At 69.2% G+C, this 108893-nt stretch carries 108 protein-coding genes, 1 tRNA gene and 1 pseudogene (1 of these 110 cut by a window edge); 39 read left to right on the forward strand and 71 right to left on the reverse strand.

The genetic code is table 11. The features are described 5' to 3' along the window. Together minC and ACSFA5_RS20430 are read right to left on the reverse strand one after the other, a co-directional pair. On the reverse strand, positions 1-667 hold the 5' portion of the coding sequence (gene minC, locus ACSFA5_RS20425) for a septum site-determining protein MinC (protein WP_435445853.1). It extends 104 nt beyond the left edge of the window; the window shows 667 of its 771 coding nt (coding positions 1-667); it begins with the start codon at positions 665-667; its stop codon lies beyond the left edge, outside the window. Between the two features lie 129 nt (positions 668-796). Then, positions 797-2080 (reverse strand): solute carrier family 23 protein, encoded by a 1284-nt coding sequence (locus ACSFA5_RS20430; RefSeq protein WP_435445854.1) that lies wholly within the window; start codon positions 2078-2080, stop codon positions 797-799. Between the two features lie 241 nt (positions 2081-2321). Here ACSFA5_RS20430 and ACSFA5_RS20435 point away from each other — a divergent pair, with 241 nt between their 5' ends. Together ACSFA5_RS20435 and ACSFA5_RS20440 are read left to right on the forward strand one after the other, a co-directional pair. Then, positions 2322-2822 (forward strand): lysozyme, encoded by a 501-nt coding sequence (locus ACSFA5_RS20435; protein WP_435445855.1) that lies wholly within the window; start codon positions 2322-2324, stop codon positions 2820-2822. Between the two features lie 17 nt (positions 2823-2839). After that, positions 2840-3292: a lysozyme inhibitor LprI family protein gene (locus ACSFA5_RS20440; RefSeq protein WP_435445856.1), complete on the forward strand. Its 453-nt coding sequence runs from the start codon at positions 2840-2842 to the stop codon at positions 3290-3292. A gap of 21 nt (positions 3293-3313) precedes the next feature. On the opposite strand, the gene ACSFA5_RS20445 is transcribed toward ACSFA5_RS20440, so the two are convergent. Further along, positions 3314-3736, reverse strand: coding sequence for a hotdog fold thioesterase (locus ACSFA5_RS20445; protein ID WP_435445857.1), 423 nt, complete (start codon positions 3734-3736; stop codon positions 3314-3316). A gap of 93 nt (positions 3737-3829) precedes the next feature. Here ACSFA5_RS20445 and ACSFA5_RS20450 point away from each other — a divergent pair, with 93 nt between their 5' ends. Beyond that, complete coding sequence (locus ACSFA5_RS20450; protein ID WP_435445858.1) at positions 3830-5173, forward strand: hypothetical protein; 1344 nt, start codon at positions 3830-3832, stop codon at positions 5171-5173. Here ACSFA5_RS20450 and ACSFA5_RS20455 read toward each other — a convergent pair. The 3 genes from ACSFA5_RS20455 to ACSFA5_RS20465 form a co-directional block, all read right to left on the reverse strand. After that, positions 5170-6558: a tripartite tricarboxylate transporter permease gene (locus ACSFA5_RS20455; protein WP_435445859.1), complete on the reverse strand. Its 1389-nt coding sequence runs from the start codon at positions 6556-6558 to the stop codon at positions 5170-5172. The two genes, ACSFA5_RS20450 and ACSFA5_RS20455, sit on opposite strands and share 4 nt — an antisense overlap. Next, positions 6555-7016: a hypothetical protein gene (locus tag ACSFA5_RS20460; RefSeq protein ID WP_435445860.1), complete on the reverse strand. Its 462-nt coding sequence runs from the start codon at positions 7014-7016 to the stop codon at positions 6555-6557. Before ACSFA5_RS20460 ends, ACSFA5_RS20455 begins: the two co-directional genes overlap by 4 nt. 81 nt (positions 7017-7097) lie before the next feature. Continuing rightward, positions 7098-8402, reverse strand: a complete 1305-nt coding sequence (locus ACSFA5_RS20465; protein ID WP_435445861.1) for a hydroxymethylglutaryl-CoA reductase, degradative — start codon at positions 8400-8402, stop codon at positions 7098-7100. A gap of 119 nt (positions 8403-8521) precedes the next feature. Between ACSFA5_RS20465 and ACSFA5_RS20470 the strand changes: the two genes are divergently transcribed. Continuing rightward, a complete protein-coding gene (locus ACSFA5_RS20470) occupies positions 8522-9910 on the forward strand; it encodes an aminotransferase-like domain-containing protein (RefSeq protein WP_435445862.1) in 1389 nt (462 codons plus the stop codon). Here ACSFA5_RS20470 and ACSFA5_RS20475 read toward each other — a convergent pair. The 4 genes from ACSFA5_RS20475 to ACSFA5_RS20490 all read right to left on the reverse strand — a co-directional run bounded on the left by ACSFA5_RS20475 (position 9900) and on the right by ACSFA5_RS20490 (position 13899). Further along, positions 9900-10688, reverse strand: coding sequence for a crotonase/enoyl-CoA hydratase family protein (locus ACSFA5_RS20475; protein ID WP_435445863.1), 789 nt, complete (start codon positions 10686-10688; stop codon positions 9900-9902). The genes ACSFA5_RS20470 and ACSFA5_RS20475 overlap by 11 nt on opposite strands. A 74-nt stretch (positions 10689-10762) precedes the next feature. After that, complete coding sequence (locus ACSFA5_RS20480; protein ID WP_435445864.1) at positions 10763-12010, reverse strand: metal-dependent hydrolase family protein; 1248 nt, start codon at positions 12008-12010, stop codon at positions 10763-10765. After that, positions 12007-12516, reverse strand: coding sequence for a GAF domain-containing protein (locus ACSFA5_RS20485; protein ID WP_435445865.1), 510 nt, complete (start codon positions 12514-12516; stop codon positions 12007-12009). Before ACSFA5_RS20485 ends, ACSFA5_RS20480 begins: the two co-directional genes overlap by 4 nt. Before the next feature lie 15 nt (positions 12517-12531). After that, positions 12532-13899, reverse strand: coding sequence for an MFS transporter (locus ACSFA5_RS20490; RefSeq protein WP_435445866.1), 1368 nt, complete (start codon positions 13897-13899; stop codon positions 12532-12534). 113 nt (positions 13900-14012) lie between these two features. On the opposite strand from ACSFA5_RS20490, the gene ACSFA5_RS20495 reads away from it, so the two are divergent. Then, positions 14013-14927 carry a LysR family transcriptional regulator gene (locus ACSFA5_RS20495; RefSeq protein ID WP_435445867.1) on the forward strand — a complete coding sequence of 305 codons (915 nt, stop codon included), beginning with the start codon at positions 14013-14015 and terminating at the stop codon, positions 14925-14927. A gap of 13 nt (positions 14928-14940) precedes the next feature. Here ACSFA5_RS20495 and ACSFA5_RS20500 read toward each other — a convergent pair whose 3' ends face one another. From ACSFA5_RS20500 to ACSFA5_RS20515, 4 genes are read right to left on the reverse strand one after another with little or no spacing between them, the layout of a single operon-like run. Then, positions 14941-16752: a feruloyl-CoA synthase gene (locus ACSFA5_RS20500; protein WP_435445868.1), complete on the reverse strand. Its 1812-nt coding sequence runs from the start codon at positions 16750-16752 to the stop codon at positions 14941-14943. A 1-nt stretch (position 16753) separates the two neighbouring features. Further along, entirely contained in the window at positions 16754-17740 is a 987-nt protein-coding gene (locus ACSFA5_RS20505; RefSeq protein ID WP_435445869.1) for a 3-hydroxyacyl-CoA dehydrogenase NAD-binding domain-containing protein, read from the reverse strand. Beyond that, positions 17695-18918 (reverse strand): ABC transporter substrate-binding protein, encoded by a 1224-nt coding sequence (locus ACSFA5_RS20510; RefSeq protein WP_435445870.1) that lies wholly within the window; start codon positions 18916-18918, stop codon positions 17695-17697. The genes ACSFA5_RS20505 and ACSFA5_RS20510 overlap by 46 nt, the downstream gene beginning before the upstream one ends. Positions 18919-18964: 46 nt before the next feature. After that, positions 18965-19885: a beta-keto acid cleavage family enzyme gene (locus tag ACSFA5_RS20515; RefSeq protein WP_435445871.1), complete on the reverse strand. Its 921-nt coding sequence runs from the start codon at positions 19883-19885 to the stop codon at positions 18965-18967. Positions 19886-20039: 154 nt separating this feature from the next. On the opposite strand from ACSFA5_RS20515, the gene ACSFA5_RS20520 reads away from it, so the two are divergent. Both ACSFA5_RS20520 and ACSFA5_RS20525 read left to right on the forward strand, forming a co-directional pair. Beyond that, the gene (locus ACSFA5_RS20520; RefSeq protein WP_435445872.1) at positions 20040-20429 is read left to right on the forward strand and encodes a DUF1090 domain-containing protein; all 390 of its coding nucleotides are present in this window, start codon (positions 20040-20042) and stop codon (positions 20427-20429) included. A gap of 8 nt (positions 20430-20437) precedes the next feature. Continuing rightward, positions 20438-21148 (forward strand): Crp/Fnr family transcriptional regulator, encoded by a 711-nt coding sequence (locus tag ACSFA5_RS20525; protein ID WP_435445873.1) that lies wholly within the window; start codon positions 20438-20440, stop codon positions 21146-21148. Positions 21149-21309: 161 nt separating this feature from the next. Here the strand turns inward: ACSFA5_RS20525 and ACSFA5_RS20530 are convergent, their stop codons facing one another. The 11 genes from ACSFA5_RS20530 to ACSFA5_RS20580 form a co-directional block, all read right to left on the reverse strand. Then, on the reverse strand, positions 21310-23112 hold the full coding sequence (locus tag ACSFA5_RS20530; RefSeq protein WP_435445874.1) for an NAD(P)-binding domain-containing protein: 1803 nt from the start codon (positions 23110-23112) through the stop codon (positions 21310-21312). 162 nt (positions 23113-23274) lie between these two features. Further along, on the reverse strand, positions 23275-25224 hold the full coding sequence (locus tag ACSFA5_RS20535) for a sigma-54-dependent Fis family transcriptional regulator (RefSeq protein WP_435445875.1): 1950 nt from the start codon (positions 25222-25224) through the stop codon (positions 23275-23277). A gap of 158 nt (positions 25225-25382) precedes the next feature. Beyond that, the gene (locus tag ACSFA5_RS20540; RefSeq protein ID WP_435445876.1) at positions 25383-26084 is read right to left on the reverse strand and encodes an ABC transporter ATP-binding protein; all 702 of its coding nucleotides are present in this window, start codon (positions 26082-26084) and stop codon (positions 25383-25385) included. A gap of 85 nt (positions 26085-26169) precedes the next feature. Beyond that, positions 26170-26919 carry an ABC transporter ATP-binding protein gene (locus ACSFA5_RS20545; RefSeq protein ID WP_435445877.1) on the reverse strand — a complete coding sequence of 250 codons (750 nt, stop codon included), beginning with the start codon at positions 26917-26919 and terminating at the stop codon, positions 26170-26172. Between the two features lie 286 nt (positions 26920-27205). Further along, positions 27206-28156: a branched-chain amino acid ABC transporter permease gene (locus tag ACSFA5_RS20550; protein ID WP_435445878.1), complete on the reverse strand. Its 951-nt coding sequence runs from the start codon at positions 28154-28156 to the stop codon at positions 27206-27208. A 5-nt stretch (positions 28157-28161) separates the two neighbouring features. Beyond that, positions 28162-29034, reverse strand: coding sequence for a branched-chain amino acid ABC transporter permease (locus ACSFA5_RS20555; protein ID WP_435445879.1), 873 nt, complete (start codon positions 29032-29034; stop codon positions 28162-28164). Between the two features lie 152 nt (positions 29035-29186). Further along, entirely contained in the window at positions 29187-30359 is a 1173-nt protein-coding gene (locus ACSFA5_RS20560; protein WP_435445880.1) for an ABC transporter substrate-binding protein, read from the reverse strand. After that, entirely contained in the window at positions 30356-31159 is an 804-nt protein-coding gene (locus tag ACSFA5_RS20565; protein WP_435445881.1) for an alpha/beta fold hydrolase, read from the reverse strand. Before ACSFA5_RS20565 ends, ACSFA5_RS20560 begins: the two co-directional genes overlap by 4 nt. Before the next feature lie 133 nt (positions 31160-31292). Next, complete coding sequence (locus ACSFA5_RS20570) at positions 31293-32840, reverse strand: benzoate-CoA ligase family protein (protein WP_435445882.1); 1548 nt, start codon at positions 32838-32840, stop codon at positions 31293-31295. Between the two features lie 42 nt (positions 32841-32882). After that, a complete protein-coding gene (locus ACSFA5_RS20575) occupies positions 32883-34433 on the reverse strand; it encodes a 3,4-dehydroadipyl-CoA semialdehyde dehydrogenase (RefSeq protein WP_435445883.1) in 1551 nt (516 codons plus the stop codon). Next, positions 34430-34927 (reverse strand): 4-hydroxylaminobenzoate lyase, encoded by a 498-nt coding sequence (locus tag ACSFA5_RS20580; RefSeq protein WP_435445884.1) that lies wholly within the window; start codon positions 34925-34927, stop codon positions 34430-34432. The genes ACSFA5_RS20575 and ACSFA5_RS20580 overlap by 4 nt, the downstream gene beginning before the upstream one ends. 162 nt (positions 34928-35089) lie before the next feature. On the opposite strand from ACSFA5_RS20580, the gene ACSFA5_RS20585 reads away from it, so the two are divergent. From ACSFA5_RS20585 to ACSFA5_RS20605, 5 genes are all read left to right on the forward strand, one after another. Next, positions 35090-36043 carry a helix-turn-helix transcriptional regulator gene (locus ACSFA5_RS20585; RefSeq protein WP_435445885.1) on the forward strand — a complete coding sequence of 318 codons (954 nt, stop codon included), beginning with the start codon at positions 35090-35092 and terminating at the stop codon, positions 36041-36043. Positions 36044-36178: 135 nt separating this feature from the next. After that, entirely contained in the window at positions 36179-37855 is a 1677-nt protein-coding gene (gene boxC / locus ACSFA5_RS20590; protein WP_435445886.1) for a 2,3-epoxybenzoyl-CoA dihydrolase, read from the forward strand. 34 nt (positions 37856-37889) lie between these two features. After that, complete coding sequence (gene boxB, locus ACSFA5_RS20595) at positions 37890-39317, forward strand: benzoyl-CoA 2,3-epoxidase subunit BoxB (RefSeq protein WP_435445887.1); 1428 nt, start codon at positions 37890-37892, stop codon at positions 39315-39317. Positions 39318-39453: 136 nt separating this feature from the next. Next, on the forward strand, positions 39454-40734 hold the full coding sequence (boxA, locus tag ACSFA5_RS20600) for a benzoyl-CoA 2,3-epoxidase subunit BoxA (RefSeq protein ID WP_435445888.1): 1281 nt from the start codon (positions 39454-39456) through the stop codon (positions 40732-40734). Between the two features lie 10 nt (positions 40735-40744). After that, entirely contained in the window at positions 40745-41188 is a 444-nt protein-coding gene (locus ACSFA5_RS20605) for a MaoC family dehydratase (protein WP_435445889.1), read from the forward strand. A gap of 62 nt (positions 41189-41250) precedes the next feature. Here the strand turns inward: ACSFA5_RS20605 and ACSFA5_RS20610 are convergent, their stop codons facing one another. Further along, positions 41251-41727: an adhesin gene (locus ACSFA5_RS20610; RefSeq protein ID WP_435445890.1), complete on the reverse strand. Its 477-nt coding sequence runs from the start codon at positions 41725-41727 to the stop codon at positions 41251-41253. Between the two features lie 248 nt (positions 41728-41975). Here ACSFA5_RS20610 and ACSFA5_RS20615 point away from each other — a divergent pair, with 248 nt between their 5' ends. The 3 genes from ACSFA5_RS20615 (at position 41976) to ACSFA5_RS20625 (ending at position 43477) form a co-directional block, all read left to right on the forward strand. After that, entirely contained in the window at positions 41976-42437 is a 462-nt protein-coding gene (locus tag ACSFA5_RS20615) for an RrF2 family transcriptional regulator (RefSeq protein ID WP_435445891.1), read from the forward strand. Further along, the gene (locus tag ACSFA5_RS20620) at positions 42427-43338 is read left to right on the forward strand and encodes an NAD(P)/FAD-dependent oxidoreductase (protein ID WP_435445892.1); all 912 of its coding nucleotides are present in this window, start codon (positions 42427-42429) and stop codon (positions 43336-43338) included. The genes ACSFA5_RS20615 and ACSFA5_RS20620 overlap by 11 nt, the downstream gene beginning before the upstream one ends. A 63-nt stretch (positions 43339-43401) precedes the next feature. Beyond that, a tRNA-Gly gene (locus ACSFA5_RS20625) sits at positions 43402-43477 on the forward strand. Between the two features lie 54 nt (positions 43478-43531). Here ACSFA5_RS20625 and fahA read toward each other — a convergent pair. From fahA to ACSFA5_RS20660, 7 genes are read right to left on the reverse strand one after another with little or no spacing between them, the layout of a single operon-like run. Beyond that, entirely contained in the window at positions 43532-44854 is a 1323-nt protein-coding gene (gene fahA / locus ACSFA5_RS20630; RefSeq protein WP_435445893.1) for a fumarylacetoacetase, read from the reverse strand. 12 nt (positions 44855-44866) lie between these two features. Beyond that, a complete protein-coding gene (locus ACSFA5_RS20635; protein ID WP_435445894.1) occupies positions 44867-45673 on the reverse strand; it encodes a cyclase family protein in 807 nt (268 codons plus the stop codon). A 47-nt stretch (positions 45674-45720) separates the two neighbouring features. Further along, complete coding sequence (locus ACSFA5_RS20640; RefSeq protein ID WP_435445895.1) at positions 45721-46530, reverse strand: ABC transporter permease; 810 nt, start codon at positions 46528-46530, stop codon at positions 45721-45723. After that, a complete protein-coding gene (locus ACSFA5_RS20645; protein WP_435445896.1) occupies positions 46527-47297 on the reverse strand; it encodes an ABC transporter permease in 771 nt (256 codons plus the stop codon). The genes ACSFA5_RS20640 and ACSFA5_RS20645 overlap by 4 nt, the downstream gene beginning before the upstream one ends. Continuing rightward, on the reverse strand, positions 47290-48147 hold the full coding sequence (locus tag ACSFA5_RS20650; protein ID WP_435445897.1) for an ABC transporter ATP-binding protein: 858 nt from the start codon (positions 48145-48147) through the stop codon (positions 47290-47292). Before ACSFA5_RS20650 ends, ACSFA5_RS20645 begins: the two co-directional genes overlap by 8 nt. Further along, positions 48144-49103, reverse strand: coding sequence for an ABC transporter substrate-binding protein (locus ACSFA5_RS20655; RefSeq protein WP_435445898.1), 960 nt, complete (start codon positions 49101-49103; stop codon positions 48144-48146). Before ACSFA5_RS20655 ends, ACSFA5_RS20650 begins: the two co-directional genes overlap by 4 nt. Next, positions 49100-49858 (reverse strand): TetR/AcrR family transcriptional regulator, encoded by a 759-nt coding sequence (locus ACSFA5_RS20660; protein ID WP_435445899.1) that lies wholly within the window; start codon positions 49856-49858, stop codon positions 49100-49102. Before ACSFA5_RS20660 ends, ACSFA5_RS20655 begins: the two co-directional genes overlap by 4 nt. Before the next feature lie 100 nt (positions 49859-49958). Here ACSFA5_RS20660 and ACSFA5_RS20665 point away from each other — a divergent pair, with 100 nt between their 5' ends. Further along, positions 49959-51974: an acetoacetate--CoA ligase gene (locus tag ACSFA5_RS20665; RefSeq protein ID WP_435445900.1), complete on the forward strand. Its 2016-nt coding sequence runs from the start codon at positions 49959-49961 to the stop codon at positions 51972-51974. Here the strand turns inward: ACSFA5_RS20665 and ACSFA5_RS20670 are convergent. The 5 genes from ACSFA5_RS20670 to ACSFA5_RS20690 all read right to left on the reverse strand — a co-directional run bounded on the left by ACSFA5_RS20670 (position 51971) and on the right by ACSFA5_RS20690 (position 56511). After that, positions 51971-53932 (reverse strand): adenylate/guanylate cyclase domain-containing protein, encoded by a 1962-nt coding sequence (locus ACSFA5_RS20670; RefSeq protein WP_435445901.1) that lies wholly within the window; start codon positions 53930-53932, stop codon positions 51971-51973. The genes ACSFA5_RS20665 and ACSFA5_RS20670 overlap by 4 nt on opposite strands. A 152-nt stretch (positions 53933-54084) precedes the next feature. Continuing rightward, positions 54085-54804, reverse strand: a complete 720-nt coding sequence (locus ACSFA5_RS20675; protein WP_435445902.1) for a 2OG-Fe(II) oxygenase — start codon at positions 54802-54804, stop codon at positions 54085-54087. 76 nt (positions 54805-54880) lie between these two features. Further along, positions 54881-55060 carry a hypothetical protein gene (locus ACSFA5_RS20680; protein WP_435445903.1) on the reverse strand — a complete coding sequence of 60 codons (180 nt, stop codon included), beginning with the start codon at positions 55058-55060 and terminating at the stop codon, positions 54881-54883. Beyond that, on the reverse strand, positions 55053-55547 hold the full coding sequence (locus ACSFA5_RS20685) for a helix-turn-helix domain-containing protein (protein ID WP_435445904.1): 495 nt from the start codon (positions 55545-55547) through the stop codon (positions 55053-55055). The genes ACSFA5_RS20680 and ACSFA5_RS20685 overlap by 8 nt, the downstream gene beginning before the upstream one ends. Positions 55548-55605: 58 nt before the next feature. Continuing rightward, a complete protein-coding gene (locus tag ACSFA5_RS20690; RefSeq protein ID WP_435445905.1) occupies positions 55606-56511 on the reverse strand; it encodes a LysR substrate-binding domain-containing protein in 906 nt (301 codons plus the stop codon). Positions 56512-56688: 177 nt separating this feature from the next. Here ACSFA5_RS20690 and ACSFA5_RS20695 point away from each other — a divergent pair, with 177 nt between their 5' ends. From ACSFA5_RS20695 to ACSFA5_RS20705, 3 genes are all read left to right on the forward strand, one after another. Continuing rightward, positions 56689-57888 (forward strand): acyl-CoA dehydrogenase, encoded by a 1200-nt coding sequence (locus ACSFA5_RS20695; protein ID WP_435445906.1) that lies wholly within the window; start codon positions 56689-56691, stop codon positions 57886-57888. 8 nt (positions 57889-57896) lie between these two features. Beyond that, entirely contained in the window at positions 57897-59135 is a 1239-nt protein-coding gene (locus tag ACSFA5_RS20700; RefSeq protein ID WP_435445907.1) for a CaiB/BaiF CoA transferase family protein, read from the forward strand. Positions 59136-59232: 97 nt separating this feature from the next. After that, positions 59233-59826, forward strand: a complete 594-nt coding sequence (locus ACSFA5_RS20705; protein WP_435445908.1) for a hypothetical protein — start codon at positions 59233-59235, stop codon at positions 59824-59826. 18 nt (positions 59827-59844) lie between these two features. Here ACSFA5_RS20705 and ACSFA5_RS20710 read toward each other — a convergent pair whose 3' ends face one another. Next, positions 59845-60303, reverse strand: coding sequence for a CopD family protein (locus ACSFA5_RS20710; RefSeq protein WP_435445909.1), 459 nt, complete (start codon positions 60301-60303; stop codon positions 59845-59847). A 47-nt stretch (positions 60304-60350) separates the two neighbouring features. After that, complete coding sequence (locus ACSFA5_RS20715) at positions 60351-61319, reverse strand: LysR family transcriptional regulator (RefSeq protein WP_435445910.1); 969 nt, start codon at positions 61317-61319, stop codon at positions 60351-60353. 129 nt (positions 61320-61448) lie between these two features. Between ACSFA5_RS20715 and ACSFA5_RS20720 the strand changes: the two genes are divergently transcribed. From ACSFA5_RS20720 to ACSFA5_RS20745, 6 genes are read left to right on the forward strand one after another with little or no spacing between them, the layout of a single operon-like run. After that, positions 61449-62801 carry a DUF3100 domain-containing protein gene (locus ACSFA5_RS20720; RefSeq protein WP_435445911.1) on the forward strand — a complete coding sequence of 451 codons (1353 nt, stop codon included), beginning with the start codon at positions 61449-61451 and terminating at the stop codon, positions 62799-62801. Between the two features lie 28 nt (positions 62802-62829). Further along, entirely contained in the window at positions 62830-63999 is a 1170-nt protein-coding gene (locus tag ACSFA5_RS20725) for a M20 aminoacylase family protein (RefSeq protein WP_435445912.1), read from the forward strand. 4 nt (positions 64000-64003) lie between these two features. After that, the gene (locus ACSFA5_RS20730; RefSeq protein ID WP_435445972.1) at positions 64004-65389 is read left to right on the forward strand and encodes an L-serine ammonia-lyase; all 1386 of its coding nucleotides are present in this window, start codon (positions 64004-64006) and stop codon (positions 65387-65389) included. A gap of 56 nt (positions 65390-65445) precedes the next feature. Then, the gene (locus ACSFA5_RS20735; RefSeq protein ID WP_435445913.1) at positions 65446-66276 is read left to right on the forward strand and encodes an isocitrate lyase/PEP mutase family protein; all 831 of its coding nucleotides are present in this window, start codon (positions 65446-65448) and stop codon (positions 66274-66276) included. 22 nt (positions 66277-66298) lie between these two features. Further along, positions 66299-66955 (forward strand): uracil-DNA glycosylase family protein, encoded by a 657-nt coding sequence (locus ACSFA5_RS20740; protein WP_435445914.1) that lies wholly within the window; start codon positions 66299-66301, stop codon positions 66953-66955. Continuing rightward, positions 66952-67350 carry a RidA family protein gene (locus tag ACSFA5_RS20745; protein ID WP_435445915.1) on the forward strand — a complete coding sequence of 133 codons (399 nt, stop codon included), beginning with the start codon at positions 66952-66954 and terminating at the stop codon, positions 67348-67350. Before ACSFA5_RS20740 ends, ACSFA5_RS20745 begins: the two co-directional genes overlap by 4 nt. Here ACSFA5_RS20745 and ACSFA5_RS20750 read toward each other — a convergent pair. The 7 genes from ACSFA5_RS20750 to ACSFA5_RS20780 all read right to left on the reverse strand — a co-directional run bounded on the left by ACSFA5_RS20750 (position 67347) and on the right by ACSFA5_RS20780 (position 74044). Beyond that, positions 67347-69032, reverse strand: a complete 1686-nt coding sequence (locus tag ACSFA5_RS20750) for an amidohydrolase (protein WP_435445916.1) — start codon at positions 69030-69032, stop codon at positions 67347-67349. The two genes, ACSFA5_RS20745 and ACSFA5_RS20750, sit on opposite strands and share 4 nt — an antisense overlap. A gap of 1 nt (position 69033) precedes the next feature. Continuing rightward, complete coding sequence (locus ACSFA5_RS20755) at positions 69034-70026, reverse strand: Bug family tripartite tricarboxylate transporter substrate binding protein (protein WP_435445917.1); 993 nt, start codon at positions 70024-70026, stop codon at positions 69034-69036. Between the two features lie 64 nt (positions 70027-70090). Then, a complete protein-coding gene (locus ACSFA5_RS20760; protein ID WP_435445918.1) occupies positions 70091-70447 on the reverse strand; it encodes a cupin domain-containing protein in 357 nt (118 codons plus the stop codon). Between the two features lie 20 nt (positions 70448-70467). After that, positions 70468-71484, reverse strand: coding sequence for a quinone oxidoreductase family protein (locus tag ACSFA5_RS20765; RefSeq protein WP_435445919.1), 1017 nt, complete (start codon positions 71482-71484; stop codon positions 70468-70470). After that, positions 71481-72389, reverse strand: a complete 909-nt coding sequence (locus ACSFA5_RS20770) for a beta-keto acid cleavage family enzyme (protein WP_435445920.1) — start codon at positions 72387-72389, stop codon at positions 71481-71483. Before ACSFA5_RS20770 ends, ACSFA5_RS20765 begins: the two co-directional genes overlap by 4 nt. Continuing rightward, positions 72386-73150, reverse strand: coding sequence for an SDR family NAD(P)-dependent oxidoreductase (locus ACSFA5_RS20775; RefSeq protein WP_435445921.1), 765 nt, complete (start codon positions 73148-73150; stop codon positions 72386-72388). Before ACSFA5_RS20775 ends, ACSFA5_RS20770 begins: the two co-directional genes overlap by 4 nt. Before the next feature lie 27 nt (positions 73151-73177). Next, positions 73178-74044: a dioxygenase family protein gene (locus ACSFA5_RS20780; RefSeq protein ID WP_435445922.1), complete on the reverse strand. Its 867-nt coding sequence runs from the start codon at positions 74042-74044 to the stop codon at positions 73178-73180. 130 nt (positions 74045-74174) lie between these two features. Here ACSFA5_RS20780 and ACSFA5_RS20785 point away from each other — a divergent pair, with 130 nt between their 5' ends. Beyond that, positions 74175-75251 carry a LacI family DNA-binding transcriptional regulator gene (locus ACSFA5_RS20785; RefSeq protein ID WP_435445923.1) on the forward strand — a complete coding sequence of 359 codons (1077 nt, stop codon included), beginning with the start codon at positions 74175-74177 and terminating at the stop codon, positions 75249-75251. Positions 75252-75275: 24 nt separating this feature from the next. Here ACSFA5_RS20785 and ACSFA5_RS20790 read toward each other — a convergent pair whose 3' ends face one another. Genes ACSFA5_RS20790 through ACSFA5_RS20800 form a run of 3 tightly spaced genes read right to left on the reverse strand, consistent with a single transcriptional unit; the run spans position 75276 to position 77619 of the window. After that, positions 75276-75677: a hypothetical protein gene (locus ACSFA5_RS20790; RefSeq protein WP_435445924.1), complete on the reverse strand. Its 402-nt coding sequence runs from the start codon at positions 75675-75677 to the stop codon at positions 75276-75278. 16 nt (positions 75678-75693) lie between these two features. Further along, on the reverse strand, positions 75694-77370 hold the full coding sequence (locus ACSFA5_RS20795) for a hypothetical protein (RefSeq protein WP_435445925.1): 1677 nt from the start codon (positions 77368-77370) through the stop codon (positions 75694-75696). Between the two features lie 54 nt (positions 77371-77424). Then, entirely contained in the window at positions 77425-77619 is a 195-nt protein-coding gene (locus ACSFA5_RS20800) for a YjiS-like domain-containing protein (RefSeq protein ID WP_435445926.1), read from the reverse strand. A gap of 111 nt (positions 77620-77730) precedes the next feature. Here ACSFA5_RS20800 and ACSFA5_RS20805 point away from each other — a divergent pair, with 111 nt between their 5' ends. Continuing rightward, positions 77731-78630, forward strand: coding sequence for a LysR family transcriptional regulator (locus ACSFA5_RS20805; RefSeq protein ID WP_435445927.1), 900 nt, complete (start codon positions 77731-77733; stop codon positions 78628-78630). Positions 78631-78648: 18 nt separating this feature from the next. Here the strand turns inward: ACSFA5_RS20805 and ACSFA5_RS20810 are convergent. The 4 genes and pseudogenes from ACSFA5_RS20810 to ACSFA5_RS20825 form a co-directional block, all read right to left on the reverse strand. Next, positions 78649-78921 (reverse strand): annotated as a pseudogene (locus ACSFA5_RS20810) (AAA family ATPase); the annotation flags it as partial. Next, entirely contained in the window at positions 78918-79955 is a 1038-nt protein-coding gene (locus tag ACSFA5_RS20815) for an aliphatic amidase (RefSeq protein ID WP_435445928.1), read from the reverse strand. The pseudogene ACSFA5_RS20810 and the gene ACSFA5_RS20815, both read right to left, overlap by 4 nt. A gap of 174 nt (positions 79956-80129) precedes the next feature. Further along, on the reverse strand, positions 80130-80630 hold the full coding sequence (locus ACSFA5_RS20820) for a hypothetical protein (protein WP_435445929.1): 501 nt from the start codon (positions 80628-80630) through the stop codon (positions 80130-80132). Next, on the reverse strand, positions 80627-81574 hold the full coding sequence (locus ACSFA5_RS20825; RefSeq protein WP_435445930.1) for a LysR family transcriptional regulator: 948 nt from the start codon (positions 81572-81574) through the stop codon (positions 80627-80629). The genes ACSFA5_RS20820 and ACSFA5_RS20825 overlap by 4 nt, the downstream gene beginning before the upstream one ends. Before the next feature lie 95 nt (positions 81575-81669). Between ACSFA5_RS20825 and ACSFA5_RS20830 the strand changes: the two genes are divergently transcribed. Then, a complete protein-coding gene (locus ACSFA5_RS20830) occupies positions 81670-82665 on the forward strand; it encodes an NAD-dependent epimerase/dehydratase family protein (protein WP_435445931.1) in 996 nt (331 codons plus the stop codon). On the opposite strand, the gene ACSFA5_RS20835 is transcribed toward ACSFA5_RS20830, so the two are convergent. The 3 genes from ACSFA5_RS20835 to ACSFA5_RS20845 form a co-directional block, all read right to left on the reverse strand. After that, positions 82666-83622, reverse strand: coding sequence for a glutaminase (locus tag ACSFA5_RS20835; protein ID WP_435445932.1), 957 nt, complete (start codon positions 83620-83622; stop codon positions 82666-82668). It lies immediately after the preceding gene. Further along, on the reverse strand, positions 83619-84527 hold the full coding sequence (locus tag ACSFA5_RS20840) for a DMT family transporter (protein ID WP_435445933.1): 909 nt from the start codon (positions 84525-84527) through the stop codon (positions 83619-83621). Before ACSFA5_RS20840 ends, ACSFA5_RS20835 begins: the two co-directional genes overlap by 4 nt. A gap of 88 nt (positions 84528-84615) precedes the next feature. Beyond that, positions 84616-85569, reverse strand: a complete 954-nt coding sequence (locus tag ACSFA5_RS20845) for a LysR family transcriptional regulator (protein ID WP_435445934.1) — start codon at positions 85567-85569, stop codon at positions 84616-84618. An 86-nt stretch (positions 85570-85655) separates the two neighbouring features. Here ACSFA5_RS20845 and ACSFA5_RS20850 point away from each other — a divergent pair, with 86 nt between their 5' ends. From ACSFA5_RS20850 to ACSFA5_RS20865, 4 genes are read left to right on the forward strand one after another with little or no spacing between them, the layout of a single operon-like run. Then, positions 85656-86786, forward strand: coding sequence for an aryl-sulfate sulfotransferase (locus tag ACSFA5_RS20850; RefSeq protein WP_435445935.1), 1131 nt, complete (start codon positions 85656-85658; stop codon positions 86784-86786). Then, positions 86783-87757 (forward strand): ABC transporter substrate-binding protein, encoded by a 975-nt coding sequence (locus ACSFA5_RS20855; RefSeq protein WP_435445936.1) that lies wholly within the window; start codon positions 86783-86785, stop codon positions 87755-87757. Before ACSFA5_RS20850 ends, ACSFA5_RS20855 begins: the two co-directional genes overlap by 4 nt. Next, complete coding sequence (locus ACSFA5_RS20860; protein ID WP_435445937.1) at positions 87754-88527, forward strand: ABC transporter ATP-binding protein; 774 nt, start codon at positions 87754-87756, stop codon at positions 88525-88527. Before ACSFA5_RS20855 ends, ACSFA5_RS20860 begins: the two co-directional genes overlap by 4 nt. Positions 88528-88538: 11 nt before the next feature. Then, positions 88539-89351 carry an ABC transporter permease gene (locus ACSFA5_RS20865; RefSeq protein WP_435445938.1) on the forward strand — a complete coding sequence of 271 codons (813 nt, stop codon included), beginning with the start codon at positions 88539-88541 and terminating at the stop codon, positions 89349-89351. A 156-nt stretch (positions 89352-89507) separates the two neighbouring features. On the opposite strand, the gene ACSFA5_RS20870 is transcribed toward ACSFA5_RS20865, so the two are convergent. Both ACSFA5_RS20870 and ACSFA5_RS20875 read right to left on the reverse strand, forming a co-directional pair. Further along, positions 89508-90017 (reverse strand): flavin reductase family protein, encoded by a 510-nt coding sequence (locus ACSFA5_RS20870; protein WP_435445939.1) that lies wholly within the window; start codon positions 90015-90017, stop codon positions 89508-89510. 92 nt (positions 90018-90109) lie between these two features. After that, positions 90110-91339 carry a nucleoside recognition domain-containing protein gene (locus tag ACSFA5_RS20875; RefSeq protein WP_435445940.1) on the reverse strand — a complete coding sequence of 410 codons (1230 nt, stop codon included), beginning with the start codon at positions 91337-91339 and terminating at the stop codon, positions 90110-90112. Positions 91340-91409: 70 nt separating this feature from the next. On the opposite strand from ACSFA5_RS20875, the gene ACSFA5_RS20880 reads away from it, so the two are divergent. The 3 genes from ACSFA5_RS20880 (at position 91410) to ACSFA5_RS20890 (ending at position 94717) form a co-directional block, all read left to right on the forward strand. Further along, positions 91410-92993: a phospholipase D family protein gene (locus ACSFA5_RS20880; RefSeq protein WP_435445941.1), complete on the forward strand. Its 1584-nt coding sequence runs from the start codon at positions 91410-91412 to the stop codon at positions 92991-92993. Between the two features lie 103 nt (positions 92994-93096). Next, complete coding sequence (locus tag ACSFA5_RS20885) at positions 93097-94263, forward strand: ABC transporter substrate-binding protein (protein WP_435445942.1); 1167 nt, start codon at positions 93097-93099, stop codon at positions 94261-94263. Between the two features lie 76 nt (positions 94264-94339). Continuing rightward, the gene (locus ACSFA5_RS20890) at positions 94340-94717 is read left to right on the forward strand and encodes a hypothetical protein (protein ID WP_435445943.1); all 378 of its coding nucleotides are present in this window, start codon (positions 94340-94342) and stop codon (positions 94715-94717) included. Between the two features lie 25 nt (positions 94718-94742). Here ACSFA5_RS20890 and ACSFA5_RS20895 read toward each other — a convergent pair whose 3' ends face one another. From ACSFA5_RS20895 to ACSFA5_RS20930, 8 genes are all read right to left on the reverse strand, one after another. Next, a complete protein-coding gene (locus ACSFA5_RS20895) occupies positions 94743-95489 on the reverse strand; it encodes an ABC transporter ATP-binding protein (RefSeq protein WP_435445944.1) in 747 nt (248 codons plus the stop codon). Then, positions 95482-96249 carry an ABC transporter ATP-binding protein gene (locus tag ACSFA5_RS20900; protein WP_435445945.1) on the reverse strand — a complete coding sequence of 256 codons (768 nt, stop codon included), beginning with the start codon at positions 96247-96249 and terminating at the stop codon, positions 95482-95484. Before ACSFA5_RS20900 ends, ACSFA5_RS20895 begins: the two co-directional genes overlap by 8 nt. Beyond that, positions 96246-97208 carry a branched-chain amino acid ABC transporter permease gene (locus tag ACSFA5_RS20905; protein WP_435445946.1) on the reverse strand — a complete coding sequence of 321 codons (963 nt, stop codon included), beginning with the start codon at positions 97206-97208 and terminating at the stop codon, positions 96246-96248. Before ACSFA5_RS20905 ends, ACSFA5_RS20900 begins: the two co-directional genes overlap by 4 nt. Continuing rightward, entirely contained in the window at positions 97205-98065 is an 861-nt protein-coding gene (locus tag ACSFA5_RS20910; RefSeq protein WP_435445947.1) for a branched-chain amino acid ABC transporter permease, read from the reverse strand. The genes ACSFA5_RS20905 and ACSFA5_RS20910 overlap by 4 nt, the downstream gene beginning before the upstream one ends. Positions 98066-98117: 52 nt before the next feature. Then, positions 98118-99314: an ABC transporter substrate-binding protein gene (locus ACSFA5_RS20915; protein ID WP_435445948.1), complete on the reverse strand. Its 1197-nt coding sequence runs from the start codon at positions 99312-99314 to the stop codon at positions 98118-98120. Positions 99315-99411: 97 nt separating this feature from the next. Continuing rightward, positions 99412-99735, reverse strand: a complete 324-nt coding sequence (locus ACSFA5_RS20920) for a 2Fe-2S iron-sulfur cluster-binding protein (RefSeq protein ID WP_435445949.1) — start codon at positions 99733-99735, stop codon at positions 99412-99414. Positions 99736-99743: 8 nt separating this feature from the next. Beyond that, the gene (locus tag ACSFA5_RS20925) at positions 99744-101192 is read right to left on the reverse strand and encodes a glutamine synthetase family protein (protein WP_435445950.1); all 1449 of its coding nucleotides are present in this window, start codon (positions 101190-101192) and stop codon (positions 99744-99746) included. 9 nt (positions 101193-101201) lie between these two features. After that, positions 101202-102536 carry an aromatic ring-hydroxylating dioxygenase subunit alpha gene (locus ACSFA5_RS20930; protein ID WP_435445951.1) on the reverse strand — a complete coding sequence of 445 codons (1335 nt, stop codon included), beginning with the start codon at positions 102534-102536 and terminating at the stop codon, positions 101202-101204. A gap of 264 nt (positions 102537-102800) precedes the next feature. On the opposite strand from ACSFA5_RS20930, the gene ACSFA5_RS20935 reads away from it, so the two are divergent. Both ACSFA5_RS20935 and ACSFA5_RS20940 read left to right on the forward strand, forming a co-directional pair. After that, positions 102801-103535 (forward strand): GntR family transcriptional regulator, encoded by a 735-nt coding sequence (locus tag ACSFA5_RS20935; RefSeq protein WP_435445952.1) that lies wholly within the window; start codon positions 102801-102803, stop codon positions 103533-103535. 95 nt (positions 103536-103630) lie between these two features. Continuing rightward, on the forward strand, positions 103631-104248 hold the full coding sequence (locus ACSFA5_RS20940) for a TetR/AcrR family transcriptional regulator (RefSeq protein ID WP_435445953.1): 618 nt from the start codon (positions 103631-103633) through the stop codon (positions 104246-104248). A gap of 15 nt (positions 104249-104263) precedes the next feature. Here ACSFA5_RS20940 and ACSFA5_RS20945 read toward each other — a convergent pair whose 3' ends face one another. Together ACSFA5_RS20945 and ACSFA5_RS20950 are read right to left on the reverse strand one after the other, a co-directional pair. Next, positions 104264-105763, reverse strand: coding sequence for an amidase (locus ACSFA5_RS20945; protein ID WP_435445954.1), 1500 nt, complete (start codon positions 105761-105763; stop codon positions 104264-104266). A 106-nt stretch (positions 105764-105869) separates the two neighbouring features. Then, positions 105870-106676, reverse strand: a complete 807-nt coding sequence (locus tag ACSFA5_RS20950) for a metallophosphoesterase (RefSeq protein ID WP_435445955.1) — start codon at positions 106674-106676, stop codon at positions 105870-105872. Positions 106677-106802: 126 nt separating this feature from the next. Here ACSFA5_RS20950 and ACSFA5_RS20955 point away from each other — a divergent pair, with 126 nt between their 5' ends. Continuing rightward, positions 106803-106976: a hypothetical protein gene (locus tag ACSFA5_RS20955; protein WP_435439980.1), complete on the forward strand. Its 174-nt coding sequence runs from the start codon at positions 106803-106805 to the stop codon at positions 106974-106976. Positions 106977-106988: 12 nt separating this feature from the next. On the opposite strand, the gene ACSFA5_RS20960 is transcribed toward ACSFA5_RS20955, so the two are convergent. Continuing rightward, on the reverse strand, positions 106989-107969 hold the full coding sequence (locus ACSFA5_RS20960; RefSeq protein WP_435445956.1) for a LysR family transcriptional regulator: 981 nt from the start codon (positions 107967-107969) through the stop codon (positions 106989-106991). Between the two features lie 123 nt (positions 107970-108092). Here ACSFA5_RS20960 and ACSFA5_RS20965 point away from each other — a divergent pair, with 123 nt between their 5' ends. After that, the gene (locus ACSFA5_RS20965; protein ID WP_435445957.1) at positions 108093-108635 is read left to right on the forward strand and encodes a hypothetical protein; all 543 of its coding nucleotides are present in this window, start codon (positions 108093-108095) and stop codon (positions 108633-108635) included. On the opposite strand, the gene ACSFA5_RS20970 is transcribed toward ACSFA5_RS20965, so the two are convergent. After that, positions 108632-108893: hypothetical protein (locus tag ACSFA5_RS20970; RefSeq protein WP_435445958.1), on the reverse strand; the 262-nt coding region annotated here is incomplete at its 5' end. The two genes, ACSFA5_RS20965 and ACSFA5_RS20970, sit on opposite strands and share 4 nt — an antisense overlap.

Genomic DNA, 108893 nt, shown 5'->3' on the forward strand with positions numbered 1-108893 from the left:
CGGCAATGGCCACCAGCTGCGCTTCCATGCAGGTCGAGAAGATCCGCGCCTCGGTGTTGCCCCGCGCGCCGGCAATGGCCTTGCCGCGCAGGGGGGCGTACACGTGCACGTTGCCGTCGGCAATGACCTCGGCGCCGAAGCTCACCACGGCCGTCACCACCACGTCGCCGCCGCGGGCGTAGATCTGCTGGCCCGAGCGCAGCGGCTTGTCGATCAGCAGCGTGCCGTTGGCCGGCACCGGCACCTCGCGCACGATCTGCGGGGCTTCCGACACCGGGGCCTCGGCCGGCGGCGCAGGGGCACGGGGTGCGGGGGCTGCCGGCATGGCGGCCACCGAGAGGCCGGCGGCGCGTGCCGCGGCGTTCTGCCCGGCGTTGCCGCCGCGCACCGCGATCGGCTGGGTCTGGTGGCGCGCCAGCAGGCTGCGCAGCGCGGCAAAGTCGATGTCGGCGGCGGCCTGGCCCTCACCCTGTGCGTCCTGCAGCAGGGAGAGATCGATGACAACCGGCTCCTGCTCGAAGAAATCGGGCGAATCCGCCAGCTGTGCGTCGAGCGCCTCGGCCAGCACGTCCAGGTCGGACGTCTTCAGGATCACTGCGATCAGCGGCAGCGTGGCGCTCTTGAATTCGAAAACCGCCTTGGTGCGCGCGGCGGAGACATCGGCCATTGGAAAACGTCGGTGCGAAAAGCGTTGGAGTCTAACGGGCGCGGGCCGAACCCCGGCCACCCGCCTTCGCTTCGAACCCCCCGGACAACACTTCTTTCATGAGGTTGCACTTTTCCGGCGCGGGCCGTGTCAGTTCTTCGAGCGCCCCAGCAGCGCGTAGAGAACGATCGCGCCGAAGGTGGCGGTACCGATGCCGCCGAGCGCGAAGTCGCCGAACTTCAGGGTGAAGTCGCCCGTGCCGATGATCAGCGTGATGGCCGCCACGATCAGGTTCCTGTTCTGCGAGAAGTCGACCTTGTTGTCGACCCAGATCTTGGCGCCCGCAATGGCGATCAGGCCGAACACCACGATGCTCACGCCACCCATCACCGGCAGCGGAATGGCCTGGATCAGCGCGCCGAACTTGGGGCTGAAGCCCAGCACCAGCGCGATCACGGCCGCCACCACGAACACCGCCGTCGAGTAGATGCGCGTGGCCGCCATCACGCCGATGTTCTCGGCATAGGTGGTCACGCCCGTGCCGCCCGCGGCGCCGCTCACCACCGTGGCGATGCCGTCGCCGATGAAGGCGCGGCCCATGTAGGCGTCCAGGTTGCGCCCGGTCATGGCCGTCACCGCCTTCAGGTGGCCGAGGTTCTCCGCCACCAGGATGATCGCCACCGGGGCGATCAGCAGCATCGCGTTGGCCGTGAACACCGGCGCCGTGAAGGTCGGCAGGCCGACCCAGGCCGCGTTGGCGATGCCGCTCAGGTCCACCGGCTTGCCCAGCCCCAAGCCGTTGGTCAGCACGGCATAGACCACCGTGGCCAGAATCAGCCCGATCAGGATCAGCAGGCGCTGCAGCATGCCGCGCGCGAACACCGCCACCAGGCCCACGCACAGGAAGGTCACCGCCTGCATCCACGCGTCGAAGTTGCTGGCCGCCATGTTCTTGATCGGCACGCTCGCCAGGTTGAGCCCGATCACGGCCACCACCGAACCGGTGACCACCGGCGGCATGAAGCGCTCGATCCAGCCGGTGCCGATGGCCTGCACCAGCGCCCCGATCAGGATGTACACCACCCCGCAGGCCACGATGCCCCCCAGCGCCACCGCGATGTTGGCGTTGGGCCCCTTGCCCGCGTAGCCGCTGGCCGCGATCACCACGCCGATGAAGGCGAAGCTCGAGCCCAGGTAGCTGGGCACCTTGCCGCCGGTGACGAAATAGAAGATGAGCGTGCCGATGCCGCTCATCAAAATGGCGATGTTGGGGCTGAAGCCCATCAGGATCGGCGCCAGCACCGTGGCGCCGAACATGGCGATGACGTGCTGCACGCCCATGGCCCCGGTCTGCAGCCAGGGCAGTCGCTCATCGGGCCCGATGACCGCGCCGTTGGCCAGCGCGGACGCGGGTCGTTCTGTCCAGTTGAACATTGCTTGTCTCCTCTTGTTGGTGGTGTGTGCTCGGTGGCCAGGACGCCCTGGCTTGCCCGGGGCGTGATTGTGGGTGAGGAAACGGGGGCTGAACATCCGGACGAGCCGCAAGGGGCCGGATCCCGACAGCGCCCGACCAACGTGAACCGGCAATTTGCGGCCGGACCGTGACGAATTGGTTTTGAGGACGCAGAGGATGTTCTTAGCCTTGCGTGCTCACACCATCAAAACAGGAGGAAAAATGGCCAACGAGACCATGAGGATGAGCGCTGCCGGCATGTCGGAACTGCGTCGGCGCGAGAGCGTGGTGCTGCACTACTACAACGACAGCGCAAACAACTGCACCTTTGGCGCCGGCACGCTGGCGCATCTGGGCGGCTGTACCGGCGAGGAGCTGGCCCGTACTGTCACGGTCGCCCAGGTGAATGCATCGCTGGCCGGCCGCGTGGCCTCTGCCGAGGAAACGGTGCGGCGCCGGGTAACCCGCCATTCACTGACGCAGGAGCAGTTCGATGCACTTGTGAGCTTTACCTTCAACGCGGGAGCCACCGTTGCCCGGCGAACGCTTGATGCAGCGGATCGCGGAAGCCACGCCGATGTGGCGACGAACATGACCCATCATGTGTTCGTTCACCCCAGGGACGGCCACGGTCGCCGAGGACCGGCGGTCAGATCGACCGGGCTCGTGAACCGCCGCCGTGAAGAGGTCGCGCCCTTTCAGCCGGCCGCGGCGCCCCGGTGAACGTGGCACGCTTCGCGATGTCCTTGTGGCTCGCGGCCCTGGGCTTTTGCGCGTCGACGCACGCACGGGCGCCCCATGGATTTGTCAAAACACCTACGGCGCGGGAGGCGTTTTTCGAACTGTCCCGGCGCAGCAAGCTGCCCGAAGAAGAACTGGTCCGCCTCACCGCAGATTGCGCCGCCAGCCAGCAGAGCATGTACTTCTGCGCCTACCGTGACCTCGTGTCGGCCGACCTGGCGCTGCGACGCGTCATGGCGGACAAGGGGCGGCAGTTTCCCGCCTGCCAGCCGGCAATGGACGCCGGCATCCACCGCTGGGAGGTCAAGCGCGACAAGACGTGCGCCCGGCGCGCCGCCAGGGAATGGCGCGGCGGTTCCATGGAACCCACGGCGCGCAATCTCTGCCTCGCCGCCAGCACCGGGACCATGGCGCGGCAGATGGAGCGAATGAGCGCTTGCCCGCGCCCGTAGGCATGTCGCCGTCGCCGCCGCTCAGCGCGGCTGCAGCACTGCCATCGTGATGCGCGACACGCAGGTCAGCTCGCCCGCCTCGTTCGTCAGGTCGATCTGCCAGACCTGCGTGCTGCGCCCGCGGTGCACCGGCCGCGCGGTGCCGATGACCCAGCCGCTGGTCACCGAGCGGATGTGGTTGGCGTTGATGTCCAGGCCCACGGCGCGGTCGCCTTCGGGGGCCGAGTAGTGGGCGCCGCAGGAGCCCAGCGTCTCGGCCAGCACCACCGACACGCCGCCGTGCAGGATGCCGTAGGGCTGGCGGGTGCGTTCGTCGACCGGGCAGCGCGCGCGGATGAAGTCGTCGCCCACCTCCAGGAATTCCATGCCCAGCGTGGAGACGGCGGTGCCGACGTGGTTGAGGGTGAGCGCCTCGACGGAGATGTCTTTTTTCCAGATACGCATTCGGTTCTTTCGTGCTGGGTGCCTGTGGGAGTGGCAAAACTATAGCGACGGCGGCTGACAAGGGCAGTCGCCTTTGCGTGTTAACTTGACCCGATGAAGCACCCCGTCCGCCGTTGGCTCCTCGGCATTGCCGCCGTTCTGGTGCTGGGTGTCGGCACGCTGGTGCTGGTGGTGCGCGCCAAGATGCCCACCGACGACGAGGTGGCCGCCATGATTTCCCAGGGCTTCGAAAAGCGCTTCGGCGTGGCGCTGAAGGTCGGCGCGGCCCACTGGGCGCTGCTGCCCACGCCCATGCTGGTGCTGACCGACGTGGCCACCGACCAGCCCCGCCCCATCACCCTGAAGCGCGCCAGCCTGCAGTTGCAGCTGGCGCCGCTGCTGCACCGCGTCGTTGCGCTGGACGATATCGAGGTCCAGAGCCTGGTGCTGCCGCGTGCCTCGGTGCAGGCGTTCAGGGGCAAGGGCCCCAAGCCGCAAGAGGGCGGCAGCCCCGTGGCGCTGCCCGCGCCCTGGAAGCTGGCCGCCGTTCCCCTGGAACAGGTGCGCTGGCGCGACGTGGTCTGGATCGACCGGCGCGACATCGCGCTGGCCTACGACGGCGAGGTCAGCTTCGATGCGCAATGGCGCCCGCGCCAGGCGCGCCTCGAACGCGCCGGCCTGACACCGCCTGCGCGCCTGCGGCTGGACCGCGAGTCCGGCCAGGACCGCTGGCGCACCCGCATCGACGCGGGCGGCGGCACGTGGAACGGCGTCGCCCGGCTGGAGGCGCTGCCCGGCGGCAAGCTGCGCGTGTCGGCTGAGCTGGAGCCGCGCCAGGTCGACATCGAAAGCTTGGTGCAGGCCTTCGACCGCCGCACCTCGCTGGCCGGCAAGGTGTCCGGGCAGACCACGCTGACGGCCGAGGCGGACGCGGTGCAGGACCTGAGCGCGCTGATGCGCAGCCTGCACACCCGCACCACCTTCACCGTGCAGCCCGCCACCCTCACCAAGCTGGACGTGGTCAAGGCCGTGAGCACCGCCGGCATCAGCCGGGGCGGGCGCACGTCGCTCGACCAGCTCACCGGCACGCTCGACACCCAGGGCACCGAAGACGGCGTGATGATGCAGTACACCAACCTGAAGGCCCGCTCGGGCGTGCTCACCGCCAGCGGCAACCTGAAGATGTTCAACCGCAAGCTCGACGGCGAGATCGCGGTCGACCTGGTCGACGGCGTGGTGGGCGTGCCGCTGAAGATCGGCGGCACCATGAGCGACCCCGAGCTGTCGCTGACCGGCGCCGCGCTCACCGGCGCGGCCATCGGGAGCGCGGTGTTGCCGGGCGTGGGCACCGCCATCGGTGCCCGGGTGGGGCAGCAGCTGGAGAAGATGTTCGGCGGGGACAAGAAGCCGGTGTCCAAAGCTGCGGCCAAGCCCGCGCCCCGTTCCGCCAGGCCCTAGCCGAACGCCTTGATCACCGCCGGCACCGTCAGCACGGCCGTGTAGTAGCCCATGAACTGCACGCCGGTGTTGAACCCGATGGCGCGCGACAGCAGGCCGCCCAGCAGACCCATCGTGAGGATCACCAGCAGCCCGAGCAGCTGGCCTTCCCACACGCTGATGACAACGATCAGCCCGACGAAGGTCGCGATGATCGCCTCGTGGCTCACCTTGCGCGACACGAACAGCGCGGCGCGGCGCGCGAAGTTCATCGTGAACGGGTAGGCCACCAGCGCCGCGAGCACCACGGCCAGCATGCCGTAGCCCAGGAACTCCCAGTGGCTCAGCAGGTTGTGCAGGTTGTGCGTCTGGCCCGTGGCCGCGTCGATGGTGTACACCGGCGGCGCATTGAACAGCGGCGCCGCAGGGCCGGCCGCCACGGGGCTCAGCGGCAGGCCGATGGCGATCAGCGGGATCAGCGCCTCGGCGATGTAGGTGGCCTCGGTCACGCCGTTGCGCGCGGCCAGCGTGGTGGTGAGCCGGTGGTACGCATGCTTGATGCGCGAGCCCACCAGCTCGCCCAGCACCACCGTCATCGCGACCGGGCTGAAGACGAAGGTGGCGCTGGAGATGGCCGCGGTCGCCACGGTCCACTTCACTTGCGTGCGGTCCAGCACCTTGAACGGATTGGGAAAGTAGCCCGACCAGCCCTTCACGTCCGGCGCCAGCGAAAAGGTGCGCACCGTGTCGCGCCTCATGCGCGCACGCGCCGCAGGCGAGATCACCGAGAACAGGTCGGCCACCAGCGGCCCGATGGCAATGCCCAGGAAGTAGCTGATGCTGAGCTTCACCCCGTACTTGCCGGTGAGCGCCTGCAGCGCGACGATCACCATCACGAACGGCACCAGCGTGGCCACCGAGGCCCAGCGCCCGCTGGAGAACCAGGCAATGGCCACGGCCGCCACCACGAAGATCCACGGCGCCGCCTTGGTGATGGCCGCGCCGTAGGGCGCCAGCAGCACCGCGAACAGCACGGCCAGCGGCACCGCGAGGAAGGCCGCGATGATCGCGCCCGACACCATCTTGCGCAGCGCGATGTGCGGCACGCCCAGGTTGCGCAGCACGTTGGCGTCCTGCAGCAGCGGCGTGGCCATGGTGTCGCCCGGAATGCCCAGCAGCGCGGTGGGCACCGCATGCGTCATGTGCTTGGCCACGGCGGCGGCCAGGAAGAAGGTGAACACGCCCTCCGGCGGCACGCCCAGCAGCACCACCAGCAAGGTGAGCGGCGCGAGCGTGGTGGTTTCGTCGGTGCCCGAGACGAGGCCGATGGCCGCGAACACGATGGCGCCCACCAGGCCCATGCCGGTGGCCACCAGGATCTGGTGGAGCAGTGCGGCGTCGATCATGGTGCGGCTCCTTCGGCACTTCGGGCGGCTTTGGCGCGGGGCTTGTAAGACGCGAACAGGTCGTAGATCTGCAGCTCCTTCATCTCGCGAACCACCGAGGGCGGCAGGTCGTCGACAGAGCCCAGGGTGCCGTGCTCGCCGGCCAGCTCGGCCAGCACCTCTTCGCGCCAGCGCGGATCGGCCTCGGCGCCTTCCACCACCTCGCGCTTGGGCGTGAAGAGCTTCGCGCAGATCACGCCCGAGACCACGCAGCCGCCGAGCCCCGCCAGCATGGCGTAGGCGCGCGCCAGCTCGGGCGTGCTCACCAGGCTCGCGAGCACGCGGCTGGCCACCAGGTAGCCCGTGAGGCTCACCGCGACGCCGATGACGATGGCCCACGCAAGGTGGCCCAGGTCGGCGGTGTCGCCCCATATCTCCACCAGCCGCCAGCGGGCGGGCGTTGCACTGTCTGCGTTCATTTGCGATGTCTCCGTCTGTTGTTATGTGACGCCCGCTGCTGTGGAGGCCGCGGTCCGTGGTGCGGGCTCTCCCGCGCGTGCTTACTTTGTGCGCAGCGCTTCGAGCAGCGCCACGGCGCGGTCGGTGCGCACGTCGTGCTCCGCGGCCATCTGTTTGGCGATGCTGTCGATCTCGTCGCCCGTGGCACCCGCCACCAGTGCGATGTTGCGTGCGTGCAGCGCCATGTGGCCGCGCTGGATGCCTTCGGTGGCCAGCGCACGCAGGGCGCCCAGGTTCTGCGCCAGGCCCACGACCACCGCCACCTCACCCAGTTCCTGCGCCGACTTCACGCCGAGGATCTTCAGCGCCAGCCGTGCGAGCGGGTGCGTCTTGGTGGCGCCGCCCACCAGCCCCACCGGCATCGGCATCTCGATGGTGCCGACCAGCGCGCCCGTGTGGTCCTTTTCCCAGGTGGTGAGCGAGGTGTAGCGGCCGCTGCGGCAGGCATACGCATGCGCGCCGGCTTCCACCGCGCGCCAGTCGTTGCCCGTGGCGACGATCACCGGATCGACGCCGTTCATGATGCCCTTGTTGTGCGTGGCCGCGCGGTAGGGGTCGACGGCCGCGAAGGTGTAAGCATCGAGCACGCCCTCGACGATTTCCTCGCCGCTGCGCTCCTGGGTCTTGAGCACTTCGGGCGTGAGCCGCACGCGCGCACGCGCCAGCCGCAGGTCCGCCAGGTTCGACAGGATGCGCAGGCGCACCGTGCCGCCCGTGAGTTTTTCCACCAGCGGCGACACCGCCTCGGCCATGGTGTTGACCGTGTTCGCGCCCATCGCGTCGCGCACGTCCACGATCAGGTGCATCACCACCATCGCGCCGCGCGGCGTGCTGTCGAACACATGCACCTCGATGTCGCGGCAGCCGCCGCCGAGATCGATCAGCACCTTGTCGCGGCTGTTCGCCACGGCCAGGATCTCGTCGCGTGCGCGCAGCAGCGCAAGCCGCGCGCCGTACGGATCGCCCAGGCCGATCACCTGCACCTGCGCGCGCATCAGCGGGCCGGTGCTCGAGGTTTCGAAGCCGCCGCCTTCGCGCGCCAGCTTGGCCATGAACGAGGCGGCGGCCACCACCGAAGGCTCTTCCACCGCCATCGGCACCAGGTACTCGCGGCCGTTCACCAGAAAGTTGCCGGCCACGCCCAGCGGCAGCTCGAAGGTGCCGATCACGTTCTCGACCATGCCGTTGGCGCGCTCCAGGCCGAGGGCGCCGGGCGCGGCCAGCAGCGCCACCTCTTCGCCGTTCAGCGATGCGGCGCGCGCGATGTGCGCCAGGCGCTGTGCGGGGGTGAGTGCGCGGAAGTTGGGAATGCGGGAGTCGGCGACCATCGTGGCGTGTCTCTTCAAAGGGTGAATTCGGGAGAAGGCAATTTAGGCCGGCTGTACCGCTGGGGGAAGGCACAGTTTGGCGGGACAGTGCGGACAGTGGACTGCCGTTGGCGCCCGCTGTGTCACAGTCCAAACCCATGACGACCATTGCAGATTCGCTCGCCAACGCCCTCGAACGCCAGATCGCGAGCGGCGCCTACAAGGCCGGCGACAAGCTCCCGTCGCTGCGCGAACTGGCGCAGCTGCACGGCTACGCGAAGAACACCGTGGTCGCCGCCTTCGAGCTGCTGGTGTCGCGCGGGCTGGTGGAGCCACGGCGCGGCTCCGGCTACTTCGTGCTCCCGCAACAGGCCGCCAAGCCGGTGGAGGAAGACGCCGGCAGCCTGGGCCGCGCCATGGACATCGTGTGGCTCATGCGCGAGCAGCTCAAGACGCAGCCCGACGCCGTGGCCGTGGGCGACGGCTTTCCGCCGGTCGAATGGCTGGCCGACGTGCGGCTCGACAAGTACCACCCCAAGGTGGTCCGAACGGGGCTCGGCGCGCTGTTCCGCTACGGCAGCCGCTTCGGCTACGCGCCGCTGCGCGACCATCTGGTGCGCAAGCTGGCGGACTTCGGCATCGGCGCGGAGCCCCGGCAGATCGTGCTCACGCACGGCGCCAACGAGGCGATGGACATCGTCATCCGCTACTTCGTGCCGCCCGGCGGCAAGGTGCTGGTGGACGACCCCGGCTACTACCCGCTGTTCGGCAAGCTCAAGCTCGCGGGCGCACAGATGCTGGCCGTGCCGCGCCTGGCCGACGGGCCCGACCTGGAGGCGCTGGAGCGCCTGCTCGTTGCCGAACGCCCGCGCCTGTTCTTCACGCAGTCGATCGCGCACAACCCCACGGGCTCCGACATCTCGCCGGCCAAGGCGTTTCGCGTGCTGCAGCTGGCGCAGAAGCACGACCTGCTGATCGTGGAAAACGATCCGCTGGCCGACTTCAAGCCCACGTCATTGCCGCGCCTGTCCGCGCTCGACCAGCTGGAGCGCACCATCTACATCGGCAGCTTCTCGAAGTCGTTCTCGGCCGCGCTGCGCGTAGGTTTCATCGCCTGCGGTGCCGGCCTGGCGAGCGATCTTGCGGACCTGAAGGCGCTGATCCACGTGAGCAGCTCGGAGTACTGCGAGCGCACGGTCGACGTCATCCTGAGCGAGGGCCACTACCAGCGTCACCTGAACCGCCTGCAGACGCGGCTGGGCGAGGCCACGCGCAACGCGATCAGGCTGTTCGAGTCGGTCGATGCGGAAGTGTTCGCGCGCACGCCGCAGTCGCTCTACGTGTGGGCCGCGCTGCCCGGCGTGGCCGACTCGCTGGCCTTCGCCAAGGAGCTGCTGCCGCGCAAGATCGTGATGGCGCCGGGACGCATCTTCAGCGTCGACTCCACGCAGGTGTCGCGCTGGTCGCGCTTCAACGTGGGTGCCATGGCCGACCCGCGCTTTGCGAAGGCGCTGCGCACCGCGCTGCGCCGGCGCGTCAGCGACTGACGCCGAAGTCACCGTGGCGCCCGGCGCCGCCCGCGAAGCGCGCGGCACCGCGTTCGCCTTCGGCAAAGACGATCGGCACGCCGTGCACGCCTTCGCTGCGCAGGGCGTCGGCCAGCGGCAGGTTCCACTGGGCGCAGGCCGAGGCGCGATCGGCCCGCATGCATTGCTGCGGAAACGCGGCAATCTCGCGCGCCAGTTGCTGCGCGGCGGCCAGCGCGCCGCCGGGCGGCGTGGTGCGGTTGACCAGGCCCATCGCCAGCGCTTCGGCCGCGCCGACCGGGCGGCCCGTGAGGATCATGTCGAGCGCGCGCGCCATGCCCACGGTGCGCGGCAGCCGCACCGTGCCGCCGTCGATCAGCGGCACGCCCCAGCGGCGGCAGAACACCCCCAGCACCGCGTCGTCGTCGGCCACGCGCAGGTCGGCGAGCAGCGCGAGCTCGAGCCCGCCGGCCACCGCATGGCCGTTGATGGCCGCGATCAGCGGCTTCGACAGGGCCATGCGCGTCGGCCCCATCGGCCCGCTGCCGCCGCCTTCGGGGTCGAGCTCGTTGCGCAGTGCCGGGTCGCTCACCGCGCCCAGGTCGGCGCCGGCGCAGAAGTGGCCGCCCGCGCCGGTCAGCACCGCCACGCGCAGGGCGTCGTCGGCCTCGAAACGCTCGAAGGCTTCATGCAACTCGGCGGCCATGGGGCCGTGCACCGCGTTGCGCTTGTCCGGGCGGTTGAGCGTGATGGTGCAGACGGTGCCGTCCGTGTCGAAGTTCACGTGGTGGGGGGCCATGCGCGTTTCCTTTCGCGGCCAGCCTACCTCGGGGATCGCCCGGCGTCATCGTGGGAAATGCCGGGGCTGATGCGTCACGCCAGCTCGTCGAACTGGACCACCCCTTCCTTCATCACCAGCGGAATGCGCTCGCCCTGTCCCAGCAGGCAGGCGACATCGCGCAGCGGATTGCCGTCGACCACCAGGATGTCGGCCAGTGCGCCCGGCACCAGGCGGCCCAGGCGCTCGGGCATGCCCAGCACCTCGGCGCCGATGGTGGTGGCGCTGGCAACGGCCTCGGCCGGCGACAGCACCTCGGCGCGCAGGCGGAACTCGTCGCTCTGCAGCCGCTGCGACTCGCCCAGCAGGTCGGAGCCGAAGCCCATCTTCACGCCCGCCGCCTTGTAGATTTCCAGCGAGCGCAAGCCGGCCTCGCGCACGTCGGCCACCTTGGCCACGCTGTCTTTCGGCAGGCCGAAGCGCTCGCCCTCGTTGGCCAGCGCGTCGTAGGTGACCAGCGTGGGCACCACGTAGGCGCCCAGTTGCGCCATCAGCGCGGCCGTGGGCGCGTCCACGAGGTTGCCGTGCTCGATGGTGCGCACGCCGCAGCGCACGGCCCGCGCAATGGCCTCGGCCGTGTAGGCGTGCGCCATCACGTAGGTGCCGCGCGCGCGGGCTTCCTCGACGATGGCGCGGATCTCGTCCTCGCTGTAGCCGAAGGCGCCGACCGGGTCGGTCGGCGAGGCCACGCCGCCGGAGGCCATGATCTTGATCTGGTCCGCGCCCATCTGCAGCTCTTCGCGCACTGCGCGGCGCACCGCGTCCACACCGTCGACCACGCGCGCCAGCGCACCCACGCGCACGCAGGTGGGGCAGGGTGCGTTGGGGTCGAGGAAGTCGGTGCGCGCGCGCATGTCGCCGTGCCCGCCGGTCTGGCTCAGCGCGCGGCCGGCAACGAACAGGCGCGGCCCTTGCGCCAGGCCCGACTCGACCGCCTGCTTGAACGCGAAGCCCGCGCCGCCCGCGTCGCGCACCGTGGTGAAGCCGCGGCGCAGCATGCCGCGCAGCATGGGCACGCTGCGCAGCGTGACGAGCACGTTGGGCATGTGCACCTGCCGCGCGAGGTTGAGCTCCACGGCGATCACGTGCACGTGCAGGTCGATCAGGCCCGGCATCACCGTCTTGCCCTTCACGTCGATGACGCGCGCGGTCTGGCTGTACAGCGGCGTGTCGGAAACCTCGCGCACCACGCCGTTTTCGACCAGGATGTCGCGGCCCTCCAGCAGCTCGTGGTGCTGCGGATCGAGCAGGTGGGCGTTCTTGAAAAGTACCGCGTTCGTCATGCCATGGTCTCCTTGGACTGCAGCGCCATCACGGCCGGCACCGCGAGTTGCGCGAACACGCGCGCGGGTTCGATGTGTTGCGTGCCGTACCAGTTTTCTTCATGCAGCAGGTTGAGCGTGCCCAGCGTTTGGCCCTGCCAGCGCAGCGGAATGTTCAGCACGCTGCGGCAGCCCAGCGAGTCGATGAGCGCGTGGTCGTAGAACACCTCGCGCAGGTCGTCGGCGTTGCGCCCGATGTAGGGCAGGCCGCGCTGCATCACCTGCTGCATCCACGGCGAATCGGTGACCGGCTTGCGCCCGCCCACCGGGTAGGCCTCGCGCATGTTGGTGTAGATGCGCTCGGACTCGCGCTGCGCGCGGTGGTGCACCAGCACGGTGAAGAGCCGATGGCCGATGGTGGCCGCCAGCGCCGCGTCGATCGCGTCGAAGGTAGCCTGCGGCTGGTGCGTGTCTGCGTGGGCGCGTGCCACGGCCCAGAGCGATGTGTCGAAGGAAGTCGGTTGCATGGATGTCGAATGTCTTCAGGAAAGTTCGGCCGCGGCAATGTCTTCGAGCGAGCGGCCGCGTGTCGGGATGCCCATGAACGTGACGGCCGCCGCGCCCAGCAGCAGCACCGCCGTCGTCATGCCGAACACGCCCGCGAAGCCCAGCGTCGGGTAAATCAAGCCGACCAGGATGGGCGACGTGATGCCGCCGATGCGCCCGATGGCCGATGCCAGGCCGGAACCGGTGGCGCGCACATGGGTCGGAAACACCTCGGGCGTATAGGCGTACACGCCCGCATAGGTGCCGTTCATGAAGAAGGACAGCAGCACGCCGGCCACCATGATCTGCGCGTCGCTGTGGGTGAAGGCCAGCCCCAGCGCAGAGAGCCCGCCCAGCAGCATGTAGCTCACGATGGTGGCCTGGCGGCCGATGCGCTCGTTGAACCACGCGGCCGAGAAGTAGCCCGGAATCTGCGCCACGTACATCACCAGCGAATAGCCGAAGCTCTTGGTGATCGTCATGCCGTTCTGGATCAGCAGGCTCGGGATCCATGTGAAGAACGAGTAGTAGCTGAAGGTGATCGACAGCCACATCAGCCAGGTCATGGTGCTGATGCGGATGAGCTTGTGCGACAGCAGCGTGGCGTAGTTCTTCAGCAGGCTGCCCCGGCTAGTGCTGGGCGGGGGCGCGGCCACGTCTTCGGCGTTGAGCACGGGCAGTGCATGGCCGCGGCGCACGTGGTCCGACTCCATCGCATCCATGATCGCCTCTGCTTCGAGCGTGCGCCCCTGGCTTTCGAGCCAGCGCGGCGACTCCGGCAGCGCCCGGCGCCACCACAGCAGCAGCACCACGGGCGTGGCGGTGATGAAGATCACGATGCGCCAGCCCTCGGCAAAGGCCGGCACGATGAAGTAGCCCAGCAAGGCCGCGGCCACGAAGCCGAACGAGAAGAAGCCGGCCAGCGCCCCCGTGAAGGTGCCCCGGTAGCGGCGCGCCACGAATTCCGACAGGTAGGGCGCGATGATCGCGCTCTCGGCACCGGCGCCGAAGCCGGCCACGATGCGCAAGCCCAGGAACACGGTCCAGTCGTTCACCATGCCGCTGAACAGCGACGCCACGCAGTAGATCGCCAGCGCCGACATCATCACCTTGCGCCGCCCGACGAGGTCGCCGAACGAGCCGGCGGCCAGCGCGCCGAAGAAGAAGCCGATGAAGTTCGCGCTGGCCAGCACGCCGACCTGCACGCTGCTCAGGCCCCAGGCCGTGCGCAGCACCGGCAGCACGAAGGCAATGACGGCGGCGTCCATCGCATCGAAGGTGTAGCCCAGTCCCCCCATCAGAAGCAGCCGGCGATGAAAGCCGGAGAAGGGCAGGCGCTCGATGCGGGCCGACAGCATGGTCATGGGAATCCCTCAGCTCGGGTGAGACGACGAAACGATGCAGAAGCGCCAAATCGTAGGATCGGAGGGATATAACGGCAAATTTATACGTGTGATTGTGTTTATAGAGCCCGTGAATGACCTACCGCACCGCCGACCTCAACCTGCTGAAGGTGTTCGAAGCCCTCATGACCGAGGGCAACGTCACGCGCGCCGCGCGCAAGCTGTCGCTGACCCAGCCCACGGTGAGCAATGCGTTGCGCCGGCTGCGCGAGACCTTCGACGACCCGCTGTTCGTGCGCAGCGGCGCGGGCGTCAACCCGACGCGGCGTGCCATCGACCTGTGGGAGCTGTTGTCGCAGTCGCTGCATGCCATTCGCGGCACGCTGGACGTCGAGCGCTTCGACGCCCTGCGCAGCACCGCCAGCCTGAGCATCGCCATGTCCGACTACGTGTCCAGCATCGTGGTGCCCCGGCTGGCCCGCACGCTGGGCGAGGCCGCGCCGTCGATGCAGATCCATGCCATTCCCAACATGCTGGTCGATTTCGGCAAGGTGCTGACCGACAACAAGGCCGACTTCGCGATCAGCGTCTACAACGAGGAGGTGCAGCGCCCGGCGTTCCTGAAGTCGCGGGCGCTGTGGTCGCCCGATTTCGTGTGCTTCATGCGCACCGGGCATCCGCTGGCGCGGCTGGAGAGGATTCCGCTGAAGAAATTCCTGGCCGCGCGCCATGTCGACGTGAGCCTGGTCGGCAAGACCGCGCCCACCTACGACCTGTTCCTGCGCAGCCGCGGCCTGCAGCGCAACCTGGTCTCGACCGTGAACCACTACGGCGCCGCCTACGAGGTGGTGCGCCGCTCCGACCTGATCGCCGTGCTGCCGTGGTCCGCGCGCTTCGAGCCGGCGCGCCTGGCCGGCCTGCGCAAGGTGCCCGTGCCGCTGGAGGCGCCGCCGCGCATCATCGAGCTGTTCTGGCACCAGCGCCACGAGACGTCGGCGCTGCACCTGTGGCTGAAGAACACGCTGCTCGACCTGTTCGAGCAGCGGTGATGCGCCGGCACGCTCAGCCGCGCAGTCGCACCACCTGCGGGTCGTCGTGCGTGGCGGCATGCAGCCGCGCCACCTCGGCCGCGCGCCGGTTCAGCACCGCGCGCTGGTTGATGTAGCCCTTGTCCGTGATCTCGCCTGCGTCCAGGTTCGGCGGCTCCGCCAGCACCAGCGCGCAGGTGGGGCACTGCGAGGAGCCCGCGCCCTCGTCGCGCAACGCGCGCAGCACGCCGGCAATGCGCTCGCCCAGGGCTTCGCCAGAGAGCGATGCGGCCTGCGGACTGGGAAACACCAGCATGCCGATTTCGTCGCGGTCATGCCCGGTGAGCACCACGTCCTGCACGTGCGGCGCCAGCAGCGACACCAGCTTCACGCGCAGCGTGCCCACCGACACCCAGGTGCCGCTGGAGAGCTTGAAGTCTTCCGCCACGCGGCCGTTGAAGATCACGCCGTGCGCGGGCTCGCCCGGGTTCGCGAGGAAGCCGGCGTCGCCGATGCGGTAGTAGCCCTCTTCGTCGAAGGCCTCGGCGGTTTCGCGCGGGGCGTCGCGGTAGCCCGGGAACACCGAGACGCCCTTGACGCGCATTTCCAGCTTCTCGCCGTTGGGCACGAACTTCAGCTCCAGCCCGGGCAGCGGCGCGCCGATGCAGCCGGCGCCATCGAGCTTCCAGTGCGCCGAGGTGATGGCGGGCGAGGTCTCCGTCGCGCCCCACGAGGTGGTGAGCCACAGCGGGCGCGCGGGCCGCACGCGCCGCGCCACGGCCTCCAGCCGCTGCCACGTGGAAGGCGCCAGCGCCGCCGCCGCATAGAAGGCCAGCCGCAGGCGCGAGAACACCTCGGCGGCCAGCGTGTCGTCGGCCTCCAGAGAGGGCAGCAGCATGTCGAAGCCGCGCGGCACGTTGAACAGCAGCGTGGGCTTCACCTCGCGCAGGTTGCGCACGGTCTTCTCGATCAGGCCCGGCGCGGGCCGGCCCTCGTCGATGTAGAGCGCGCCGCCGTGGCACAACACCATGTGCAGGTTGTGGTTGGCGCCGAAGGTGTGGCTCCAGGGCAGCCAGTCGACCAGCACCGGCTTTTCCTGCGACAGGAAGCGCCAGGTCTGCGCCACCATCTGCTGGTTGGCGCACAGCATGCGGTGTGTGTTGATGACCACCTTGGGCTTGCCGGTGGAGCCGGAGGTCAGCAGGTACTTGGCGTGGGTGTCGGGCAGCACTTGCGCAAAGGCGTCCATCACCGCGGGCGTTTCCCTTGTGGCCAGCAGCCGCTCGAACGCCATCGCATCCGGATGCGCGTCGGCGTTGCGGCTGAACACCGTCACCGCTTCCACGCCGCAGCCCGCGAGCGAGCCGCCGTAGACCCTGGCGTCGGATGCGTAGATCAACCCCGGCTTCAGCGCCTGCAGCATGCCGTGCAGCCGCGACGGGTCTTTCGCCATGCGCGAGTAGGCGCTGGACAGCGAGCACGCGGTGCGCCCGATGTGCATGGCCGCGAGCATCAGCACGGCATGGTCGATGGCGTTGTCCGAGAGGATCACGATGGGCTGGCCCGGCGGCAGCTTCAGGTCGAGCAGGCCCTGCGCGACCGCGCCCACGGCGTGCCGCAGCGCGCGGTAGTCGAGTTGGCGCCAGCCTTCGCCGGTCTCGTCGCGTTCGGCGAACGCCAGGGCATCGGGCGTCTCGCGTGCCCAGCGCTCGATCCATTCGCCGATGCAGCGCGCATAGGGCTTCAGCGCCATGGGAGAGCGCAGCGCGAAGGAGCCGTCGTCGAAGTCGATGCGCACCGTGCGGGGCGGGGCGATCAGGCTTTCGTCATTCAGGAAGTCGGTCATTTCAATCCAGCTTGCCGGTGTCGGCCTTCGCGCGAATCAGGTTCAGCAGCAGGGTGTCGCGCGCGGCTTCCAGATCGCTCGTGCGTCGGGTGCCCAATTCTTCGGCGACCCCTGCGGCCACCTTCTGCTTGAGCTCGGCCGTCATCGACGGCGCGCCCAGGTCCTTCCACCAGTCCTCGATGGGCCCGCCCAGGTGCGCGAGCACATGCGCGATGCCGCCCGCGCCGCCCGACAGGTGCAGGTTCATGAACGGCCCCATCACCGCCCAGCGCAAGCCGGGGCCATGCGCAATGGCCGTGTCGATGTCGGCCACGCTCGCCACGCCTTCGTTCACGAGGTGGAAGGCCTCGCGCCACAGCGCCGCCTGCAGCCGGTTCGCGATGTGGCCCTTGACTTCGCGCTTCACGTGGATCGGCCGCTTGCCGATGGCCGCGTAGAAAGCCATGGTGCGTTCGATGACCTCGGCCGAGGTCTGCTCGCCGCCGATCACTTCGACCAGCGGAATCAGGTGCGGCGGGTTGAACGGGTGCCCCAGCACCACGCGCTGCGGGTGCGCGCAGCCCGACTGCACGCCGCTGATCGCCAGCCCCGACGAACTCGACGCGAGGATGGTGGCGGGCGGTGCGGCCGCGTCCATGCGGCGGAACAGGTCGATCTTGAAGTCCATGCGCTCGGGGCCGTTCTCCTGCACGAAGTCGGCCACGGACACCGCGTCTTCCAGGCTGTCGTGAAAGCGCAGGCGGTCGACCGACGCACCCTCGGCCAGGCCGAAGCGCTGCAGCGTCGGCCAGTGCTGTGCCACCGCTTCGCGCAAGCGTTCTTCGGCACCGGGCGAAGGGTCGGTCGCGTTCACGTCCAGGCCGTGCGCCAGGAAGTACGCCGCCCAGCTCGCACCGATCACGCCGGTGCCGACCACCGCGACGCGCTTCACTGCGTTGTTGCTCATGATTTCCACCGCGCGCAGCGGCTCTCCGCCTTCGTCGTCCATGCGGCCTCGCCGCGAATCGGCTCGACCACCTTGTAGTAGTCCCACGGCTCCTTCGACTCGGCCGGGGTCTTCACCTGCATCAGGTGCATGTCGTGCACCATCAGCCCGTCGTCGCGCAGCCAGCCGCCCTTGACGAACATGTCATTGAACTTCGTCTTGCGCAACTGCGCCATCACCTTGTCGGCGTCGTCGCTGCCCGCGGCCTTCACGGCCTGCAGGTACTGCAGCGCGGCCGAGTAGTCGCCGGCATGGAACGAGGAGGGCATGCGCTTGTGCTTGTCGAAGAAGCGGCGCGCCCACTCGCGCGACTCGGGGCTCTGGTTCCAGTACCAGCTGTCGGTGAGGTACATGCCCTGCGAAGCCTTCAGGCCCAGCGCATGCACGTCGTTGATGGTGATGATCATCCCCGCGAGTTTCATGTTCTTGCCGAGGCCGAACTCCGCCGCCGACTTGATGGCGTTCACCGTGTCGCCGCCCGCGTTGGCCAGCGCCAGCACCTGCGCCTTGGAGCTTTGCGCCTGCAGCATGAACGACGAGAAGTCGCTCGCGCCCAACGGGTGCTTCACCGACCCGGCCACCGTGCCGCCGTTGGCCTGGACGATCCTGGCCGCATCCGCCTGCAGCGCCGCGCCGAAGGCGTAGTCGGCCGCCACGAAGTACCAGCTCTTGCCGCCGGCCTTGACCACCGCGCTGGCGGTGCCGCGCGCCATGGCCACCGTGTCGTAGGCGTAGTGCACGGTGTAGGGCGAGCAGTACTCGTTGGTGAGGCTCGATGCGCCCGAGCCGACCACGAAGTACGGCTTCTTCTTGTCGGCCGCCACGCCCGCCATGGCGATGGCCGCGCCGGAGTTCACCCCGCCGATCAGCATGTCGACCTTCTGCACGTCGAACCACTCGCGCGCCTTGGCCGCGGCGATGTCGGGCTTGTTCTGGTGGTCGGCCGTGAGCAGCTCGATCTTCTTGCCGCCGATGGCGCCGCCCATGTCGGCGATGGCCATGCGAATGGCCTCGGCGCCGGCCGGGCCGTCGTAGTCGCGGTAGATGCCCGACATGTCGCTGATGAAGCCGATGCGGATGGTGTCGTCGGACACCTGGGCCGATGCGCCCGATGCGAATGCGGTGCCGAGGGTGAGTGCGAGTGCGAGTGCTCGGGCCAGCGCGGTGCGTGAATTGGTCATGGGTCTTGTCTCGTTTCGTTGTTCTTGCCGTCGTGGGTGTCGGGCTTCAGCCCAGCGCGAACTCGGGCCGCGGACCGCCCACGCGCGGCAGCCCCAGGATCTGGCGCGCCTCGGCCGGCGTGGCCACCTCCATGTCGAGCTCGCGGATCACGCGCACGATGCGCTCGGTGAGCTGCACGTTGGTGGCCAGCTCGCCCTGGCGGAAGTACAGGTTGTCTTCCAGCCCCACGCGCGCATGGCCGCCCAGCAGCAGCGCCGCCACGTTGGCCTCGAGCTGCGACATGCCGATGCCGCTCACGCCGAAGATCGCGCCCTTGGGCAGGGTGTCGACCATCATCTGCAGGTTGCGCGGCGAGTACGGCATCGCGTTCTGGAAGTTGCGGTGCACGTTCATCACCAGGTTGATGAAGTAGGGCTCGTCGTCGTGGCCTTCCTCGATCAGCGTGGTCGTGTCCTGCAGGATGTGCGTGGGGCTGAACACCTCCCACTCGGGCTTGATGCCGCGCGCCTTCATGCCGGCGGCCAGCTCGCGGCCCTTGGTGATGGGCGTGTCCATCAGGATCTGCCGGCCCTCGAAGCTCAGGTTCAGCGTGGTCGCGTCGAGCGTGCACATCTCGGCGCCGGCGTCCATGCCCTTGATGCGCTCTTCCCACGCGATTTCCCAGCGGTCGCCAGCCAGCGGCTTGACCATGTCGCCGTGCACGCCGCCGCCGGTGGAGTTGTTGAGCACGATGTCGCTGCCGCCCGCGCGGATGCGGCTGTTGATGTCGCGGTACACGTCGGCGTTGCAGGTGGCGCCGTCGTCGGGGCGGCGTGCGTGGATGGCCACCACGCTGGCACCGGCGTTCCAGCAGCGCAGCACGTCGGCGGCGATCTCGCCGGGCTGCGTGGGCAGGTGGGGGTTCTGCGACTTGTGCGCCATGCCGCCGGTGGGGGCGATGGTCACGATCACTTTGCGCTTGGACATGCTCGGGGACTCCTGGTGTCTTTCATGGGGGCGCGCCATTATTTTTGGGGGCGCCTGCGCACGCAGTCATCGCGACGACATTTGGGGGCAGGGTTTACGCTGCGCCCCACGCTAAAGTCACGCCTGCGCGCGTTGCGCACCTCAAGGAGAACCCATGAAACTGCTGCCCATCCTCCTGGCCACCGCGGCCGCCTTGACCTCCACCTGGACGCTCGCGCAGTCCGCGGCCGGCGCCACGGGCACCACCTGCGAAGCCAAGCGCGAAGCCATCGGCCGCGACATCGATGAGGCCAAGGCCAAGGGCCAGAAGCAACGCGTGCGCGGGCTCGAAACGGCACTGGGCGAGGTGCGCCGCACGTGCAGCGACGCGAAGCTGGCGGCGGAGCACCAGCGCCGCATCAAGAGCCAGGAGCGCAAGGTCGCGGAACGCGAGCGCGACCTGCGCGAAGCACAACGCAAGGGTCGCGCCGACAAGATCGCGGACCGCGAAGGCAAGCTGCGCGAGGCGCAGGCGCAGCTGCAAACGCTCAAGGGCGCGCACTAAGCCGCCACATGCCCACGGCCAAGCCGCTCATCCAGGCCGCATCGCTGACGGTTGCGCAGCTGCTGCAAGGCTCGGCGTGGTTTCCGCTGCTCGACGTGAGCGCGGGCGAGCGCGTGCTCGACGAGATGCGCGAGGTCGATGTGGCCGCCGGTGCCGCGCTGTGCCGGCGCGGCGACACGCCGGCGCACTGGTACGGCACGCTCGAAGGCCTGCTCAAGTGGTCGATCACCTCCAGCGACGGGCGCTCGGTGACGCTGGGCGGCCTGTCGGTGGGCAGCTGGTTCGGCGAAGGCACGCTGCTGCGCGCGCTGCCGCGCTCGGCCGACATCATCGCGCTGCGCCCCAGCCGCGTGGCGCAGCTGCCGCTGGACACCTTCGAGTGGCTGCACCGCACGCAGCGCGGCTTCGATCACTTTCTGCTGCAGCAGATCAACGAGCGGCTGCACTGGTTCATGGGCAGCTACGCGGCGCACCGCCTGCTCGACGCCGACAGCCAGGTGGCGCGCGCGCTGGCGGGGCTGTTCCACCCGTGGCTGCACCCGGGGAGCGAGCCCCACCTGCAGACTTCGCAGGAGGAGATCGCGAATCTGTCGGGCGTGTCGCGGCAGAGGTGCAACGCGGCGTTGAACCGGTTGAAGGAGGCGGGGTTCCTGCGCATCGAGTACGGTGGGATCACCGTGGTCGATCTCGAAGGGCTGCGTCGGTTCATCAGCGAGTGACGGGGAGTTGCTCCCTCTCCCCTCGGGGAGAGGGCTGGGGTGAGGGTGCGGCCTCCAACTGAACGCCGCGCTTGGTCGAACGCACCTGCCCTCACCCCAGCCCTCTCCCGCAAGCGGGAGAGGGGGCAAAACCAGATGCCCCTTGCGTCACGCGTCACGCATCAGCGCGTATGGTGCGACGCAGCCCGCTCGTACACCGGCGTATCGATCCCCTCCATGCGCGCCTTCAGCTGCAGCGCCAGAAACTGCGAGTAGTGCCGCGACTGGTGCAGGTTGCCGCCGTGGAACCACAGGTTCTCCACCTGCGTGGGCTTCCACATGTTGCGCAGCTCGCCTTCCCACGGCCCCGGGTCCTTCGGTGTGTTCGAGCCCAGGCCCCAGCACTTGCCGACCTTGTCGGCGATCTCGGGCGAGATCAGGTCGGCGAGCCAGCCGTTCATGGAGCCGTAGCCGGTGGCGTACACCAGCAGGTCGGCGGGCAGCTCGGTGCCGTCCGTCAGCGTCACCGAGCGCTCGTTCACCCGCTCGATGTTCACGCCGCTCTTCAGGTGGATGCTGCCGTTGGCCACCAGTTCGGAGGCGCCCACGTCGATGTAGTAGCCCGAGCCGCGCCGCAGGTACTTCATGAAGAGCCCGGAGCCGTCCACGCCGAAGTCGAGCAGGAAGCCCGCCTTCTCCAGCCGCGCATACAGGTCGGCGTCGCGCTTCTTCATCTCGTCGTACACCGGGATGTGGAAGGTGTGCATGACCTTGTAGGGCACCGACGCGAAGATCAGATCGCCCTTGTGGTGGTCGATGCCGTTCTTCACCGCCTGCTCGGAGTAGAGCCCGCCCAGCGCCAGTTCCATCAGCGACTGCGAGGGCGCGATGTGCGTGGACGAGCGCTGCACCATCGTCACGTCCGCGCCGTGCTCCCACAGCGCCGCGCAGATGTCGTGCGCCGAGTTGTTCGAGCCCAGCACCACGCACTTCTTGCCCGCGTAGGCCTCGGGCCCGGGGTGCCGGCTGGAGTGGTGCTGGTCGCCCTTGAAGTTGTCGGCGCCGGCCACCTTCGGCACGTTCGGGTAGCCCGACACGCCCATCGCGAACACCAGCTGCCTGGGCCGCAGCACCACGGTCTGGCCCTCGCGCTCCACCGTCACCTCCCAGCGCTGCGTGGCCTCGTCGAAGCGCGCATTCTTCGCGTTCGTGGAACTCCAGTAGTTGAGCTCCATGACCTTGGTGTACATCTCGAGCCAGTCGCCGATCTTGTCCTTGGGCGCGAACACCGGCCAGTCGTCGGGGAAGGGCATGTAGGGCAGGTGGTCGTACCAGACCGGGTCGTGCAGGCACAGCGACTTGTAGCGCTTGCGCCAGGAGTCGCCGGCCTTGGCGTTGCGCTCCACGATGACCGTCGGCACGCCCAGCCGCCGCAGCCGCGCACCCAGCGCAATGCCACCCTGGCCGCCGCCGATGACCACCACCTCGGGCTGCTCGGTGTAGCCGAGCGCGGCTTCTTCGTCGCGGCGCTTCTCCAGCCAGTTCTTGCGGCCCTTGTGCACGCCGTGTTCGGCGCCCTTGACCCGGTTGTCGCCGGTCTTTTCCTCGAAGCCTTTCAGCTCCGTCATGGTGGTGAGCAGGGTCCAGGCCTTCTTGTTGCGCAGCCGCAGATGCCCGCGCCCGCGTGCCACGCGCGTCTCGAAGGTGAACCAGGCATCGACCACGCCGTCGGCCTCGCTCGCGTCGCCCTCCACCGCGAAGGCGGTGGGCTGCGTGTCGGCCAGCCGTGCCGCCAGCATCGCGCGGATGGCGTCGGGCCCTTCCTGCGTGCGGATGTTCCAGGTGAAGGCGACAAGGTCGCGCCAGTAGCTGTCGGGCTCGAACAGCGAAACGGCCGCGTCGATGTCGCTGCGCGCGAGCGCGGCGGCGAAGTCGGCGAGCCATTGGGCGGCGTCCCGCGCGGGGCCGGTGGTCGGGTCTGTCATTGCATGTCTCCGTAGCGTCGTTGATGAATGCGCGGCGCGGCGAGGCGCACGCGGTGTTCATCGCGCAGCTTTCGTGCCGCGCGGCGGGCGACGGGGAATCAAGGGCTTGGCGGTGGTTTTGTCGCATCTGTCGCAGCCGTTGCGCGACAGGCGTTGCATCTGCTACAGGCGCTGCGGCGGCGCGATGCCGTTGCGCTTCATGTGCCGGTAGAGCGTGGCGCGGCACACGCCGAGCTCATCGGCTGCACGCGACACATGCCAACGGTGGCGCTTCAACAGTTCGAGCAGGCGCGCCGCGTTGGCGACGTCTTCGACCATGGGCTTGTGGGGGGGCGGCATGGAGCCCGTGGCGTCGCCGGCAGGCAACTGAAGATCGTCCACGCCGACCGATCCGCCGGTGCACAACGCCAGCGCCAGCCGCAGCACATTGCGCAACTCCCGCAGGTTGCCCGGCCAGTCGTGCGCCAGCAGTGGCCCCATTGCTTCTTCGGACAACCGAGCCGACGACGCCATCGCCGCCGCTTCCTCGTGGAACATCCCCTCTATCAGGTAGCGCCTGTCGCTGCGCGCGCGCAGCGGCGGCAGCTTCAGCACCGCGCCGCACAGCCGGTAGTACAGGTCTTCGCGAAACTGTCCCGCGGCCACCAGCGCCGGCAGGTGCCGGTGCGTGGCCGCCACCACCGCGATGTCCACCCGCTGCGGCGACTCCGCCCCCAGCGGCAGCACCTCGCCCTCGGACAGCACGCGCAGCAGCCGCGTCTGCAGCGCCATCGGCATGTCGCCGATCTCGTCGAGGAACAGCGTGCCGCGGTCGGCCTGCGCGATCAGGCCCTTCATGCCCTTGGCGCGGCCGCCGGTGAAGCTGCCGGGCGTGTAGCCGAACAGCTCGCTCTCGATCAGCGAATCGGGAATGGCCGCGCAGTTCACCGCCACGAAGGGCAGGGCCGCGCGGCGGCTCGCGCCGTGCAGTGCGCGCGCCAGCACTTCCTTGCCGCTGCCGGTTTCGCCTTCCACCAGCACGTGGATGCCGCGGTCGACCAGGCGGCGCGCCTGGGCCAGCAGCTTCTGCATCGCGGGGTCGTCGCCGGCGATGCGCTCCAGCGGCGGCAGGCGGTCGGAAGGCCGCGCGTTCGGTGCCACTGCAGGCGCTGGTCCAGTCGACGATGCAGGCGCCGGGGCGCGACGCACGCGCGGCGCCAGCAGCGACGCGTGGTACTCGCCGCCCCCGGGCAGCAGCACCGTGTGCGCGAAGGGCATCGCCGACGCGCCGCCGCTGCCGATGCGCCAGACGGCGTCCATCGGCATGTGCAGCAGCTCCGACACCGCGCCGCTCAGCGCCCGCCCGGCCAACGCCTGCCGCGCGCCGCCGTTCGCGCCCGCCAGCGTGCCGCCCTCGTCGAAGGCCAGCATCACCTCGCCCGCCACGTCGACCAGCCCGTAGGCGCTGCCCAGCCGCAGGATCCAGTGGCCGCGAAAGTTGCGCAGGAAATCGGCGTCCTCGATCATCCGCGCATACATGCCCACCAGGTGCCGCACCAGGTGCTGGCTCTCCCTGGCCTCGGGCGAGCGCAGCGCCGACACATCGAGGATGGCCGTGAGCTTGCCGCTGTGGTCGAACAGCGGCGCGGTGGTGCAGCTGAGCGCGATGTGCGTGGCGTCGAAGTGCTCGGTCTGGTGGCAGGTCATGGCCTGCTGCTCGACCAGGCAGGTGCCCACGCCGCAGGTGCCGGCATGCGCTTCGTTCCAGTCGGCGCCCAGGTACAGGCCGGCCTTGCGCAGCTGGTCGTCCCATGCGGGGTTGCCGATGTAGTCCACCGTGATGCCTTCGGCATCGGTCAGCAGCACCATGTAGCCCAGGTCGGCCACGCGGCGGTAGATGTCTTCCATGCCCGCGCGTGCCGCGCGAAGGAAGTGCGCGAGCTGCTGCTGGTGCGCGCGCACCTCCTGCGCGGGCAGGATGCGCGCGGGGCTCGGCTTCGACGGGTCTAGCCCGTGCTCGCGCACGCAGCGCGCCCACGACCTGTGGACCAGGCTGCCTGCCGGATCGGCCAGCGCCGTACCCGTGGCGATCGAGAAGACGTTGTCGATGTGACGCGATTGCAGGGAGATCATGCGGAACCTCGCGGTGGCGCACGACCGCGCGAAGCGAAGCCAAGGCTGCCGTGCAGCCGGACATCATTCGGCCGCCGCAGGGTCGCGGGTGAGAGGTGAAACCCGGTGCAACCGAGGTGTTACGCCCTCACACAACCGAACGGGCCTGGCGCCAGGCGCTAGACGCCCAGCAGCTCTTCGAGCGCCTGCGGCTGCGCCAGCAAGTCGGCCGAGGCCCCGTGCCGAACGATCTGCCCCTTCTCCATCACCACCGCCAGGTCGGTGTGCGCCAGCACCTTGCGGTAGTCGCGGTCGACGATCAGCGTGGCGATGCCGGTGGCGCGAATCTCGCCGATCACGCGCCAGATCTCGGCCACGATCAGCGGGGCCAGGCCTTCGGTGGCTTCGTCGAGGATCAAGAGGCGCGGGTTGGTCATGAGCGCGCGGCCGATCGACAGCATCTGCTGCTCGCCGCCCGACAGCTGCTGGCCGCCGTGCGACAGCCGTTCCGACAGACGCGGAAAGGTGGCCATCACGCGCTCGAAGGTCCAGGCGCGCCGGCCGTCGATGCCGGCGCGTTCGCTCATCACGAGGTTCTCGCGCACCGACAGGTTGGGAAAGATGCCGCGGCCTTCGGGCACGTAGCCGATACCCAGGCGCGCCATCTTCTCGGGCGGCAGGCCGGTGACGGTGCGCCCGTCGACCTGCACTTCGCCGGAGGCCGGGCGCACGTAGCCCATCACCGTGCGGATCAGCGTGGTCTTGCCCATGCCGTTGCGCCCGAGCAGGCCGACCGAGGTGGCCGATGGAATGGCGGCGTGCACGCCGCGCAGGATGTGGCTGTTGCCGTAATAGGTGTTGAGGTCGCGAACGATCAGCATCCCAGGTCTCCCGACGGGCCGCCCCTAGGGAGGCCTGCGCCCCCTCGGGGGGCAGCGAATACACGAAGTGATGAGCGTGGGGGCATCAATGCTTCTCCTCGCCCAGGTAGGCGGTGCGGACCTCGGGGTTCTCGCGGATCGACTTCGGGTCGCCGGTGGCGATGACGGTGCCGTTCACCATCACCGTGATGCGGTCGGCAATGCGGAACACCGCGTCCATGTCGTGCTCCACCAGCAGGATGGCGTGCGTGGCCTTGAGCCGCGCGAGCAGCGTGAGCATGCGGTCGGTTTCTTCCGCGCCCATGCCGGCGAGCGGCTCGTCGAGCAGCAGCACGCGAGGCTTGGTGGCCAGGCACATCGCCACCTCGAGCTGGCGCTGCGCGCCGTGGCTCATGGTGCCGGCGATGCGCCGCGCCTCGTGCGCGAGGCCGGCCGCTTCGAGCGCGGCATCGGCCGATGCGTTGCTGGTGGCGCAGCGCTGCGACGACTGCCAGATCGCCCAGGGCTTGGCGGTGGCGGCCTGCGCGGCAAGGCGGCAGTTTTCGTGCACCGTGAACTCCGGGAAGATGGTCGTGCGCTGGTAGCTGCGGCCCACGCCGTCGCGTGCACGGCGCGATTGCGCGCGGCCGGTGATGTCCACCCCGTCGAGCGCGATGCGGCCTTCGGACGCCTCGATCTCGCCCGAGAGCATGTTGATGAGCGTGGACTTGCCGGCACCGTTGGTGCCGATCACCGCGTGGACCTCGCCGATGTGCAGGTCGAGCGTGACGGCGTTGACGGCGGTGAGGCCGCCGAAGCGGCGGGTGAGCTTGTCGACGGAAAGCAGTGCGTTCATGGTCTTGCTCCTTCCCCTTCCGGGGGAAGGTTGGGATGGGGGCAAGCGGCGCTGGTGGAGGCGGTGCTTCGACGAAGGCCGCGTGCCCCCACCCCAGCCCTCCCCCGGGAGGGGAGGGAGCAACTCGGAACGCCTGGGCGCGTCGTGATTGGCTTTGCTCCTTCCCCCTTTGGGGGAAGGCTGGGATGGGGGCAAGCGGCGTTGGAGGAGGCCGTGCTTTTGCGAAAGCCGCGTGCCCCCACTCCAGCCCTCCCCCGGGAGGGGAGGGAGCAATGCGGGAACGGGGTCATGCAGCCTCCTTCGGCGACAGCCGCTTCACCAGCCCGATCAGGCCCTTCGGCAGCAGCGCCACGAACACGATGATCGTCAGCCCCAGCGTCAGCTGCCAGTGGTCCGCCAGCGGCCCCATCACCGCATGCGTCGAGAAGATCTCTTTCAGCAGCGTGAACGCGATGGCGCCGATCACCGCGCCGCGCAAATGCCCGAGCCCGCCCAGGATCACCATCAGCAGCACCTCGCCCGAGTTGTGCCACGCCATCAGTTCCGGGTTGACCACGCCGTCGCGCGAGGCCAGCAGAAAGCCCGCGAGGCCGGCCAGCGCACCCGCCAGCACGAAGGCCGCGAGCTTGTAGCCGTACACCGCGAAGCCGGCCGCGCGCATGCGCTGCTCGTTCACGCGAATGCCCGCCAGCGCCGCGCCGAAGCGCGAGCGGCGCACCAGCGCCAGCAGCCCGTAGGTGAACACCAGCGACGCCAGCACCACATAGAACAGCACGGTGCGGTTCTCCAGGTCGAGCGCGCCGACGGCGGGGCGCACGTACATGTAGATGCCGTCGCTGCCGCCGCCCACCTTGGTGTCGTGGAACACGAAGAAGGCCATCTGCGCGAAGGCCAGCGTCACCATGATGAAGTACACGCCGCGCGTGCGCAGGCTCAACGCGCCCACGAACAGCGCATAGAGCGCCGCCGCACCCATGGCCAGCGGCAGCAGCAGCGCGAAGTTGCCGCCCTCGCTGCCCGAGGCCAGCACGGTGACGTAGGCGCCGATGCCGTAGAACGCCGCATGGCCCAGGCTCACCAGGCCGGTCATGCCGACCAGCAGTTCCAGGCTCAGCGCGAAGATCGACAGGATCATGATCTTCACGACGAAGTCGGACATGTAGTTGCCCATCAGCGGGCCGGCCACGCCAAGCGCGACGGCGCAGGCCACGGGCACCAGGAAAGCGCTTTTTTTCATGACCGTCATGACCGCTTCCCCATCAGCCCTTCGGGCTTCCAGATGAGCACGATGGCCATCAGCAGGTAGATGCCGATGCCGCTCAGGTCCGCGAAGAACACCTTGCCGAAGGTGTCGACGAAGCCCACCAGCAGCGAGGCCACCAGCGCCCCGGTGATCGAGCCGATGCCGCCGATCACCACCAGCACGAAGCAGATGATGAGCACGCTCGCGCCCATGTTCGGGTACACCGAGGACATGGGCGCGGCGATCATGCCGGCCAGCGCCGCCAGCGCCACGCCGGCCGCGAACACGATGCGGTACAGCCGCTTCACGTCGATGCCCAGCCCGCGCACCATGTCGCGGTTGCTCGCGCCGGCGCGGATCATCATGCCCAGCCGCGTGCGGTTCACCACCCAGTACAGGCCCACGGCCAGCACGATGCAGGCGGCCGAGGCGAACAGCCGATACCACGGGTAGCTCATGACGTTGCCCAGCGCGAAGCTGCCGTCCAGCCAGGCGGGCACCTTCACGCCGTGCACGTCGTTGCCCACCAGGATGGAGCGCAGCTCCTCGAACACCAGGATGAGCCCGTAGGTCATGAGCACCTGCTGCAGGTGGTCGCGCTGGTAGAGGTAGCTGAAGAAAGCCCATTCGAGCAGGTAGCCGAAGATGGCCGCGAGCACCACGCCGGCCACCAGCATCAGCAGGAACTGGTCGCCGAACAGCGGCGCGAGCGCGAACGCCATGTACGCGCCGATCATGTAGAAGCTGCCGTGGGCGAGGTTGATGACGCCCATGATCCCGAAGATCAGCGTCAGCCCCGAGGCCACGAGGAAGAGCAGGAGGCCATACTGAACCGAGTTCAGGCACTGCACAAGGAAGGTTCCGAAATCCACGTTGGAGGTTCTCTCAGGGCGGAATCGTTGAGGGAAAGAGGTGCACTGCGCGAGACACCACGGAACCGGCTTCGCCGGGCCGCAGGTGTCGCCCCCGGTGAGGGGGGAGGCGCAGCGACACGAAGTGCGCGAAGCCTGGGGGAGAGCGTTGTCTACATCCTGCAGCCGCGGGCGGGGTCTGCCAGGCCCTTGATGGCCGTGCTCACCAGCTTGTTCTCCTTGCCGTCCACCTTGCGCAGGTAGATGTCCTGCACCGGGTTGTGCGACTTGCTCACGGTGAACGGGCCGCGCGGGCTGTCGATCTTCGCCTTCTCGATGGCGCTCGTGAACTCGGCCTTCTTCGAGATGTCGCCCTTGGTCGCGTTCAGGCCCACGCCCAGCATCTGCGCCGCGTCGTAGCCCTGCACCGCGTACACGTCGGGCTGCAGCTTGAAGGACTTGGCATAGGCGGTGCGGAAGGCCGTGTCGCGCGGCGTGTTCAGGCCGTCGGCGTAGTGCAGCGTGGTCAGCATGCCTTGCGCCGATTCGCCCTGCGCGTCGAGCGTGCCGTCGGTCAGGAAGCCGGGGCCGTACAGCGGAATGGTCTTGTTCAGGCCGGCGGCCTGGTAGTCCTTGACGAACTTCACCGCGCCGCCGCCGGCGAAGAAGGCGTACACCGCATCGGGCTTGGCCGCCGCGATCTCGGTCAGCAGCGCCTGGAATTCCACGTTGGGGAAGGGCAGCGTGAGCTGCTTGTCGACCTTGCCGCCGTTCTTCTCGAAGCCCTCCTTGAAGCCGGCGACCGACTCGTCGCCGGCCGCGTACTTCCAGGTGATGGTCATCGCCTTCTTCTTGCCCTGCTGCTTGGCCGCGACTTCGCCCATGGCGTAGGCCGGCTGCCAGTTGCTGAACGAGCTGCGGAAGATGTTGGGCGCGCACATCGGGCCGGTGACGGCGTCGGCGCCGGCGTTGGGCACGATCAGCACGGTGCCGCTTTCCTTCGCGGCCTTGGCCATGGCCATGGCCACGCCCGAGTGCACGGTGCCCACGATCACGTCGACGTTGTCGCGCTTGATGAGCTTGTTGACGTTGTCGGTGGCCTTGGCAGGGTCGGACTCGTCGTCGACCTTGAAGTACTCGATCTCGCGGCCGGCGAGCTTGCCGCCGTGCTCGTCGACGTACAGCTTGAAGCCGTTCTCGATGGCCACGCCCAAAGCGGTGTAGGTGCCGCTGTACGGCAGCATCAGGCCGACCTTGAGCTTGCCGGTGCCCTGGGCGCCGGCGGCGGTGGCCAGGGCGGCGAATGCGATGGCGGTGAGTGCCAGCCGTGCTGTGCGAAGGGTCATGGTGTTTGTCTCCTGTTTTGGGTGATGAAGGAAGTGGTCGCGACGATGACACGATCCGGCTGATCGCGATGCGGGGAATGCCCGCATTCAGGGATCTCGAGCAGCTGCGTCGTGGGCACGCGCGCGGCGATGTCGCGGATCTGCGCGAGCGTGCCGTACTCGTCGTCGATGCCCTGCACGGCGAGCACGGGGCAGCGAATGGTGGCGAGCTCGGCCTCGATGTTCCAGTGCCGGAAAGGCGGGTGCAGCCAGATGCGGTTCCAGCCCCAGAAGGCGGAATCGGCGCTGTCGTGGTAACGGCCCAGCTTCGTCGGCAGATCGGTGTTCAGGTAGGCGGTGCGCGCCGTCTCGATGTTCGCGACCGTCTTGTCTTCCACGAAGATGTGCGGCGCGAGCACCACCAGGCCTGCGACCTTGTCGGGGAAGCGCGAGGCATACAGCAGCGAGATCGAGCCGCCGTCGCTGTGGCCGAAGAGCCAGGGCTTTTCGCCGTCGAGCTTCAATGCGGCGAAGAGCGCGGGCAGCACTTCGAGGGCCTGGCGGTGCATGAAATCGACGTTCCAAGTCTCGTCGTCGGCACGCGGGGTGGAGCGGCCGTAGCCGGGGCGCGAGAACACGAGGCCGCGCGCCTGCACGGCTTCGCAGACCTGCGCGGGAAAGTCCTTCCACATGGCGACGGAGCCGAGGCCTTCGTGGAGGAAGACGATGAGGGGGGCGGTGGTGCGCTCGGGGGCGATCCACTGGCATTCGATGCGGACCGTGCGGCCGCGCCATTCGATGGTGGCGAACTCGGGGCTCATGGTTTTGCTCCTTCCCCCTTTGGGGGAAGGCTGGGATGGGGGCCAGCGGCGTTGGCAGAGGCAGTGCTTGTGCAAATGCCGCGTGCCCCCACCCCAACCCTCCCCCGGAAGGGGAGGGAGAAAGACGGGCGCCTCATGCCTGCCGTTCCTTCTCACGCAACCTGAACCGCTGAATCTTCCCCGTCGCCGTCTTCGGCAGCTCGCTCACGAACTCCAGGAAGCGCGGGTACTTGTACGGCGCGAGCCGCTCCTTCACGAAGGCCTTCAGCTCTTCCTCGGTCGCCGTGCTGCCGTCCTTCAGCACCACGAACGCCTTGGTCTTCGTCAGCCCTTGCGCGTCTTCCTTGCCGATCACCGCGACTTCCAGCACCGAGGGGTGCTGCATCAGCGTGGCCTCGACCTCGAAGGGCGACACGTAGATGCCGCTGACCTTCAGCATGTCGTCGCTGCGGCCTGCGTAGGTGTAGTAGCCGTCGGCATCGCGCGTGTACTTGTCGCCGCTCTTGGTCCAGCCGCCCTGGAAGGTGTCGCGCGACTTCTCGCGGTTGCTCCAGTACATCAACGCCGCGCTGGGGCCGCGGATGTAGAGGTCGCCGATCTCGCCGTCGGCCACGGGGCGGCCGTCTTCGCCGCGCAGCTCGATGTCGTAGCCCTCCACCGGCTTGCCGGTGGTGCCGTAGCGCACGTCGCCGGGGCGGTTGGAGATGAACACGTGCAGCATCTCTGTGGAGCCGATGCCGTCGATGATCTCGCAGCCGTAGTGCGCCTTGAAGCGTTGCGCGATCTCGCCGGGCAGCGCCTCTCCGGCCGACGAACACATGCGCAGCGCCACCGCCTCGCGCGCCGGCAACTTCGGCGAAGCCAGCATGCCCGCGAAGCCCGTGGGCGCGCCGAAGAACACGGTGGGCTTGTGCTCCGTCCAGCGGCGGAAGGTGGCGTCGGGCGTGGGCCGTTCTGCCATCAGCACCACGGTCGCGCCCACCGACAGCGGAAAGGTCAGCGCGTTGCCCAGGCCGTAGGCGAAATACATCTTGGCGGCCGAGAAGCAGACGTCGTCCTCGGTCAGCCCGAGCACGGGCTTGCCGAAGAGTTCGGCCGTCCACCACAGGTTGGCGTGCGTGTGCACCGTGCCCTTGGGCTTGCCGGTGGAGCCGGAGGAGTAGAGCCAGAAGCCGGGGTCGTCCGACGCGGTGGTCACCGGCGCGGCCAGGGGCTCGACGGCGGCGAGCGCGGTGTCGAACTCTTTCGCGTTTTCAGGCAATGCACCCACGGGCTGCGACACGAAGAGCGTCTGCACTTCATGACCGCCGCGCGACATCGCGTCCTGCAGCGTCGGCAGCAGCGCGCCCGACACCAGCACGGCCTGCGCGCGGCTGTGGTCGAGCATGTAGGCGTAGTCGTCGGGCGTGAGCAGCGTGTTGACGGCGACCGGCACCACGCCGGCATACAGGCAGCCGAGAAAGCTCACCGGCCAGTCGCTGCTGTCGAGCATCAGCAGCAGCACGCGCTCTTCGCGGCGAATGCCCGCCGCCTTCAACGCGGCGGCCAGGCGGCGCGCGCGGTCTTCGAGCTGGCCGTAGCTCAGCGTGCCGCGGTCGTCGATGTAGGCAATGCGTTCGGCGCGGCCGCGGTTGAGGGCGAACAGGTGCTCGGCGAAGTTGAATCGGGGGGGCAGGGTCATGTCTTTGTCTCCTTCGGCCGTGTGCTTCTTGTTGTTGTGGCTCTAGAGGCCCAGTGCCGCGAGCACGCCGGGGCTGGCCTGCACGGCGGTGCGGCGGTGATAGAAGTCGAGCGCGCGCAGGCCGCCCAGCTCGGCGCCGCCGCCCGCGCGGCCGGGGCCGCCATGCAGCGACATCGGCATCACGTTGCCGTGGCCGGTCTGGGCCTGTGCCACTTCGGGCGTGACGACGTGCACCCGGCCGTGGCTGGGTGCGACAGACAGCGCGGCTTGCGCCAGCGCGGCGTCGTCGCTGCCGTACAGCGAGGTGACCAGCGAGCCCTGACCCCGATGGGCGAGCGCGATGCCGTGCGCGAGGTCGCGGTACGGCAGCAGCGTGGCGACGGGGCCGAACACTTCCACGTCGTGCACGCGCTGCGCCGCATCGGCATCGCGCGCGCCCAGCAGCACCGGGCCGATGCAGGCGGCCACCTTCGGGTCGGCGTCGACCAGGGGCCTGTTGCGGCTGTCGTGCAGCACGGTGGTTTGCGCGGCCAGGGCGTCGAGCCCGTTGCGCACCGCGTTCAGCTGCGCGCGGCTCACGAGCGAGCCCATGCGCACGCTCTCGTTGCGCGGGTTGCCGACGGTGATGCCCGCGAGCTTGGCGCCGATGGCTTCGGCGGCCGCGTCGTACACCTCCGCCGGCACCATGATGCGGCGGATGGCGGTGCACTTCTGGCCCGACTTGACGGTCATTTCGCGCACCACCTCGCGCACGAGCAGGTTGAAGGCCTCGCTGCCGGGCGCGGCGCCGGGCAGCAGCAGGGCGCTGTTGAGGCTGTCGGCCTCGATGTTCACGCGCACCGAGCGCTCGGTCACGGCGCGGTGCGAGCGGATGATGGCGGCCGTCTCGGCCGAGCCGGTGAACGAGGCCACGTCGAAGGGTTGCAGCGCGTCCATCAGGCCCGCCGAGCTGCCGCACACGACCGACAACGCGCCGGCGGGCAGCACGCCCGCGTCGACCACGTCCTTGACCATGCGCTGCGTGAGCCAGGCGGTGGCGGTGGCGGGCTTCACGATCACCGGCACGCCCGACAGCAGCGCGGGCGCGGCCTTTTCCCACAGGCCCCACGACGGAAAGTTGAAGGCGTTGATGAACAGCGCCACGCCGTGCGTGGGCACCTGCAGGTGCTGCGACTGGAACACCGGCTCCTTGCCGAGCTTGACCGCGTCGCCGTCGCGCAGCGCATGCACGTCGCCCAGCGTGTCGCCCCACTTGGCGTACTGGCCGACGGTGAAGATCGCGCCGTCGATGTCGACGGCCGAGTCGTTCTTCACCGTGCCGGAGTTCGCGGTCGCGATCTCGTAGTACGCGTCGCGCTTCGCCTGCAGCACCTTCACGATGGCGCCGAGCAGCCCGGCGCGCTGGCGGTAGGTCAGCGCGCGCAAGGCCTGGCCGCCCTGTTCGCGGGCGAAGGCAAAGGCCGCGGGCAGGTCGAGCCCGGTGGCGTCGACGCGCGCGAGCTCGGTGCCCAGCACCGGGTCGAACAGCGGCGTGCCGGCGCCCGATCCGACTTGCCAGCGGCCGGCGACGTGGTTGGGGAGGAGCTCGGTCATGGGGTGAACTTGATCTGCCCTTCGGGCAAAAGATAGAGAACGAGCGCGCGGCCACTGGCCACGGTCGGGCGGTGTGCGGTGCCCGGGCCGTAGACGCACCAGCCTGCGGGCCGTCCGTCGAAGGTGGCGGGGTGGTCGTCGAGCGGCATGATCAGGTCGATCTCGCCGTTGGGGTGGGTGTGGTGCGGGCCGGCGATGTCCTGCATGTCGACCACGTCGACCGAGAAGCGGTGCAGCGCGTCTTCGGCCTTGAAGACGCGGCCGTACCGGATGCCGCCGCCTTCGCGCTCGCACAGCCAGCCTTCGGCCACGCCGCCGATGCAGGCCTGGCGCAGCTGCGCGAAGCTGGCGCTGCCCGCGCCGTGGGTGGTGTTGAGCCACTGGTCGAGCGCGGCGTCGAGCGGCCGGCCGTCGATGTCGGCGGTCAGGCCGGCGATCAACTGGTGAAATGCGGCCTTGCCGGTGGCGGTGGCTGGGTTGCTGCTGTCGGACATCGTGGGCCTCGATCTTGGGAAGTGCCTTGCGCGAATGCGGCGTGTGCAGTATCTTGCTTGTGGCCGAACAATAAGCATCGAGACAATGAGTGTCAAGCAATATAGTGCATATATGGTGTTTACCCTGAGCGCGCACAATCCCGGCGAAGAACGAGGAATTGCATGAACGAGCATGTAGACGCGGTGCTGGCCGCCGTGCCGGAAGGCGCCCAAGGCAGTGGCGGCACTGTCGCCGCGCCGGCCGGGGAGGCCAGGAATCCATTGCTGGCGGCGCTGGGCGACCGCGTGCGCAACCTGCGCGCGCAGCGCGGCCTCACGCGCAAGGCGGTGGCCCTGTCGGCCGACGTGTCGGAGCGCCACCTGGCCAACCTCGAATACGGCATCGGCAACGCGTCGATCCTGGTGCTGCAGCAGGTGGCCGGCGCGTTGCACTGCTCGCTGGCCGAACTGGTGGGCGACGTGACGACCAGTTCGCCCGAGTGGCTCCTGATTCGCGAGCTGCTCGAGAACCGCAGCGAGGCCGACCTGCGCCGCGTGCGCGTGGCGCTGGGCGAGTTGCTGGGCACGGCCTCGGTCGACCCGGCGCGGCACCGGCGCATCGCGCTGGTGGGGCTGCGCGGCGCGGGCAAGTCGACGCTGGGGCAGATGCTGGCCGAAGACCTGGAGCTGCCGTTCATCGAGCTGAGCCGCGAGATCGAGAAGCTCGCGGGCTGCAGCGTGCGTGAAATCCACGACCTGTACGGCACCAACGCCTACCGCCGCTACGAGCGCCGCGCGCTCGAAGAGGCCGTGCAGATCTACAGCGAAGTGGTCATCGCCACGCCCGGCGGCATCGTGTCCGACCCGGCCACCTTCAACGAGCTGCTGGCGCACTGCACCACCGTGTGGCTGCAGGCCGCGCCCGAGGAGCACATGGGTCGCGTGGCGGCGCAGGGCGACACCCGTCCCATGGCCGCGAGCAAGGAAGCGATGGAAGACCTGCGCCGCATCCTGAACGGCCGCGCCGCCTTCTATTCGAAGGCCGACCTGTCGGTGGACACCAGCGGCAAGACGCTGGCCCAGAGCTTCCAGACCCTGCGTGCGACCACGCGCCAGTCGATGGGCCTGGTCACCTGACTGAAATCTGAAAAAAAGCACAACAGGCATTGACTTGCCTGTATGCATGCAGCATGATGCATGTCATCGGAGCAAGAAAGTGCATTATCTTTCCTGTTCACGGTTTCCGAACACAGCCCCACAGGAGACTTCTGCATGACCGACACCACCACGCTCCAGGCGCCCCTGCGCGTCGACTACCGCACCGAACCCGGCCAGTACCGCCACTGGTCGCTGAGCTTCGACGGCGCCATTGCCCGACTGGTGCTCGACATCGCGGAAGACGGCGGCATTCGCCCCGGCTACAAGCTCAAGCTCAACAGCTACGACCTGGGCGTGGACATCGAACTGAATGACGCGCTCAACCGCGTGCGCTTCGAGCACCCCGAAGTGCGCAGCGTGATCGTCACCAGTGGCAAGGACCGCATCTTCTGCTCGGGCGCCAACATCTTCATGCTGGGCGTTTCCAGCCACGCCTGGAAGGTCAACTTCTGCAAGTTCACCAACGAAACGCGCAACGGCATCGAAGACACCTCCAAGTATTCGGGCCTGAAGTTCATCGCGGCAGTGAACGGTGCCTGCGCCGGCGGCGGCTACGAGCTGGCCCTGGCCTGCGACGAAATTTTGCTGGTGGACGACCGCTCCTCGGCCGTGTCGCTGCCCGAAGTGCCGTTGCTCGGTGTGCTGCCCGGCACCGGCGGCCTGACCCGCGTGACCGACAAGCGCCGCGTGCGCCATGACCTCGCCGACATCTTCTGCACCAGCGTCGAAGGCGTGCGCGGCCAGCGCGCGGTCGACTGGCGCCTGGTCGACGCCGTGGCCAAGCCCGCGCAGTTCCCCGCCGCCGTGCAGGAGCGTGCGTCGCAGCTCGCCGCCGGCAGCGACCGCCCGGCCAATGGCAAGGGCGTGGCACTGACCCGCCTGGCGCGCACCGACAGCGCCGACGGCATTGCGTATTCGAACGTCAACGTGCAGATCGACCGCAGCAAGCGCACGGCCACGATCACCATCAAGGCGCCCACCGGCGCGCAGCCGGCCGACATTGCCGCCATCGAGGCCGCGGGCGCCGCCTGGTGGCCGCTGGCGATGTGCCGCGAACTCGACGACGCCATCCTCAACCTGCGCACCAACGAGCTCGACACCGGCACCTGGCTGCTCAAGACCGAAGGCGATGCCGCCGCGGTGCTCGCATCGGACGCGGTGATGTTCGCGAACAAGGACCACTGGCTGGTGCGCGAAACCATCGGCGCGCTGCGCCGCACGCTGGCGCGCCTCGATGTGTCGTCGCGCAGCCTGTTCGCGCTGGTCGAGGCCGGCTCGTGCTTCGCCGGCACGCTGGCCGAGCTGGCCTTTGCGGCTGACCGCACCTACATGCTCGCGCTGCCCGACGACGCCGACCGCGCACCCAGGCTCACGCTGGGCGAGGCCAACTTCGGCTACTTCCCGATGGTGAACGACCAGAGCCGCCTGCAACGCCGCTTCTATGAAGAGACCGCGCCGCTGGAGGCCGCGCGCGCCGCCGTCGGCAAGGCACTGGACGCCGACGAAGCCGTGAAGCTGGGCCTGGTGACCGCCGCGCCCGACGACATCGACTGGAACGACGAGATCCGCATCGCCATCGAGGAGCGCGCGGCCATGTCGCCCGACGCGCTCACCGGCCTCGAAGCCAACCTGCGCTTCGCGAGCAAGGAGAACATGAACACCCGCATCTTCGGGCGGCTCACCGCCTGGCAGAACTGGATCTTCAACCGCCCCAACGCCGTCGGCGAAAAGGGCGCGCTGAAGGTCTACGGCACCGGCGAGAAGGCCGGCTTCGACCTGAACCGCGTTTGAGCACACACCCGTCCGAACAACCCAAGGAACAACGATGAGCACGATCAACTACGGCGAGAAGATCCCCAACAACGTCAACCTCGGCGAAGACCGTACGCTGCAGCGCGCGCTCGAAGGCTGGCAGCCCAACTTCATCAACTGGTGGGACGACGTGGGCCCCGAAGGCTCGACCAACCACGACGTGTACCTGCGCACGGCCGTGAGCGTCGACCCGCAAGGCTGGGCCCAGTTCGGCCACGTGAAGATGCGCGACTACCGCTGGGGCATCTTCCTGAACCCGGGCGACGCCAACCGCGAAATCCATTTCGGCGACCACAAGGGCGAGAAGGTCTGGCAGGACGTGCCCGGCGAGCACCGCGCCAACCTGCGCCGCATCATCGTGACGCAGGGCGACACCGAGCCCGCATCGGTCGAGCAGCAGCGCCACCTGGGCCTGACCGCGCCCAGCATGTACGACCTGCGCAACCTGTTCCAGATCAACGTGGAAGAAGGCCGCCACCTGTGGGCCATGGTCTACCTGCTGCAGAAGCACTTCGGCCGCGACGGCCGCGAAGAGGCCGACGCGCTGCTGCAGCGCACCTCGGGCGACGCCAACAACCCGCGCATCCTGGGCGCCTTCAACGAGAAGACGCCCGACTGGCTGGCGTTCTTCATGTTCACGTACTTCACCGACCGCGACGGCAAGTTCCAGCTGGCCGCACTGGCCGAGAGCGCGTTCGACCCCCTCGCGCGCACCACCAAGTTCATGCTGACCGAGGAAGCCCACCACATGTTCGTGGGCGAGAGCGGCGTGTCGCGCGTCATCGCGCGCACCGCGCAGGTCATGAACGAGCTGAAGACCGACGACGCGCAGAAGATCCGCGCCGCCGGCTGCATCGACCTGGGCACCCTCCAGCGTTACCTGAACTTTCACTACAGCGTGACCATCGACCTGTTCGGCGCCGACCAGTCGAGCAACGCCGCCATCTTCTACAGCTCGGGCCTGAAGGGCCGCTACGAGGAAAGCAAGCGCGGCGACGACCACGTGCTCAAGGGCCAGACCTACAAGGTGCTCGAAGTGAAGGACGGCCAGCTCGTCGAGAAGGACGTGCCGATGCTCAACGCGCTGAACGAGGTGCTGCGCGACGACTTCATCAAGGACTCCGTGGCCGGCGTGGGCCGTTGGAACAAGGTGCTCGAGAAGGCCGGCATTCCGACGCGCCTGTCGGTGCCGCACAAGGCCTTCAACCGCCAGATCGGCGCGCTCGCCGGCATCAAGATGTCGCCCGAGGGCCGCGTGGTGAGCGAGGTGGAATGGGCCGCCAAGCGCGACGAATGGCTGCCGAGTTCCGAAGACTTCGCTTTCGTGGCATCGTTGATGGGCCGCGTGGTGGAGCCGGGCAAGTTCGCCGGCTGGATTTCGCCGCCGGTGATGGGCATCAATCGCCAGCCGGTGGATTTCGAGTACGTTCGTTTCGGCTGATTTGGGTATTTCGGTATTGCTCCTTCCCCCTCTGGGGGAAGGCTGGGATGGGGGCTCGGCGGCGTGACCACGACAAACGCCGCTTGCCGCCACCCAACCCTCCCCCGAAAGGGGAGGGCTTTCAGGAGAGAACAACATGGACATGGCCGTTGAAGCCGGAGTCATCAAGCAGCACCTGATCGACCCCGAGATCTGCATCCGCTGCAACACCTGCGAGGCCATCTGCCCCGTGAACGCGATCACGCACGACGACAACAACTACGTCGTGCGCGCGGACACCTGCAACGGCTGCATGGCCTGCATCTCGCCGTGCCCCACGGGCTCGATCGACAACTGGCGCACGATGCCGCTGGTGCGCGCGTACACCATCGAGGAGCAGCTGACCTGGGAGTCGCTGCCCGGCGAACTTTCCACGGAAGAGCTCGAAGCCGCGGGCGTGTCGGCAACCACCGCAGAAGCAGCTGAAGTGCCCGCTCAAACGCAGGCCCAGGCCGCTGCAGAAGCCGCCGAGCCGGTCTTCAATTCCGCGCAGTACGGCGCCAGCGTGCCGCCCTGGTCGGCCGCGCATGCGTACACGAACCTCTTTCCGCCCAAGACCCCGACCACCGCCACCGTGGTCGGCAACTTCAACTGCACCGAGGCGGGCTTCGACAGCGAGACGCACCACATCGTGCTGGACTTCGGCGTGGTGCCGTTCCCGGTGCTCGAAGGCCAGTCGATCGGCATCGTGCCGCCGGGCACGGACGCCATCGGCAAACGCCACCATGCGCGCCAGTACTCGGTGGCCAGCCCGCGCAACGGCGAGCGGCCCGGCTACAACAACGTTTCGCTCACCGTGAAGCGCGTGACCGAGGACCACGAGGGCGACCCGGTGCGCGGCGTGTGCTCCAACTTCGTGTGCGACCTGAAGGTGGGCGACACGGTGCAGGTGGTGGGGCCCTTCGGTTCCTCGTTCCTGATGCCCAACCACCCCAAGTCGAACATCGTGATGATCTGCACCGGCACCGGCAGCGCCCCCATGCGCGCCATGACCGAGTGGCGCCGCCGCCTGCGCAAGAGCGGCAAGTTCGAAGGCGGCAAGCTGATGCTGTTCTTCGGCGCGCGCACGCAGCAGGAGCTGCCGTACTTCGGCCCCCTGCAGTCGCTGCCGAAGGACTTCATCGACATCAACCTCGCCTTCTCGCGCACGCCCGGAAGCCCCAAGCGCTACGTGCAGGACATGATGCGCGAGCGCGCCGCCGACCTGGCCGCGCTGCTGAAGGACGGCAGCAGCCACTTCTATGTGTGCGGCCTGAAGAGCATGGAAGAGGGCGTGGTGCTCGCACTGCGCGACGTGGCCAGGGACGCGGGGCTCGACTGGGACACCGTGGGCGCCGCGCTCAAACGCGAAGGCCGTCTGCACCTCGAGACCTACTGAGCCGCGGCGGATGCAGTTCGCCGACTTCCATGCGGGCCAGGTCATCGAGGCCGGGCCCTACGTGCTCACCGAAGCAGAGCTGGTGCAGTTCGCGCGGGCCTACGACCCGCAGTGGTTCCACACCGATGCCGAAGCCGCTGCACAGAGCCCCTTCGGCGGACTCATCGCCAGCGGCTGGCAGACCTGCGCGATCGCGATGCGGCTGGTGGTCGATGCGGTGCTGGCGGGGTCGGAGTCTTTCGCGTCCCCGGGGCTGGAGCAGGTGCGTTGGCCCAACCCCGTGCGGCCCGGCGACACGCTGCGGCTGGTGGCCGATGTGAGCGAGGTGCGGCGCTCCGAGAAGCGGCCCACGCTGGGCATCCTGCGCTGGCGCTGGCGGTTGTTCAACCAGCGCGAGCAGCTGGTGCTCGAGGTGGACGTGACGAGCATGTTCAAGCTCAAGCCGGCGCCTTGAATCCAAAAAAAACCCGCAACGCGTGAGCGCTGCGGGTTTTCCGTGTGTGACAGACTGGGCTTTTACTTGGTCAGGTCGACGGCGCTGGAACCCTTGGCCTTGCCGTTGGCTTTCACGCCGGCTCCCGGTGTGCCGGGCGCCTTCAGGCCGGTGCCTGCAGAGCCCGCTGCGCCGGTCGCGCTGTTGAGCGTGCCGCCCACGGTGTTCGTCAGGCCGCCCGTGGTGTTGCCCACGGCGCCCGTGGCGCCGCCGAGCGCACCGGTCGCACCGCCGAGGACACCACCCACCGCATTGCCAGCGCTGCCTGCTGCATTGCCTGCGCCGCCGGTGGCTGCGGACGTGTTGGCTCCGGCGGCAGCGCCGGTGCTGGCACCAGCGCTGCCCTGGGCCGGCGCGGTCTTCACGCCGGCCGAGGTGTTGACGTCGGCATTCACGCCCACGCCGACGCCCACGCCTTGGGCCTGTGCGGCACCGCTCACGGCCAGGAGGCCGGCGAGCAGGGCGCCGACGAAGATCTGCTTGTGTTGTTGTTGCTTCATGTGTGACTGTTCCTTTCGTTGAATGGTCACGAACCGGCTTTCGGCCAGTTCGAGTTGAACCTTCGGCGTTGCGGCACGTGTCGCCGTGTGCGCGACAGTCGTCCTTGCGTGTGGGACTTGGCTGTCAGCGCCATCGGGGGCTTGTGCGTTAGGGCCGGCCTTTCATTCGGTGACAAAGACACCACAGCGCGCAGGTGCAAACCGGAAGCGGTCACGCGCCGTTCAACACATGCAACTCATAATGTTGCATGAAACGAGACAGCAAGCTTTCAGGCGTCCTCCACGTGCTGCTGCACATGGCCGAGATGGACGGCCCCGTCACCTCCGAGTCGCTCGCGGCGGCGATGCACACCAACCCGGTCGTCGTGCGCCGCGTCATGGCGGGCCTGCGCCAGGCGGGGTTCGTGAGTTCGGCCAGGGGCCATGGCGGCGGCTGGGTGCTGTCGTGCTCGCTGGCGGCGGTGACGCTGGGCGACATCCACAACGCCGTGGGCGCGCCCGCGCTGCTGGCCATGGGCCATCGCACCGAGAGTCCGGGCTGCATCGTCGAGCAGGCCGTGAACGCCGCGCTCGACGGCGCCTGCCAGGAAGCCGAGGCCTTGCTGCTGCGGCGTTTCAACAGCATCACCCTGGCCGATCTGTCCAGGAACTTTCACCGCCGCATGACGGGCGGCGGCTTCACCTTGAAGGACATCGAACATGCGGCATGACGCCCTGATCGTGGGCGGCAGCTTTGCCGGCCTTTCCGCTGCCATGCAGCTGGCCCGTGCGCGACGCAATGTGTGCGTGGTCGACGCGGGCGCTCCGCGCAACCGCTTCGCCGCCCAGTCGCACGGCTTCTTCGGGCAGGACGGCGTGCAGCCGCTGAAGATGATCGCGGATGCGCGCGACAAGCTGCTCGCCTACCCGACGGTCAGCTTCGTCCAGGCCAGCGTCGTGGCCGCAAGCGCTCAGGGCGCCGAAGGCGCCGACGGATTCACCGCCACGCTGGACAACGGCGAACAGCGCTCGGCCCACAAACTGCTGCTGGCCTTCGGCGTGCAGGACGGCCTGCCCGACATCCCCGGCGTGCGCGAGCGCTGGGGCACCAGCGTGCTGCATTGCCCCTACTGCCACGGCTACGAGTTCAGCGGCCGGCAGTTGGGCCTGTTGTTCGCCGGCGCGCTGCCACCGGACCACGCGCTGCTGATCGCGGAGTGGGGCCCGGTCACGTTCTTCCTGAACGGCAGCGAAGCGCTCGACCCGGAAGTGCGCGCCAAGCTGCAGGCGCGCGGCGTGACCATCGAGCCGGGGCGCGTCGCCGGTATCGAAGGGCCGGGCACCGACCTGGCCGGCGTGCGGCTCGGCGACGGCCGGCTGGTGCCTATCGAGGCGCTGTACGTGGTGCCGCGCACGCGGCCCGCCAGCCCGCTGGCCGCGCAGCTCGGCTGCGCCTTCGACGACGGCCCGCTCGGCCCGGTGCTGCGCGTCGACGCCATGAAGATGACGACCGTGCCCGGCGTCTACGCGGCGGGCGACCTTGCCATGGCCTTCACCAACGCCACGCTGGCCTCCGCCGACGGGCTCACGGCCGGTGTGTCGCTGCACCGGTCGCTGGTGTTCGGGGCCTGATTTCACTTTTTTTCACGGATTTGGCAAAAATGGCCACAGAGCACCCTATAATCTGAGGCTGTCGCGGGAATAGCTCAGTTGGTAGAGCGCAACCTTGCCAAGGTTGAGGTCGAGAGTTCGAGTCTCTTTTCCCGCTCCAAATCGCGCAAAAAGGCCACCCCACAAGGGTGGCCTTTTTCATTGGTGCGCCGGTTCAGCCCCGGGCCGGCAGCACCGTTCCCCGGCTCTCGCCGAACCCGATGCGCGCATGCCCGGGCTTCTCGCACCAGCCGCGCAGCAGCACGGCGTCGCCGTCTTCCAGAAAGCTGCGCTGCTCGCCATTGGCCAGCGTGACCGGGCTTTGCCCCGCGCGCGCCAGCTCGATGATGGCGCCGGCCTCGCCCGGGCCGGGCCCCGAAATCGTGCCGCTGCCGAACAGGTCGCCCGGATTCAGGCTGCAGCCGCCCATCGTGTGGTGCGTGACCATCTGCGCCACGCTCCAGTACTGGTGCCTGAAGCTGGTGGACGACAGGCGCGACGGCCCCGTGTTTTCCTGGCGTGCCTTCTGGCTTTCGAGCCACACCTCCAGCCGGATGTCGAGCGCGCCGCTTGCGCGGTTGGCCGCGTTCTCCAGGTACGCCAGCGGTTGCGGCTCGCTCGCGGGCCGCGTCCAGGCGTGCCGGTAGGGCGCGAGCGCCTCCATGGTCACGATCCACGGCGAAATCGTGGTCGCGAAGTTCTTCGCAAGGAAGGGCCCGAGCGGCGCCATCTCCCAGAACTGGATGTCGCGCGCCGACCAGTCGTTGAGCAGGCAGATGCCGAAGATGTGTTCCCCTGCGCGTTCGAGCGGAATCGGTTCGCCCTGCGCGTTGCCCGTGCCGATCCACACGCCCAGCTCCAGCTCGTAGTCGAGCCGTGCGCAGGCTTGATACGTCGGCGCCTTCGCACCCGGCGCCATCGCTTGCCCCATGGGCCGGTGAAAGCGCTGCCCGCTCACGCCGATGGTCGACACGCGCCCGTGGTATGCGGTGGGAATCCAGCGGAAGTTGGGCGTCACGTCGCCGTCGGGGTTCATCAGGCGGCTGATGTTCAGCGCATGGTCGATCGAGGTGTAGAAGTCGGTGTAGTCGCCGATGCGTGCGGGCACGGTGTATTCGACCTCGGCCTGCGGCACCAGGCACGTGCGCACCGCCTGCACGGTGGCATCGGGCGCGTCGTGCTTCAGCAGGTCGAACAGCGCGTGGCGCAACACCCGCCATGCACCGGCGCCGAGCGCGAAGAAGTCGTTCAGCGCAGGCAACGCAGCCGCGCGCGCCGCATCGAGCGCCGGGCCGTTCAACTGCTGGCTTTGGACCAGCGCCGCCAGGTCGAGCACCTTGTCGCCGATGGCCACGCCGCCGCGAAAAGCCTCGGTGCTGCCCGCGCGCCGGAACACCGCATGCGGCAGGTTCTGGATCGGAAAGTCGCTGCCCGCGGCATGGGCCGATTCGACCCAGCTGCGTGCGTCGGCGTCGTGCGTGCGATTGAGTTCGCTCATGAAAAAGGCTCCTTACACCGACGCCATCAGCGCGTCGTCGAAGATCGCGACCGCGCGTGTCCAGCCCGCCGAAGCGCCGCGAATCTTGTGCGGAAAGCAGCTGATGAAAAAGCCCGTGGGCGGCAGCACCTCCAGGTTGTGCAGCTTCTCGATGTGGCAGTAGCCGATGTCGCGCCCGGCCTTGTGGCCCTCCCAGATCAGCGAGGCGTCGTGCGTCTCGCCGTACTTCTTCGCGGTGTGCACGAAGGGCGCGTCCCAGCTCCAGGCGTCGGTGCCCGTCAGGCGCACGCCGCGCTCCAGCAGGTACATGGTGGCTTCGTAGCCCATGCCCGCGCCGGCCGCCACGTAGTCGTCGTGGCCGTAGCGCGCGCCGGCGCGCGTGTTGACCACCACGATCTCCAGCGGGCTCAGCGTGTGGTCGATGCGCTTCAACTCGGCCTCGACGTCGGCGGCCGTCACCACGTAGCCGTCGGCGAAGTGGCGAAAGTCCAGCTTCACGCCCGGCTGGAAGCACCATTCGAGCGGCACATCGTGGATGGCGATGGCGGGCTTCTTCTCGCCCAGCGCCTTGTCCATGGTCGAGTGAAAGTGATAGGGCGCATCGAGGTGCGTGCCGTTGTGCGTGGACAGCTGCACCAGCTCCACCGCCCAGCCTTCGCCGTCGGGCAGGTCCTCTTTCTTCAGGCCAGGGAAGAAGGGCTCGATCTGCTCGTAGGTCTGCTCGTGCGTGAAGTACTGGATCTTCGGCGCGAAGGCCGGGGGGTCGGACATCACATCGTTTTCGAGAAAGATCGAGAGGTCGACAAACTTGCGTGGCATGGCGGGGCTCCTTGTGGGGTGTTTGAGTGTTGGCGTGAAGGAATCGGTCAGGGCTGCTGCCAGCGCAGCAGGCGTTGCTCGGCAAAGGCCAGCAGTGCATTGCTCACGAAGCCGATGAGCCCGAGCAGCACGATGCCGGCGAACAGATCGCTGGCGCGAAAGGCGCGTGCGGCCAGCAGAATGGCCTGGCCCAGGCCGCTTTGCGAGGCGATCATTTCGCCCACCACCGCCACGATGAGCGCAATGGTCAGCGCCAGGCGCATGCCGGCCAGGATGTCGGGCATGGCGTTGGGCAGGCCCATCTTCCAGATGTACGCCGCGCGCGACATCTGCAGGCAGCGCGCCACCTCCGCCAGGCGCGGCTCCACGGCCGCGAAGCCGTGCACCGTGGCCAGCAGCACCGGCCACATCGCGCCGAAGGCGACCACGAAGAGCACCATGCCGGGGTTCAGCCCGAAGATCGAGATGGCCAGCGGCAGCAGCGCCGAGGCGGGCAGCGGGCGAATGAACTCCAGCGTCGGCTGCACCCACGCGCGCACCGCGGGCGACACGCCGATGGCCGCGCCCAGCACCACGCCGAACAGCGACGCGAGCAGCCAGCCTTCGACCATCCGGGCGACCGTGGCCTGCGTGAATGCGAGCAGCTCGCCGTTGCCTGCGTTCGCGCCAGCGCTGGCGTTGGGGCCCGAGAGGTTCAGCCCTTCGAGCAGGCTGGTGAAGGTGGCCTGCGGCGTCGGCAGGAACACGCGGCTGACCCAGCCCGCATTGCTCGCGACCCACCACAGCGCGACCAGCGCGAGCAGCACGCCCAGCGAGCCGAGCCGGTTCGAACCCGAGCGCTCGTTGCGGCCGTTCATGGCTGCACCCCCATGCGTCGCGCGACCACGCGCTGCAGCAGCACCATGCCCGCGTTCACCGCGAAGCCCACCACGCCGATCCAGCCCAGCCAGGCCAGCATGAGCGCGGGGTCGAAACTCTGCTGCGCGATCATCATCGCGTAGCCCATGCCGTTCGGGTTGGCCGCGATCTCCACCGTCACGGCCACCACCAGCGCCACCGCCACGCCCAGGCGCAGCGCGACGAACAGGCGCGGCACGATGGCCGGCAGCACGATCTTGAAGGCCCGCTCCCGCGCCGACAGGCCCAGCATGCGGCTCACCTCCAGCAGGCGGGGCTCGATCTGCCGCACCGCCGACTGCACCAGCACCAGCAGCGGCCAGAAGGTGGCGAAGGCGACGATGGCCAGCTCCATGCGCACGCCGAAGCCGAAGCCCAGCATCGCGAGCGGAATCAGCGCCACCGACGGCACGGGGCGCAGCACCTCGATGGACATCGACCCGAGCTGCGCCGCGCGGCGCGAGAGCCCGAGCACCAGGCCCCCCGCAATGCCGAGCACCGCGCCCAGCAGCAGCCCGAGCGCGGCGGTGCCCAGCGTGAAGCCGGTGGACTGCCACAGCGAGCCGTCCATCGCCGCGCCGGCAAAGGCCCTGGCCGCCGCGCTCGGCGGCGCGAGCGAATCGCTGCCCAGGGCGGCCGCGCGCCGCGCGTACCACTCGAAAGCGCCGACCAGCACGGCGGGAACCACCCACGGCCGCACCCACCCAAAGACGCCGCGCTCAGTCATGGCCCTGCGCGATGAAGGCGAACAGCTCACGCCGCAACCGCAGGTATTCCGGATGCTCCTTGGTCGTGAGCTGGTCGCGCGGCCGATCGATCTTGACGTCGATCATCCGCGCCAGGCTCGGCCGCCCCGGCCCCGGGTCGGCCTGCAGCGCGATCACGCGGTCGCCGAGGTAGATGGCCTCTTCCAGGTCGTGCGTGACGAACAGCACCGTGAGCCCGTCGTCGCGCACCAGCCGCGCCAGCTCGTCCTGCAGGCTCTGGCGGGTGAGCGCGTCCAGCGCGCCGAAGGGCTCGTCCATCATCATCAGCTCGGGCTTCTGTGCCAGGCAGCGCGCAATCTGCGCGCGCTGCTGCATGCCGCCCGACAGCTGCGCCGGAAACTTCTGCGCATGCTTCGCAAGGCCGACCTTGCCCAGCACCTCGGCGATGCGCGGCGCGCGTTGGGCCGCCGGCACGCCGGCCGCTTCGAGCGCCAGGCTCACGTTGCCCTCCACCGTGCGCCAGGGCAGCAGCGCGCGGCCGTAGTCCTGGAACACGAACGCGACCTCGCGCGAGGGCGCGGTCATCGTCACGCCGTTGCGGCGCACTTCGCCCGCGCTGGCCGTGACCAGCCCGCTGGCCGCGCGCAGCAGCGTGGTCTTGCCGCAGCCGCTGGGCCCGACGATGCACACGAACTCGCCGCGCGCCACGTCGAACGAGGTGGGCGACAGGATTTCGCGTCCGCCCAGGCGGATGGCAACGCCGTCGAAGCGCAGGAACGGCGTGGCCTGCATCGCGGGGCCGGCCGGCGAAGAAAAGGCGTTCGCCGGCAACGCGGCGCGCGCTGTGACAGGAGCGGGTGCCGAGATCACTTGGCCACCAGCTTCGCCACGTCGATGTTCGTCTTGAGCATGTCCTGCTCCTTCATCAGCCCGGTCCAGTAGGCGAGCTGCTTCTCGGTCACGACCGCTCCGGGCGGCGAGATCTGCACCTTGGCCAGCACCTCGGGCGGCAGCTTGATGTACTTGCCGATGGCCGCGCGCACCCTGGCGTCGTTCTTCGTCTGCTGCATGAACGCGGCCGACTCCACCAGCGCCTCGCGGAAGGCGCGCGCCGCGCCCGGGTTCTTCGCCACCCATTCGCGCTTGGCCGCATGCACGATGGTCTGGTTGTTCTCGGGCAGGAAGGTCGAGTAGTACGAGGCCACGTAGCCCGCGCCGCTCTCGGTGATGCGGCTCATGAACGGGTCGGCCGACACCACCGCGTCGACCGACCCGCCGCGCAGCAGGTCGGCATGCTGCGGGAACGCGGCCTCCACGAAGTTGACCTTGCGGTAGTCCACGCCGCTGTCCTTCAGCCAGGCGCGAAAGGTCACGTGCAGGAAGGCGCCCAGGCCCGGCACGCCGATCTTCTTGCCCACGCAGTCCTGCGGGCCCTTGATGCCCGAGCCCGCGCGCGCCACCAGCCCGAAGCCGGTGATGGTCTTGGACGTGAGCCCGCCGCCCGCCACCAGCACCAGGTCGAGCCCGCCGTCCACCGCCTGCAGGAACACCGAGGGCGTGGGCCCGCCGATCTGCAGCGAGTCGGACTGCAGCGCTGCGGGAATGGTCGAGTTCAGCGGAATGAACTTCAGCTCCACCTCGAGGTTGCGTTTCTTGAAGTACCCCTCTTCGGCCGCCACGAACACCGAGGCGAAGTCGGTCACGGCCGTGTAGCCGAACACGACCTTCGGGTTGGCCTGCGCGAAGGCGGGCAGCGCCGCCGTGGCCGAGGCGGCGGCCAGCGCCGACAGCAGGGTGCGCCGCTTCATCGTGGGGGTCTTCGTCATGTCTTCAGTCTCCTGGGGGTGGTCTTGGTGCGTGGGGGCTTGGCGGTTTTCGGGCGCGGCAGCGCGGCGCGCAGCCCGCCGACGATGAAGCTCACCAGCATCGGCGCCACGGCCGGGTCGGCGCGCTTGTTTTCGCCGCGCGACAGCCGCTCGATGCGGGTGTCGTTCAGGTGGTGCAGCAGCGCGCCCAGCGCGAACTGGTAGCCCCAGGCGGCCTGGCTGCGCGTGGCGTGCGGCAGGGCGGTGTGCAGCGCGTCGATGTAGGCCTCGGCCAGCGGATCGAAGTAGGCGCGCAGCACGCGGTCGGCCTCTTCGGTGGCGTGGTACAGCTCGCGCGCCACCAGCAGCGCGTAGTACTCGCCCTCGGCGCTCGCGCGCAGCGCCAGCACCGGCGCGGTGAAGGCATCGATGATGCGCGGCAGCGTGCGCGCGTCGTCGGGGTCGATGTTCACCGCCGCCAGCCCGGCGAGCCGCGCCTCGATGGAATGGCCCCAGTGCTCGAAGATGGCGTGAAACAGCTCGTGCTTCTGGCCGTAGTAGTAGCCCACCAGCGCCAGCGGCACGCCGGCCTCCTCGGCGATCTGGCGGATCGTCACCACGTGGTAGCCGTGGCGCGCAAAAAGCTTCTCGGCCGCCAGCAGGATCGCCTGCTTGCGGTCGGGCCGCGCGGTCTCGGGGGCGACTGCTGCTTCTGCGGGGCTCGGCGTCGGGGTGCGCGAGGCGCTGCGCCTTGCGGTCGGTGTGCGGGTGCTCATCGGGGCGTATTGAACGCTTGTACAAAAACATTGAACACGCGTACAAACCCTGAGGTCAACCCTCATTGAGCAGGCTCGTTCGCGGCGCTACGCTCGTGCCATGGCCGTTCCCAACATTCCCCAGATCCGTCTCTATCAAAACTGGCTGCACGACACGCGCGGCCTCTCGTTCGACAGCTACGACGCGCTGTGGCGCTGGTCGGTCACCGACCTCGACGCCTTCTGGCAGAGCCTGTGGGACTACGCCCGCATCGGGTCGCCCACGCCGCACACCGCGGTGCTCGCCGAGTCGCGCATGCCCGGCGCGCGCTGGTTCCCCGGCGCCCAGGTCAACTACGCGCGCGAGGTGCTGCGCCACGTCGACGCGGCGCACGCGGCCGGCATGCCCGCCATCGTGAGCGACAACGAGCGCGGCGAGGTGCGCGAGATGTCGTGGCCCGAACTGCGCCGCGAGGTCGCGTCGGTGGCGCTCACGCTCAAGTCGCTCGGCGTGCAGCGCGGCGACCGCGTGGCCGCCTACCTGCCCAACGTGCCCGAGACCATGGTGGCCTTTCTGGCGTGCTCCAGCATCGGCGCCGTGTGGAGCGTGTGCGCGCCCGACATGGGCACCGCCGCCGTGGCCGACCGCTTTCGCCAGATCGAGCCCAAGGTGCTGATCGCGGTGGACGGCGTGCACTACGGCGGCAAGGCGCTGGACCGCAGCACCGTGCTGCACGAACTGCGCGCCCAGCTGCCGAGCGTGAAGAAGCTGGTGCTGGTGAAGACAGCCTACGCCGCGCAGACGGTGCCGCACGACATCGAATGGCTGCACGCCACCGACCGCTACGACGACCGTGTGGCCGCCTTCGAGCCCGAGTGGCTGCCCTTCGACCATCCGATCTGGATCGTGTATTCGAGCGGCACCACCGGCCTGCCCAAGCCCATCGTGCACGGGCAGGGCGGCATCATCCTCACCATGCATGCCTGCGGCCTGCACAACGACGTGGGCGCGAGCTACGGCGCCAACAACTTCGGCGAGCGCTACCACTGGTACAGCTCCACCGGCTGGGTCATGTGGAACTCGCAGCTCTCGGGCATGGCCTTCGGCGCCACCATCTGCATCTACGACGGCAACCCGGCCGGCAGCAAGGACAGGCCCGACTGGGGCGTGCTGTGGCGCTTCGTGGCGCGCCACAAGGTCACTTTCTTCGGCGCGGGCGCGGCCTACTTCACCAACTGCATGAAGGCGGGCCTGGTCGCGAAGGACTGCGGCGACCTGTCGCGCGTGCGCGCGCTCGGCAGCACCGGCTCGCCGCTGCCCGAAGAGGTGCAGCGCTGGGGCTCGCGGCAGGTGCTCGACGCGGGCTCCCCCGAGGTGTGGTGGTGCAACATCTCGGGGGGCACCGACTTCTGCGGCGCCTTCGTCGGCGGCAACCGCGAGCTGCCCGAGGTGCCGGGGCAAATGCAATGCCGCGAACTCGGCCATGCGGTGGAGGCCTGGAACGAGAGCGGCCAGCCTGTCATCGGCGAGGTCGGCGAGCTGGTGTGCACCCAGCCCATTCCGTCGATGCCGCTCTACCTGTGGGGTGACGAGGGCAACGCGCGCTACCTGTCGAGCTACTTCGACACCTACCCCGGCGTGTGGCGCCACGGCGACTGGATCAAGATCGGCGAAGACGGCGGCTGCGTCATCTACGGGCGCAGCGACGCCACCATCAACCGCCAGGGCCTGCGCATGGGCACCAGCGAGATCTACAGCGCGGTCGAGGGCCTGCCGGAGGTGCTCGACTCGATGGTGGTCGACCTGGAGTACCTGGGCCGCGACAGCTACATGCCGCTGTTCGTGGTGCTGCGCCCCGGCGTGGCGCTGGACGACGCGATGCGCGCGCGGCTGAACAACGCCATCAAGACCTCGCTGTCGCCGCGCTTCGTGCCCAACGACATCTTCCAGGTGGCCGAGATTCCGCGCACGCTGTCGGGCAAGAAGCAGGAGCTGCCGATCAAGAAGCTGCTGCTGGGCCAGCCGATCGAAAAAGTGGTCAACCGCGAGGCCATGGCCAACCCGGCCAGCCTCGACTGGTACGTGGCCTTTGCCGCGCAGCGCGCGGCCGCGGCCCCGCAAGCCGCGGCAGCCTAGGACGTCAGCAGCTCGTAGAGCACCATGCGCGTCTGCCGGCCGCGCAGCTCCACCAGCTCCTCGACGCGCCGCGTGTGCAGCCTGCCTTGCAGCCCGGCGAAGGTGACCTCCGACATCAGCATCTGCGTGCCCAGCTGCTTGTTGATGCCCTCGATGCGGCTCGCCACGTTGATGACGTCGCCGAAGGCCGTGTAGGACAGCCGGTCGTTCGAGCCCAGCACCCCGGCGATCACCGTGCCGGTGTGGATGCCGATGCGCGTGCGAAACCCGGGCAGCCCCTGTTCCAGCCACTTGCGGTTGAGCTCGCTCATTTCCACATGCAGCTCCAGCGCGGCCAGGCAGGCCTTGTGCTCCGCGTCGGGCAGGTCGGCCGGCGCGCCCCACAGCACCATGATGCCGTCGCCGATGAACTTGTCGACCACGCCGCCGTGCCGCGCGAACACGCCGGTGGCCAGGTTGAAGTACTCGGTCAGCATGCCCACCAGCACGTCGGTGTCCAGCGACTCCGAGATCGAGGTGAAGCCCTCCACGTCGGTGAACATCACGGTGATGCGGCGCGGCGAGCCGTTGGGCGCGAGCGCGTGGCCCTCGGCGATGAGCTGCTTGACGACGTCCACCGGCACGAACTTGCTGAAGGCCTTGAGGCTGCGCGCCGATTCGTCCAGCGCCTGGTTCAGGTGCTGGATCTCCTGCACACGGCTCGGTTCGCGCGGCAGGTTGTCGAGTTCGAGCCGGCCGATGCGGCGCGCGATGCGCGAGAGGTTCTCCACCGGCGAGGTCACCAGCTTGGAGAGCTTCAGCGACATGAACAGCGCCAGGGCCAGGAACACCAGTGCCAGCAGCAGGCCCCAGAGCACTGCGCGGCGCAGCCCGCCCAGCACCACGTCTTCGGGCACCCAGCTCACCAGCTCCCAGCCCGTGGCCGTGATCAGCGAGGTCTGCACCAGGTAGCGCTTGCCGTCGAAGTCGAAGGAGAAGGTGGAGTCGCCATCGCCGTCGCCGCCCGCGTGGTCGTCGGCCGCGATGTGCCCGTGCATCTGTGCGTGCAGCGCGCCCAGGACTTCGGTGGGCGGCTCCAGCCGGTGCAGCACGCCCGGCATGTCGCTGCGTGCCAGCACCTTGTGGTCGGCGCTCAGCAGGGCGCTGTGGCCATAGCCGCTGCCGCTGAAGAGCCGGACGAACTCCGACAGCCTGCCGAGCGACACATCGCCCGCCATCACCACCAGCGCCTGGGGGTCGGCGCCGGTGTGGCGCCGCTCGCTCGGCAGCGCGTAGGTCACGCCCAGTTCCTGTGCCGCGACGAACACGTAGGGCTGCGTCCAGATCGGGCCCTGCATCCTGTCGGCCTGCTGGAACCAGCTGCGCCGGGTCGGGTCGTAGCTGCTGCGAAAGGACTCGACGCGCTGCGTGGCAAAGCGCTGCTGCGCATCCACCTCGGCAGCAAGGGGCTGCTTGTATTCCCAGGTCTCGGTGGTGAAGGCCGTGCCGTGCACGATGTGGCGGATGGCAGGCACCGGGTAGCGCAGCGCCATCAGCATCTCGCCGCGCTCGTTGGCCACGTAGACGCTGTCGAGCTCGGGAGACTGCTGCAGCAAAGTCCAGAGCAGCTCCGCCGTGCGGCCGGTGTACGGGCCCGCTGCGCTCAGGCTGGGCGCGCTGCCCACCGCACCGACCACCGACTCGACCTTGGCGAGGAAGGCCACCACCTTGTCCTCGATCCGGCCGTGGTTGGCCCGATGCGCCGTGGTGCCGATGTTCGACACCAGCCGCTGGGAGCCCCAATAGCCGAGCGACACCAGCAACAGCGACTGGGTGAGCGCGACGACGCTGACGATGGTGCCCACGTCGACCCTGAATCGGCGCGAGCGCCCGGGCGGCGAGGCCGGCACCGGCGCGGCGGCGGTTGTTGACGACGGCTTTCCAGCCGCGGCCGGGTTCCCGGACGAGTTCTTGTGCATACAGCTCCCTGACGACCACCAGAACACACCCGCCGCGCCAAGGCCGCGGGTCGGCATCCGGTGGGCCCGCGGCCCCGATCGTGGGTGTCGGGGATCCTGGCGGGCGCCGGAAGCGGGCCGATTTTCGCTCGACTTCGGTTTGGTGGGGGCCGCTAGCGCGCGTCGTGCAGGATCAGGCCCAGCGTGTGCCGCCGGCCCGAGCGCAGCCGGCTCACGCCGTGGCGCATCGTCACGCGGTAGCTGCCGCGCGTGCCCGCCACCGGCCGCTGGTCGACCGCGAAGATCACCGCCTCGCCCTGTGCGAGCGACACCACCTCGGCGCGCGACTGCATGCGCGGGCGCTGCTCGGTCAGCACGAACTCGCCGCCGGTGAAGTCCTGCCCCGGCACGCTCAGCAGCACCGTGAGCTGCAGCGGGAACTGCAGGTCGCCGTACAGGTCCTGGTGCAGGCAGTTGTAGTCGCCTTCCTCGTAGCGCAGCAGCAGCGGGGTGGGGCGCAGCTGGCCCGCGGCGTGGCAGCGTGCCAGGTAGGCGGCGTGGTCCGGCGGATAGTCGGCCGGCCGGCCCATGGCGGCGGCCCACGCGTTGGCCAGCGGCGCGAGGCGTTCGTACAGCGCGCCGCGCCACGCCGCGAGCTTCTTCGGCAGCGGGTAGGCGAAGTACTGGTACTCGCCCTGGCCGAAGCCGTGGCGCTGCATCACGACGCGGCTGCGAAAGCGCTCGCCCTCGCCGTACATCGCGATGAGCGCGGCGCATTCGTCGGGCGTGAAGAGGGGGCCGGCGACGGCGCAGCCGCGGGTGGCAAGGTCGGTTTCGATGCGGGGCCAGTCGAGGGCGGCGACGGTGCGTGCAGGGGTGACAGGGGTTTGCATCAGGCCAGTGTCGGGGCGCCCGGCTGGCAGTGCTGGCCGTTTCCGGACGCCATGCCAACGGCGACCGGGCGTTCGTTCAGGTGCGGTCGCTGTGCGTTTCGCGGGACGCCCCTGGGTGCAAGGTCTCGCGGTACTCGCCATGCCGGAGCGCGATGGCGGTGCCGCCGCCGAACAGGCAATGGTTGTCTGCCAGCAGGTCGGCGTTCAGCGCTGCCAGCACCTCGGCCACGCGACGATGGTGCAAGCGTTCAAACATCCAGCGGCTTTCGGCCCAGCATGCGGGCCAGTTCCGCCAGCAACTGGCGTTCGTTGTCCTGGAGCTCGGACGGATATGCGTGGCGCCAGTTGCGTTCGTAGGTGCCCCAGGCTTCTTCAGGTGTGAGTTCTGCGTCTGGAGGCAGTTGCCAGGCAAGACGGCGCAGCTGCGCGAAGTCGGCGATGCGGACGGTTTGCGTCGGCACCCGCGCCGACCCGGTAGCCGCCACCTCTTTGGCGGAGCGGTCGTCCGGCGCAACCACATCGACGTCCAGACCCAATGCCGCCAGCGCGTTCATGTAGGCCCCCATCGTGACCGACGGCTCCCCGCGTTCGATGCGATGCAGCGTCATGCGCGACATGCCCGCCGCCTCGGCGGTCGTGACGGCGCTGATCTTGAGGGCCTTTCGCCGGGCGTGAATATGCCGGCCGAAGGCTTCAAGGCGTTGGCCGGCTCCTTGGGAGACAGTGGGCGCGGTGGATGGCATATACGTATCTCATGATAGACATCTTCATAAAAATGTCCAGTTTGAGAGACGTTGATGGTCATCGAGCTTGCCGGGCTTGCCCCAGCAGCCAGTCGCTGAAGAACTTCAGCAGCGGCCGCTGGTCGGCGCGCTCCGGCGTGACCAGGTAGTAATTCCGCTCCCCCGACAACGGCCGCGCGCACGCCACCACCAGCTCGCCGCGCGCCAGTTCGTCGGCCACCAGCATCGTGGGCATCAGTGCCACGCCCAGCCCGTGCGACGCGGCCGCCGCGAGGATGGAGAACAGCTCGTAGCGCGGCCCGCCGCGTGCGTTGGGCGCGTCGATCTGCTGCGCGTCGAACCACTGGCGCCAGCCGTCGGGCCGCGTGCTCTGCTGCAGCAGCGGCAGCTTCGCGACGGCGGCCGGTGCCACGGCCTTGCCGCGGGGCAACAGCGACGGGCTGCACACCGGCACCACGTCCTCGTGCATGAGCAACAGCGCATGCGTGCCGGCCCAGTTCTCGACCTGCGCGGGCGTGCCGGCATACAGCGCGGCGTCGAACTCCGCGTCGGCGAAGAGAAAGGGGCGGGTGCGCGTCTCGATGTGCACCACCACGTCGGGTTGCAGCGCCGCGAAGCCCTTCAGGCGGGGCATCAGCCAGCGCGTGGCGAAGGTGGGCACGGCGGCCAGCGACAGCGAGCCGCCTTCGCCCTGGTGCGCCATGGCGTCGAGCGCATCGCGTTCCATCGCCTGCAGCCGCAGGGCCGTTTGCCGCGCATAGGCCGCGCCGCTGGCGGTGAGCGCCACGCCGTGGCGCGTGCGGCGGAACAGCGCCACGCCCAGGAAGGCCTCGAGCGTGCCGATCTGGCGCGACACCGCGCTCTGCGTGAGGGCGAGCTCCTGCGCGGCGCGGGTGTAGCTCTCGTGGCGCGCCGCGGCATCGAAGCACACCAGGGTCTGCAGGGGCGGGATCTTGCGTCGCATGTATGACTGGAATGTATGAATGGGAACGGGGGCTCGCCAATGAAGATGCCGTTCCAACATCTTGCAAGACATTCTAAGAACGCATATCTGGGTGCGCAATCCTCGTTTGCCTCATGGGTCCCGGGTGGCTAGGATCGGGTCATTCCCCCTCATTCATTCCTCTTCCGGAGACAGCACATGGCCGCCAAAGCGCAATTCCACTGGGACGATCCCCTTCTTCTCGACCAGCAACTGACCGACGAAGAACGCATGATCCGCGACGCGGCCAATGCCTACTGCCAGGAGCGCCTGGCGCCCCGCGTCATCGAGGGTTTCCGCAGCGGTGAAACCGACCCGGCCATCTTTCGCGAAATGGGCGCGCTCGGCCTGCTGGGCCCGACGATCCCCGAGCAGTACGGCGGCCCCGGCCTCAACTACGTGGCCTACGGCCTGATCGCGCGCGAAGTCGAGCGCGTCGATTCGGGCTACCGCTCGATGGCCAGCGTGCAGAGCTCCCTGGTGATGGTGCCCATCTTCGAATTCGGCACCGAAGGCCAGAAGCAGAAGTTCCTGCCCAAGCTCGCCACCGGCGAATGGATCGGCTGCTTCGGCCTGACCGAGCCCGACCACGGCTCCGACCCCGGCAGCATGGCCACGCGCGCCAAGAAGGTGCCGGGCGGCTATTCGCTCAGCGGCTCGAAGATGTGGATCAGCAACTCGCCCATCGCCGACGTGTTCGTGGTGTGGGCCAAGGAAGTCAGCGAAAGCGGCACGGTCGGCCCCATTCGCGGCTTCGTGCTCGAAAAGGGCATGAAGGGCCTGAGCGCCCCCGCCATCCACGGCAAGGTCGGCCTGCGCGCCAGCATCACCGGCGAGATCGTGATGGACGGTGTGTTCTGCCCCGAGGAAAACGCCTTCCCCGAAGTGCAAGGCCTGAAGGGCCCCTTCACCTGCCTGAACAGCGCCCGCTACGGCATTTCGTGGGGCGCACTGGGGGCGGCAGAAGACTGCTGGCACCGCGCCCGCCAGTACACGCTGGACCGCAAGCAGTTCGGCCGCCCGCTCGCGGCCAACCAACTCATCCAGAAGAAGCTGGCCGACATGCAGACCGAGATCACGCTGGGCCTGCAAGGCAGCCTGCGCCTGGGCCGCATGAAGGACGAAGGCACGGCCGCGGTGGAAATCACCTCGATCATGAAGCGCAACAACTGCGGCAAGTCGCTGGACATCGCCCGCATGGCGCGCGACATGATGGGCGGCAACGGCATCAGCGACGAGTTCGGCGTGGCACGCCACCTGGTGAACCTGGAAGTGGTCAACACCTACGAAGGCACGCACGACATCCATGCGCTGATCCTGGGCCGCGCCATCACCGGCATCGCGGCGTTCGCCAACTGATCGAAGGCATGAGCAACCCGCCCGCAGCACTCGACGGCATCAAGGTCCTGGATCTGTCCCGCGTGCTCGCGGGCCCGTGGTGCACGCAAATTCTGGCGGACCTGGGCGCCGACGTCGTCAAGATCGAACGCCCCGGCGTCGGCGACGACACCCGCACCTGGGGCCCGCCCTTCATCAAGGACGCGCACGGCAACGACACCGACCAGGCCAGCTACTTCACCGCCTGCAACCGCAACAAGCGCTCGGTCACCATCGACATGGCCACGCCCGAGGGGCAGGCGCTGCTGAAGCAGATGGCGGCGCAGGCCGACATCGTGGTGGAGAACTTCAAGACCGGCGGCCTCGCGCAATACGGCCTCGACCAGCAGAGCCTGCGCGCGGCCAACCCACGCCTCATCTACTGCAGCGTGACCGGCTTCGGCCATGACGGCCCCTACGCCGAGCGCGCGGGCTACGACCTGATGATCCAGGCCATGACCGGCATGATGAGCATCACCGGCCGCCCCGACGACGCGCCCGGCGGCGGCCCGCTGCGCGTGGGCGTGGCGCTGACCGACCTGTTCACCGGCGTCTACGCCAGCACCGCCATCCTGGCGGCGCTGCAGGTGCGCGATCGCACCGGCGAAGGCCAGCACATCGACATGGCGCTGCTCGACGTGGGCATGGCGATCCTCGCCAACCAGGCCAGCGCCTTCCTCAACACCGGCGAAGCGCCCCGGCGCCAGGGCAATACGCACCCGAGCCTGGCGCCCTACCAGGACTTTCCGACGCAGGACGGCGCGATGCTCCTGGCCGTGGGCAACAACGGCCAGTTCGCGCGCTTCTGCGACGCGGCCGGCCACCCCGAATGGGCGGCCGACGCGCGCTTTGCGACCAACACGCTGCGCGTGAAGCACCGGCTGGTGCTGATCCCGATGATGGAAGAACTCACGCGCACCCGCACCACGGCCGCATGGGTCACGCTGCTCGAAGACAAGGCCGTGCCCTGCGGTCCGATCAACGACATCGCGCAGGCCTTCGACGACGCGCAGGTCAAGGCGCGCGGCCTCAAGGTGACGCTGCCGCGCGACGCGGGCGACGGCATCGCGAGCATCACCGGCGTGGCGAGCCCGCTGCGCCTGTCGGCCACGCCACCCGTGCTGCGCCACGCGCCGCCGGCACTGGGCCAGCACACGCAGGAGGTGCTGGCGGAAATGGGCATCGGCGGCGAGCGCTTCGACGCGCTGCGCGCGGCCGGCGTGGTCTGACGCGGCGCCACCCTCGCGCGCGTCGCGGCTTCGGTCAGAATCGGCGCGCGCCATCACTCGCGTTGGCGCGCACAGCGATTCTTCAGGGAGCTTTCCAATGTCCGAACATCCGTTCGCCGCGCGCGTTGCCGCGCGGCTTTCCTTTGCCTTGCCCGTCGTGTCCGCCGTGGCCGCAGCCGCACTGCTGGCCGCCTGCGGCTCGCGCCAGCCCGCACCCCCCGAGCCGCCGCCGGCCACGGCCACGCCGCGCAACAGCGTGGTCATGCCCGCCATCGCCTACGGCACCACGGCCAAGGGCCTGCAGCTGACGAAGGCCGACGACGCCTGCGACGTGCCCGCGTCGCTGCGCCAGGCCGTGCAGGACCAGTTGCTCGAGCCCTACGAGTTCGTGCTCGCGCCGCCGGCGCCCGCCAATGCGCAGGCCGCGCCGGTGCTGAAGGTGGAGATCACCGACCTGCTCGCCAACGCGGGCGGTCTGTACGGCGGTCCCAAGATCGTGCAGCTGCGCGGCATGCTGGAGCGCGAGGGCGCGGCGCCCGCCGGGTTCACCGCGCAGCGCCAGATGTTCATCTACTTCGGCATGCCGCGCAGCACCCGCAGCATGGTCGGTGTGGTGACCTACAAGCTGGGCGAGGACATTGCGCAGTGGCTGCGCAAGCCGGTGGACGGCGCCGTACTGGGCGAGCGCTGAAACCGCGTCGGGCGGGGCTTAACCCGCGCGCCCGACGATCGCCACCCCGAACACCACCACGCCCAGCACCAGGTTCATTCCCACCAGCTGGCGCACCGTGTTCAGCAGCGACGCCGCCTTCGGCCATTCGCTGGCGGCCACCGCGCGGCGCAGCGCCTTGAACACCGAGGCGCGGATGTACACGTAGATCGCGGCCATCACGATGGCCAGGCTCATCATGGCCTGCACGCGCCAGTGCACGGAGCGAAAGCCGCCGGTCGCAAGGATCATCACCACGCCGGTTACGAACAGCAGCGTGACCGACGCGTCCACCCCCACGAAGAAGCGCCGCAGCGTCGCGGCCATCATGCGCAGGCGCAGCGGCGGCTCCAGCGTGGCGACGGCGGCGGGGCGCACGGCGAAGTGCAGGGTCGCCATGCCGCCGACCCAGAAGGCGGCGCACAGCAGGTGGATGAAAAGCGCAATGACATAGGACATGGGGTGCGATCAGAACACCGATGGGCCGCATCGCGCAACGTGGCCCTTCATGCGGCCACGCCGCGCCGGCGCGTGGCCGGGCGCTTCTCCGGCGCCGGCGGGGTCTCGGCATAGCGCCGCATGTCCGTCACGATGCACCGCAGCAGTTCCGCCGCGGCCGGCGACAGCATGCGCCCGTGCCGCGACACGATGTGCGAGCGGCCCTGCGACAGCAACGGGTTCTTCATCGGCAGCTCGACCACTTCCGGGTGGGTCGCATTGGGCGTGAGCGAGATCCGCGTGCCCAGCGCGTACCCCAGTCCCGCCGACACGAAATGCCCGAGCGCGCTGAACGAGGTGGTGGTCAGCACCGAGGGCAGCCGCACGCCCTCGCTGACCTCGGCCGCCTCGATGTGCTGGCGCACGCCGAAGTTGCGGTGCAGCGTGGCGCCGGGGTAGGGCAGCAGGTCGGCCAGCTTCAGCGGCCGGCCCAGCCGTGCGAGCGGGTGCGAAGCCAGCACCAGCGCCTGGATCGGCTGCGGGTGCGACTGGTGCGACGTGAGCCGCTCGTCCTTCGGCGGCTGGAACAGCATGCCGATGTGGGCGCGTTCCTCGACCACGCGCTGCACGATCTCGTCGGTGCTCGCCACGTCCAGGTCGATGGTGATCTTTGGGTGCGTGGTCATGAAGTCGCGCAGGCTGTGGCGCATGAGCCAGTCGACGTAGCCCTCGCCGGCCACCACGTCGATGTGGCCGCGCTCGATCTTGCGGATGCTGTCCATCTGCGCCATGAGGTGCTGCTTCTGGCTGTTCTGCCTGCGCACGTAGCCGGCCAGCATCTGCCCCGCGTCGGTGGGCACCACGCCGCGGCCGTGGCGCTCCAGCAGCGGCACGCCGCACTCCTGCTCGAGCAGGCCGATGGCGCGGCTCACGGCCGAGGGGTCCATGTCGAGCACGTCGGCGGCGCCGCGCACCGAGCCGCTGTCGAGCACCTGCATGAAGTAGCGCACGCGGCGCGTGTCGAGCTTGTCGTCCATGGCCCGGTCTCCTGAAGTTCGTGGCGAGTGTTGCATCTTGTGCATCGAATATCCCGATTTACTGTCATTGATGCAAGAGCCCCGCAGGCAGAAACTCGCCGGCATTCCGCCAGAAGAAGCCCACACCCCATGACCTCTGCCGCCTCCGCCATGCCGACTCCTGCCGCCGCCGCGCCCTCTGCCGGCGCCTCCGGAAAACTCAAGCTCGCGCTCGTCACGCTGGCCATCGTGGCCGCGGCCGAACTCATCGGCCCGGTGCAGTTCAGCGTCGGCCCCGGCAAGGTGGCGCTGCTGCCGATGCTGTGGGCGCTGCTGATCGCGGCCGTGTGGGGCATTGCGCACCGGCGCATGCCGGGCGTGGTGCGCGTGGCGACCGCCGAGCAGTCGTTCGCCGGCGGCCTGCTCAACGCGGGCCTGCTGCTGTTCATCGTGAAGCTGGGCCTGACCGTGGGCGCCGCGTTGCCGCAGATCAAGCAGGCCGGCTGGGCGCTGCTGTTCCAGGAGTTCGGCCATGCGCTGGGCACCCTGGCGCTGGGCCTGCCGCTGGCGCTGCTGCTGGGCATCAAGCGCGAGGCGGTGGGCGCCACCTTCTCGGTGGGCCGCGAGGGCAACCTCGTGATCATCGGAGAGAAGTACGGCATGGCCTCGCCCGAAGGCCGCGGCGTGCTGGCCGAGTACATCACCGGCACGGTGCTGGGCGCGCTCTTCATCGCGGTGCTGGCGGGCTTCATTGCCAGCCTGCACGTGTTCGACCCGCGCTCGCTGGCCATGGGCGCCGGCGTGGGCTCGGGCAGCCTGATGGCCGCGGCGCTGGGCGCCATTGCAGCGCAGAACCCGCCCGAGCTGCTGCCGCAGCTCACCGCGATCGCCGCCGCGTCCAACCTGCTGACCACGGTGGCGGGTTTCTACTTCACGCTGTTCCTGTCGCTGCCGCTGTGTTCGTGGCTGTACGGCAAGCTGGAGCCGGTGCTGGGCCGCGTGTCGAAGCGCGGCGCGCAGGACGCCGTGGACAGGGGTGCCATGGCGCAAGTGAGCGTGGCCCACGGCGGCGCGCTGCCGTTGCGCGACACGCTCATCGCCTGGGCCGTGGTGGGTGGCGGCGTGCTCATCGGCAATTCGCTGACCTACAAGGTGCCGGTGCGGGTGTCGCTCGAAGGCGTGGCCGCGGTGGTGCTGATCGCGCTGGCGGTCGAGGGCATCAAGCGCCTCGCGCCGCGCCTGCCGATGGTGCTGGTGCTGTCGGTGGTGGCCACCGTGGTGGGCATTCCGGGGCTGTTCCCGTTCTCCGACGCGCTGATCGGCATCACGTCCAAGCTCAACTTCCTGGCCTTCACCACGCCGGTGCTGGCGCTGGCCGGCTTCTCGGTCGCGAAAGACCTGCCGGTGTTCCGCCAGCTGGGCTGGCGCATCGTGGTGGTGTCGCTCACCGCCACGGCCGGCACCTTTCTGGGCGCCACGCTCATCGCCGAATTCTTCCACTGACCCCACAACCCCACGAGAGACCCACGCCATGTACCGCGACCCCGAAATTGCCGAAGACACCCGTGCCCGCATGCTCAGCTGGCGCCGCGACATCCACGCCAACCCCGAGACCGCCTTCGAGGAACACCGCACCGCCAATGTCGTCGCCAACGCGCTGATGCTGATGGGCCTGCCGGTGCACCGCGGCCTGGCCGGCACCGGCGTGGTCGGCACGCTGAAGAACGGCGAAGGCCCGAGCATCGCGCTGCGCGCCGACCTCGACGCGCTCAACATGCAGGAGCTGGGCACGCAGGCGCACGCGTCCAGGTGCGTCGGCAAGATGCACGCCTGCGGCCACGACGGCCACACCGCCATGCTGCTGGGCGCGGCCGAGCACCTGTCGCGCCACAAGCCGTTCAAGGGCACGGTGCAGTTCGTGTTCCAGCCGGCCGAGGAGAACGAAGGCGGCGGCCGCGTCATGGTGGAAGAGGGCCTGTTCGACCAGTTCCCGGCCGACGCCGTGTACGGCATGCACAACTTCCCGGGCCTGGCGCGCGGGAAGTTCGCCATCCGCAAGGGCACCATGACGGCCTTTCTCGACACCTTCGAGATCGTCGTCACCGGCAAGGGCAGCCACGGCGCCATGCCCGAGACCGGCATCGACTCGGTGGTGGTCTCGGCCCAGCTCATCAACGCGCTGCAGACCATCGTGAGCCGGCGCACCGGCGCCACCGACTCGGCCGTGGTGAGCGTCACGCAGATCCACGGCGGCGACACCTGGAACGTGATTCCCGAGACGGTGGTGCTGCGCGGCACCGTGCGCACGCTGGACGCGGCCATCCAGGACAAGACCCAGGCCGCGATGCAGCAGATCTGCGACGGCGTGGCGGCCACGCACGGCGCACGGGTGGCGCTGGACTTCCGCCGCGGCTACCCCGGCGTGGTCAACACGCCCGCCGAGACCGACGCGGCCATTGCCGCGGCCGCCAGCCTGGTCGAGCGCGCGCAGGTGCACACCGACATTCCGCCGGCCATGGGCTCGGAAGACTTCGCCTTCATGCTGCAGAAGCGCCCGGGCGCCTACATCGGCATCGGCGCGGGCGAGGGCCCGAACGACCCGAACGTGCACAACCCGTACTACGACTTCAACGACAACATCCTGCCGCTGGGCGCGGCGTACTGGGTGGCGTTGGTCAAGCAGCAGCTGCCGCTCGCATGACGCGCTGATGCTGTCCGCCTTCGACATCTTCAAGATCGGCATCGGCCCGTCGAGCTCGCACACCGTGGGCCCGATGCGCGCGGCGCTGATGTTCGCGCAGGGGCTCGAAAGCCGCGGGGTGCTCGCGCAGGTGGCTCGGCTGCATGTGGACTTGTTCGGCTCGCTCGGCGCCACGGGCCATGGGCATGCGACCGACCAAGGCGTGATCCTGGGCCTGCTCGGCGACGCGCCCGACACGGTGCGGCCCGAGAGCGTGCAGCCGCGGCTCGACGCGCTGCGCCGCACCGGGCAGCTGAGCGTGCTGGGCACCATGCCGATGGCGTTCGACCGCGTGCGCGACATCGCGTTCCGCGGCGAAGAATCGCTGCCCGAGCACCCCAACGCGATGCGCTTCAGGGCTTTCGCGGCCGATGGCGGCATGCTGGCCGAGGGCACGTACTTCTCGGTCGGCGGCGGCTTCGTGGTCGAAGGCGGGCAGGCCGTGGCCGCGACGGTGGCGGCGGCCGCCGCCGTGCCGCACCCTTTCACCACCGGCGACGAACTCATGGCGCAATGCGAGGCCACCGGCCTCTCGGTGGCCGCATTGGTCATGCGCAACGAATGCGCGTGGCGGCCCGAGGCCGAGGTGCGCGGCGGCCTGCTGCGCATCTGGCAGGTGATGCAGCAGTGCGTGCAGCGCGGCTTCGGCATCGACAACCCGATGGCCGCGCAAGCGCTGCCCGGCCCGCTGCGCATGCGCCGCCGCGCACCGGAGCTGAACCGCGAACTGCTGGCACAGGCCGGCGCGGCCGACCCGCTCGCGGTGATGGACTGGGTCAATGCCTTCGCCATGGCGGTGAACGAGGAGAACGCGGCGGGCGGGCGCGTCGTCACCGCGCCCACCAACGGCGCGGCCGGCGTGGTGCCCGCGGTGATGCACTACTACCAGCGCTTCGTGCCGCACGCCAGCGACGCAGGCATCGTCGACTTCCTGCTCACCGCCGCGGCCATCGGCATGCTCTACAAGACCAACGCCTCCATTTCGGGCGCCGAGGTCGGCTGCCAGGGCGAGGTGGGCGTGGCCTGCTCGATGGCGGCCGGCGCGCTGGCCGCGGTGCTGGGTGCCACGCCGGCGCAGGTCGAGAACGCGGCCGAGATCGGCATGGAGCACAACCTGGGCCTTACCTGCGACCCGGTCGGCGGCATGGTGCAGATCCCGTGCGTGGAGCGCAACGCGATGGGCGCGGTGAAGGCCATCAACGCGGCGCGCATGGCGCTGCGCGGCGATGGCAGCCACTACGTGTCGCTCGACGCCGTGATCCGCACCATGAAGCAGACCGGCGAGGACATGAAGTCGACCTACAAGGAAACCTCGCTCGGCGGCCTCGCGGTGAACGTGGTGGAGTGCTGAGCGGGCCGCGCGCAGAATGCGGGCTCCTTGCCACGCACGCAGAAAGCCGAGGCTCCATGACCCGCACCATCGACCAGAAACGCGCCGACTTTCGCGCGCTCCACGCCAAGGGCTGCTTCGTCATTCCGAACCCCTGGGACACGGGCAGCGCACGTTACCTCGAAGGCCTGGGCTTCAAGGCGCTGGCCACCACCAGTTCCGGCTTCGCGTGGTCGCACGGCCACGCCGACGGCGCGATGTCGCGCGACGCCATCCTGGCCCATCTGCGCGAGCTGGTGGCGGCCACCGACCTGCCGGTCAACGCCGACTTCGAGAACGGTTTCGCCGCCGACGCGCAGGGCGTGGCCGAAAGCGTGCGGCTGGCCATCGAGACCGGCGTGGCGGGCCTGTCCATCGAGGACTCGACCGGCAACGCGGCCGAGCCGCTCTTTGCCATCGACGTGGCGGTCGAGCGGCTGCGTGCCGCACGCAAGGCCATCGACGCGTCGGGCACCGACGTGATGCTCGTCGGCCGCGCCGAGAACTTCTTCGCCGGCCGGCCCGACCTGGACGACACGCTCGCGCGGCTCAAGGCCTATGCGAACGCGGGCGCCGACTGCCTTTATGCGCCCGGCATCAAGACCCGCGAGCAGATCGCCGCCGTGGTCGCCGCCGCCGGTCCCAAGCCCGTGAACCTGCTGGTGGGCGGGGCGAGCGAGCTGACCATGGTGGACATCGCCGAGCTGGGCGTGCGCCGCGTGAGCGTGGGCGGCGGCATGGCGCGCGCCGCGTGGGGCGGCTTCCTGCAGGCGGCGCGCACGCTGGCCGACCAGGGCCGCTTCGACGGCTTCGCGGACGCCGCGCCGGGCGCCGAACTCAACGCCTTCTTCCGGCCGTTCGCCGGCTGACTGCGCGCCGCGCAGGCCTGCCGTGGAGTTGCTGCTCGCCGAGATCCGACGCTGCACCGCCTGTGCGGCGCACCTGCCGCTGGGCCCGCGGCCCGTGGTGCAGGCCAGCGCCAGCGCGCGGCTGCTCATCGTCGGCCAGGCGCCCAGCCTCACCGTGCACCAGACAGGCGTGCCCTGGGACGACCAGAGCGGCGACCAGCTGCGCCGCTGGCTCGGCGTGGACCGCGACACCTTCTACGACGCCACGCGCATCGCGCTCGTGCCCATGGGCTACTGCTACCCGGGCCGCGGCGCCAGCGGCGATTTGCCGCCGCGCAAGGAGTGCGCCCCGCTGTGGCAGCAGCGCCTGCTGACGCAGATGCCGCACGTCGAGCTGACATTGCTCGTGGGCCAGTACGCGCAGCGCCACCTGCTGGGCAGCAGGGCGCGCGGCGGCGTCACGGAAACGGTCGAGGCTTTCGCGGACTACGCGCCGCGCTTCATTCCGCTGCCGCATCCCTCGCCGCGCAACACGGGCTGGTTCAAGCACCACCCGTGGTTCGAGAGCGAGGTGCTGCCGGTGCTGCGCCAGCGGGTACTGCAGGCACTGGGGCCACGTTTCGTCGCAGGCCGAAGCGAGCCCGCCGCACCGCCGGCACCATCGAACGCCATTCCCCGAAGAAAGCTGCGTTCCCCATGAAGCGAGAAGTCATCCGCGTCGAACCCCTGTCGAGTTGGCTGGACAACTGGAAGGCGCCGGTGTCGGTCGTCACCCGGCATGCCGGCACGGTCTACGTGTCGGGCCTGCCGCCGTTCGACCCGGCCACCGGCGAGGTCGTGCTGGGTGCGACGCTGGAGCGGCAGGCCGAGCTGGTGCTCGCGCAGCTCCAGCTGTGCCTCGAGGCCGTCGGCTGCTCGCTGGCGCAGGTGCTCAAGTGCAACGTGTACTGCACTTCGGTGGAGAAGTTCGCGGCGGTCAACGCGATCTATGCGCGCTACTTTCCGAAGGACCCGCCCGCGCGCATCTTCGTGTGCGTGCCCGCGTGGCCGGGGCGCTTCGACATCGAGATCGACTGCATCGCGGCCTGCGACTAAGGGGCGGAGGCCACCGAGGCGGTTGCGGCGGTGAAGGGCCGCGCCGCGTACACCACGCGCCCGCCCACCACCGTCATCAGCGAGGTCGTCTTGCCGATGCGCTCCACCGGCACGCTGAAGAAGTCCTGGTCTAGCACCGCGAAGTCGGCGAGCTTGCCCACCTCCAGCGTGCCGCGCCGGCCTTCGTCGAAGCTGAACCATGCGCTGCCCGCCGTGTACAGCCGCAGCGCCTGCTCGCGCGTGGGCATTTCGTCGGGCCCGCGCATCGCCTTGCCGCTCACGGTCTTGCCGTCGAGCATCCACTGCAGGGCCACGAAGGGGTTGTACGAGGCCACGCGGTGCGCGTCGGTGCCCGCGCCCACGTTCACGCCGGCGCGCAGCGCGGTGCCGATGGGCGGCATGCGCCGCGCCGCCTCGCCGCGCACGGCGAGCGCGCGGTCGCCCTGGAAGTACATCGCGTCCTGCATCGTCCAGCCGATGCCCAGCGCCTTCATGCGCGCGAGCGTCTCGGGCGAGGCGTCGTCCAGGTGCGCGATGGACCAGCGCAGGCCGTCGATCGGCACCTCGGCGTTCAGCTTCTCGTACAGCGCGAGCAGATGGTCGACCGAGCCGTTCTCCTGCCAGTGGATGGTGACGGCGAGCTTGCGCAGGGCCGCCCACTGGATGAGCTCGTAGAACTTCGCCTTCACGGCCTCGTCGGGAAAGTTGTTGTTGTACATCGCGAGCGTCACGCGTTCGCCCAGGCCGTTGAACTTGAGCATGTCGTCGCCGAAGCCCATTGGCAGCATCTGCGTGAGGTCGCGAAACTCCTGCAGCTCCGCGCCGGGCTTCTGCGCGAACACGCTGTAGGCCACGCGCAGCGTCAGCGCCTTCTCGCGCCACAACGCGAACAGCGCCGCGTACTGCGAGGGCGCGATGCTGAAGCCGCCCGGGTCCACCAGGCCGGTGATGCCCAGGCGGTTCAGCTCGGTGAAGAAGGCACGCGTGCCGGCCACGTTGTCGTCGTAGGTGGGCTTGGGCAGCTTGTCGAACAGGGCCGAGATGCCGACGATGTCGCCGGTCATCCAGCCCGGCGCGCCGTCGGGCGAGGGCTTCATGCCCGCGGGCAGCGTTCCCGCCGGCACGGCCAGCGCCTCGAGCGCCTTGGGCGTCATGACCACCGCTTCGTAGAACAGCTGCACGTACACCGGGTGGTTCGGCGCGGCCTCCTGCAGCTCCGCGAGCGTGGGGCGGCGGCGCTCGGCGAACTGCTGCTCGGTCCAGCCGCCCGCCACGATCAGCCAGCCGCCGGGGCGTGCCTGCGCCGCGGCAGCGCGGATGCGCGCCATGGCTTCGGCGATGGTGCCCGCGCCGATCCAGTTGACCTCGGTCGAGTAGCTCAGCGCCGCGCGCACGGCGTGCATGTGCGAGTCGATGAGCCCGGGGATCACGGTGCGCCCGCCCGCGTCGACCGTGCGCGTGGCGGGGCCGGCGAGCGTGCGCATCTGCGCGGCATTGCCGACCGCCACGATGCGGCCGTCGCGCACGGCCAGCGCCTGCGCGGTGCGGGCGGCGGCATCGAGCGTGGCGATCTTCGCGTTCGTGACGATCAGGTCGGCCGGTTGCGCTTGCGCGGACACGGGCAGCAAAAGGCTGGCGGCCAGCGCCGCCGCGGTGAAGAGCGCAGAGAGCGTGCAGGCCATGTCAGTCGACCTTGATGCTGGCGGCCTTGACGACCTGTTGCGCCTTCGCCGTCTCGTCGACGATGAACTTGTTGAACTGCGCGGACGGCATCGTGAAGGGCTCGGCACCCAGCTTCTCCAGGCGCTCCTTCAACTCCGGCGACACCATGATCTTCGCCACCTCGGCCTGCAGCCGGTCCACCACCGGCTGCGGTGTTTTTGCGGGTGCGAACAGGCCGACCCAGAACAGGTACTCCGAGCCCGGCACGCCGGCCTCCACGGTGGTCGGTGCGTCGGGCAATGCCGACGAGCGCTTGCCCGTGCCCACGGCCAGCGGCTGCAGCTTGCCGGCCTTGATGAGCGGCAGCGCCGACACCATCGGCGCGAAGAACCAGTCGACCCGCCCGGCCATCACCTCGGTCATGGCCTCGGGTGTGCCGCGAAACGGCACATGCTGCGCGTCGATGCCGGCCGCGAGGCGGAACACCTCGGCGTTCATGTGCGTGGCCGAGCCGTTGCCCGCCGAGCCGTAGTTGAAGCTGCCGGGCTTGGCCTTGACCTTCGCCACCAGGTCCTTCACGTCGGTGAAGTGCGCGGGCGCGGTGACCAGCACGTTGGGCAGGCTGGCCATGGGCGTGATGCCCGCGAAGTCCTTGATCGTGTCGTACGACAGGCCCTTGTAGATCCACGGGTTCACCAGGTGGCCGGCCGAGTGCACCAGCAGCGTGTAGCCGTCGGCCGGCGCCTTGGCCGTGATGGCCGCGCCCAGCGTGCCGCCGGCGCCGGGCTTGTTGTCGACGATGACGCTGGTGCCCAGCGCCGGCCCCAGCTTCTCGGCCACCAGGCGCGCGACGATGTCGGTGCCGCTGCCCGCCGTGAAGGGCACCACCAGCTTGATGGGCTGCGTGCCCGGCCATGGGCTCTGGGCATGGGCGCCGGTGAGTGCGCAGGCTGCCGCGAATGCGGCGGCCGTCGCCAGCGCGTGCCGGCGGCCCGGTTGGAATGTCTTCTTCATGCGTCTTGTCTCCGTTGATTTATTCGATGAGCGATGAATGACTGAAAGAGAGAGCGAGAACTTGCTAGGGCGGCGGTGCGTTCGGCATCACCAATGCGACCAGCACCGGCCGGTTGCTGCGGTTCTCCAGCTGGCGCTTTTCACCGGGCGCGAAGCGGCAGCTGTCGTAAGGCTCGAGCACCTCTTCCCAGTGCTGCCCGTCGATCTCGCCGACCACGTGCAGCTGGCCTTCGAGCACGAGGTAGAGCTTTTCCATCGGCGAGCCGTCCAGCCCGGTGTGGCCGCCGGGCAAGATCTGGCTCATGCCCATCCACATCTGCGTGGACGGGCCGGCCTCCTTGCCCTGCAGGCGCAGGCAGCGCATGTCGAAGTGGTTGGGCGCCTCGTAGTGCGGCGCGGCGTTGAAGCGTGTGACGTGCATGGCGTGTGCTCCGCAAAAACTCAGGGCCGCAGCACGACGCGGTCGGTGCTGCCCGAAAGCACCAACCGGTAGGCGTCCATCGCTTCGTCGAGCGTGAAGCTGCGCGCCACGGGAAAGGGTTTCAGCGTGCCGCGCTCGAAGCCTTCGCGCATGGCGTCGAGCTGCGCGGTGCTGGCAATGCAGTCCATGGCCAGCGAGTCGATGCCCACGAAGGTGTGCATGCCGCGGTAGAACGCGAAGATGTCGAAGGGCACCGCGCGCTCGTGCGTGGCAATGAAGATCTGCGTCGCGCCCTTGGCCATGGCCTTGTGGGCGGCCTCGAAGTAGGCGCTGCCCACGGTGTTGTAGACGATGTGCGCGCCGCGCCCGTCGGTGAGTTCGCGCACCCGCGCGCCCAGGTCCGCGGCCTCGGTGTGTTGTCGCGCGTCGATCACCTCGACCGGCCCGTTCGCAAAGCCTTCGAACGGCCCGGCGCGCCGCTGCACCGCGATCACGCGTGCGCCGGCTTGCGATGCCAGCTGCACTGCCGCCTGCCCGACCTTGCCGTTGGCGCCGAGCACCAGCACGGTCTGCCCGGCCTGCGGCATGCCGCTGCGGCGAAAGCCTTCGTACGCGGTGACGAAGGGCACGCCCACCGCGCCGGCTTCGTCCATCGAGATGCCCTGGGGCTTGGCGCGCAACGCCTGCTCGGGCAGCACGAGATAGCGTGCATGCGAGCCGTCGCGCGTGATGCCGATGTCGCCGCCCGAGCCGTAGACCTCGCGGCCTGTCCATTCGGCAGGGCCGCTGACGACGGTGCCGGCAAAGTCGCGCCCGGGGGTACGGGGCCACACGGCCTGCGGCATGATGCCCAGCGTCGCCTTGACGTCGCTCGGGTTCACGGCTGCGGCGGCGATGCGCACGACGGCGTGTCCGGGAGGCGGTGTGGGTTCGGCCTGAGGCGCGGCATCGAGGTGCAGCGTGTCGAGGTTGGCGGCCTTTTCTTTCACGCGCAATGCGCGGGGGGTGTGGGTCGTGTGCATGGCTGCGACGTTCATCGTGCGGCTCCTTGCACGGCGCGGGTGTCCGCCAGCCCGAGCATCGCGCGCGCCTCGCGCGGGTTGGCCACTTCACCGCCCAGGCTCACGAGGATGTCGCGTGCCTTCGCCACGAGTTGGGCATTGCTCTGGGCGAGCACGCCCTTTTCGAGGTAGATGTTGTCTTCCATGCCCACGCGCACATGGCCGCCCAGCAGCCACGCCTGCGCGACGATCGGGAACTCCATGCGGCCGATGCCGAAAGCGCTCCAGAAGGCGCCGCGCGGCAACATGTTGCGTGCGTACAGCAGCGTCTCGGGCGTGGGCGCGAAGCCGTACTTCACGCCGAGCACGAAGGTCCACATGGCCGGGCCGTCGAGCGTGCCGTCGGCCATCAGGTCGAGCGCCAGGTTGATGTCGCCCGAGTCGAAGATCTCCAGCTCCGGCTTCACGCCCGCCTCGCGAATCACCCTCGCCATGCGGCGCACATTCTTCGGCGTGTTCATCACCACGTCCGGCCCGGAGTTCATGGTGTTCAGGTCGAGCGAGCACACGTCGGGCCTGATGAGCGCGATGTGCTCCACGCGCTTTTCCGGCGGCAGCAGCGTGGTGCCGGGGGCCGCGACCTTCGGGTCGTGTTCGCTCGGAACGAAACGCCCGCCCGGACCGGTCGTGAGGTTGACGATCAGCTCGCGGTTGCCGCGGCGGATGCGCTCCACCACCTCGCGGTACAGCTCGACCTCCATCGACGGCTTGCCGGTTTCGGGGTGGCGCACGTGGATGTGCACCTGGCTCGCGCCGGCCTCGGCCGCGGCCAGGCATTCGTCGGCGATCTGCACCGGCGTGATCGGCAGGTGCGGCGTCTGCTCCGGCTTCACGAGGTTGCCCGTGACGGCGCAGGTGATGAGCGTCTTGCCGGTGCTCACAGGTGGCGCCCTCCGTCGACCACGATGCGCGTGCCGGTCACGAAGCGCAGCGTGGTGGCCAGCGCCTCGACCGTGGCGGCCACGTCGTCGGGCTTGCCGATGCGCCCCAGCGGCGTGGTGCTGGCCATCTTGCCGGCGAACTCCGCGCCGCGCCCGGGCACGAAGCCCGACTCCACCGCGCCCGGCGACACCGACACCACGCGCACCGCCGGCGCCAGCGCCTTGGCCAGCGCGTCGCCCACCACGTCGAGCCCTGCCTTGGCCGCGACGTACGCCAGGTTGCTGCCCACGCCCGTGAAGCCCGCGATGGACGAGATGTTGACCACCAGCGCGTCGCCGCTGGCCTTGAGCATCGGCGCGAAGGCGCGGATGGTGGCGAACACGCCGCGAAAGTTGGCCCGCACGATGTCGTCGATGAGTTCGTCGGTCAGCGCGTCGAGGTCGGCGGCCGGCACGGGCTGCGTGTGGCCCGCGCTGTTGACGAGGATGTCGCAGCGCCCGTGCGTGGCTTTCACTTCGGCGGCGGCGGCGGCAAGGCTGGCCGAATCGACGATGTCGGCGCGGATCGCCGCGTGGCGCTGGTTCTGCGCCGAGGGCAGGGCGGCGGCGCGCGCGGCCGCATCGTCGCCCTTGCGGTGCAGCAGCACGCAGGTGGCGCCGAGCGCGGCCAGGCGCATGGCCGTGGCATGGCCGATGGCGCCGAGGCCGCCGGTGATGACGGCGACCTTGCCGTCGAGTCGGGATACAGGATCGAAGCTCATGTCGGTGTCCGGAGTGGGTTCATGGGTTCAGGGGATGGGAGGCCGGGGAAACTTCATCTCGCCCGGTTCGAGTTCAAAGTCGTGGTGCATCGACGCGCTCTTGCCGTCGGGCGCCAGTGCGAAGCGCCCGATCAGCCGGCGCGTCACGCCGAAGGTCGGGTCGCTCTCCAGGTTCTCGTCGTCGTCGGCGAACACCTGGGTGATCAGCACCTTGTGCCCCGGCTTGCTCACCATGAAGTGCAGGTGCGCGGGGCGGTTCGGGTGACGCAGTTGCGCGCGCAGCAGCACGCCGCACGGCCCGTCGGTCGGCACCGGGTAGCCTGCCGGGCGCACGCTGCGGAAATGAAAGCGGCCCTCGGCATCGGTGCCGAAGCGCCCGCGCAGGTTCATGTCTTCCTGCGCCGGGTCCTGGTTCTCGTAGAGGCCGACGGGCGAGGCCTGCCACACGTCGACCGTGGCACCGGCCACCGGCCGGCCCGCGGCGTCGCGCACCGTGCCCGTCACCTCCAGCGGAATGCCCGGCGTGCCCGAGCGCGCGATGTTGTCGCCCAGCGCGCAGGCCGGTGCGTTCGCGCGCCAGAAGGGCCCCAGCAGCGCGGCCGGCGACTCGCCGTGCGGGTCCTGGTTGTTCTGCAGCGCCACCACGGTCGACACGCCCAGGATGTCCGCCGCCAGCACCACCTCGTTCTTGGTCTCGCCCGTGGCGTGGCCGATGGCGACGATGAATTCGAGCGCCTGCTCGAACTCTTCTTCGGTGAGCTTCACCTCCTGCACGAAGGCATGCAGGTGGCGCGTGAGTGCGTCCATCACGGTGCGCAGCCGCGGGTCGGGCGTGCGTTGCATGGCGTCGAGCGTGAAGCCGAGCACCGAGTCGGGGGAGGTGGCGATATTCATGGCAGGTCTTTGCAATCGTTTGCACGATGGTAATGGAAATCGGCGAAAAGTAAAATGCGGGCATTCCGCAAGCCATGAATGATGGAAAGGCGGTCGAAGCCACCCGTTCGCACGACAATCGTTTGCACCAATGAGCACCAAGCCGCCGCCTTTGCCTTCGCCGCCTTCCCCGGTCACCATCCGCGACGTCGCCCGCGCCGCCGGCGTGCACGTGTCGACCGTCTCGCGCGCGCTCAGTCCCGAGAAGCGCTCATTGATCAGCGACGAGGTGCTGCGCGTGGTGGAAGAGGCCGCCCAGCGCCTGGGCTACCGGCCCAACCGCGCGGCCTCGGCGCTGCGCACGGGGCGCACCCACACCATCGGCGTGCTGGTGCCCGACATCACCAACGCGGTGTTCCCGCCCATCCTGCAGGGCATCGAGGCCAGCGCGGCGGCGCGCGGCTATTTCGTGTTCGTCGCCAACGTGGTCGATCCGGCGCTCGCCCGGCCGGTGCTCGAACGCATGCTGGCGCAGCGGGTGGACGGCGTGGTCATGGCCACCGCCACGCGCGACGACCCGCTGGTCGACTTCGTCACGAAGGCCGGCATGACGGCCGTGCTGGTCAACCGCGCCGACGAAACCGGGCGGCTGCCCGCCGTGGTCAGCGACGACCGCCTGGCGATGAAGCTCGCGGTCGATCACCTCGTCGGCCTGGGCCACAAGCGCATCGCGCACCTGGCCGGCCCGCAGAACATTCCCACGGGCGTGGGCCGCAGGCTGGGCGTGGAGCAGGCCTTGCGCGACCACCGCCTGAAGCCGTTGCGCGTGGTCGAGTGCGCCAGCTACAGCCGCGAGGCCGGCGCGGCCGCGATGCGCCAGATGCTGGAAGCCGGCGCGCCGCCCCAGGCGGTGGTGTGCTGCAACGACCTGGTGGCGCTGGGCGCCTACGACGCACTGCGCGCCGCGGGGCTGCGCGTGCCGCAGGACATGTCGGTCACCGGGCACAACGACATGCCGCTGGTCGACATGGTCGACCCGCCGCTCACCACCATCCGCCTGCCGCACCGCGAGCTCGGCTGGCGCGCGGCGGAGATGCTGTTCGAGGAGATCGACGGGCGCTCGATGTCGGCCTCTACCGTGGTGCTGCGGCCCGAGCTGGTGGTGCGCAAGTCGACCGCCGCGCCGCGTGCGCCTCGTGCCCCGGATGCGCCGGGTGGGGCGCGCTGACCGGCGCCACGCTTCGACATCGGCTCACCACCAGCGGGCGATGTCGTCGCTCAGGCCCGCCAGCAGCAGCGCCACGGCGACCAGCGCGACGATGAGCCTGGTGCGCCGCGACAGCCCCTCCTTCGGCGCGAAGGCTTCGGCGCGACCGCTGAAATGCACGCCGCAGTGGGGGCAGCGCAGCGCGTAGCCGAACACGGGCTGCTTGCAACGCACGCAGGGCACTTCGCCGGGGCCCATGCCGGGCTGCGCCGGGGTGTCGGTGGCAGCATCCGCGTCGCGCGATGCCTGCGCCGCGGCGCGTTCCTGCTGCAGCTTTTTCAGCCGCGCGCGGCGTTCGCGGTGCGCGGCCAGGTCGATGGGATCGCTGGCGCCGCTGTGGCTGCTGTGGCCGCTTGGGCCGTCGTGTCCGTTGTGGTCTTTGGGCATGGGATGAACCAGGTCTCTAGCGCGCGCGGGGCGCGGTCTTCTTTCGTGCGGCCGGCCGGCGCGGCGGTTTCGCTTCGAGCACCAGCTCGGCCGGCAGCGTGTCGTTCCACGATTCCGTGAAGTAGGCGCGGTCGCTGGCCACCAGCGCGGGCAGGGCCTCGCGCAGCAACGCCAGCGACGCTTCGGCCGCCTTCAGGTCGCCCGCGTGCGCCGCGTACCAGGCGTGCTCGAACAGCAGGCTGCAGTGCTGCAGGCCGGGGTAGCGGCGCCGGCCGGCCTGGTGATCGGCCAGCCGCGCCTGCGCCACCAGCACCCAGCGCGCGGGCCAGTTCGTCGCGTCGAAGGCGTCGGCCAGCGGACCCGCGAGCCTGGAGACAGCGGCCGGGTCCAGCGGCTTCTGCGCGCGGAACTGCGCGAGCGTGGGCTGCGCGCCGGCTTCCTCGGGCTTGCAATGGCCGCGCGCGATGCGCATCAGGTAGATCGCGTTCCATGCCGAGCGGCCCTGGCCGTCGGCGTGGCCGCAGAGCCATTCGCTGAAGGCGATCCATTGCACGGCGCGACGCGTGGTGTCGGCGTGGCCGTCGTGCGCCAGCGCCGGCAGGTCGGACAGGCCCACGCGGTCGAACAGCCATGCGGCCATGCCCATGTTGGCGGCCACGTGCTGGGCCGCGTCGAAGGAGTGCGACTCGAACGCCGCCGCCAGCGCCTCGCCGAAGCGGCGCAGCGACTCTTCGGCCAGCGCTGCGGCGGCAGGCTTGTCGTCGGCCGCGAGCCCCAGCGCGCGCGAGCGGCACACCAGCGCCCACAGGTTGCACCACTCGAAGCGCACGTCGGGATGGTGCCGCAGCACCAGCCCGCGTGCCGCGTCCTCGGCCATGCCGGCCAGCAGCGACTGCGCCAGCGGCAGGTCGCGCGCGGTGTAGGCGCACCACGCCGAGACGATGCACTCCATCGCGCCCAGGTAGTCGTTGCCCGCCACGTGGTGCGCGAGCCGCTGCTTCTTCAGCGCCTGCAGCCGGCGCCGCGCCTGCTCGTTGTCGCCCAGGCGGCGCCACAGCATGGCCTCGTTCAGCGTGACCAGCGCGCGCTGGAAGTCGCTGGCGGCCAGGGTGCCGGCCAGGCGTATCGATTCGAGGGCGCTGCCGCCGGCATCCCCGCCCGCCACCGGCGCCATCAGCCGGCCTTGCCGGGCGGCCTGCTGCGAGGCGACCAGCTGCTTCCAGAACGCCGCGTCCTGCAGGTGCACGGCGTCGGGCGGCGGCGAGCCGGCGGCCTGGGCCTTGCGCGAACGCAGGCCGAGAAACGACGCCACCTCGGCGTGCGTGGCCGCGCGGCCATCGACCAGCACGCGCAGGCGCCTGGCTTCAGCGGCGGGCAGCCAGAACGGGCCCTGGCTGCGCCGCTCGGCGTTCAGGAAGCGCGGCTCGCGCTGCGTGTCCTCGCCCCAGCCGACCTCGAGCTGCCAGGCCTTGAAGTCGCGAAACGCCCGGCTCACCACCATGCGCAGCGTGCTGGCGTCGGACACCTCGCCGCGCAGGTCGGCCAGCCGCACCACGCTGTCGGCGGTGTCGTGCGCGTGCCGCATGCGCACCAGCAGCCAGAGCGATTGAAAGGCCGCGCGCCGGCCGTCGACCGACTGCGGCGAAGTGAGTTCGATGGAAAGAACGGCGGGGGTGGGAGCGGGCTTGGGCACGCCCTGAATTGAACCTCAAAACGGGCGCGATGCCCGAACGAAGCCGCGCGGTGCTCAGTACCGGTGGCGGTCCAGCAACGCGGGCACCTCGCTGCGCCCGATGCCCAGGTCGCGCAGCTCGTGCTCGCTCATGCCGCCCAGGTGCCGCTGGTCGGCGCGCGCACGGCGGCGGTTCACCACGCGGCGGCGCCAGCCCCGCAGGGCATGGATCAGGCGTTGATGAAAAGACGGTGGCTTCGGCGCTGTCACGGCGGGCTCCTTGGTTGGGAGCGCTCATCTTCTTGCGCCGGCTGTTATTGTGGAAGTTGAGAATACTGACATCACCGATCAGACTTCCTGATACTCAACCGAAGCAACGCCATGCGACAGCTCAACCTCGACCAACTGCGCACCCTCATCGCCATTGCCGACCTCGGCACCTTCTCGGCCGCGGCCAGGGCGCTGCACCTGGCGCAGCCGACGGTGAGCCTGCACATCAGCGAGCTGGAGTCGCGCCTGGGCACGCCGCTGGTGCTGCGCGGCGGCCGCGCCGTCGTGCCCACCGCGGCCGGCGTGGCGTTGGTGGAGCGCGGACGAAAGCTGCTGCGCGACACCGACGACGCCATCGAGGCCGTCAAGCGCCAGACCGAAGGGCGCGTGGGCCGTGTGCGGCTGGGCACATCGACCGGCGTGCTGGTCGACCTGCTGCCGCAGGTGCTCGAAGCGCTGGGCGAGGCGCACGCGGGCATCGACGTCGAGGTGAGCATCCGCGGCTCCTACGAGGCCATGGAGCGGCTGGCGGCGGGCACGCTCGACATCGGCCTGGTGGCGGTGCCCCAGCCGCCGGTGCGCGGCATCGTCGTCTCGCCCTGGTGCGAGCAGCCCATGATGGCCTTCGTGCCCCAGCGCTGGAAGGCCCCGAAGCGGGTCACGCCGGCCTGGCTGGCGGCACAGCCGCTGATCTTCAACGAGGCGACCACGCACATGTACCGCCTCACCATGGAGTGGTTCGCAGCGGCGGGCTTCGCGCCGCGCGCGCGCATCGAGCTCAACTACGACGCGGCCATCCGCAGCCTGGTGGCGGCCGGCTACGGCGCCGCGCTGCTGCCGCTGCAGCAGAGCACCGACATGCTGGACAACGACCGCATGCGCGTGTTGCCGGTGAGCCCCAGGCTCACGCGGCGCGTGGGCATTGCGCACCGCCAGCACGCGCTGCTCGACGGCGCCACGCTGAGCGTGCTCAAGGTGCTGAAGACCTTCAGCCAAGCCGGCCAGGCTTGAGCATGCCGAGCCGCGTCAGGCGGTGCCGTTTGCATCGAGCAGGTAGCGCCCGACGAGGTCGGACGCCGTCATGTCCTCGTTGCAGGCCAGCGTAACCAGCGGCCGCCCGAGCGACCACGCCAAGCGCGCCACGAAGCGCGTCTTGCCGCAGCCGGTCGGGCCCTTCAGGATCAGCGGCATGCGGTGGCGATACGCCTGGCGGTACGGCGCCATCTCGTTGCCGGCGGGCCGGTAGAAGGGCTCGGTCTCGATGCGGCAGGCGGCCAGCGGATCGGGCACGGCCGCGTTCATCGGTGCCGGGCCGGCGTGTTCGGAATGCCTTCGATCGGGCACTCGGGCGTGCCCACCGTGGTGCGCGTGAACGACTCCACCCGCTCTCGCGTGCCCTCGGGGTCGTTGACCCACTGCGTGTAGAAGTTGAACGGGCAGGCCGCAACGCCCTTGTCGCCGTCGCCCGAGTGGATGGTGCCGGTGTAGCCGCGGTGCACCAGCTTGAACAGGTGGTTCTGCGACTGGCCGTTCTTGCGCGCGTCGCGGATCAGGCCCATCGAGAGCTCGGCGTAGTTGATGCCCATTTCTTCCTCGCCGCATTCGCCGAGCGTGCGGCCGTCGAAGCCGATCAGCGCCGAGTGGCCGAAGTACGAGTACACGCCGTCGAAGCCCGCCGCGTTGGCCACCGCCACGTAGGTGTTGTTCATGAAGGCCATGGCCTTGGACACCAGAATCTGCTGCTCCTTGGCGGGGTACATGTAGCCCTGGCAGCGCACGATGAGTTCGGCGCCGCGCATGGCGCAGTCGCGCCAGATCTCGGGGTAGTTGCCGTCGTCGCAAATGATCAGGCTGATCTTCATGCCCTTGGGGCCGTCGCTCACGTAGGTGCAGTCGCCCGGGTACCAGCCCTCGATGGGCACCCACGGCATGATCTTTCGGTATTTCTGGACGATCTCGCCCTGGTTGTTCATGAGGATCAGCGTGTTGTAGGGCGCCTTGTTCGGATGCTCCTCGTGGCGCTCGCCGGTCAGCGAGAACACGCCCCACACGTTGGCGCGGCGGCAGGCGTCCGCGAAGATGGCGGTTTCCTCGCCGGGCACGGTGGCCGCGGTGTCGTACATCTCCCTGGCGTCGTACATGATCCCGTGCGTGGAGTATTCCGGGAACACCACCAGGTCCATGCCCGGCAGTCCGCGCTTCATGCCGACCAGCATCTCCGCGATCTTGCGGGCGTTGTCCAGCACCTCGGCCTTGGTGTGCAGGCGCGGCATCTTGTAGTTGACGACCGCGACGCCCACGCAATCGTTGCTGCTCGAAATATCACCATGTCGCATGACGCTGCTCCTGAAGGATGGTCGAGAAAAACAAAAAGGCCCGAGAGCCGGTGCCTGACCGGTTCGGGCCTGTCTGCGGGGCAACGGGTTCGTGTCGTCGAAGCCGATTGTTCTCAACGCAGCGCGGGCTGCCCATACGTCATTTCGCTGATTGCAGGGCGGTCCACGGACCGCTCAGCGCGGTCGTGCGTAGTCGGACTCGATCCAGGCGCCGGCGCTCGACGGGGTCAGCTTGAACGCGGGCGACACGTTCACGCTGGCCAGCTCCGAATCGTCGGCGTCGTCGAAGGCGGTGAGCGTGGCCGAGGGGTTGTCCTCGTCGGGCACGATGGCCAGGGTCACGCGAATGCGCCGGTCGTTGCGCGCGGTGACGGTCACGCTGCGGTTGAGCGTGGCGTGCAGCTGCTGCTCGTGGCGGCGGATGACCTCGGCGGCGGTCTTCACCAGCGTGGAGAAGGCGGGGCCGTCCAGCGGCTTGGGGTTCTTCTTGTCGCGGCCCATGGTCCAGGGGCCGACCAGGGCGGGCTCGGGGTCGCCCTGGCGGGTCATCTCGACGGCCCAGCCGTCGTCTTCCTCGTTCTTGATGACGCGGGCGGTCCACAGGCCGTCGCGCCAGAGGCGGGGTTCCTGCAGGGGAAGGGTGTCGGGGTCTGTGGTGTCGGTCGGTTCGGTCATGGGGGTGCCTGTGTTCTTGCGCGGGCTATTTTCCCCTGCGCGGCGGGCGCTTTCGCCGCGTCCACGTACTGTTGCAGGCCTTCGGCCAGCGCGTCGAAGGCGGCGCGGCAGCGCGGGCTGTGACGCAGGTCCTCGTGCATGGTGACCCAGGTGTCCAGCGCCATCGAGAAGGCGCGCGGCATCAGGCGCACCAGCGCGTCGCCGCGCCGCGCCAGGCCCACCTGGCACACGCCGATGCCCGCGCCCGCGCGGATCAGCGCGAGCTGGGCCAGGTCGCTGTCGCTGCGCAGCGAGAACAGCTCGCGGCTGTAGCCCTTGAGCGACTTGCCCGCGCTGCGCACGAAGGCGGAGGGCTGGTCGTGGCCGATGACCGTGTGCCCGGCGAGCGCCTCGAGCGTGCGCGGCGTGCCGTGGCGATCGAGGTAGTCCTGGCGCGCGTGAAAACCCAGCTCGATGTTGCCGATGCGCCGCGCCACCAACTGCTCCTGCTTCGGGCGCACCATGCGCACGGCAATGTCGGCTTCGCGCCGCAGCAGATCCTGCACGCGGTTGGTCGACACCAGCTCGACCTTCAGCGCGGGGTGCGCCTCGCGCAGCCGCGCGACGATGGGCGGCAGCACCTCCACGCCGATCACCTCGCTGGCCGAGATGCGCACCACGCCGCGCACGCCTTCGCCCTGGCTGCTGGCCGCGCGCTGCAGCGACGCGGCGGTGCTTTCCATGGCCTCGGCGTGCGTGCGCAGCGCCAGCGCCACCTCGGTGGGCAGCAGGCCGACCTGCGAGCGTGTGAACAGCACCACGCCCAGCGCCGCCTCGAGGGCGGCCACGTGGCGCCCGGCCGTGGGTTGGGTGATGCCCAGCGCGCGCGCCGCGCCCGAGAGCGAGCCCTCGCGCAGCACGCTGAGAAAGGAGCGGTACAGCTCCCAGCCGATGTCGTTGATCATGCAGAAATGTATAGCTGCTGGCTCATGTTCGGCAATTCCAATGCAACGCCATCGCTTCCAGAATTCACCCATCGACAACCCTTCTGGAGCATTTCATGGCAAGCAACGACACGGTTCTGGTTCTGGGCGCAACGGGCGGCATCGGCGGCGAGGTGGCCCGCCAGCTGCGCGACGCGGGCTGGCAGGTGCGCGCGCTCAAGCGCGGCGCCAAAGAGGAAAGCCGGGACGGCATCACCTGGCTGGCCGGCGACGCGATGGACGCGCAGGCCGTGCTGCAGGCCGCGAAGGGCTGCGCGGTGATCGTGCATGCGGTCAACCCGCCGGGCTACCGCGGCTGGGCCCAGCTGGTGCTGCCGATGCTGGACAACACCATCGCCGCCGCGAAGGCCGAAGGCGCGACCATCGTGCTGCCGGGCACGGTCTACAACTTCGGGCCCGACGCCTTCCCGCTGCTGGCCGAAGATTCGCCGCAGCGCCCGGTCACCCGCAAGGGCGCGATCCGCGTCGAGATGGAAAAGCGCCTGGAAGACGCGAGCCGCCAGGGCGCCCGCGTGCTGATCGTGCGCGCCGGCGACTTCTTCGGTCCGAAGGCCGGCAACAACTGGTTCTCGCAGGGGCTGGTGAAGGCGGGGCTGCCGGTCAAGGCCGTGAGCTACCCCGGCCGCGCCGGCACCGGCCACCAGTGGTCGTACCTGCCGGACGTGGCGCGCACCATGGTCGAGCTGCTGGCGCGGCGCGACCGGCTCGAGCCCTTTGCGCGCTTCCACATGGCCGGGCATTGGGACGCGGACGGCACGCGCATGAGCGGCGCCATCCGCAAGGTGGTGGCCCATCACACGGGTGGCACGGCCGCCGGGGTGCGCGTGTCGGCCTTCCCGTGGTGGCTGCTGACGCTGGCCTCGCCCTTCGTCGCCACCTTCCGCGAGATGCGCGAAATGCGCTACCTGTGGGAAACGCCCGTGGGCATGGACAACGCGAAGCTGGTGGCGTTCCTGGGGCGCGAGCCGCACACGCCGCTCGAAGAGGCGGTGGAGGCCGCGCTCGGCGGCATGGGCTGCCTCCCCGTGGCACCTGCGGCAGCGGCGGCCTGATCAGAAGACCGAGAGCCCGGTGCGCGCCACGAACATCTCCAGCGCCTTCATGCCCAGCAGCGAATTGCCGGTGGCGTCGAGGGCGGGCGACCACACGCACAGCGTGAGCTTGTCGGGCACCACCGCCACGATGCCGCCCCCCACGCCGCTCTTGCAGGGCAGGCCGATGGAAAAGGCCACGTCGCCGGCCGCGTCGTAGGTGCCGCAAGTGAGCATCAGCGCGTTGATGCGGCGCGTTTGCCGCTCGCCCGTGATCTCGGGCTCGCCGTCGATCGGGTGCGCGCCGTCGCGGCTCAGGAAGGCCGCGGCGCGCGCCAGCTGGCGGCAGCTCATGCGCAGCGCGCACTGGTGGAAGTAGGTGTCGAGCACGGTGGCGACGTCGTTGTCGATCTTGCCGAAGCTCTTCATGAAGTTGGCCAGCGCGATGTTGCGAAAGCCCGTGTCGGCCTCGGACTGCGCCACCTCGTCGTCGAAGGCGATGGGCTCGCCGCACAGGCCGGCCATGAGCGCGAGGATGTCGTCCTTCGCGTTGCCACCCGCGGCCTTCGCCTGGCTCACCAGACGGTCGGCCACCGCGATGGCGCCGGCATTGATGAAGGGGTTGCGCGGCTTGCCCTGTTCGTTCTCCAGCTGCACCAGCGAGTTGAACGGGTTGCCCGAGGGTTCGCGCCCGATGCGCTCCCACAGCGCGTCGCCCATGCGCTGCATGGCCAGCGTGAGCGTGAAGAGCTTGGACACGCTCTGGATGGAAAACGGCGTCTCGAAGTCGCCCGCGCCGGCTTCCTCGCCCTCGCAGGTGCGCAGCGCAATGCCGAACTGGCGGGCATCGACGCGTGCCAGCGCCGGGATGTAGCTGGCGACCTTGCCGCCGTGTTCGCCCTGGCCGCACTGGTCGATCTGCGGGCGCAGGGTGGCGACGATCTCGTCGAGCACCGGCTGGAATTTCATGGGCTTCATGCCGTGCGTTGTACCGCGGGCCGGCGGTTCACCAGCACGATGCCCAGCGCCACGCCGGCGAGCGCCACGATCAGTTGCGCCGTGAGCGGCTCCTTCAGCAGCACCACGCCGCACACCAGCGCGAACAGCGGCGTGAGGAAGGTGAAGGACGACATCTGCGTGGCCGGGTAGTGCCGCAGCAGCCACATCCAGGCCAGGTAGCTGGCGAAGGCGCCGACCACCATCTGCAGGCCGATGGAGCCCCAGGCCCAGGCCGAATACGCGAAGCCCCACGGCTCGCCCAGCGCCAGCGACAGCACCGGGCACACCGCGGCCGTCACCGCCACCTGATAGAACAGCGTTTTCTCTGCGCTGGCCGTGGCCAGCCGCGTGGTGCGCAGCGTGAGCGTGGTCAGGCCCCACAGCATGCCGGCCGCCAGGCCCATGGCGTCGCCGATCAGCTGCGACGAGCTCATGTGGTCGAAGCCCTCGCTGAAGGCCAGCACCACGCCCGAGAAGGCGATGAACAGGCCCAGCCACTGGAAGCCCCGCAGCCGTTCGGCCGGCACCCAGCGCGGCAGCAGCAGCGACACCCAGAAGGGCGCCGTGTAAAGAAACACCGTGAGCCGAGACGCGCTGGTGTGCTGCAGCCCGAGATAGATGCCGGCGAACTCGCCCGAGAACAGCAGGCCGGCCAGCAGCCCCGGCCACAGCGTGCCGTCGCGCTCGAACAGCCGCACGCCGCGCGACACGCACCACAGCCACAGCAGCGCGGTGGCACCCACCATGCGGATGGAGGCCTGCCACATCGGCGGCACCTCGGCCACGGTGGTCTTGATGAGGATCTGCTGCAGGCCCCAGAAGGCGCAGCAGGCAATGAGCAGGCCGATGGCGAGGCTGTCGAGGTGGGTCTTGCGCTGGATCATTGGCTGTGTCTCGTGAGGGTGCCGTGCGGGCAAGTGCCGCCGGAATTCATCCGATGATCGTATCTCGTCGGCGTGTTCTTCGGGCGCGTTACTGCGCGAAGGCGTCCAGCGCGGGCAGCGGCGCCTGCCGCTCGAAGCGCTTCTCGATGGCCAGCAGCGCGGCCTCCAGGAACTGCAGGAACATGCCCATGGCCACCGCCGTGGTCTGGCCCGCGCGCTGATAGAGGCAGCTGAACGAGCGCGCGCCCGCGTCGGCCAGCCCGGTCCACACCAGCGTGCCGCGCTCCACGTCCTCGGCCACGTTCTCCGGAATCAGAAAGCCGATGCCCGTGCCGCCGGCCACCAGCCGTCGCACCATGGCCACCGAGCTGGTCTCCACCAGCGGGCGCACCTTGCGGTGCTCGCGGTGGTCGATCTGGTCGACCATGGCGCGCAGCTCGGTGTCGGGCGTCATCAGGATCAGCGGGTGCTCCAGGCAGTCGCGCAGCCGCGGCAGCTTGCCGAGCGCGGCCAGCGGGTGGCCGGGCGGCGTGACCAGGCCCAGGTGCTGCGGGAATGCGCGGATTTCCTCCACGCCGGGCGGGGGCTTGCGGCGCAGGCAGAAGCCGATGTCCGACTCGCCGTTGGCCACCCACCTCAGGATGTTCTCGCCGCTGCCCGAGCGCACGCTGTAGGTCACGCCGGGGTAGTTCTTCATGGCCGCCTCGATCACCTCGGGCACCAGCTGCTCGGCCGACGAGTGCGACACCGCCAGGTTGATGTGCCCGCGCCTGAGCGACCGCAGGTCTTCCACCTGGGCCATGGCGTTGTCGAAGTCGCGCTGCCCGCGCCGCACGGCCGCCACCATGATCTCGCCCGCGGTGGTCAGCTGCATGCCGCGCGGCAGCCGGTCGAACAGCGGCGTGCCCACCTGTTCCTCGAGGTTGAGCACCTGCTGGTGCACCGCCGCTGCCGTGAGGTGCAAGGTCTCGGCCGCCTTGCGCACCGAGCCGCGCCGGGCCACTTCGTCGAAACACCGAAAAGTCTGGGAGATGGGGCGCATGGTGTCGCGGAGTGTATGGATTTTCCATACGCGCCGTACAAAACAAACAGATTTTCCTGACGGGCGATGCGGCCTAGATTCGCTCCATGACCCAGACCACCACCGTCGACCAGATCACCCAGCGCCGCCGCGGCGTTGGCCTGATCGCCCACGACCCGGCGCTCAGCGCCGGCGGCTACACCCTGATCGCTCCGCAAACGGCCGACGGCAACGTCTACCTGATCGACATCGAGGGCCGCATTGCGCACCAGTGGAAGATGCCGGTGCGCCCGGGCCGCGCGGCCGTGATCCTGCCCAATGGCAACCTCGGCTACAACGGCAACCACGCCGGCACGCCCGAGATCTACGCGGCCTGGTCGCTGTGGCACGGCGGCGATTTCTACGAGGCCACGCCCGCCGGTGACATCGTCTGGCGCTTCCAGGACCCGACCCACCACCACGACGCCCGCTGGCTGGCCAACGGCCACCTGCTGTACGCCGGCTGCGCGCCGGTGCCGGCCGCCTTTGCCGAGCGCGTGCCGGGCGGCACGGCCCACGGCCCCGACGAGACGATGTACGGCGACGTGGTCCGCGAGGTCGACCGCGACGGCAGGCTGGTGTGGGAATGGAAGGCCTGGGAGCACCTGGCGCCGGAAGACTTTCCCATCCACCCCGGCTTCGGCCGCACCCACTGGCCGCTGGTGAACGGGCTGGACGTGACGCGCGAGGGCCTGGTGCTGATGAGCCTGCGCACCACCTCGGGCATCGTCGGCGTCGACAAGGCCACCGGCGCCGTGAAGCTGCACATTCCGCCCGGCGTGCTGTCGCACCAGCACGCGCCCGTGGCGCTGGAGAACGGCCACATTCTTGCTTTCGACAACGGCAACTTCCGCACCGGCAAGCATGTGGCGTTCTCCCGCGTTCTCGAAATCGACCCGGCCTCCCACGAGGTCGTGTGGCAGTACGCGGACGAACTGGTCAACGCGTTCTACACGGCCTACATGGGCAGCGCGCAGCGCCTGCCCAACGGCAACACGCATGTCACCGAGTCGGCCACGGGCCGCCTGTTCGAGGTCACGCCGGCCGGCGAGGTGGTGTGGGAGTACGTGATTCCGTGGTTCGCCGAATACCCCGACGAGGCCGCGCGCAAGTACGTGCCCGGCCGGCAGAACAGCGTGTTCCAGACCTTCCGCTACACGGCGGCGCAACTTCCCTGGCTCAAGGTTTCCGCACCATGATTTCTTACGCCCTTCGATTGGCGGCACCCCTGGCGCTGGCCGCATGGCTGCCGCTGTCCGCGCTGGCGGCCGACGCGCCCAAGCCGGTGCAGCCCGTGCGCATCCTGAGCAACTGGTTCGCCCAGCCCGACCAGGCCGGCTACTGGCAGGCCCAGCAGGACAAGCTCGGCAAGGAGGCCGGCATCGAGATCAGCGTGCTGCAGGGCGGCCCGAAGATCCAGACCATTCCGCAGGTGGCCTCGGGCCAGGCCGAGTTCGGCATCGGCAACGCCGACGACGTGCTGCTGGCCCGCCTGCGCGGTGCGCCGGTGCGCGCGGTGTTCGCGCACCTGGACTACGTGCCCTACACGCTGGTCTACCACGCCGACCCCGCCGTGAAGTCCATCGCCGACCTGCAGGGCCGCACCTTCGCCGTGAACCTCGGCAACGCCTACTGGGAGTGGACGAAGAAGCAATACAAGCTAACGGGCACGCGCGAGATCCCGGTGAGCGGCGACCTGAGCCTGTTCCGCAACGACCCGAAGATGGTGCAGCAGGGCTACTCGCTGTTCCTGCCCGCGCGCATGGCCGCGGCCGGCGTGCAGGTGCAGCAGGTCACGCTGGCCTCGCTGGGCTACCGGCCGTACGACGTGCTCTTCACCACCGACGAGCTGATCCGCAAGAATCCCGCGCTGGTGAAGGCCACCCTTGCGGCGGTGCAGAAGGGCTGGGCCAGCTACGTGCGCAACCCGCAGGGGCTGAAGCCGTTGATCACCGGCATGAACAAGCAGATGACGCCCGAGATCTACGACGCGGCGAACAAGGAAATGATCGAGACGCTGATCTCGCACGACCTCGGGCGCATCGGCTGCATGACGGACGCGCGCTGGAGCGAACTGGCGGGCCAGCTGCGCAGCGTGAACTTCCTGCCGGCCGGCTTCGACGCGAAGCAGGGCTACGACCGCACGCTGGTGCCGGGCTGCAACCCATGAGCACCCCGGGCGCCGCCATCGGCCTGGAGGGTGTCTCGAAGCGCTTCGGCAAGGGCAAGGGCGAGGGCCTGCAGGCGCTGGACGCGGTCGACTTCGCGCTGCGCCCGGGCGAGTTCGTCTCCATCGTCGGGCCCTCGGGCTGCGGCAAGTCGACGTTGCTGCGCATCATGGCGGGGCTCGTCGCGCCGAGCACCGGGCGCTGCACGCGGCCCGAGGGCATCGCAACCGCCTTCGTGTTCCAGGAGGCGGCGCTGCTGCCCTGGCGCACCGTGGAGCGCAACGCGCAGCTGCTGATGGAGCTCGAAGGCCACGCGCCGGCGAGCTGCAAGGCACGCGCCGCCGAGGCACTGAAGCTGGTGGGGCTCGCGGGCTTCGAGAGCTCGTATCCGCACGAGCTCTCGGGTGGCATGCGCATGCGGCTGTCGCTGGCGCGCGCACTGGCGCTGCGGCCCGGGCTGCTGCTGCTGGACGAGCCGCTGGCGGCGGTGGACGAGCTCACGCGCGACGTGCTGCAGGAAGAGCTGTCGTCGCTGTGGCGGCAGGCCGGCTTCACCGGCGTGCTGGTGACGCACAACGTGCACGAGGCGGTGTACCTGTCGAACCGGGTGGTGGTGATGTCGCCGCGGCCGGGGCGCATCCTGGACGTGATCGACGTGCCTTTCGGCTTTCCGCGCGCGCCCGAGCTGCGGGCCAGCGCCGGTTTCGCGGCGCTCACCGGCCAGGTGACGGCGGTGCTGCGCGCGCAGCACCACGCGCCGGCCTCGGCCTGAGGGAGCGAGCCATGGCAACGACCCGATCTGTCTCGTCTTCGGCCGTGGCCCTTGCGCGCAACGCCGGCCCCGTGCTGGTGGTGGCGTTGCTGGGCATCGGCTTCTGGTGGCTGCTGAGCGCCACCGTCTACCAGGGCAAGGGCTACCTGCTGCCGTCGCCGCAGGAAGTGGCCGCCGCCGCCGCGGAGAACGCCGGCGTGCTCGTGGGCGCCACGCTCTCGACGCTGAAGGAGGCGCTGCTGGGCTACGCCCTGGCCATCGTGCTCGGCATCGCGGGCGCGGCCGTGATGGCGCAGTCGCGGCTGCTGGAGCGCAGCCTGTACCCGTACGCGGTGCTGCTGCAGACCGTGCCGGTGGTGGCGGTGGCGCCGCTGATCGTGCTCTGGTTCGGCTACAACGAGCTGTCGGTGGTGATCGTGAGCTTCATCATGTCGCTGTTCCCGATCGTCAACAACACCATGCTCGGCCTGCGCTCGACCTCGCGCAACCTGGCGGAGCTGTTCGCGCTGCACCGCGCGAGCGGGCTGGTGTCGTTCTGGAAGCTGCGGCTGCCCGGCGCGCTGCCGCACATCTTCGCGGGGCTGCGCATTTCCGCGGGGCTGTCGGTCATCGGCGCCATCGTGGGCGAATTCATCATCGGCTCGGGCAATGCCGAAGGCGGGCTGGGTGTGCAGATCGTGTTCGCGCAGGGGCGCATGTACACCGCGCTGCTGTTCGCCGAGGTCATCGCGGCGACGCTGCTGGGCTTTCTGTTCTTCCTGGCGGTGAGCGCGATCGGGCGGCTGCTGCTGCGGCACTGGCACGAGTCGGCGCTGGAGGGCTGAGTGGCGACACGCCTTGTGTCGCGGCCACCGGGCAGGGCGGCTTGCCCCGTGTGCCGACCGTCAGGTCGGGCACGGCCTTGAGCGGCCCCGGGGCCTCCTGCGCCATGACGGTCTGCGCAAGAAGCAGCAGCACGGGCATGCGCGCAGGGTGTTTCACTACAAGGGGTGTTCCGTGTAGAAGCGCCCGCCGTGGAACAGCAGCGGCGAGGCGCCGGCATCGTGGCTGCAGCGCTCCACCTCGCCCACGAAGATCACGTGGTCGCCTTCGTCGTAGCGGCTGCGGTTGAAGCACTCGAAGCTGGCCGCGCAGCCCGCCAGCACCGGCGCGCCGCCCAGGCCTTCGGTGAAAGCCACGTCGGCCCAGCGGTCGATGTTCTTGGTGGCGAAGCGCTCGGCCAGCGCCTTCTGGTTGGCCGCCAAAATGTTGACGGTGTAGTGCGAGCCGGTGCTCAGCGCGGGCATGGAACCGGCCGCGCGGGCCAGGCTCCACAGCACCAGCGGGGGGGCGAGCGACACCGAATTGAAGGAGTTGGCCGTGAGGCCGACCAGCGTGCCGTCGGCCGCGCGCGCGGTGACGATGGTCACGCCGGTGGCGAACATGCCGAGCGCATCGCGAAACTCGTCGGGCGAAAAGGAGGGCGGCTGGGCCCGTCGGGAAGTGGTCACTGAAAGGGGCAGCAAGTGCTTGAAGGGCAGAGGCGCATTTTGGCTCAGTGCAGCACAGGGTGCTCGGGTGGGCTCTTCGACTGTGACGAGTCCTATCCAAAGAACCAGTAGCAGACGGCGATGGCTGCCACGACCCCCGCCACCTCGGCCAGCAACGCACAAGCCACGGAATGCCGCGCACGCTGGATGCCCACAGCCCCGAAATACACCGCCAGCACATAGAACGTGGTCTCCGTGCTGCCCTGGATGGTGGCCGCCACCAGCGCGGGGAAGCTGTCCACGCCCTGGGTCTTCATGGTCTCGATCAGCATCGCGCGAGCCGCGCTGCCCGAGAACGGCTTGACCAGCGCGGTGGGCATGGCGTCGACGAAGCGCGCGTCGAAGCCGCCCGCCGTCACCAGCCAACGCAGGCCGCCCAGCACGAAGTCGAGCGCACCCGAGGCGCGCAGCACGCCGACAGCGCACAGCATGGCCACCAGGTACGGCAGCAGGTTCTTCGCGATGTCGAAGCCTTCCTTCGCGCCTTCGATGAAGCATTCGTAGACCTTGATGCGCCGGATGGCCCCGGCCAGCAGGAACACCAGGATCACGCCGAACAGCGCGAGGTTGCCCAGCAGCGACGACAGCGACGCGATGGCTGCGGCCGACAGCGTGCCCAGCAGCGCCATGAACCCGCCCAGCACCAGCGCGCCCGGCACCAGGTAGGCCAGCACCACCGGGTCCCACAGCCGCAGGCGCTGCACCACCGCCACCGACAGCAGCCCGACCAGCGTCGAGGCGCTGGTGGCCAGCAAGATGGGCAGGAACACCATCGTCGGGTCGCTCGCGCCCTGCTGCGCGCGGTACATGAAGATGGTGACGGGCAGCAACGTCAGTGACGAGGCGTTGAGCACCAGGAACAAGATCTGCGCGTTGGTGGCCGTCACCGGGTCGGGGTTGAGCCGCTGCAGCTCGCGCATCGCCTTCAGGCCGATGGGCGTGGCGGCGTTGTCCAGCCCCAGCGCATTGGCCGCGAAATTCATGGTGATGAGCCCGAGCGCCGGGTGCCCCGCCGGCACGCCCGGCATCAGGCGGCTGAAAAGCGGCCCCAGCAGCCGCGCGAGCCAGCCGACCAGGCCCGCGGCCTCGGCGATGCGCAGGAAGCCCAGCCACAGCGTGAGCGTGCCGAACAGCAGCACCATCACCTCGACCGCCAGCCGCGCCATGGTGAACAGGCTTTCGACGATGGCCGCGAACACCGTCGGGTCGCCCCCGACGAGCCAGCGGCCCAGCGCGGCCAGCGCCGCCATTGCGAAGAAACCCAGCCACAAGCCGTTGAGCACGCTTCTTTTCCTTTTTGCTGCGCGATCATAGGCCGCGCATGGCGTGCCGCCGCGAGCTACAGTTCGGCCCATGCGCGCCACCACCTTTCGCCGATTCGCCGCCCTGGCGCTGGGGTCTGCCGCCGTGTGGCTGGCAGGTTGCGCGGGCCTGCCGCCACCGCCGCCGGAAGCGCCGCCCACGCTGGCCTTCACCGATGTCGCGCAGACCGAGCTGGCCCAGCTCGCCGCCAAGGACGCACCCGGCGGCTCGGCGCTGCTCTCGGGCTTTCGCCTGCTGCCCGAGGCGGCCTTCGCGTTCGATGCGCGCATCTCGCTGGCACGGCACGCCGAGAAGTCGCTCGACGTGCAGTACTACCTGATCCAGAACGACGACGTCGGCCTGCTGTTCCTGAAGGAGCTGCGCGAGGCCGCCGCGCGCGGCGTGCGCGTGCGCCTGCTGGTGGACGATCTCTACACCGGCGGCGAGGACGAGCTGTTCAGCGCGCTCTCGGCGTTCCCCAATGTGGAGGTTCGGCTGTTCAACCCGCTGCCGTCGCGAGCGAGTTCGCTCTCCACGCGGCTGCTGATGTCGCTGACCGACTTCGGGCGCATCAACCACCGCATGCACAACAAGATGCTGCTGGCGGACAACAGCTTCGCGGTCACCGGCGGGCGCAACATCGCCAACGAGTACTTCATGCGCAGCACGGCGGCGAATTTCATCGACATGGACGTGATCTCCAGCGGCCCGGTCGTGCGCGAGATGTCGGCCGGCTTCGACCGCTACTGGAACAGCCCGCACGTGCGCCCGATCGAGAACATCGCGCCGCTGCGCACCACGCGCGAGGCCGCGCAGCGCCGCTTCGACGAGATCGCGCGCACCGCGGTGCCCGACGTGGCCATGCGCCCGCGCGACATCCTGAACAAGTCGCCCGTGGGCGAACAGCTGCTCACGGGCAGGATCGACCGCTACTGGGCGCCGTTCACCTTCTTCGTGGACGACCCAGAGAAGATCACGCGCAAGCCCGAGCTCGCGTTCCAGGGGAGCGTGACCGAGGGCGCGCTGGGCGTGATCGACTCCGCGCGGCGCGACGTGAAGATCGCCTCGCCCTATTTCATTCCCGGCCCACGCGGCATGGCGCAGATGAAGCGCGGCGTGGCGCAGGGCACGCACATCACCGTGGTCACCAATTCGCTGGGCGCCACCGACGAGCCGCTGGCCTATGCGGGCTACGAGCGCTACCGCGCCGACATGCTGAAGATCGGCGTCAACATCTTCGAGATCGCGCCGGTGCTCAGCGGCCGCTCGGGCCAGTTCGGCGACTTCGGCAAGACCACCAGCCGGCTGCACGCCAAGCTCGCGATCGTGGACGACGAGCGCTTCTTCGTGGGCTCGATGAACCTCGACCACCGCTCGGCAGCGGTCAATACCGAGGTCGGCCTGGTGATCGACAGCCCCGAGCTCGTGCGCGACTACGACAAGCTCATGCGCACCACCGGGCGCGTGAACATCGGCTACCGGCTGCGCCTGGGCCCCGACGGGCGGCGCGTGCAGTGGCTGGAGTACGACGACGCCGGCGGCGACATCGTCCACGAGGACGAGCCCGGCGAGTTTCTCTGGCTGCGCCTGAAGAACTGGCTGCTGCTGCCCATCGTGGGCGAGGAACTGTTGTAACGGCGGGTCGGCGCGCGCCGGTTGTCATCTCCAGAACGGGCAGTTGCGTTACATTTCTAGTAGAAATGTGAACTTTTGTGACCGCATTCCGGAGACTTCGACCATGACCGATTCCCTGCCGCGCGAGCCGATGGCGCCGCTTTCCAACAGCCGCCGCCGTGTGCTGACCGGTCTGGCCGCCACCGCGGCGAGCGCCGCCGCGGGCCTGGGACTGCCGGCATTCGCGCAGAACCGCGCGGTGCGCGTGGGCACCACCTTCGACAACAGCAGCGTGGAGAAGGCCAACGGGCAGGGGCTCTTCCAGGGGTCGAGCGCGTTCTTCGCGGCGCTGAACAAGGCCGGCGGCATCAACGGCACCAAGGTCGAGCTGGTGATGGCCGACGACACCTTCAAGCCCGACGTGGCCAAGGCCAACGCGCTGGCCTTCGAGAAAGACGCCTCCGTGCTCGCGCTGCTGCACCCGCTGGGCACGCGCCAGACGGCCGAGGTGATGGACGCAGTGCCCGGCATGGCCGTGGTCGGCCCCATCACCGGCACCATCTCGCTGCGCAAGAAGGCCTCGCCCAACACCTTCTGGGTGCGCGCCAACTATGACCAGGAGGTCGACAAGCTCGTGAGCACGGCCGCCGTGCTGGGCCAGAGCCGCATCGGCCTCGTGCATTCGGAAGACCCGCTGGGCCAGTCGGTGCTGGCGGCCTTCAAGAACGCGCTGGCCAAGGCCAAGCTGGAGCCGGCGGTCATCGCGACCACGCCCAACACCACCAGCATGGAGGTGGGGCCCGCGGCCGCCGCCATCGCCAAGGCCAAGCCGCAGGTGGTGGTGGTGGGCCTGGCCGGCACCGCGCCGGTGTTCCTGAAGGCGCTGCGCGAGGCGGGCAACAGCAGCTCGGCCTACGGCCTTTCGATCACGGCCAGCGCGCTCGCGGCCATGGGCGACCTGGCCAAGGGGCTGGGCTTCGTGATCGTGGTGCCTTCGCCGTACTCGACCAAGTTCGAGATCGTGCGCCGCTACCAGGCCGACATGCTGGCCAGCGGCGTGAAGGAGTTCTCGCTCACCAGCCTGGAGGGCTACCTGAACGCGGCCGTGCTGGCCGAAGGCATGCGCCGCGCCGGCGGCTCGCTCACGCGCGCGTCGGTGATGTCGGGGCTGGCCAGCATCGAGAACTTCGACGTGGGCGGCGTGAAGATCAACTACGGCCGCACCAACCGCGAAGGCGGGCAGTTCGTGGACGTGGCGGTGATCGGCAGTCGCGGGCAGATGCTGAGCTGAGCCTGCGCTCCCGCGCGTTGCGCGGGAACGGCGCCGCTACAGTGCAAGCCACCTGCATTGCCGGAGCCAAGCGCCCATGGACAACGACTTCCTGCTGCTGAACGGCCTGCTGCTGCTCGGCTTCGTGACCTGCGCGGTGCTGGCCCTGGGCGCTTTTTTTGCTTGGCAGCGGCCCGTTTCGCAGGGGCGCATCGGCCCGTTGGAGGCCGGCCTCGGCTATGCCCTGTGCGTGGCCGCGGTGCCGCCGGCCGTGTGGTGGTGCGCGGGCGCCTGGCTCCAGGGGTTGCCCGGCGACGCCCCGTCGTTCTGGACGCACCTGGCGGACATCGGCGTGACGTTCATCGTCTTCGCGTGCCTGTGGATCTGCTGGGCCGTGGCCTTCGTGCTCGCGTGCCTTGCCGCGTGGCGCTTCACCGTTTGCGCCCGGCGCTGGCGCGAGCGGGCCGGGGCCTGAAACCGGGACGCTTCAAGCCGTCAGGTCAGCCCGCCACGTCCTCGGCAATGCCCACGCCGAGCAGCCCTTCGAGCAGGCCCTTGTCCGCCGCCAGCGCCGCGCTCGGCCCGGCATGCACCACGGTGCCGCGCTCCAGCACGATGGCCTGGTGCGTCATCTCCAGCGCCAGCACCGGGTGCTGTTCCACCACGATCGACGCCAGCCCCTCCGACTCGCACAGCCGCCGGATCGCCGCGGCCAGCTCCTCCACGATGATCGGCGCCAGGCCTTCCATCGGCTCGTCGAGCAGCAGCAGCCGGGGGTTGGTCATGAGCGCGCGGCCGATGGCCAGCATCTGCTGCTCGCCGCCCGAGAGCTGGTTGCCGTAGTTGCCGCGCCGCTCGCGCAGGCGCGGGAAGAAGTCGTACACGCGCTTCAGGTTCCACGCGCCGAAGCGCGCGATGACGGTCAGGTTTTCTTCCACCGTGAGCGAGGGGAACACCTCGCGCTCCTGCGGCACCCAGCCCAGCCCCGCGCGCACGCGCTGGTGCGAAGGCCAGCGCGTGATGTCCGCGCCTTGCCAGCGAATGGCGCCCTGCATCACGCGGGTGTTGCCCATCAGCGTTTCGAGCAGCGTGGTCTTGCCCACGCCGTTGCGCCCGAGGATGGCGAGGCTTTCGCCCTGCTGCAATGAAAAGTCGAGGCGGTCGAGCACCACGGCGTTGCCGTAGCCGGCGGTGACGCGCTCGAACGCAAGTGCGGTCGTGGATGCGGGGGCGAGTGCTTCAGGCATGGTGATGAGAACTTCCCAGGTAGACCTCGCGCACACGCGGGTCGGTGCCGATCTCGGCCGGCGTGCCTTCGGTGAGGATGCGTCCGCCCACCAGCACCGAGATGCGGCGCGAGAAGCGGAAGACGAGCTTCATGTCGTGCTCGATGAACAGCACGCTGATGTCGTCCGGCAGGGCCGCGATGGCTTCGAACAGTTCGCCGCTCTCGTCTTGCGGCACGCCGGCCGCCGGTTCGTCGAGCAGCAGGATGCGGGGCCTGGCCGCGAGCGCCAGCGCAATCTCGAGCAGGCGCTGCTTGCCGTAGGGCAGTTCGGACACGGGCACATCGGCCAGGCTGTCGAGCTTGAGCGTGCCGAGCAGCGCGTGCGCCTCGTCGAACACCGCGGTGCACCCCGTGAGCGGGCGCCACCAAGTGGCGCCCAGCCCTTCGCGCTCGCTGATCGCCAGCACCACCGACAGCAGCGGCGTGAGGCTGGGGAACAGCGTGTTGATCTGGAAGGTGCGCGCCAGGCCCATGCGGGCGCGCTTGTCGCAGGGCAGGCGCGTGATGTCGCGCCCGCCCATGTGGATCGAGCCGCTGGTGGGCTTGAACACGCCGGTGAGCAGGTTGATGAGCGTGGTCTTGCCCGCGCCGTTGGGGCCGATGAGCGCTTGCCGCGCGCCGGGTTCGAGCGAGAGGTTCACCTCGCTCACGGCCTGGAAAGCGCCGAAGCGGATGCCCAGGTTGTGCGTGCGCAGGGTGTGGGTGGTCGAGCTGCTCATCGCGCCTTCCCCGTGCGAACGAAGCGCGACAGCGCCCCCATGAGGCCGCCGCGCCCCAGCATGACGGCCGCGATCAGGAAGATGCCGAGCCAGAACATCCAGTACTGCGGGTTCATGTCGGCGAACATGTCGTGCACCAGCATGTAGACGATGGCGCCGATCATGCCGCCGTACAGGCGCCCGGTGCCGCCGAGCACGAGGATGATGAGCACCTCGGCCGAGCGGTTGAAGCCGATCGACTCGATGCCGACGAACTGCGTGGTCTGCGCCAGCAGCGCGCCCGCCACGCCGGCCACGGCGGCCGAGAAGGCGTAGGCCATGCGCAGCCGGGCTTCGACCGGCGAGCCGATGGCCAGCATGCGCTTGCGGCTGTCGTGGATGCCGCGCAGCGCCAGGCCGAAGGGCGAGCGCAGCACCAGCCGCACGAGCAGGAACATGGCGAGCACCACGCCGAAGGCATAGCAGAAGGCCGTCTTGCCGTAGAGGTCGAAGTCGAAGAAGCCGAGCACCGGCGCAATGACCACGCCCTGCAGCCCGTCGGTGCCGCCGGTGATGCCCGAGAGCCGGTTGACCACCTCGTACAGCAGCACGCACACGCCGATGGTGATCATGAGCCGCGTGAGGTCGGCGCCGCGCACCACGAGGTAGCTCAGCGCATAGCCCAGCAGGCCGCTGACGACCAGCGCGAACACGAGGCCGGTGAAGGGCTCGCTCCAGCCGTACTTGGCGAGCAGGCCGGCGGCGTACGCACCCGCACCGAAGAACGCCGCGTGGCCGACGGTGAGGATGCCCGCGTAGCCCAGCGCCATGTCGAGCGACACGGCGAACAGGCCGAAGATCATGACCTGGCTCATCAGCGTGAGCTTGTCGGGCAGCAGGAAGAAGCTCGACGCGAGCGCGAGCCAGAAGGCGACCTCGGCGATGCGCAGCTGCGCGGGGGAAATGCTCAGGGCTTTCACGCGATTCCCTTCTTCGCCACGATGCCGTTGGGCCGCACCAGCAGCATGACGATCATGACCACGTAGATGAGAAAGGCCCCCGCTTCGGGCCAGTAGTACTTGCCCGCCACGTCGACGATGCCGACCAGCAGCGCCGCGATGAACGGCCCGGTGACGGTGCCCGCACCGCCCACGCACACCACCATCAGAAAGTAGACGAGGTACTTGAGCGGGAACGAAGGCTCCAGCCCCAGCATGCCCAGGCTCAGTGCACCGCCCAGCCCCGCCAGGCCGCAGCCCAGCGAGAAGGTCAGGAAGAACAGGCGCTGCACATGAATGCCCGTGCCGCCCGCCACGCGCTGGTTGTCCACGGCCGCGCGCACCATCGCGCCGTAGCGCGTCTTGCCCAGGCCCAGCAGCAGCGCGGCCAGCACCACCACGCCGCAGACGATCAGGAACAGGCGGTAGCGGCCCACTTCGAGGCCGAACAGCGACACCTGTCCGCTGAGCGCCGCCGGCAGCGTGAAGGGCTGCATCGTCGGGCCGAAGAAGTAGGTGAACGCGGCAATCGACACGAACACCACGCCGATCGACAGCAGCACCTGGTCCAGGGGGTGCGCACGGTACAGGCGCCGGTAGAACACCAGCTCCAGCACCGCGCCCACCAGGGCCGCAGCCACGAAGGCTGCAGCGAGCGACAGGCCGAAGCCCACGCCGAAGTGGTTCATCAGCACGCTTGCGGCGTAGCCGCCCACCATCGCGAAACTGCCGTGCGCGAGGTTGACGAAATTCATGAGCCCCATCGTGATGGACAGGCCCACGCCGATGAGGAACAGGAGCATGCCGTAGGCGACTCCGTCGAAGATCACGATGCCCATGAATTTGCTGCTTGCTGCTGGATGCGTAGTGGCTGGCGTCTTGCGTTGCGCCTTACTTGGCGGCGGCTTCCTTGGCCGGGTCCTTCACGCGGTCGAACTTGTCGAACTCCACGTTCACCAGCTGGCCGTTCACGCGCTCGGTCTTGCGGATGTACACGGTCTGCACGATGTCGCGCGTGGCGGGGTCGATCTCGATGGGGCCGCGCGGGCTCTCGAAGCTCAGGCCCTTGAGCGCCTCCATGAACTTGTCGCCGCCGGTGTCGCCCTTGGTCTTGGCCAGTGCCAGGTCGATGGCGGCCATGGCGTCGTAGGCGGTCACGGCGAAGTAGCTGGGGCGCAGCTTGGCGCCGTTGTCGGCGGCGAAATCTTTCACGAACTTCTGGTTCTTGGGCGAAGGGTGCGCGAACGAGTAGTGGTGGCTGGTGACCAGGCCCAGCGCCACGTCGCCGGTGGCGTCGAGGTAGCTGTCGTCGGTGGCTTCGCCCGTGGCGTACAGCTTGATGCCGGCCTGCTCCATGCCGCGTTCCTTCCACACCTTCAGGAAGGCCGGCGGCATCACGCCCGAGGGAAAGAAGAAGAACACGGCCTGGGGCTTGGCGTCCTTGATGCGCTGCACGTAGGCCGAGAAGTCGGGGTTGTTCATGGGCGTGCGCACCTCGCCCGACACCTTGCCGCCGCCGGCGGTGAAGGTCTTCTTGAAGGCGGTCTCGGCGTCGACGCCCGAGGCGTAGTCGGCCACCACGGTGTACGCGTCTTTCACGCCTTCCTTGAGCATGTAGCGCGCCATCGGGTCGGTGACCTGCTGCACGGTGAACGACAGGCGCGCCACGTAGGGCGAGCTGGTGGTGATGGCCGACGAAGCGGCGTTCATCACGATGGTCGGGATCTTCGCCTGCGTGGCGACGGCGGCCACGGCGTAGGCGTTGGGGCTGAAGTCCAGGCCGGTGAGGATGCTCACCTTGTCGCGCACGACGAGCTCCTGAGCGATGCGCTTGGCGGCGTCGGGCGCGGGGCCGGCGGTGTCTTTCTTGATGACCTCCACGGTGCGCCCGCCCACCTTGCCGCCGTGCTCCTTCAGGTAGAGCGCGACGCCGGCGTCGAATTGGCGGCCGTAGTCGGCATAGGGGCCGGAGTAGGTGGCGATGAGGCCGATGCGCAGCGGCTCGTCGGCGGCGTGCGCCGTGGCGCCCAGCAGGCCGAAACCGGCCAGCAGAAGGGTCGAGAGGATGGTTCTCTTGGTCATCGTCATTTGGAAAACGCCTTTCAGTTGGAGTGGATGCGCCCGCTCGGGCGCCGCTGTCATGTAACCGGATGCGCGAAGCGGGCGATGATGCCCGAGCTCCGCTTCAGATCTGCGTGGCGGGCACGCGCACCGTGAGGCCATCGAAGGCGGCCGTGACGGTGAGCTGGCAGCTCAGGCGCGAGCCCGGCCTGCGTTCGGAGGCGACCGCGTCGAGCAGCGCGCTTTCCATGTCGTCGGGCGGCGGCAGCAGGTCGAGGAAGGCGTCCTCCACGTAGACGTGGCAGGTGGCGCAGGAGCAGCAGCCGCCGCACTCGGCGTCGATGCCGCGCACGTTGCCGCGGATGGCGGTTTCCATCACGCTGGCGCCGAGCTTGGCGTCCACGTCGCGCGTGGTGCCGTCCTTGAGGATGTAGTGGATCGTGGGCATCGGAAGGTCTAGAAGATGTCGAAGTACTCGCGGTGTTCCCACTCGCTGACTTCGAGGTGGAAGCGGGCGATTTCCGCTTCCTTGATGTGGCACAGGTAGTCGACGAAGGTCTTGCCCATCTGCGCGTTGAGCATTTCGTCCTTGCGCAAACAGGCGAGCGCGTCGCTCAACGAGCGCGGGAGTTGCTCCGCGGGCGTTTCGTAGGGCGCGTCGGCCGAAGGGCCGGGGTCGGTGCGGTTCTTCATGCCGTCCAGGCCCGAGAACAGCTGCGACGCCAGGTACAGGTACGGGTTGGCCGTCGGCTCGCCCACGCGGTTCTCGATGCGCGAGGCGTTCTGCCCCACGCCGCCGAGCACGCGCAGCATGGCGCCGCGGTTGTCCTTGGCCCAGATCGCGCGGTCGGGCGCGAGCGAGAAGGGGCGGTAGCGCCGGTAGCCGTTGATGGTCGGGCTGGCGAGCGCCGCGGCGCCGCAGGCGTGCGCCTTCAGCCCGCCCAGGTAGTGCATGCCGATCTCGCTGAGCGTCTGGCCTTCGGCCTCGGGCATGAACGCGTTCACGCCGTCGCTCTTGCGCCGCAGCGACTGGTGCAGGTGCCAGCCGCTGGACATCACGTTCGGGATCTTCGGGCGGCACATGAAGGTGGCGTGCAGCCCGGCGCGCTGGCAGATCTGCTTGATGGCGCTGCGCAGCAGCACCATCGTGTCGGCCGGCGTCACGCCCGCGGTGGGGCCGAAGGTCAGCTCGAACTGGCTCGGGCCGAACTCGATTTCCAGCGAGCGCAGCGGCAGGCCGAGCGCGATGAGCTGCGAGCGCAGCAGCTCCATGAGCGCGTCGACGCGGTCGTAGCGCAGCTCGGTCAGGTATTGATGGCCGTGCGACAGCAGCGACACGCGCGGCGGCTCGCCGGGCTGGCCCGAGTCGGCCAGGTTCATGCGCGCGTCTTCCAGCTTGAAGACGTGGAACTCCACTTCGAGGCCGGCGATGAAGTCCAGCCCGAGGTCGTCGAGCTGGCGCACCGCGCGCTGCAGGATCTGGCGCGTCGCGAAGGGGCAGGGCTTGCCGTCGGCCATGTAGGCGTCGCACAGCACCCAGCCGGTGCGCGGCGACCACGGCAGCACCTTGAAGGTGGCGGGGTCGGCCACGACGGTGAAGTCGGCGCCGCCCTGCAGGCCCTCGATGGCGAAGCCGCCGTTGGCGCTGAACACCGGGAACACGGTCTTGTGCGAGGTGTCCTTGGCCAGCAGGGTGGAGGTGAGGTTCACGCCCTCCCACAGGGCCGAGCGGGCCTCGGTGGCCACCAGCGTCTTGCCGCGCAAAATGCCGTGCTGGTCGGGCCAGGCGAAGCGCACGAGGTCGACCTCGGCGTTGTCGATGCGGCGCACCAGTTCTCGGGCCTGCGCGTGCTGGTCGTCGGACCAGAGGCCGAAGCGGTCGACGAATGTGTTGCTGTTGCTCATGGCGTGCGCTCAGCCGGCGAGCCGTGCTGCGGCCCAGTCGGACTTCAGGCGGCGCGCGCGGTCGGCGTCCTGCCAGTAGGCCTCGGTGGCGGCCTCGTCGGCCACGTTGCGCCCGATGCCGTCGATGGACGGCGGCCCGGTCATCGTGCGGGCTTGCACCGCGTCGATGAGCATCGGCGCGGTCTCGCCGGCCGCTGTGGCCTCGATGGCCTTCACCAGCATGCGGCGGTAGGCCACGATGCCCTTGTCGGTGCTGCCCAGGTGCTCGCGCGTGCGGTCCTGGATGGCGCCCTGTGACTCGACAGCCCACTGGTCGTGCACGTTGATGTCGTCGCCCATGCCGGTGTAGGTTTCGGTCAGCTGCTCTTCGATGCTGAAGCCGTAGTTGTTGCGCTTGTTCTTGCGCGAGGTGTAGTCGGGCAGCTCGTACAGCTTCAGGCGCTGGTCGCGCATCTGCTGCTTGTCGACCGGGCCGGTGAAGCTGGTGAACACGGCGTACCAGTAGCAGTGCGTGTCGTCCACCGGCACGTGCCATTGCGAGATGGTCATCTCCGCGCTCATCGGGATCACGAAGGCCTGCGGGAACACCACGTTGGTCACGCGCACGTGGGTGGTGTCTTCGCTCAGCTTGCGCAATGCCTTCAGGCGAAAGCCGTAGTCGGTGGGCTCCACGCTGATGTCGGGGCGGTCGTACTCGCGCAACACCTTGGTGATGGGCATGTCGGAGTCGGCGGAGGCGCCGCGAAACTGCTTGCCGTAGCTCTCGGAGGTGTCTTCGTCCTCGAAGAAGCGGTGCAGGTACGAGGCGTGCGCGGGGTCGATGCCCACTTCGAGCGCCTGCAGCCAGTTGCATTCGAACAGGCCCTTGAACGCGAAGGTGTGGCTGTCGGGCGCGACGAAGCAGTCGAAATCGGGGAAGGCGGGGGGCTCGCCCTCGCCGATGTACGCGAAGACCACGCCGGCCTTCTCGACCACCGGATAGGCCGACTGCTTGATGCGGCTGCACAGCTTGCTGGTGGCGGGCTCGGCCGGGGTTTCGAGGCAGTTGCCCTTGGCGTCGAACAGCCAGCCGTGGAAGGCGCAGCGGATGCCGCCGTTTTCCAGCCGGCCGAAGGCGAGGTCGGCGCCGCGGTGCGGGCAGTCGCGGTCGAGCATGCCGAGCTGGCCGCTCTCGTCGCGGAACAGGACGAAATCCTGCCCCATGAGCTTCACCGGCTTGACCGGGCGTGGGCCCGCCAGTTCGTCGGCCAGGGCCACCGGCTGCCAGTAGCGGCGCAGCAGCTGGCCTGCGGGCGCGCCGGGTCCGACGCGGGTGATGAATTCGTTCTGCTCTGCGCTGATCATCGTGCGGGCTCCATCGTGGGTGCTGTCAAAAGAGGCTTGAATCGCCATTGCATGCAACTGTATGCATTGTCTTGGTGATCCTCGGCTCCGGTCAAACTCGCAGTGCTCTTTTTGCCGTGAATCGGGGCATTGGCCGCCGAGAATCAGGGTAAATACGCAGACTACCGTTTGTTTTTGACACTTGTTCGTTAACAATGCATGCAACAACCGCGCCAGGGTAAATCTGCTGCGTGCAATAGCGGCAGCGTCTCCTAGAATTCGCCGATGGACTCCCAACAATCCCGCGTGCTCGTGCAACTGCGCGACCTGATCCTGAAGGGCGCCTTCGTGCCCGGAGAGCGGCTGGCCGAGATCCCGCTCGCCGAGAAGCTCGAGGCCTCGCGCACCCCCGTGCGCCTGGCGCTGGCCAGCCTCGAGCACGAAGGCCTGATCGAGCAGTCGCCCAGCGGCGGCTACCAGATGCGCCGCTTCACCTCGCAGGAGGTGGCCGACGCCATTCGCGTGCGCGGCGTGATCGAGGGCTTCGCGGCACGCCTGCTGGCCGAGGACGGTGCATCGCGCCAGCTGCTGCGCGACCTGAGGGAGTGCCTGGACGACGGCGACCGCGCCGTGAACAAGCCGAGCATGGAAATCGACGACTACGCGGCGTACGTCGAAATGAACGACCGCTTCCACAAGCTGATTCTCGAAGGCTGCGGCAACCTGGCCTTGAAGCGCGTGATGGACATGCTGGGCGGCCAGCCCTTCGCCGCGCCCAGCGCGATGCTGCCGATGCAGTCGTCGATGGAAGAAGGCCAGCAATGGATGCGCCAGGCGCACCGCACGCACCACGCGATGGTGCAGGCCATCGAGCGCGGGCAGGGCTCGCGGGCGCAGGCGCTGGGCGAGGAGCACGTCGAAATTGCGCGCATGAACCTCGACTACGCGCTGGAACGGCCCGAACTGGCGGCTGAGCTGATGCCGGGCATTCGGCTGGTGTCCAAGGGCCGCAGCAGCTGAACGCCACGCCGGAACTGGTCAGTCTGTAAAAGACCGGTTGGTATTTCGGCATCCAGTCCGTCTGATTGGCGACGCTCGAGACTAGAATTTCGCGCATGAGTGCCACCGCCCCCGCCAAGACCTCGTTCAAGGAACAGATGCTGCAGGCCCGCGAGGAGGCCATCGTCCAGACCGCCAACCGCCTGCTCGCCGAAAAGGGGTTCGAGTCGATGACGGTCGACGAGGTGGCCGCCACGGTCGGCATTGCCAAGGCCAGCCTCTACAAGCACTTTCCCAGCAAGGAAGACCTGGCCGCCGCTGCAATGGTGCGCATCATGCAGCGCACGCTCGACTTCGCGGCCGCCGTGCCGGCCGAGGACACCCCCGTCGCCAAGCTGCGCGCCGTGGTGCGCTGGTCGATGGAGGTGCAGCTGGCCGGCGAGATGCCCTCGCTGCCGCACCAGAACTCGACGCTGCGCGCCGCGCTGATGAACAACCGCGGCTACCTCGACCGGCTGGTGACGCTCAGCGACAAGCTCGGCGGCTGGATCCAGGCGGCGCAGGCGGACGGCGCGCTCGACCCTAAGCTGCCAGCGATTGCCGTGCTGTACACCTTGTATGCGCGCGCCTGCGATCCGGTGCTCGGCTTCCTGAAGGCGGGCGGCCTGCAGACCGATGCGCAGATCGTCGACCTGGTGCTCGCAACCTGCTTCGACGGCATCGCGGCGCGCTGAAACGCCGGACCGGCGTCAGTTGCTCAGAAGCGCCCTGCGGGGCGTCACCACGGCTTCCACCGCCGCCCCCACGGCCAGCAGCCGGTGGTCGGTGTTGCCGATGCCGGCCACCATCAGGCCGACGGGCGCGGTGCCCGCGTCGTGGCAGGGCACCGAGAGCGCGCAGCCGTCGAACAGGTTCACCACCGACGGGTTGCGCAACATCCGGGCGTTGACGCGGTAATAGGTGTCGTCGTCCTTCAGCACCTCGGCGATCGGCGGTGCGATGTCGGGCGTGGTGGGCATCAGCATCGCGTCGTAGCCGGCGGCGGCGGTGTTGATCGAACGGACGAACTGGCGGCGCAGCGCCTGCAACTGCAGGTAGTCGGATGCGGCGATGGTCTCGCCGGTCTGGATGCGGGCCAGCACGCGCGGGTCGTACTTGGCGGCGCCGGTCTTGATGAAGTCGCGGTGCCAGGCAAAGGCCTCGGCGGCGGTGATCATGCCGCGCGGGTTGATGGCCGGGGTCTTGGCGAACTCGGTCATCGGCAACTCGGTGACGGTGGCGCCTGCCACGGAGAGCTTGGCGAGTGCCGACGCGAAAGCCGCGGCCACCGGCGGCGACAGCTCGTCCTGGAAGAAGGTCTTGGGCACTGCGAAGCGCAGGCCCCGCAGCGGCAGCACGCGCAGCGGGCGCGACAGCTCGGCGGCCAGCACCGCGTCGAGCAGGGCGCAGTCTTCCACCGTCCAGCCCATCGGCCCGGCCGAATCGAAGGAGGTCGACAGCGGCAGCACGCCGTCCAGCGGAATGCGCCGCTGCGTCGGCTTGAAGCCCACCAGCCCGTTGAGCGCCGCGGGAATGCGCAGCGACCCGCCCGTGTCGGTGCCGATAGCGCCGGCCGCCATGCCGTCGGCCACCGAGATGGCGCCGCCCGAGGTGGATCCGCCGGGAATGCGGCCGGTGGCGCGGTCGTAGACGTTCTTCGGCGTGCCGTAGTGCGGGTTGATGCCCAGGCCGGTGTAGGCGAACTCGACCGTGTTGGTGCGCCCGATGACGATCGCGCCGGCGCGCCGCAGACGTTCGACCACGAGGGCGTCGCGCACGGCCGGCGGCTGGCCGGCCAGCACGGTCGACCCGCCCAGCGTGGTGACGCCGGCTTCGTCGAACAGGTCTTTCAGCGAGATCGGGATGCCGGAGATGGGCGAAGCGGCAGCACGCCCGGCCTTGCGTTCGGCGTCGAGCCGCGCCGCCGTGGCGCGGGCCGAATCGGTGTGCACGCGAATGAAGCTGCGCGCGCCTTCGCCCGCAGGATTCTGGATGGCGGCCAGCGCCTCTTCGACCAACTGGCTGCTGCTGAGCGCCCCTGTGGCGAGACGGCGCGACAGTTCGGCCATCGACAACTGGCCCATGGCCTTGCCGGCAGCGTCGGGGCGCTGGGCGAAAGCAAGGGACCAGGCGCCCGGCAGACCGAGGGTTGCGGCGGCACCCACCGCCTGTTTCAGAAGGGTGCGTCGTCGTTGTTGTTGCTGCGTCATGGCGCTCTCCTCCATCGGTGAGATGGGCTCGAGCCAGTCTACACAGCGGGCACGGCGCGCACGTTGCAGGCCGTTACGGTGTTACCGATGCCGCGGCGGCGTGCGCTCAGCGCACCTCGATCAGCAACCGGGGCTGGAAGCCTTCCTGTTCGCCGTTGCGCGCATAGCCCAGCGGGTTGGCGACCACGCGGCAGCCGTTCTTTACGTAGTCGGACGGGCAGTGCAGATGCCCGTGCAGCCACAGCTTCGCATGGGGCAGCAGGTCGTCGAGCCCGTTGCAGAAACCGGCGGTGCCGGGCGTCAGGCCGTAGCGCGGGTCGCCGCTGTCGAGGCTGGGCGCGAAGTGCGTGATGGCCACCGTGGCGCCGTCGAACGGCTCGGCCAGCGCCTGCGCGAGCCAGGCCTGGCAGGCCAATGCCTGCTCCCGCAGCTGCGCGGAAAGGAAGAGCTCGCCGTGACGCATGGTGGCTGCTTTTTCCAGGTAGAAGTCGGCCGCGCGCATGGCCTTGCCGCGCTTCTTCAGCGCCTCGGCGAGGCTGTCGGTGGGCACGGCGAGCGCGTCGAAGTCGGCCCAGAGCGTGGTGCCGATGAAGCGGATGCCGTCGATCACACGGGTTTCGCGTTCCAGCCAGAGAATGCCGAGCTCTTCGCAGAGCGCGCGCAGCTTGTCGTGGGTTTCGTCGAAGTCGACGTTGTCGTACTCGTGGTTGCCAGGCACGTAGATCACCGGCGTGGGCCAGCCGTTGCGCGGGGAAAAACGGCCCAGGCCGAAGTCTGTGTCGGTCAGGCGGGAGCCTTCCTGGTACGAGCCGATGTCGCCCGCCAGGATCAGCATGTCGGCACCCGGCACGGGCTCGGCATGGAAGCGGGGGTGGGACTCCAGGTGCAGGTCGGAGAGCAGTTGCAGCTTCATCGTCGGGGCAGTCTAGGTGAATTGCCCCATGCATGAAGCGCATAAGGTCGCGCTTGTTTTGTTAGGGATAACCCTTAATCTTGGTACATCAACCACTCAGAGCACGGCCACAAGCCGCGCAACACCATGTTCAGCCTCATCGCCCAAGTGGCACGTTTCTTTCGTTCCTCCACCGTCAATGCCCCCGCAAGCCATGCGTCGGCCTTGATGGAAAGCGCCGACATGCGTGCCGGCCGCGGCGCCCACGACGCGCAGGAACTGCGCGCTGCCGCCAGCGCCTGGCTCAGCGTCGTTCGCTGATCCGTGCCACGGTCAGTCGGGCACCTTCTGCCCGAGGACCGATCCGGCGAAAGCCGAGGCTGCCGAGCGCAATAGCGCCGTGCGCAGCCATTCGTGCGCATGCCCGTGCTGGGCGCGCCGGTGCCAGATGGCATCCACATGCACCGGCGGCTGGTCGAAGGGCAGGTCGCGCAGCACCAGTTGGTCGTCGATGCCGGTCACGGTCACGAAGTGACGCGGCAGCACGGTCAGCAGGTCTGAATTGGCGACCACCCGGCCCGCCGTGAAGAACTGGTTCACCGTCACCACGATGCGCCGCTCGCGCCCCAGGGCGCCCAGCGTCTGGTCGATGAAGCCGTACGGTCTCCCCGAAAAACTCACCAGCAGGTGCCGCGCCGCGCAGTAGTCGTCGAGCGTGAGGGGCGACTTTGCCAGCGGGTGGTCCCGCCGCATCACGCACACATATTGACCCAGGTAAAGCCGCTGGGTCTCGAACGCCACGCCCACGCCCGACTGCCCGCGCGCCGCGAGGCTGGCGATCACCGCGGGGAAATAGCCGACGGCCATGTCGACCTCTTCCTGCTCCAGCATGCGGCGCGGGTCGCGCGTGGTCAGCGGCAGCACGCGCATGGAGATGGCGGGCGCTTCCTTTTCAGCGATCTGCACCAGCCCCGGAATGAGTTCGGCCGCGGTGGCGTCGGCCATGGCCAGCAGGAAGGTGGTGTCGGCGGTGGCGGCATCGAACTCGCCGGGCGCCAGCGTGTGCTGCAGCTGGCGCAGGGCGTCCCGTACGGTCGGCCACAGGGCCAGCGCGCGCGGCGTGGGCTCCACGCCGGCGCCTGAGCGTCGCACGAGCTCGTCTCCCAGCACGTCGCGCAGACGCCGCAACGCATTGCTCACGGCAGGCTGGGTGATCGACAGGTTGCGCGCGGCGCGCGTGAGGTTGCGCTCCGCCATCACCTCGTCGAAGACGCGGAGCAGGTTGAGGTCGAGCGTACGAAAGTTGACGTCCATCAGTCCTGTGAATGATAAACATCAGAAAGATAAAGTGGAAACGTACTAGGGTAAGCCCTAATATCACTGCATCGGCTTTGTTCGCCACCACTGATTTTCACTGTCCCTTAGGAGGGATGCATCATGACCAGCTTCGTCCACGTTGACCAACCTACTGTCCATCCCGGCGTGCGTCGCGCCGAAGTCCTGTTCGGCCAGATCCAGGCGGCCCGCGCCGGCGGCAACGGCGCCCGCCCCCTCATCGCCTTGCTGATCGTAGCCATCGCCGCGGCGGTACTGGTCGTGACCGACTCGCTCGTGTCGAACTGGAACGAAGGCAGCGTGCTCGCCGTGTGGGCGGTGTTCTGCCTTGCGGCCATCGGCTTGTTCGCTCTGTTTGCCGGCTCGGTCCGCCAAAGCAGCGTTGCTGGTGCCTGGCGCGCCGCGGCTCAGCGCCGTGCTGCTGCTCGCGCTGATGCTCGTTTCCTGGAAACGGCCAAGAACGATCCGCGCGTGATGCAGGAACTGCAGGCCGCCATGTGGCGTCAGCAATCGCAAGGCACCGTGCCGGCGGCCGAAGCCGCCAAGATCGATGCCGTTGCCCGTATGAACGTGCGTTCGCAGGAAGCACGCATGCCTACGCTGTACGAAGCGATGCGTCGCATGAACAACTCGCGCTATTACTAAGCAGCGAGTTGCAGGATGCAAAGCCGCCCTTGGGCGGCTTTTTTAATGTGTGCGCCCGTCGGGTAAGTGACTGCTTGATGAAAAAGTCTTCGCTCAGTTGCTGGAAGTGCTGAAAACTGTGCATAATCGAGGGCTCGACTAACAGTCACTGCAAGGTGGTTGAAGCGGTGGGTTCTTCGGAGCTGATTGCGAGTTGGTTGGGTGGAAAAAAGCTTCTTTGAAGTTGACGCTGATTGAAAAGTCGGTGCATAATCGAAG

The organism is Variovorax monticola (genome assembly GCF_051216855.1).
Lineage (GTDB): Bacteria > Pseudomonadota > Gammaproteobacteria > Burkholderiales > Burkholderiaceae_C > Variovorax.

Coding starts and splice junctions, on each gene's coding strand:
- ACSFA5_RS20430 (WP_435445854.1), bottom strand. CDS start 2,080: ATGTTCAACTGGACAGAACGACCCGCGTCCGCGCTGGCCAACGGCGCG.
- ACSFA5_RS20435 (WP_435445855.1), top strand. CDS start 2,322: ATGGCCAACGAGACCATGAGGATGAGCGCTGCCGGCATGTCGGAACTG.
- ACSFA5_RS20440 (WP_435445856.1), top strand. CDS start 2,840: ATGTCCTTGTGGCTCGCGGCCCTGGGCTTTTGCGCGTCGACGCACGCA.
- ACSFA5_RS20445 (WP_435445857.1), bottom strand. CDS start 3,736: ATGCGTATCTGGAAAAAAGACATCTCCGTCGAGGCGCTCACCCTCAAC.
- ACSFA5_RS20450 (WP_435445858.1), top strand. CDS start 3,830: ATGAAGCACCCCGTCCGCCGTTGGCTCCTCGGCATTGCCGCCGTTCTG.
- ACSFA5_RS20455 (WP_435445859.1), bottom strand. CDS start 6,558: ATGATCGACGCCGCACTGCTCCACCAGATCCTGGTGGCCACCGGCATG.
- ACSFA5_RS20460 (WP_435445860.1), bottom strand. CDS start 7,016: ATGAACGCAGACAGTGCAACGCCCGCCCGCTGGCGGCTGGTGGAGATA.
- ACSFA5_RS20470 (WP_435445862.1), top strand. CDS start 8,522: ATGACGACCATTGCAGATTCGCTCGCCAACGCCCTCGAACGCCAGATC.
- ACSFA5_RS20475 (WP_435445863.1), bottom strand. CDS start 10,688: ATGGCCCCCCACCACGTGAACTTCGACACGGACGGCACCGTCTGCACC.
- ACSFA5_RS20480 (WP_435445864.1), bottom strand. CDS start 12,010: ATGACGAACGCGGTACTTTTCAAGAACGCCCACCTGCTCGATCCGCAG.
- ACSFA5_RS20485 (WP_435445865.1), bottom strand. CDS start 12,516: ATGCAACCGACTTCCTTCGACACATCGCTCTGGGCCGTGGCACGCGCC.
- ACSFA5_RS20490 (WP_435445866.1), bottom strand. CDS start 13,899: ATGACCATGCTGTCGGCCCGCATCGAGCGCCTGCCCTTCTCCGGCTTT.
- ACSFA5_RS20495 (WP_435445867.1), top strand. CDS start 14,013: ATGACCTACCGCACCGCCGACCTCAACCTGCTGAAGGTGTTCGAAGCC.
- ACSFA5_RS20500 (WP_435445868.1), bottom strand. CDS start 16,752: ATGACCGACTTCCTGAATGACGAAAGCCTGATCGCCCCGCCCCGCACG.
- ACSFA5_RS20505 (WP_435445869.1), bottom strand. CDS start 17,740: ATGGACGACGAAGGCGGAGAGCCGCTGCGCGCGGTGGAAATCATGAGC.
- ACSFA5_RS20510 (WP_435445870.1), bottom strand. CDS start 18,918: ATGACCAATTCACGCACCGCGCTGGCCCGAGCACTCGCACTCGCACTC.
- ACSFA5_RS20515 (WP_435445871.1), bottom strand. CDS start 19,885: ATGTCCAAGCGCAAAGTGATCGTGACCATCGCCCCCACCGGCGGCATG.
- ACSFA5_RS20520 (WP_435445872.1), top strand. CDS start 20,040: ATGAAACTGCTGCCCATCCTCCTGGCCACCGCGGCCGCCTTGACCTCC.
- ACSFA5_RS20525 (WP_435445873.1), top strand. CDS start 20,438: ATGCCCACGGCCAAGCCGCTCATCCAGGCCGCATCGCTGACGGTTGCG.
- ACSFA5_RS20530 (WP_435445874.1), bottom strand. CDS start 23,112: ATGACAGACCCGACCACCGGCCCCGCGCGGGACGCCGCCCAATGGCTC.
- ACSFA5_RS20535 (WP_435445875.1), bottom strand. CDS start 25,224: ATGATCTCCCTGCAATCGCGTCACATCGACAACGTCTTCTCGATCGCC.
- ACSFA5_RS20540 (WP_435445876.1), bottom strand. CDS start 26,084: ATGCTGATCGTTCGCGACCTCAACACCTATTACGGCAACAGCCACATC.
- ACSFA5_RS20545 (WP_435445877.1), bottom strand. CDS start 26,919: ATGAACGCACTGCTTTCCGTCGACAAGCTCACCCGCCGCTTCGGCGGC.
- ACSFA5_RS20550 (WP_435445878.1), bottom strand. CDS start 28,156: ATGAAAAAAAGCGCTTTCCTGGTGCCCGTGGCCTGCGCCGTCGCGCTT.
- ACSFA5_RS20560 (WP_435445880.1), bottom strand. CDS start 30,359: ATGACCCTTCGCACAGCACGGCTGGCACTCACCGCCATCGCATTCGCC.
- ACSFA5_RS20565 (WP_435445881.1), bottom strand. CDS start 31,159: ATGAGCCCCGAGTTCGCCACCATCGAATGGCGCGGCCGCACGGTCCGC.
- ACSFA5_RS20570 (WP_435445882.1), bottom strand. CDS start 32,840: ATGACCCTGCCCCCCCGATTCAACTTCGCCGAGCACCTGTTCGCCCTC.
- ACSFA5_RS20575 (WP_435445883.1), bottom strand. CDS start 34,433: ATGACCGAGCTCCTCCCCAACCACGTCGCCGGCCGCTGGCAAGTCGGA.
- ACSFA5_RS20580 (WP_435445884.1), bottom strand. CDS start 34,927: ATGTCCGACAGCAGCAACCCAGCCACCGCCACCGGCAAGGCCGCATTT.
- ACSFA5_RS20585 (WP_435445885.1), top strand. CDS start 35,090: ATGAACGAGCATGTAGACGCGGTGCTGGCCGCCGTGCCGGAAGGCGCC.
- boxC (WP_435445886.1), top strand. CDS start 36,179: ATGACCGACACCACCACGCTCCAGGCGCCCCTGCGCGTCGACTACCGC.
- boxB (WP_435445887.1), top strand. CDS start 37,890: ATGAGCACGATCAACTACGGCGAGAAGATCCCCAACAACGTCAACCTC.
- boxA (WP_435445888.1), top strand. CDS start 39,454: ATGGACATGGCCGTTGAAGCCGGAGTCATCAAGCAGCACCTGATCGAC.
- ACSFA5_RS20605 (WP_435445889.1), top strand. CDS start 40,745: ATGCAGTTCGCCGACTTCCATGCGGGCCAGGTCATCGAGGCCGGGCCC.
- ACSFA5_RS20610 (WP_435445890.1), bottom strand. CDS start 41,727: ATGAAGCAACAACAACACAAGCAGATCTTCGTCGGCGCCCTGCTCGCC.
- ACSFA5_RS20615 (WP_435445891.1), top strand. CDS start 41,976: ATGAAACGAGACAGCAAGCTTTCAGGCGTCCTCCACGTGCTGCTGCAC.
- ACSFA5_RS20620 (WP_435445892.1), top strand. CDS start 42,427: ATGCGGCATGACGCCCTGATCGTGGGCGGCAGCTTTGCCGGCCTTTCC.
- fahA (WP_435445893.1), bottom strand. CDS start 44,854: ATGAGCGAACTCAATCGCACGCACGACGCCGACGCACGCAGCTGGGTC.
- ACSFA5_RS20635 (WP_435445894.1), bottom strand. CDS start 45,673: ATGCCACGCAAGTTTGTCGACCTCTCGATCTTTCTCGAAAACGATGTG.
- ACSFA5_RS20640 (WP_435445895.1), bottom strand. CDS start 46,530: ATGAACGGCCGCAACGAGCGCTCGGGTTCGAACCGGCTCGGCTCGCTG.
- ACSFA5_RS20645 (WP_435445896.1), bottom strand. CDS start 47,297: ATGACTGAGCGCGGCGTCTTTGGGTGGGTGCGGCCGTGGGTGGTTCCC.
- ACSFA5_RS20655 (WP_435445898.1), bottom strand. CDS start 49,103: ATGACGAAGACCCCCACGATGAAGCGGCGCACCCTGCTGTCGGCGCTG.
- ACSFA5_RS20660 (WP_435445899.1), bottom strand. CDS start 49,858: ATGAGCACCCGCACACCGACCGCAAGGCGCAGCGCCTCGCGCACCCCG.
- ACSFA5_RS20665 (WP_435445900.1), top strand. CDS start 49,959: ATGGCCGTTCCCAACATTCCCCAGATCCGTCTCTATCAAAACTGGCTG.
- ACSFA5_RS20670 (WP_435445901.1), bottom strand. CDS start 53,932: ATGCACAAGAACTCGTCCGGGAACCCGGCCGCGGCTGGAAAGCCGTCG.
- ACSFA5_RS20675 (WP_435445902.1), bottom strand. CDS start 54,804: ATGCAAACCCCTGTCACCCCTGCACGCACCGTCGCCGCCCTCGACTGG.
- ACSFA5_RS20680 (WP_435445903.1), bottom strand. CDS start 55,060: ATGTTTGAACGCTTGCACCATCGTCGCGTGGCCGAGGTGCTGGCAGCG.
- ACSFA5_RS20685 (WP_435445904.1), bottom strand. CDS start 55,547: ATGCCATCCACCGCGCCCACTGTCTCCCAAGGAGCCGGCCAACGCCTT.
- ACSFA5_RS20690 (WP_435445905.1), bottom strand. CDS start 56,511: ATGCGACGCAAGATCCCGCCCCTGCAGACCCTGGTGTGCTTCGATGCC.
- ACSFA5_RS20695 (WP_435445906.1), top strand. CDS start 56,689: ATGGCCGCCAAAGCGCAATTCCACTGGGACGATCCCCTTCTTCTCGAC.
- ACSFA5_RS20700 (WP_435445907.1), top strand. CDS start 57,897: ATGAGCAACCCGCCCGCAGCACTCGACGGCATCAAGGTCCTGGATCTG.
- ACSFA5_RS20705 (WP_435445908.1), top strand. CDS start 59,233: ATGTCCGAACATCCGTTCGCCGCGCGCGTTGCCGCGCGGCTTTCCTTT.
- ACSFA5_RS20710 (WP_435445909.1), bottom strand. CDS start 60,303: ATGTCCTATGTCATTGCGCTTTTCATCCACCTGCTGTGCGCCGCCTTC.
- ACSFA5_RS20715 (WP_435445910.1), bottom strand. CDS start 61,319: ATGGACGACAAGCTCGACACGCGCCGCGTGCGCTACTTCATGCAGGTG.
- ACSFA5_RS20720 (WP_435445911.1), top strand. CDS start 61,449: ATGACCTCTGCCGCCTCCGCCATGCCGACTCCTGCCGCCGCCGCGCCC.
- ACSFA5_RS20725 (WP_435445912.1), top strand. CDS start 62,830: ATGTACCGCGACCCCGAAATTGCCGAAGACACCCGTGCCCGCATGCTC.
- ACSFA5_RS20735 (WP_435445913.1), top strand. CDS start 65,446: ATGACCCGCACCATCGACCAGAAACGCGCCGACTTTCGCGCGCTCCAC.
- ACSFA5_RS20745 (WP_435445915.1), top strand. CDS start 66,952: ATGAAGCGAGAAGTCATCCGCGTCGAACCCCTGTCGAGTTGGCTGGAC.
- ACSFA5_RS20750 (WP_435445916.1), bottom strand. CDS start 69,032: ATGGCCTGCACGCTCTCTGCGCTCTTCACCGCGGCGGCGCTGGCCGCC.
- ACSFA5_RS20755 (WP_435445917.1), bottom strand. CDS start 70,026: ATGAAGAAGACATTCCAACCGGGCCGCCGGCACGCGCTGGCGACGGCC.
- ACSFA5_RS20760 (WP_435445918.1), bottom strand. CDS start 70,447: ATGCACGTCACACGCTTCAACGCCGCGCCGCACTACGAGGCGCCCAAC.
- ACSFA5_RS20765 (WP_435445919.1), bottom strand. CDS start 71,484: ATGAACGTCGCAGCCATGCACACGACCCACACCCCCCGCGCATTGCGC.
- ACSFA5_RS20775 (WP_435445921.1), bottom strand. CDS start 73,150: ATGAGCTTCGATCCTGTATCCCGACTCGACGGCAAGGTCGCCGTCATC.
- ACSFA5_RS20780 (WP_435445922.1), bottom strand. CDS start 74,044: ATGAATATCGCCACCTCCCCCGACTCGGTGCTCGGCTTCACGCTCGAC.
- ACSFA5_RS20785 (WP_435445923.1), top strand. CDS start 74,175: ATGAGCACCAAGCCGCCGCCTTTGCCTTCGCCGCCTTCCCCGGTCACC.
- ACSFA5_RS20790 (WP_435445924.1), bottom strand. CDS start 75,677: ATGCCCAAAGACCACAACGGACACGACGGCCCAAGCGGCCACAGCAGC.
- ACSFA5_RS20805 (WP_435445927.1), top strand. CDS start 77,731: ATGCGACAGCTCAACCTCGACCAACTGCGCACCCTCATCGCCATTGCC.
- ACSFA5_RS20815 (WP_435445928.1), bottom strand. CDS start 79,955: ATGCGACATGGTGATATTTCGAGCAGCAACGATTGCGTGGGCGTCGCG.
- ACSFA5_RS20820 (WP_435445929.1), bottom strand. CDS start 80,630: ATGACCGAACCGACCGACACCACAGACCCCGACACCCTTCCCCTGCAG.
- ACSFA5_RS20825 (WP_435445930.1), bottom strand. CDS start 81,574: ATGATCAACGACATCGGCTGGGAGCTGTACCGCTCCTTTCTCAGCGTG.
- ACSFA5_RS20830 (WP_435445931.1), top strand. CDS start 81,670: ATGGCAAGCAACGACACGGTTCTGGTTCTGGGCGCAACGGGCGGCATC.
- ACSFA5_RS20835 (WP_435445932.1), bottom strand. CDS start 83,622: ATGAAGCCCATGAAATTCCAGCCGGTGCTCGACGAGATCGTCGCCACC.
- ACSFA5_RS20840 (WP_435445933.1), bottom strand. CDS start 84,527: ATGATCCAGCGCAAGACCCACCTCGACAGCCTCGCCATCGGCCTGCTC.
- ACSFA5_RS20845 (WP_435445934.1), bottom strand. CDS start 85,569: ATGCGCCCCATCTCCCAGACTTTTCGGTGTTTCGACGAAGTGGCCCGG.
- ACSFA5_RS20850 (WP_435445935.1), top strand. CDS start 85,656: ATGACCCAGACCACCACCGTCGACCAGATCACCCAGCGCCGCCGCGGC.
- ACSFA5_RS20855 (WP_435445936.1), top strand. CDS start 86,783: ATGATTTCTTACGCCCTTCGATTGGCGGCACCCCTGGCGCTGGCCGCA.
- ACSFA5_RS20860 (WP_435445937.1), top strand. CDS start 87,754: ATGAGCACCCCGGGCGCCGCCATCGGCCTGGAGGGTGTCTCGAAGCGC.
- ACSFA5_RS20865 (WP_435445938.1), top strand. CDS start 88,539: ATGGCAACGACCCGATCTGTCTCGTCTTCGGCCGTGGCCCTTGCGCGC.
- ACSFA5_RS20880 (WP_435445941.1), top strand. CDS start 91,410: ATGCGCGCCACCACCTTTCGCCGATTCGCCGCCCTGGCGCTGGGGTCT.
- ACSFA5_RS20885 (WP_435445942.1), top strand. CDS start 93,097: ATGACCGATTCCCTGCCGCGCGAGCCGATGGCGCCGCTTTCCAACAGC.
- ACSFA5_RS20890 (WP_435445943.1), top strand. CDS start 94,340: ATGGACAACGACTTCCTGCTGCTGAACGGCCTGCTGCTGCTCGGCTTC.
- ACSFA5_RS20895 (WP_435445944.1), bottom strand. CDS start 95,489: ATGCCTGAAGCACTCGCCCCCGCATCCACGACCGCACTTGCGTTCGAG.
- ACSFA5_RS20900 (WP_435445945.1), bottom strand. CDS start 96,249: ATGAGCAGCTCGACCACCCACACCCTGCGCACGCACAACCTGGGCATC.
- ACSFA5_RS20910 (WP_435445947.1), bottom strand. CDS start 98,065: ATGGGCATCGTGATCTTCGACGGAGTCGCCTACGGCATGCTCCTGTTC.
- ACSFA5_RS20915 (WP_435445948.1), bottom strand. CDS start 99,314: ATGACGATGACCAAGAGAACCATCCTCTCGACCCTTCTGCTGGCCGGT.
- ACSFA5_RS20920 (WP_435445949.1), bottom strand. CDS start 99,735: ATGCCCACGATCCACTACATCCTCAAGGACGGCACCACGCGCGACGTG.
- ACSFA5_RS20925 (WP_435445950.1), bottom strand. CDS start 101,192: ATGAGCAACAGCAACACATTCGTCGACCGCTTCGGCCTCTGGTCCGAC.
- ACSFA5_RS20930 (WP_435445951.1), bottom strand. CDS start 102,536: ATGATCAGCGCAGAGCAGAACGAATTCATCACCCGCGTCGGACCCGGC.
- ACSFA5_RS20935 (WP_435445952.1), top strand. CDS start 102,801: ATGGACTCCCAACAATCCCGCGTGCTCGTGCAACTGCGCGACCTGATC.
- ACSFA5_RS20940 (WP_435445953.1), top strand. CDS start 103,631: ATGAGTGCCACCGCCCCCGCCAAGACCTCGTTCAAGGAACAGATGCTG.
- ACSFA5_RS20945 (WP_435445954.1), bottom strand. CDS start 105,763: ATGACGCAGCAACAACAACGACGACGCACCCTTCTGAAACAGGCGGTG.
- ACSFA5_RS20950 (WP_435445955.1), bottom strand. CDS start 106,676: ATGAAGCTGCAACTGCTCTCCGACCTGCACCTGGAGTCCCACCCCCGC.
- ACSFA5_RS20955 (WP_435439980.1), top strand. CDS start 106,803: ATGTTCAGCCTCATCGCCCAAGTGGCACGTTTCTTTCGTTCCTCCACC.
- ACSFA5_RS20960 (WP_435445956.1), bottom strand. CDS start 107,969: ATGGACGTCAACTTTCGTACGCTCGACCTCAACCTGCTCCGCGTCTTC.
- ACSFA5_RS20965 (WP_435445957.1), top strand. CDS start 108,093: ATGACCAGCTTCGTCCACGTTGACCAACCTACTGTCCATCCCGGCGTG.